Here is a 114,111-nt window from a genome sequence, read left to right as displayed (position 1 = left end):
CTCACCCTGGACCAGAGTGTAGTTCAGCGTCACGGCCTTCTTGTCCTTGCCGGTGAGGACCGGCACCGAAAACACGGCGGTGGCCGCCTCGCGGCTTTTCAGTTTCGCCATGCCGAACGTCACGCCGCCTTCGCCGGCAACGAAGAGGTCGGACTGCGGCTGATCCGCCGGCAATTGCACCGTGATCTTGACATGGTCATCCCGGCGCACGGCACTTTTTACGCCGAACGATGCCGATGCCTTGTCAGGCAGGGCGGCAAATGCATCGCTGACAAGCGTTTTTGTCAGCGCGTCTGACGGGCTGTTGTCGATGGAAATGTCGAATTCGGCGGTCACCGGAATGCAGATCGCCTCGCAGATGCCGAGAAAGGCATGTCCCTTGAACTGGGCTGGTTTGGACGGATCGGCCAATGTCAGGATAACCGGCAGTGCCACGGATTTCTTGTAGCCTGCCCATTTTGAATTGCCGTCCTCAAACCGGTGCGGCGCGGGAAACCCAAGCGAATAGGTCTTGATGTTGCCTTCCTGCGAGAGCGCCAGTTCTGGCGGCACACCGGCATCGCCAGGTTCGCGCCAATAGGTTTTCCAGCCGGGATCGAGATTGATCTGCACGGCGCCGTGGACTTCGCTTACGCCCTTCTGGGGATTGTCGACGATCAGCCGGACACTGCCGCCGGGGGTCTTTGTCCAATCGGAGTTTCCAGCCTGCGAAGGCGAGGCAAAGGCGGCAGCACTCAATGCTGCAGCGAGAAAAATGGGCATGGTCGTGTTCATGCGCGGACCATTGCAGGCCTTTTCGGCCTTATCAAGGATGTCACGGAATTTGCTCATCATTTCTATGTGAGGCGTCCGTTATTTCCCGGGCGAAAGCGCCCGAACTCCGGCTCTTTTTACAATTCCTCATTCAAAGCCGTTGTCATTTGCGCAATCCTTGATACCTTTGTTCGATGGATATTTTCAGAACGGCGAACAAAGAGACCGGATTTCTGAATGGTCAATTCCTGCTGGCGATGCCGGGAATGGACGACAGCCGGTTCGCGCGTTCGGTCATCTATGTCTGTGCGCACTCGGAAAAGGGCGCCATGGGGCTGATCATCAATCGCCCGCAGGAGATGGAATTCTCCGACATTCTGGTGCAGCTCGGCGTTCTTGATGAACATCAGGCCATCATGCTGCCTGACTGCACCCGCGATTTCATCGTGCGCAATGGCGGACCGGTTGAGATGCGCCGCGGCTTTGTCCTGCATTCCGACGATTATCTGACGGATTCCACCATGCCGGTCTCCGAAGAGATTTGCCTGACCGGCACGGTGGATATACTGCGTGCCATATCCGGCGGGCGTGGTCCGCGCTGCGCGCTGATGACCCTGGGCTATTCGGGCTGGGCGGCGGGGCAGCTTGAAAACGAGATCGCCAACAATGGCTGGCTCACTTGCCGTGCGCCGCAGGAATTGCTTTTCGACACCGACCTTGAAAGCAAGTACGACCGCTTGCTGGCGCATATGGGCGTTGATCCTTCACGCCTCGCCAGCGTTGCCGGCCACGCCTGACCCTACGATGCCTTTGACTGCTGGAACTGCTCGCGCAGCAGCTTTGTTGCGACATCGAGCGTCAGCGGCGGGCTGAACATGAAGCTCTGGGCGTATTCGCAGCCCATCTGGCGCAATTGCAGGGCGTCGCTCTCATTCTCGATGCCTTCGGTCACAACAGAAAGGCCGAGATCGTGGGCCATGCTGATCATCGAACGCAGCAGCGTGACTTTCTGCGGCTGTTCGGCCTTGAGGAATGATCGGTCGATCTTGATCATGTCGAAGGGGAACGAGGTGAGGTAGGAGAGGGATGAATAGCCGGTTCCGAAATCGTCCAGCGATACACCGACACCCATGGCCTTGATGCTGGAAAGCACATGCGCGGACCGCTCGGGATTCTCCATCATCAGGGATTCCGTCAGTTCCAGTTTCAGGCTGGCCGGATCGATCTGTGTCTGGGTCAGCACCGAGCGCACATCATCGATGAGATCCTGCCGGATCAGCTGGCTGCTCGATATGTTCACCGAGACAAACAGTGGCGTGGCGCCGATGGTGCGCTGCCAATTGACGAGGTCTTCCGCCGCATGCTGCATGACGAACAGGCCAAGCTGCACGATCAGCCCCGAGCTTTCGGCAATCGGGATGAATTCGGATGGCGGAATCGAGCCGCGGCGCGGATGATCCCAGCGCATCAGGGCTTCAAAACCGGCAATGGTGTTGTCCTCCAGCCGCACGATCGGCTGATAGGCAATGTGAATTTCGTGGCGTTCGAGCGCGCGGCGCAGGTCGGATTCGAGCTGCAGCTTGTCGCTGCCCACGGCCCGGAACGCCGGACGGAAGGGTTCGATCCGGTCGCCGCCAAAGCGTTTCGCCTGGAACATGGCAAGCTCGGCGTCCTTCACGAGGTCTTCCGGTGAGGCGGTGCTGCCGCTGGTCCAGGTGATCAGGCCAAGCGATGCGGTCAGGACGATTTCGCGCTTGGCGAAGGCAATGGGCGCGCGGATGGCCTGTTTGACGGCTTCGGCAAAGGCGGCGATGCGGGCAGGCTCGACTTCCGATACCAGGATAAGGCCGAACTGGTCGGCGGAGAGACGGCTCAACGTGTCCTGCGGCCGCAAAAGGCGATGCAGGCGCCGCGAGACGGTCAGAAGGAACGTATCGCCTGCCGACATGCCGAGCCCGTCATTGACCTGCTTGAAGCGGTCGATATCGATGATGAACACGGTCGGGCGGATCTTGCTTTCGGTCTGCGCCATGGTGATGACGGAGCCGAGGCGGTCGAGGAACAGTTCACGGTTGGGCAGGCCGGTCAGATTGTCATGAACCGCGTCGTGCAGCAGGCGTTCTTCTGCCTTTTTCTGCTCGGTCACATCGATGAGGGTGCCGACGCAGCGGACAATCTCACCGTCGGAACCGATCACCGGGCGGGCTTTCAGCGTGTACCAGTAGTAGTGGCCGTCATTGGCGCGCAGGCGGAAAGTCTGCGAGATGCGGCCGCGGCGGTTTTCCAGAATGACGTCGAGCGTGGTGCGGAAACGGTCGCGGTCGTCGGCATGCAGCGTTGGCAGCCAGTTGCGCACGGCGCCGTGCAGCGAACTCGCCGATGCACCGAGGAAATTGGTAAGGTCCGGTGTCGTGACAACGCGGTCGCGCGGTACATCCCAGTCCCAGACGATGTCGCCGGACCCGATGATCGCCAGCGCCTGCCGTTCCACATCGGAGAACAGCCCCTGCTGCAGGGCACCGCCGGAAAAGGCGTGCTGCATCACGGTGAATCCGATGAGCAGGACGATCAGCACGAGGCCACCGCCGAGCGCCGGCTGGACGATGTCATTGGCCAGAATGCCGGAGACGGTCAGCCAGCTTCCCAGCAGCCAGACAAGCAGGAGCAGCCAGGTCGGTATGAGCATGATCGCCCGGTCGTAACTGCGGAATGAAAAGAAGCCGATGAGGACGATGCCGGCGATGACCGTCAGGGCAAAGGAAAAGCGGGCAATACCGGACGCGATGGGCGGATCGAAAATAGCCACGCCGGAGAGAATACCAAGGCCCAGAATCCAGGTCAGCGCGCCGTAACTGAAATTGTCGTGCCAGCGGTTGAGATTGAGATAGGTGAAAAGAAAGATCACCAGCGTTGCCGCCAGCGCCACTTCGGTGCCCGCCCGCCAGACCTGTTCGTTGCCGGGTGTGATCTCGATCAGCTTGTTCCAGAAGCCGAAATCCACACAGATATAGGCAAGCACCGCCCAGGCCATGGCTGCAGTGGCTGGAAAGAGCGACGTTCCCTTGACGACAAAAAGAATGGTCAGAAACAGGGCGAGAAGACCGGCAATGCCGAGCAGGATGCCGCGGTAAAGCGTGTAGGAATTGACCGTGTCCTTGTAGGCATTGGGCTCCCAGACATAGACCTGCGGCAGGTTGGGCGAGGCAAGTTCGGCGACAAAGGTAATGACCGAACCGGGATTGAGGGTGACCAGGAAAATATCGGCATCTTCGCTGGCCTGCCTGTCGAGGGCAAAGCCCTCGCTGGGGGTGATGGAGGTGATGCGCGTCGAGCCGAGATCCGGCCAGATGAAACCCGATCCGACCAGGCGGAAGTGCGGGGCGACGATCAGGCGGTCGATCTGTTCATCGGTGGGATTGGCCAGCGAAAATGCGGCCCAGTCACCGGTCGAGCGGCTGTCATTGGCCTGCACCTCGATGCGGCGGACAATGCCGTCGGTGCCGGGCGCCGTGGAAATCTGGAAGGTCTCACCCTGGTTCCGGTAAATCTCGACGGCCTTGGACAGGTCGAGCGCGGTGCTTTCCTTGGTGATCTTGATGGTTTCAAAGGCGCTGGCAGCCGACAGCATGGACATCATCAAAAAGATGAGGACAAAAATCCTCGATAAGCCTTTCAGCATGTGTCCGGTCAATGATGCCACGAATTCAACCTTTATTATTTAGCACGCACATCGTCTTCTATGAGCGAGAAGAGCAGATGGTCTTGCCACATACCATTTATTTTCAGGTAGGAGCGTAGCAGTCCTTCCCTCTGAAATCCGGCTTTTTCGAGAAGGCGGATCGATCTTTCATTGCTTGGAATACAGGCGGCTTCCAGCCGGTGCAACCGGACTTTGGTAAAAGCATGGGATATCAGCAGGCGCAACGCCTCGCTCATATAGCCCTGACCGGCATAGGGCGCACCCATCCAGTACCCAATCATGCCGTTTTGGCCGACACCCCGCCGGATATTGCCAAGCGTGATGCCACCGAGCAGGCGTGAATCTGAATTGTGGAAAAGAAAGAACGGATGCGCCGTTCCTGCGGCCGCTTCGTCGTCATAGTGCCGTATCCGGTGGCGGAATGCGCTGCGCTCCAGATCGTCGTCCGCCCACAGCGGTTCCCACGGCGCGAGGAAATCCCGGCTCAGCGCGCGCAGATTGGCCCAGGCCCGATAGTCGGAAATCTGTGGCGGGCGCAGATAAAGCCTTTCGCCCTGCAGCAAGGGCGAAGCACTTTTCAGGAAGGGCAGGGCGATCATGGCGGTATGCCGCTGACGCTCTAGACCGCTATTTTCCGTGGGCTTGGCGTTGCCGATGCCAGCCCATGTCGAATATCAGGGAACTTCATCAATGGGGCGATGGGACCAACGGCAGCCAAAGTCGGCGATGCGTCGATGAACAGCCGTCCGGCAAGATCGGTCAGGCGTTCCGTGGTGATCTTGGACAGGCGCTCCACCAGTTCTTCGGTGGAAACCGCATGGCCATAGAGCAGCATCTGGCGGGCAATCTGCCCGGCGCGGCTTGCCGCGCTCTCATGCGACATCAGCAGGCTGGCGCGGTACTGCGCCCGTGCGCGGTTCAATTCGTCCTGCCCGATGTTGCGCGCCGCTTCATGCAATTCGTTGATGATGACGGGGACGAGCTTTTTCAGGTGGCTGCGTCCGGTTGCGGCATGAATGCCGAAAACGCCGGTGTCGGAGAATCCCCAATGGAAGGCATAGACCGAATAGCACAGCCCGCGCTTTTCCCGCACTTCCTGAAACAGCCGTGAGGACATGCCGCCGCCAAGAATCATGGCAAGGAGCTGCGAGGCATAGAAGTCGCGCACGTGATAGGCGCGGCCCTCGAAGCCGAGAACGACCTGCGCATCCATCAATTCGCGCTGCTCGCGGAAATCTCCGCCGACATAATGGGCGACATCGGGTTCCGGCGCCGTCGTCTTTGCCCGGAAAGAGCCAAGGCGGCTTTCGACTTCGCGCACGAAATCGTCGTGCTTGACGCCGCCGGCCGCCACAACGACCATGCGTTCGGCGCTGTACTGGTCATCCATATAGCGGCGCAGATCGGCCGACGAAAAGGACTGGACGGTTTCCGGCGTGCCGAGAATGGTGCGCCCGATCGTCTGGTTGCGGAAGGCGGTTTCGGTGAACCGGTCGAAGACCACATCGTCGGGCGTGTCATGCGCCGCACCGATTTCCTGCATGATCACGTTTTTCTCGCGTTCCAGCTCTTCCGCATCAAATTTGGAGCTGTTGAGAATATCGGCGAGAATATCGATGGCCAGGGGCATGTCATCGCGCAGGACGCGGGCATAGAAGGATGTTGTTTCAACACTGGTGGCGGCGTTGATCTCGCCGCCCACATCCTCGATATCGGCGGCTATTTTCCAGGCGGAGCGATTTTCCGTTCCCTTGAAGGCCATATGTTCCAGAAGATGGGCAATACCGTGCTGATTGCTCGCCTCGTTACGTGATCCTGCCTTGACCCAGATGCCAAGGGCTACACTCTCCACATGCGGCATTGTCTCTGTCGCAATCGTCAGACCGTTGGAGAGGCGACTGATTTCAACGCCCATTCAATGCTCCTTACCTTGCCGCTCTTGAACGTCGGCTGACATACTCTTCCACATTTCTAAGGTCATTGGGAAGTACCGTATACTGTTCTTTTCGCTGCATGAGGTCGCCGAGCCAGAGCGGAAGCGCCGGATGAACGCCGCTTGCGGCTTCCACCGCGTCGGGAAATTTGGCCGGATGCGCCGTCGCAAGAACAATGCTGGGTACGCCGGCGCCGGCTTTTTCGCGTGCGACCTTCAGGCCGATGGCCGAGTGCGGATCGAGCAGGTAGCCCGATTGTGCAAGAACATCCTTGATCGCAAGGGCGGTATCGGCTTTTGTCGAGCGCCCCGCATCAAATTCGCTGCGGATTTTCGCAAGCGGCGCGTCGGCAATGGTAAAGCTGCCGGACTGCTTCAGGCCGTCCATCAGGCGGCGAACAGCGGCGGCATCGCGTCCATGTGCCTCGAACAGCAGGCGTTCGAAATTCGATGAAACCTGAATGTCCATGGACGGCGAGGTGGTGTGCTGCACGCCGCGTGTTTCATATTTTCCCGTCTCGATCGTCCGGGTCAAAATATCGTTATCATTGGTTGCAATCACCAGCCGGTCGATGGGAAGCCCCATGCGCTTGGCGACATAGCCGGCAAAAATATCGCCGAAATTGCCGGTCGGCACTGTAAAGGAAACCGGCCGGTCCGGACTGCCAAGGGCGACTGCCGCGGTGAAGTAATAAACGATCTGCGGCATGATGCGCGCCCAGTTGATCGAGTTGACGCCCGACAGCGAAAGTGAGTCGCGGAAGTTCAGATCGTTGAACATGTCTTTGACCAGCGACTGGCAGTCATCGAAATTGCCTTCGATTGCCAGGGCATGCACGTTGGACGCCGCCGATGTCGTCATCTGCCGCTGCTGCACCGGCGAGACGCGGCTGTGCGGGAACAGGATGAAAATGTCCGTGCGGTCACGGTTGGCGAAGGCTTCGATGGCGGCGCCGCCCGTGTCACCGGACGTGGCGCCGACAATGGTCGCGCGCTGGTCGCGCTTGGCAAGGATGTAATCCATCAGCCGGGCGAGCAGTTGCATGGCCACATCCTTGAATGCAAGGGTGGGGCCATGGAAAAGCTCAAGGACGAATTCGTTGTGACCGGTCTGGATCAGCGGGCAGACAGCCTTGTGGCGGAACGTTGCATAGGCCTCGTGCACCATGCGCTCGAAATCCGCCTGATCGATATCACCGGCGATGAATGGGGTGAGGACGCGGATTGCCACGTCTTCGTAGCTTTTGCCGCGCAAGGCGCGAATCTCGTCAAGGGAAAGTTGTGGAAATTCCTGCGGCAGATAAAGGCCGCCATCGCGCGCCAGACCAGCCAGAAGGGCATCGGAAAAGCCCAAAACCGGCGCTTCTCCGCGAGTGCTTGCATATTTCATATCATTCGCCTTTTGTACCGCGCTTGCGAGCCAGCCAACACCTGTGGCAGAAAGCTGGAAAGCACCGTCGCATTCTTACCTTACCGTTGGTATAGAACAGGTCCGTTCGTCAAGGAAAGTTCAGTTCATGAAGTCAGAAACACATAAATCTCTGCCCTTCTATCACGTTTGCGGCATGATTTTCGCTGTGGGTCTTGCGGGATGCTCCACAAGCGGTACCAAGGACGCATCGAAGGATCCGGCAGTGCAGGAGGCGCAGGCGCGCATCACCGCAACGGAACTGACTGCCTATTGTCCGACGGTGACCATCCGCGAGGGAACAGCCATCTTCAACAATTACGGCAAGGCGCCCAAAGCGCCGGAAAACCTGATCTATCAGGCCTCGATCGCCGACGAGACGCGTTCCTGCCAGCGCAACGGCGGTACGCTCGGGATGAATGTCGCCATTTCCGGCAAGGTCGTTCCCGGCCCGAAATTCAGCCCCGGCACGCTGACCATGCCGATCCGCGTCGCTGTCATGCAGGGATCGAATGTGCTGTATTCCAAGCTCTACCGGCAGCCGATTTCGGCGACCGATACCTCGGCTGCATCGCAGTTCATTTTCAACGATCCCAATGTCAGCTTCCCGACGCCGACAGCGAAGGACATTCAGGTCTTCATCGGATTTGATGAAGGCCCGGATGATTCCCAGGCAAAGACGAAGACCAAAAAGAAGAAGTAAGACAAGCCAGGCACAACCGGCTTTATGAAAAAGGCACCGCTTTGGCGGTGCCTTTTGTTTTGATCCTAGACGGCCTCGGACCAGACGGCCATGGCCTCGATAACGGCAGGGAGGTCGCGGTGACGGCTGATGACGGTTTCAGCGCCCGCATCGGTCAGCTTGTCCGCATGACCCGGATAGGTATGGGCGCCGCCGGTAAAACCGATAACGCGCATACCGGCGGTCACGGCCGCATGCACGCCATGCGCGGAGTCTTCGATGACGATGCAGCGGGCAGGATCGACGTTGAAATGCTTGGCGGCGTAGATATAGACATCCGGCGCCGGCTTTGACTTCCGGGTTCCCACTTCGCGCGCCGAAAAAATATTCGGAGCGAAGAGATCGTAGAGTGTGCTTTGCTCCAGCATCATCTTCAGCGACGCGCTGGTCGAGTTGGATGCAATGCATTTGGGGTATTTGAGCGCGGCGGCAACCTGTTCGATACCCTCGATGACATTCAGTTCATGACGCAGCTTGTGGTCCATCTGGCGGGCGGATTCCTCGATCAGCGACGCGGAAATCGGAACACCCGATTCTTTCTCCACCTGAATGAGGATGTCGGTCCAGGTCAGTCCGGCAAAGCGCTCGGCAATGGCCTCGGCTTCAATCGGATAGCCCGACTCCGTCAACAGTTTCGATTCGACTTCGGCGGCCAATATCTCTGAATCGACGAGCACGCCATCGCAGTCGAAAATGATCAGCTGGGGTTCCATTACGTCATACCTGTTCGTGAAAAATGGCTGCATCATGCAGCTTTGGGTCAAGTCTGGGGGATTACCGGCATCGACTACACTCTTATTGGCGGTGCGTCAAAGAAAAGCGCATTGTTTTCATTCACGGATATCTGTCGGCTTTAACGCGATGTTTACCCTGCTCGGTAACCATAAGGTCAGTTCAGTAACGCGTCTCCAGTAATCGAGTATCCCATGTCCGTTGTTCGTCTCGTCAATGACCTGCCCCAGGCTGCGCCGCAATCCTCCTGGCTCGACACGATCCTGAAAGGCGACTGTGTTGCCGCCCTCAATCGTCTTCCCGACCATTCGATCGACGTCATCTTTGCCGATCCTCCCTACAATCTGCAGCTTGATGGCGATCTGCATCGCCCGGACCAGTCAAAGGTCGATGCCGTGGACGATCATTGGGACCAGTTCGACAGTTTCCAGGCCTATGATGCCTTCACGCGCGCCTGGCTGCTTGCCTGCCGCCGCGTTCTGAAGCCGAACGGCACGATCTGGGTGATCGGCTCCTATCACAATATCTTCCGCGTTGGCGCCACCATGCAGGATCTCGGATTCTGGATGCTCAACGACATCATCTGGCGCAAGAACAACCCCATGCCGAATTTCCGCGGCCGCCGTTTCCAGAACGCGCATGAAACCATGATCTGGGCGTCGCGCGACCAGAAGAGCAAGGGCTACACCTTCAACTACGAAGCGATGAAGGCCGCCAATGACGATCTGCAGATGCGGTCCGACTGGCTGTTTCCCATCTGCACCGGTGCGGAGCGTCTGAAAGATGAGAATGGCGACAAGATCCACCCGACCCAGAAACCGGAAGCCCTCCTGGCCCGTCTTCTCATGGCTTCGTCCAAGCCCGGCGATGTCATTCTCGATCCGTTCTTCGGATCGGGAACAACAGGCGCGGTTGCCAAGCGCCTTGGCCGTCATTTTGTCGGCGTTGAGCGGGAACAGAAATATATCGACGCGGCGATGAGCCGGATTGCCTCGGTCGAGGAACTGGGCGGTGCCGAACTCAAGGTGATGACCGGCAAGCGGGCCGAGCCGCGTGTTGCCTTCGGCAGCATCGTCGAAGCGGGACTTTTGAAGCCGGGTGTGGTCCTGAGCGATGCCCGCCAGCGGCATGCGGCTATCGTCCGCGCCGACGGAACGGTTGCCAGCAATGGCGATGCGGGCTCGATCCACCGCATGGGCGCCAAGGTGCAGGGTTTTGATGCCTGCAACGGCTGGACGTTCTGGCACTATGAGGAAGACGGCAAGCTCAAGCCGATCGACGAGCTGCGCAAGCAGGTCCGCGACGGAATGGCTTCCGCCGGCGTTTGAATTCCAATCCGATCGGACGTGACCTCCAGTACCGCTCTGATCCAGGAACGCCCAGGGTACCCGCCCTGGGCGTTTCGTTGTCTGCGGCGGATCAGACGCGGATGCCGAGGCGGTTGAGGTCCGCGCGCAGCGTTTGCGGGTCGATGAACTGTACCGACTGCCATCCGGCCGCCTGCGCCCCGGCAACATTCTTGGCGCTGTCGTCGATGAACAGCGTGGCGGCGGGATCAACGCCGAATGTTGCGACGTGATGGTCATAGATCGCCTTGTCAGGCTTGATCAGACCGATATCGCCCGAGATGGTGACGCCGCGGCTTTCCGTCAGGAAGGGGAAACGCTGCCAGGCTTCGCGCAGCGTATCGGAGGCGAAATTCGTCAGCATCGTCACATCGTGCCCGTCGGCGATCAACTGGCGCATGATGACCACGCTGTCGTCGATGGGGTGGGTGATCATCTGGTGCCAGTTCTGCCGGAAGGCACGGATCTGGTGCTCGCGGTCGGGAAAATCCGCGATCAGCAGCGCTTCGGCATCAGCCCATTTGCGGCCGCGGTCCTGTTCGATGTTCCATTCGTGGGTGCAGACATTGTCGAAGAACCATTTGCGTTCGGCCGCATCCGGGATGACACTGCGGAAAGCAACATCGGGATCATAGTGAATAAGAACCTGTCCGATGTCGAAAACGATATGTTTGACGGGTGTCATGCCTCTTTCCTTCTTTTCGCGAAAGCATCCGGTATGGCGGCAGCAATGGCTTTTTTCATCACTGTCGGCAATGCCTCATTGTCCAAATTCTCCACGCTGATCCACCAGCCATTCCCGCAGGCCGGCTTGCGCACGTTCCGGGCCTCGTAGATCGTCAGGCGCAGTTCAAAATGCGTGAAAATATGGGTTATTGTGCCGCTGGGCACCCATTGGGCGGTGAAGGGAGCCGCATCGATGCCCGTTTCGCCATCGATTCGGGAGGTCCATTCCGTCGTCGGCACCTCGGTCATGCCGCCAAGCAATCCCGTTTGAGCCCGTCCGCGCAGATAGACTTCGCCGTCGGCGGAAATGGCGATGAACGCCGCGCCCAGCCGGATTGGCTTTGCCTTTTTGGGCGCCTTCACCGGGAAAAACTCCGGGTCGGTGGTTTTCAGCGCCTCGCAATGGCCGTTGATCGGGCAGATCACGCAGGCTGGCCGCTTGGGTGTACAGATCGTCGCACCGAGATCCATCATCGCCTGCGCAAAGTCACCCGGCCGCTCGCCGGGTGTCAGCACCTGCATCAGCTGCCGGATTTCGGGTTTTGCAACGGGCAGGGGCGTCGACAGGGCATAGAGCCGCGTGATGACACGCTCGACATTGCCGTCGACAACGGCAACCGGCAAGCCAAAGGCAATGGATGCGATGGCGGCCGCCGTATAATCACCGATTCCCGGCAATGATTTGAGCCCGGCAAGATCGGCCGGAAATTGTCCGCCGAAGTCCGCTGCCACGATATCGGCGCACTTTTTCAGGTTGCGCGCACGGGAATAATAGCCCAGCCCGGCCCATGCCCGCATCACGTCATCCTGGCTGGCCGCAGCCAGGTCCGTAACAGCAGGCCATTTGCGGATGAAGCTCAGGAAATAGGGCTTTACCGCCTCCACGGTCGTCTGCTGAAGCATGATCTCCGACAGCCAGATGCGGTAGGGATTAGCTACAATTCCCGACTTGTGATCCCTTGGTGTTATGCGCCAGGGTAAAATGCGATGGTGGCCATCATACCAGGCGAGCAGCTTATTCGTTATTGGTTGCATCAATTCAAAACTGCTTTACAGGGAGGTGGAGTGACATTTCTCATGAAACGGTTGCGAAAGTAAATTCAAGAACATTCGGATTCATAAATGTTCCCAGCTCAGTTGACCAACGCCCTGCTGCTCCCCACAAAAGGGCGTCTCATCGGTATTGATCGCAACAATCGCATTTTCACGTTCCTGTTTGCACTTTTCCCCGGCTTGCTGGTCAGCGGAACCTCGGTAACGCTGGTCTGCGCCTTTCTCTGGGCGATCATCTCCCTGGTTCTGCGGCGCTTTCCCTATCGGATGACGCGCCAGGACCGTATCATCGCCTGGATTTTTACCGCCTATGTCCTGGTGACGGTTTTCGTGGTGCTTCTCAGCCCGAATCTGGCGAAGGGCGCTGAATACCTCTTGAAGATGATCCCGTTCCTGGCGGTCTGGGCCATTATCCCCAGGCTCAAGGTGAGTCTCGACGGGCGCATCGTTTCGTTCTTCGTGACCGGCGCTGGCATCGGGATGATCGGCGCCTTGATTTACAGCATCGTCCAGATGCTCCTGCATGAAAGCCGTGCCACTGGCGGCGCCGGCAATGCTGCGGTTTTCGGGCTTTTTGCCGTGCTGTTCGGCAGCATCGCGCTGCTCAACGTTCACTCGGAGAGCAAAACCGAACGGCTGATTGCCGTTGCGGGGTTCACCTGCGGGTTGATCTGTGCTTTCCTTTCCGGCACCCGGTCGGCCTGGCTGGTCATCCCGTTTCATTGCGCCATCCTGTTCTGGTACCTGCGCGGCCAGACCCTGCCGTCGATCAATCGAACCGTGAAACTGCTGATGGCGCTTTTGCTCGTGGTGGTGGCTCTTGCGGCTGTCCCGAAGATCATGGATCGCTACAGCGCGCTGCAGACCGATATCGTGCAGCTGGATGAAGATCCCAACAATATCAGCTCGCTGAGCGCCCGGCTTCTGCTGTGGAGCGGCGCTGAAAAAGCATTTCTCGCGTCCCCGCTGATCGGACAGGGCCCGCAAAACCGTATGCAGTCGGTCAACGAGGCTTTGAATCTGCCTCCCGAGAAGTACATGGTGTTCACCCATGTCCATAACGGCTTTTTGAATGCGGCAGTCGATGGCGGCGTGCTGGGTGTTGTGGCACTGCTGCTGCTGCTGTCAGCGCCCATTGTCGCCGCGCGTCTGAAGGAACCCGGACCCGGGCGGGATTTGACGACGGCGCTTTCCTTGCTGCTCGTGACGGCTTATGTGATCACCGGAATGTTTGGTATCATGTTCGGCCACGATGCGACCGACGCGGTTTTCATCTACGTGACGCTGCTCATCTGCACGATTTCCGGTCCGACGCCCTATTTGTCGGTGCGGGAGATCGCGGACCGCGCCGAACAGGACAAAGCCGCGCTGGCGGCATAGTAATGGGTTGAGGATAAAGTTCTGACATGAAAGCGATTGTTACCGGAGCGGCAGGCTTTATCGGCTTTCACGTGGCAAAGCGGCTCGCCGGGGAGGGTTTCGAGGTCGTCGCCATCGACAATCTCAATGATTACTATCAGGTGGCCCTCAAGGAAACCCGCCTGTCAGCGCTGGATGGATTGTCCAATATCCGCTTTGTCCGCGCCAATATTGCCAGACCGGAGGAACTGCGCGCCGCGATTGCCAGCGACACCGATGCGGATGTCATCGTGCATCTGGCGGCTCAGGCGGGCGTGCGCTACTCCGTCGAAAATCCGGCTGCCTATGTCGATGCCAATGTTCAGGGCCAGGTGAGCGTGTTTGAACAGGCCCGCGTGATGCCGAAGCAGCCCCCCGTCGTCTATGCAAGCTCGTCGTCGGTTTATGGCGCCAATACCAAGGTGCCGTTTTCCGAGAGCGATCCGGTCAATCATCCGGTGTCGGTCTATGCGGCGACAAAGCGCTCGGCGGAGCTGCTGGCCTACTCCTATGCGCACGTCCACAAGATCGCTTCGACGGGCCTGCGCTTCTTCACGGTCTATGGCCCCTATGGCCGGCCGGACATGGCGCCATGGCTGTTCACGGACGCCATTTCAAAGGGCGAGCCGATCAAGGTCTATAATCACGGCAAGATGGCGCGCGATTTCACCTTTATCGACGATATCGTCAGCGGCGTCCTCGGTGCGGTGAACCGTATCCTGTCCAATCCTGCGGAAACCGCCCCGGTCTACAATCTCGGCAACAACAATCCGGTGGCCTTGCTCCGCTTTATCGAGATCATCGAGCAGGCGGTCGGCCGGGAAGCCATCAAGGCGTTTGAGCCAATGCCCCCGGCGGATGTCGAGCGCACCTATGCCGATATCGGTCTTGCCACGCGCGATCTGGGCTTTTGCCCGAAGACGACGCTGGAAGAGGGTATACCCCTGTTTGTTGAATGGTTTCGCGGCTATAATGGCCGCTGACGCTTCCATTCCGGACATGCAAGGCAGTTTAAACGATGAGCGATGACCGCAAGCAAAGGGGATTCCGGCCATTGGCCGACCCCGCATCGGGCGTGCTCGATCCTGTCCTGCGCAAACGGGCAGGGATCACCATTGAACTCGTTCAGGCCTGGGAAGAGGTGGTCGGTCCGGCTCTCGGTGACCAGTCGCGGCCCCTGAAGCTCCTGTGGCCGCGCCGGGCCCATGAGGACGATCCGTTCCAGCCGGCGACGCTGGTGATTGCCTGCCAGGGGTTTACCGCCATGCGCATTCAGCACGAGACCGGCGAAATCATCAGCCGGGTCAATGCCTTTCTCGGCTTTGCCGCGGTCGGCCGCATCAAGATCGAGCAGAAGGCCATCACGCTGCCCGCGCCGAAGCGGCGGCCATTGCCGCCCGTCGACGCGGCAACCAGGGGGAAGATCAGCCGTGTCGTCGAAGCCATCGAGGACGACAGCCTGCGCGAGGCGCTGGAACGGCTGGGGCAAAGCATCCATGCGGAAAAGATCAAGCGCTAGCCTGATCGCGGTTGGTTTGTCGTACCACGCACCGGAGATTTTGCAGCCTTCATTGTACAAACTCACAGCCTAACCCCTTTCACCTGCTCCACTTTCCCATTATGGTCCGCAATGAGGCCGGTCGAAACGGATCGGTCTTGGGGCGTAGAAACTCCTTCCAAGAGCGGTCGGTGTCGACCGCAAAGGCACCTCCTCAGCCCTATGGCCGGGGAGGCCCCGGCGTATGTCCAGAGCTTCGGCTTAAAGGCCGTGGCGGTCGTCTCTTGGCGATTTTCTAACTCCCCGGTCACCAGAGGATAAGCCTCGGGTGACCGCTTTCCTCTGGATGGACAAGGGAGTGCGGCGTGACCGATTACAATTTCTGGCAGGATTTGTTCGATACGTACCAGTCATTGTCGGACTGGCTCAAGATTCTATGGCTGATCGTTCCGCCCGCCTTCGTGCTGGGGCTGGTGGCGCTGACACTGCGCTTTCGCATTGAGAGCAGGAGGGTGGAAAGACGTTTTGACGGTGAGCTGGTCTATTCCATCCACCGCGATGCGGGCAACCAGCTGCATGTCATCAGCCATGTCAGGCAGGCGGGAGATAATCCTCCGCTGCTTTTTCTCGATCAGGGCGACCGCGAGGCTTTTGATTACACGGACCACCCATCGTCGTCATCCTCGGGTTGAGCCCGGGATGACGGAGGGGCGATGTCCAATGATTGACGGCGTGCGATTGTGTTCTGCTTGGTCTTTATTCCCGCCAGATCACGAAAAATTCAAAGACAGATGGCAAGCTCTGCCTTAAAGAGACTGCCATAGGGCTCTACGGAGTCAAACAACGCATAATCAACACCGGAGACAGGTGATCCTTATGACTGACATGCTGACACGCCGAAACATTCTGACCCTCGCGGCCGTATCGACGGCGGCGCTCGCTGTGACTGCGGGCAACCCTGCATGGTCAGAAGATGCGGCCAAGCCCGCCGCGACACCGGTGCCCGGCACGCCCGCCGACGTCAAGATTCCGGAATCCGCCGGGAAGGTCGATCCGGCCAAGCTGATGGAGCAGGGTCCTCTCAAGGATATCGTGATGGGCAAGGCCGACGCCCCGGTCACCATCATCGAATATGCGTCGATGACCTGCCCGCATTGCGCGCACTTCACCGTTGCCACCCTGCCGGCGATCAAGGAAAAGTACATCGACACGGGCAAGGCCAAGCTCATCCTGCGCGAATTTCCATTCGATCCGCGCGCTGCCGCCGCCTTCATGCTGGCCCGCTGCGCCCCGGAAGACCGCTACTATCCGCTCGTTGATGTCCTGTTCAAACAGCAGGAACAGTGGGCTGCATCGGCAAATGCCGTAGAACCTTTGATGCAAATCTCCAAATTGGCCGGTTTTACACAGGAGTCGTTCAACGCTTGCTTGACGAACCAAAAACTTCTGGATGATGTGAATGCATCGCGTGACCGCGGAGCCAAGGATTTCGGCGTCAATGCTACGCCGACCTTCTTCATCAACGGCACGAAATATGCAGGAGCCCTATCGGTTGACGAAATGTCAGCGATTATCGACGGTCTACTCTGATAGCTGCCTGTTGAATTCAGGCGGACGCCTTGCCGCGTCCGCCCTTGCGGTATCGTGCGGGAAGGGCCTCTGATGCGCTTCACGAAACTCCGCCTCCTCGGTTTCAAATCCTTCGTCGAACCCGCCGAATTCGTCATTGAAAGCGGATTGACCGGCGTTGTCGGCCCCAATGGCTGCGGCAAGTCCAATCTTGTCGAAGCCCTGCGCTGGGTCATGGGCGAAAGCTCCTACAAGAACATGCGCGCCTCCGGCATGGATGACGTCATTTTCTCCGGCTCCGGCACGCGCCCGTCGCGCAATACAGCCGAAGTCACGCTGTTTCTCGACAATCACGACCGCAGCGCCCCGGCAACCTTCAACGATGCCGATGAGTTGCAGGTGTCGCGCCGCATTGAACGCGAGGCGGGTTCGGTTTACCGCATCAACGGCAAGGATGCCCGCGCCAAGGACGTGCAGCTGCTGTTCGCCGACCAGTCGACCGGCGCGCGCTCGCCATCGATGGTCGGGCAGGGCCGTATCGGCGAACTGATCCAGGCCAAGCCGCAGGCCCGCCGGGCGCTCCTCGAAGAAGCCGCCGGCATATCCGGCCTGCACACCCGCCGCCATGAAGCGGAGCTGCGCCTGCGGGCAGCGGAACAGAATCTCGAACGGCTGGAAGACGTCGTCGGCGAACTGGAAACCCAGATCGAAAGCCTGAAGCGGCAATCGCGCCAGGCCAACCGGTTCAAGAGCCTGTCGGCGGATATCCGGCGTTCCGAAGCGATCCTCCTGCATTTGAAATGGGCTGTTGCCAAACATCAGGAGGCAGAGGCGCAATCGGCTTTGTCCGCCGCAACCTCAGCCGTCGGCGATTTCGCCCAGGTCCAGATGAACGCCGCCAAGGAACAGGCAATCGGTGCGCACAAGCTGCCTGACTTGCGCGAGGCGGAAGCCAAGGCTGCCGCCGCCTTGCAGCGCCTGACCATCGCCCGCTCGCAGATCGAGGAAGAAGCCCAGCGCATCCGTGCCCGCCAGTCGGAGCTGGAAAAGCGTCTGGCGCAGCTCACCGCCGATATTGCCCGCGAAGAGCAGATGGTGCGCGACAATGCCGATATTCTGGCGCGTCTCGACGCGGAAGAACGTTCGCTCAATCAGGACAACGCCAATGCGGGCGAACACGAACTGGAAACGCGCGCCGATTTTGAACGTGCGGATGCCAAGCTGAGGGAAAGCGAAGCGGCGCTTGCCAAAGTAACCGCTGAACGCGCCGAAGCCACCGCCGAACGGGCGCAGATCGAACGCAATTTGCGCGAAAGCACAGAACGCCGCGACCGCCTTGCCCGCCAGATGGGCGACGTGGAGCGTGATCTTGCGGCCATCACGGCGCAGATTTCCGCGCTTGCCGACCCTATCGAGAAGCAGGCGCTGGTTGAAGCCGCCGAGGCAACGCTTGAGCAGGCGGAAGAAGGCGCCCTGGCTGCGGAAGCGGCTGTCGAAACGGCGCGCCGCACGGAAGCGCAGTTGCGCCAGCCGATGCAGGATGCCCGCAGCAATCTCAACCGCATCGAGACTGAAGCCCGCACCTTGGCCAAGATGATCAATGTCGGCGGCTCGGACCTGTTTCCTGCCGTTGTCGAAGCGGTAAAGGTCGAAAAGGGTTTCGAAGTCGCGCTTGGCGCGGCGCTCGGTGAAGATCTCGATGCGCCGCTGGATCGCAGCGCACCGGTTTTCTGGGGCGATATTGATGGTGCCGGGGATGATCCCGCACTGCCCGCCGGGCTTAAATCCCTCGCCAGTGTGGTCAAGGCACCGCACCAGCTGGCCCGCCGTCTTGCCCAGATCGGCATTGTCGACGAAGCGGACGGCGCGCGCATTCAGGCATCGTTGAAACCGGGTCAGCGGCTGGTCAGCCGTTCCGGTGCGCTGTGGCGCTGGGATGGCTATACGGCAAGCGCCGATGCCCCGACGCCTGCTGCCCAGCGTCTGGCGCAGAAAAACCGCCTGGCCGAGCTGGACATCGAGGTTGTCGAAGCGACGAAGCATCTGCGCGAGGCTGAGGCTGCGATTGCTGGGGCAGAAGCTGCCGTGCGCCAGTCGGTCGACAATGAGCGCACGGCCCGCGATCATTGGCGCGCCATGCAGCGGGCTGTCAGCGATGCGCGTGAGGCGCTTGCATCAGCCGAACGGGCTGCAGGCCAGCTTTCCAGCCGCCGCGCCGCTTTGGACGAGGGCAAGGCCCGCCTCGCCGAAACGCTTGAGGAAACACAGGAGCAGTTTCTTGAAGCTGAGGACCGGCTCGCGCGCGCGCCGGATCTGGAAGAGGTCAATATCCGCCTCAGCCAGCTGACCGCGGAAGTCATGACCGACCGCGCAGCGCTCGCCGAGGCCCGCGCCGTGCATGAGGGCCTGCGCCGCGAGGCCGAGAACCGCATGCGACGTCTGGAGTCCATCGGTTTTGAGCGCAGGAGCTGGAATGACCGCGCGCTGAATGCCGACCGTCAGATCGAATCCCTGACCGAGCGGCGGCAGGAAGCGGAAGAAGAATTTGCCGATCTGGTCGATGCGCCGGATGAAATTGCCGAGCGCAACCGGGCACTGCTGTCGCAGCTCTCGCAAGCGGAAGCGTTGCGCAAGGAGGCGAGTGACCGTCTGGCCGTTGCTGAAGCGCGCCAGCAGGAACTCGATCGCGCCGCCACCGATGCCATTCAGGCGCTGGCCACGGCGCGCGAGGGCCGGGCCCGGTCGGAAGAGCGTCTTGCCGCGGCGCAGGAACGCCGCCACGAGGCCGAAACCCGCATTGGCGAAGCTCTCAACTGTGCGCCGCATGAAGCCATGAAGCTGACTGGGCTCGGCCCCAATGATCCGCTGCCGGACGTCGATGCGACGGACCGCAATCTGGAGCGGCTCAAGATCGAGCGCGAGCGGCTCGGTGCCGTCAATCTGCGGGCCGAGGAAGAGCAGGAAGAATTGTCAGCGCGGCTTGAGGCGATTGTCAGCGAGCGCGAAGACATTATCGAAGCGGTCAAGAAGTTGCGCCAGGCGATCCAGAGCCTCAATCGCGAGGGACGCGAACGGCTGCTTGCGGCGTTCGAGGTGGTGAATGCGCAGTTCCAGCGCCTGTTCACGCATCTGTTCGGTGGCGGCACGGCCGAGTTGCAATTGATTGAATCGGAAGACCCGCTCGAAGCCGGTCTTGAAATTCTCGCCCGGCCGCCCGGCAAGAAGCCGCAGACCATGACGCTCTTGTCCGGCGGCGAGCAGGCCCTGACGGCGATGGCGCTGATCTTTGCAGTGTTCCTGACCAATCCGGCGCCGATCTGCGTGCTCGACGAAGTGGATGCGCCGCTCGATGACCACAATGTCGAACGTTTCTGCAACCTGATGGACGAGATGGCCGCATCAACGGAAACCCGTTTTGTCGTCATCACCCACAATCCGATCACCATGGCGCGCATGAACCGTCTGTTTGGTGTCACCATGGCCGAACAGGGCGTCAGCCAGTTGGTGTCGGTCGATCTCCAGACCGCCGAGCAGCTGCGCGAGGCGAGCTGATACCAGACTGCTTCAAGCTTGAAATGACGAAGGATTTCAAAGATTAACGCGGATTTACTCTGCTAATCGATTTGAATGGTGCAATGCAGCATTTTTTGGTGGTGCTTCGCGAACCTATCGAATAGACCTTCTTCAGCGCTTTGCGGCGCGTGGACGGCGGCATGGGAGGCTGCAATGGTGAAGTGGGTTTACACATTCGGTGACGGCAAGGCGGAAGGCTCTGCCGGTGATCGCAACCTTCTGGGCGGCAAGGGGGCCAATCTGGCCGAGATGTGCGCACTCGGGCTGCCGGTCCCGCCCGGATTTACCATCACCTCCGAGGTCTGCAGCTGGTTCTACGAGAACGGCCATCAGTATCCCGGCACGCTCGAAGCCGATGTGAAGAAGGCGCTTGGCCATATCGCTGCGGTGACGGGCCGCGATTTCGGCGATCCGTCCAAGCCGCTGCTGGTGTCCGTGCGTTCCGGTTCCCGCGCTTCCATGCCTGGTATGATGGATACCGTGCTCAATCTCGGCCTCAATGATCAGACCGTGGAAGCTATCGCCCGCGAATCCGGCGATCCGCGCTTTGCCTATGACAGCTATCGCCGTTTCATCCAGATGTATTCCGACGTGGTCATGGGGCTTGACCATTCGGTCTTCGAGGAAATCCTCGAGGACACCAAGGCCAATCTCGGCGTGGAGATCGATACGGCGCTGTCGGCCGATGACTGGAAAGGCATCATCGACCTCTACAAGGCGAAAATCGAGGAGGAGCTGGAAGAGCCATTCCCGCAGGACCCGGAAAAGCAGCTCTGGGGCGCGATCGGCGCTGTTTTCTCCAGCTGGATGAACACGCGCGCCATCACCTATCGCCGCTTGCACAACATCCCGGAAAGCTGGGGCACGGCCGTCAATATTCAGGCCATGGTGTTCGGCAATATGGGTGAGCGTTCGGCAACGGGCGTCGCCTTCACGCGCAATCCGTCGACCGGCGAAAAGAAGCTCTATGGCGAGTTTCTCGTCAATGCGCAGGGTGAGGACGTGGTTGCGGGCATCAGGACGCCGCAGAACATTACGGAAGACGCGCGCATTGCCGCCGGTTCCGACAAGCCATCGCTGGAAAAGCTGATGCCGGCCGCCTTTGCCGAATTTTGCGCCGTGTCCGACCGCCTGGAAAAGCATTACACCGACATGCAGGATCTCGAATTCACCATCGAGAACGGCAAGCTGTGGATGCTGCAGACGCGGTCCGGCAAGCGGACCGCCAAGGCCGCTTTGAAAATCGCCGTTGAAATGGCAAATGAAGGCCTGATCACGCGGGAAGAAGCGGTTTTGCGCATTGATCCGGCTTCGCTCGATCAGCTTCTGCATCCGACGATCGATCCTTCGGCCAAGCGCAATGTCATCGGCAGCGGGCTTCCGGCATCGCCGGGCGCGGCGACCGGCGAGATCGTGTTCTCGTCGGAAGATGCAGAACAATTGAAGTCGGAAAGCCGCAAGGCCATCCTCGTGCGCATCGAAACCAGTCCGGAAGACATTCACGGCATGCACGCCGCCGAAGCCATCCTGACGACCCGTGGCGGCATGACCAGCCACGCGGCCGTGGTGGCGCGCGGCATGGGCAAGCCCTGCGTCTCCGGTGCGGGTTCCCTGCGCGTCGATTACCGCAATGAAACCCTGCTGGCCGCAGGCGTGCTGTTGAAGAAGGGCGATATCATCACCATCGATGGCGGTATCGGCCAGGTGCTCAAAGGTGCCGTTCCGATGCTGCAGCCGGAATTCTCCGGCGATTTCGCCAAGATCATGGAATGGGCCGACACGACGCGCCGCATGAAGGTGCGTGCCAATGCCGAAACGCCGAATGATGCGCGCATGGCGCGCTCCTTCGGGGCCGAGGGCATCGGTCTTTGCCGTACCGAGCATATGTTCTTTGATGGCGAGCGTATCATTGCCATGCGTGAAATGATCCTGGCTGACAGCGAGAAGGGCCGCCGCGCCGCGCTCGACAAGCTGTTGCCGATGCAGCGCGCCGATTTCAAGGAGCTGTTCGAAATCATGAACGGTCTTCCCGTGACGATCCGGTTGCTTGACCCGCCGCTGCACGAATTCCTGCCGAAGACGGAAGAGGAAATCGCGGAAGTTGCTGCTGTCATGAATGTCAGCCCGGAGAAGCTGCGCGAGCGCACCGACAGCCTGCATGAATTCAACCCGATGCTCGGTCATCGCGGCTGCCGCCTGGCCATTTCCTATCCGGAAATCGCCGAAATGCAGGTGCGGGCGATTTTCGAAGCTGCCGTGCAGGCGGCGGAAGTCACCGGCGCGCCGGTCGAACCGGAAATCATGGTGCCGCTCGTCGGCCTGCGTGCAGAACTTGATTTCGTCAAGGCCCGCATCGATGCGGTTGCCGCTGATGTGATGAAGGAAGCCGATATCAGGATCAATTACCTCGTTGGCACGATGATCGAATTGCCGCGCGCAGCGGTACGGGCGCATTCGATTGCCGAGGTGGCGGAGTTCTTTTCCTTCGGCACCAACGATCTGACGCAGACAACCTTCGGTATTTCGCGCGACGATGCATCCGCCTTCCTGATGACCTATCAGATGAAGGGCATCATCCAGCAGGACCCGTTCGTCTCCATCGATGTGGACGGCGTTGGCGAGCTGGTGCGCATTGCCGTGGAAAAGGGCAAGGCAACCCGCCCGGACATCAAGCTGGGCATCTGCGGTGAACATGGCGGCGATCCGGCTTCCATTCACTTCTGCGAAGAGACCGGCCTTGACTATGTCTCCTGCTCGCCGTTCCGCGTACCGATCGCGCGTCTGGCAGCGGCGCAGGCCTCGGCCAAGCAAAAATAGCGCATCGGCCCTGTTTGCAGGGCCGGTGCCGCATTTTGGACGTGATCTGCGCGCGTATCTGCGCGAAATTCTCAACATTGGTCAAACATCGTGCGCTCAGCCTCTGCCATCATCGCTGCTCTTCTCCTCGTCACGCCTGCGGGGATCGCAACGGCGGGGGATCATCCCGCGCCGTTCGTCGAGCCGAAGCTTTACGTCGCCAAGGGCGGCGCCGCTGCGCCGCAGGTGGCTCTGACGCTGGATGCCTGTTCAGGCCAGACGGACCTGCGCATCCTCAACACGCTGGTTGAAAACCGCATCCCGGCAACGATCTTCGTCACCGCCCGCTGGATGCGGCACAATGCCGAGGCGCTTGCGGTCATGAAGGCGCATCCCGACCTGTTTGAACTGGAAAATCACGGCTTCAACCATATCCCCGCCATCGACAACCAGCCCACCATGTTCGGATTGAAGACGGCAGGCTCGGAAGCCGCCATCCGCAGCGAGATCCAGGGCGGTGTCGACGCCATGCTGAAGGCCTCCGTCGCCAAGCCGGTCTGGTATCGCGATGCGACTGCCCGCTACAGCGAAAACGGCATCCGCATCATCCATGAGATGGGCTACCGGGTAGCCGGTTATTCGCTCAATGCCGATATGGGGGCCTCGCTGATGGCCGGGCTGGTGGAAAAGCGTATTGCCGCCGCCAAAGACGGTGATGTGATCATTGCCCATATCAACCAGCCGGGCCGGGTGGCCGGTGCGGGCGTTGCCAAAGGTGTTTTGGCCCTGCAGCAAAAGGGTTTTCGCTTCGTGCGCCTGCAGGACGTGCCCGTTTCCGCCCAGCCGGTGCGCTCCGGGGTCTGAGCAAAAGCGGCAGCGAAAGACCGCTGCCGGTTTTGATTTTTCATAATCGCATCTATCCCGCCGTTACCGCAGCCGGAAAGCCGTGGCTTCGCGCCCGGACGGCGGCGATGAAGGCTAGGGCGAGCAGTACCAGCAGCACCCATGAGAACGAGGTGACGCCGGTTGTTTCCAGGAGAAAACCGCCGATGATGCCGCCACCGGCAATGCCGATGTTCCAGACGGTCACAATCATTGATTGTGCAACGTCCGCCGCATCGCCTGCGGTTTTGGCCGATGCGGTCTGGAACAGGGTCGGCACGCCGCCATAGGTCACACCCCATATGGCGAAGCTGAGATAGACCATCGCGCTGTTGGCGGACCAGATGGCAAGGAGCACCGCCGCCACGGCAAAGGCCGCGATGCAGATCAGCGTCAGTTCACGCAGCCAGCGGTCGATCATCAGGCCGATCATCCATGTGCCGAGAATGGCGGACAGGCCAAAGACGAACAGCACCTTGTCGATGCTTCCGGCGAGCCCAGCGGGAACCAGAAACGGTGCGATGTAGGTATAGAGCACGTTATGGGCCACCACATAGGTCAGCGTGACAAACAGCACGGCCTTGACGCCTGGAATGGCGAACACGCCGGAGATCGGCAATTGCCTGCCCGCTTCCTGGCCGGGAAAGTCCGGCAATTTCCAGATGGTCCAGCCGACCAGCAGCACGGTGAGGCCGCTCATGATCCCAAACGTGTATTGCCATCCGACAAACGCGCCCAGAAATGTCCCGGCGGGCACGCCGAGAGACAGCGCGACGGGCGCGCCAAGCATGGCGACGGCCATGGCCTTGCCTTTCATGTGGTCGGGCACCATGCGCCCGGCATAACCGGCAACCAGCGCCCAGAGCAGCCCGGCAAAGACGCCCGCAAAGAACCGGGCGCCGAGCGTCAGCGTGTAGCTGGTGGAAACCGCCGTGACCGTGTTGACGATGGCGAAACCGCCGATGGCGCTCAAAAGCAGCGGCTTGCGCCGCCATCCGCGTGTGGCCGCGGTCAGTGGGATAGCGGCGATGAGAGAGCCGAGGGCGTAGATGGTGACGAGCTGGCCCACCAGCGATTCGGGCACTGCCAGACTGGCGCCCATCTGGGGCAGCAGGCCCGCGGGCAGGGCTTCGGTGAGGACGGTGATGAAACCGGCGGCTGCAAGAGCAAGCAGGCCGCTGAGCGGCAGCCGGAAGGACGAGGCGGGAGGAGCCTCGTCCAGCGATGTTGTGATCGATGTCATGTCTTTGCCTGGGTCAATGAGTAAGGGGTTGGGGAGTAAGGGGTTGGGGAGTAAGGGGTTGGGCAGGCGGAGAGGCGTTGCTCTTGCAGTGCGAAGCTTCACACCTGCGATGGGAAACCGAACCTAGTCATCTTCGCAAAACGGAAAAACAGGCTATAGTTCCTTTCACAAGCGACATTTTTGTCGGCAATAAGGAGGTGATGTCGATGGATAATCTGGGTTCATGGAATGCCTTCGTGCAGGCCGCCGAATACCGCAGTTTCGTCGCCGCCGGCCGCCATCTCGGCGTTTCCCCCTCTGCCATCGGCAAATCCATTGCGCGGCTGGAGGAGCGGCTTGGTGCCCGGCTTTTTCACCGCAGTACCCGCAGCATCACGCTGACGCCCGAAGGCTCGCTGTTCCTGGAGCGGTGCCGCCGTATTTTTTGCGAGATCGAGGCGGCTGAACTGGAATTGTCGCAGGCCAATGAGGCGCCGCGTGGCAGGTTGCGTGTCAGCATGCCGATTGCGGACCGGCTGATGATGCCGGTGCTGTCCGCCTTCATGCGCGCCTATCCCGACATCGAGCTGGACATTGACTGCTCGGACCGGCTGGTCGACGTGATCGAGGACGGTTTCGACGCAGTCCTGCGAACCGGCGAGCCGAATGATTCGCGGCTGATGACCCGGGTGCTCGGTTCGTTCCGCAAGCGCCTCGTCGGATCACCGGACTATTTCGCGCGCATGGGAACACCGGAAGTGCCGGAGGACCTGTTGCGGCATCATTGCCTGTTTTACCGCTATCCGACCACCGGGAAATTGCAACTCTGGCCGCTGTCCCGCGATGGCAGGGATGTCGAACTCGACCTGCCTGCGACCCTTGTCTGCAACACGTCGGCACCGCAGATTCACATGGCGCAGGAGGGGCTTGGCATCGCCTGCCTGCCGGATTTCACCATAATGGACGAGTTGCGGGCTGGAACGCTGGTCAGCGTTCTCGATGACTTTATCCCGTTTTCCGGAACGTTCCGCGTGCTCTGGCCGTCGAGCCGCTATCTCTCACCCAAGCTGCGGGTGTTCGTCGATTTCGTCGCCGAACACCTCGATCTTGCGCCGGTCAGGGGCTGAAGATCAGCACGAGATAGACGAAGAAGATCATCAGATGCACCGCACCTTCAAGCACGGTCGTGCGCAGGCCGGAAAAGGTCAGGGTGCTGAGGATCAGCGTCACCGCCAGCAGGGTCATTTCGGTGGGCGACAGGCCGAGAATCGCGGTCTGGCCGGTCAATAGGCTGATGGCAAGCACGGCCGGCACCGTCAGGCCGACGGTCGAGGTTGCCGCGCCGAGGCACAGGTTGACCGCGCGCTGCAGTTCATTGCCCGAAACGGCGCGAAGCGCGGTGATGGCTTCCGGCGTGAAGACAATGGCGGCGATCAGCAAGCCGCCGAGGGCCGTTGGCGCGCCGAAGCTGGCAATGCCATGGTCAAGCAGCGAGGCCAGGCTCTTTGACAAGAGCACGATCGGCAGAATGTTCAGGATCAGCAGCAGCGTGTGGCCGCCAATGGATCCGGCAGGTTTCGCGTGGGGCGCTTCGGCCTCGGGGGATGCCTGCAGAACGTCTTCATCTCCCTTGGGATAGACAAAGAAGTCGCGGTGCCGCCCGGTCTGTAGCACGAGGAAAATCACATAGAGGGCAATAGTGAAAATTGAGAAGAACACCGATTGAACCACGGTGAGGGAGCCATTGCTGGTGGAAACCGTGAAGTTCGGCAGGATCAGCGGGATGACCGTCAGCGGAATGATGACGATGAGATAGGATGCCGCGCCCTGCAGATTGTAGCCCTGCTGGCCGTAGCGCAACCCGCCAATGAGCAGGCCAAGGCCGACCACGCCGTTCAAAACGATCATCAGCACCGCGAACATCGTGTCGCGGCCGAGCGTCGGCGCGTCCGAACTCAGCATCACGGCGCTGATGAGCACCACTTCGATGATGACGATGGAGAGGGTGAGAATGAGCGTTCCGAGCGGTTCGCCCAGCAGTTCCGCCAGTTCCTCCGCTTCATGCACGACGCCGAAGGCCGACCAGATGATGACGCCGAACAACCAGACAAACAGAAGCGAAGCTTTCATCACCGAACTCAGATCGGCCATCCAGCCATATCCGAAAACGAGAAAGGCACCCACTGTTGCCCAAGCGACTATCAATCTGATCCATCCGGATATCATCGGCCCTCCTTCATCGGGTTGAGGTAGCAAGTCATCGTGCGGAATCTATACAGGAAATTGCCGGCGATTTTACGATTTTCTGACGCTTTATCAGAGATTTCGCTTTGCCAGCGAACGCTTGCCAGTATCGCTGCCGCTGCAATCACGCGCTTATGACGCAAGGCTTGCTTGTGTCCGCGGTCCGGTCTGCCTAACTTGCACCTGACGGGACCCGCGGGTTTCCCGATGGATTGCAAACACTCCAAGGAGAATGAAATGCAGCTTGGCATGATTGGGTTAGGGCGCATGGGCGCCAACATGGCGCAGCGCCTCATGAAGCGTGGTCACGCCCTTGTGGTTCACGACACCCGTGCCGAAAGCATGGCGGACCTGCAGAAGCAGGGCGCGACCGGGACGGTCGTGCTGGAGGAATTCGTCTCGCTTCTGGCCAAGCCGCGCGCTGTGTGGCTGATGCTGCCCGCTGCCGTCGTCGACAGCGTCCTCGCCAGGCTCGTGCCCCTGCTGGATGCGGGTGATATCATCATCGATGGCGGCAATTCCTATTATCACGACGATATCCGCCGTGGCGGCGAATTGAAGACAAAAGGCCTGCACTATGTCGATGTCGGCACCAGCGGCGGCGTCTTCGGGCTTGAGCGCGGCTATTGCCTGATGATCGGCGGCGAAAAGGACGTGGTGGAGCATCTCTCGCCCGTGTTCGCCTCGCTGGCGCCGGGCGGCAATGACCCGGCAGCGCCAGCCGTGGCTGCGCCGGGCAGGAGCACGGCTCCGCTCGGTTATCTCCACTGCGGCGCCAATGGTGCCGGCCACTTCGTCAAGATGGTCCATAATGGCATCGAATATGGTTTGATGGCAGCCTATGCGGAGGGCCTGAACATCCTGCGCAATGCGGATATCGGCCTGCGCTCGCATGAGGTGGACGCGGAAACCACGCCGCTCCTGCATCCGGAGCATTACCAATACAGTTTCGACCTGCCGCAGATCGCCGAGGTCTGGCGCCGTGGCAGCGTGATCAGCTCCTGGCTGCTGGATTTGACCGCCGACGCGCTGAACGACGACCCGACCCTGTCGAATTTCCAGGGGCGCGTCTCCGACTCGGGCGAGGGGCGCTGGACAGCCATCGCCGCCATTGACGAGGCCGTGCCCACGCCGGTTCTCAGCGCGGCGCTGCAGGAGCGTTTCAGCTCGCGCGGCAATGCCGACTTCGCCAACAAGGTGCTGTCGGCCATGCGCAGCGAGTTTGGCGGCCATGTGGAGAAACCCGCTTCCAAAACCTGAGGCCCCGTGCGCAGCTGGTCCGGCCTCGCTATCAGGCCGGACCAGAGTTATCAGTAAATTACGCAGAAATTTTCGAACTATTGTTTTTGTATTTTGCTATTTGTTTCAACATTTTCATTGGCGGAAGCCTGGCATCCCGCATGTAGTGAAACTGTGATATAACACCCGTAATATCGGCGAGTTCCGGCTTTGCGTTCGATCATTCAATGGTGAACGCAGGATATGTTTCGTGTATTGCGAAATGATTTTTGTGTTCTTATAAAGCAATCCTGCGGCGCGACTGGCCCAGGATTTCAGACCGGCAGCGCAGCAGCGTCACATAATTTTGGAGATACTCATGACATCGAAACTCTGCAGTGGAGTCTTCGCGGCACTCATGTTCATGGCCGTTTTCATCGCATCGTCCGCCCATGCGGCAGACAAGCCGGGCTGCAAGGATCTCCCCGGTATCAAGCGCTTTGAAGGGTCGTCGATCATGTTGTGCGACGCGCGCAACTTCGCGGAATATACCCTGCCGACCGGAAAATGGGTCAAGAACGAGGATGACTCCGCCAAATCGGATTTTGCCAGCAAGGAAGCACTGGAAGGCCGTCTGACGCAGAATGTCTATTCCGTCCCTGCCGGACCGTCCTCGGCCGAAGTGTTCCGCAACTACATGAACGATCTGCAATCGGCGGGCTACAAGGTCCTGTTCCAGGCCAAACAGGCCGACACCTATCAACTGGAGAACGTCTTTGGCGAAAAAGGCCCCGGCGGCCAGCTTTTCGGCTACAGCCCGGACGAGGCGCGTTATGTGGCGGCCGTCAAGGAAGAAGGCGGCGTCAAAACCTACATCGCGCTCTATGTCATCGAATTCGAAGACGGTTATGTGCCGGAATTCGACGCGGTCAAGGGGCAGGTCTATGTCCGCCTCGACTCGCTTCAGGTTGGCAAGCTGACCGATGAGATGGTGGTGGTTTCCGCTTCGGAAATCAGCAAGAGCCTCGATACGGCGGGCAAGGTTCTGCTCTACGGCATTCATTTCGATTTCAACAAGGCGTCCATCAAGCCGGAATCGCGCCCGAGCCTCGATGAGATCGCCAAGTTTCTGAAAGAGCAGCCGAACGAGAAACTCGATGTGGTCGGCCATACCGACAATATTGGCGGCGCTGATTTCAACATGCAGTTGTCAAAGGCGCGGGCCGATGCGGTTGTTGCCGATCTGGTCAGCACTTACAGTGTTGCGGCCAACCGCCTCCAGGCGAAGGGAGAGGGCTTGCAGTCGCCTGTCGCATCGAATGATGACGAAGCCGGACGGGCCAAGAACCGCCGTGTGGAGCTTCATCGCCAGTAGCGTTGGCGTGCTGTTGGACAGAATGGGAAAGGCGGTTCATCGAGCCGCCTTTTTTGCTGTGCAGCGACTGCCCGTCAGTTTGGCCGCACGCTGGCTTCACGGTTGCAGTCCCCGCCGCAGGCGTCGGGCGAAACAAACTGCATGGTGAAGACCTGGCCGCCAATGCCCTGCGCCAGTTCCGGTGACAATGTCAGTGGTGTGCAATGCTTGACCGCCGAAATGGCCGCGTCGACAAATGATTTGCGCGCCGCAGCGTCCTTGCCCGGAAAATCGATCGCCGTGGCCCGGGGCGGGCCAATCAGCGAGCCGTCGCGCTTGAAGCTGAAGCTGAGCGTCACCGTGGATTTTTGTGAACCCTCCGGTGCTGTCCAGCAGGCATGAAGCGCTTTGCCGACATCATCCATGGTGGTCAGCGGGCCGGCCAGCGCATAGGGGGTGGTGGAGAGCGTTATGGCGAGTGCCAGAGACAGGCGATTGAAAAGCTGTGTCATGATCCCAGTTGCTCCTTTTGAATGTCCAAAGACGGTGCACTTGAGTCCATCAGCAGAATACCACCAAAAGCTCTTTTCAGAGAGTAAAAATACTATCTAAGGTTGAACATTACTGGTTCAATTACAGGAATTTACCTCGTTTTCGGAGTTTGACACGAACATGTGATGGCGGGTGGCCGGTTTAGGCCGTTTCCGCCATCGCATTTCTTTGAAAAACCTCATGCAGCCTTGATCGGGCGCGGTCCGGTATAGCGCGATTGCGGGCGGATCAGCCGGCCATGCTGGGTCTGCTCCCTTGCATGGGCGATCCAGCCGCCCACCCGCCCCATGGCGAAGACGCTGGTAAAGCTGTCCCTGGGAAAACCAAGCGTTTCCAGCAGGAGTGCCGTGTAGAATTCCACATTGGTCTTGAGCGGGCGGTCGGGCTTGCGGCGTGCGAGGATGCGCAAAGCCGCCGCTTCGACGCCCTCCGCCAGCTTGAAGCGGCCCGCGCCATGATTGCCCGTTCCGGCCAGCCGCCGCAGCGCCTGCATCAATGCATCGGCGCGCGGATCACGCACCCGGTAGATGCGGTGGCCAAAGCCCATCAGCCGCTCGCCGTCATCCAGTGCCTTTTCCAGCCAGGTTTCGGCGTTGTCGGGTGTGCCTATGGCGTCGAGCATATCGAGAACCGGTCCCGGTGCACCGCCGTGCAGCGGTCCCTTGAGCGCGCCGAATGCCGCCAGCACGGAGGATACCAGTCCCGCATGGGTGGATGCCACCACGCGTGCCGCAAATGTCGAGGCATTCATGCCGTGGTCGCTGACCGTGACGAGATAGGTATCGAGTGCGGCGGCTTCCTGCGGCGTGACGGTTCGTCCGTGCAGCATGTGCAATATATCCGCGGCATGGCTGAGCGAGGGGTCCGGCGCGACAGGCGTCTGCCCGTTCTTCAGCCGGATGAGTGCTGGCGTGAACACGGCGGGAGCCGCGATCAGGCGCAGGGCGGTGGCAAGGTCGTCGCCATCGGTGAATTGGGCGGTCAGCGCGCGCACCGCATCGGTGACCGGCAGCGTGAGCAAGGGCGCGGCAGCGTCGGGGATCATGCGGAAGATCTCCTGCCGGGCAAGGCCGATGCGTCTGCGCAGGCCATCCGCATCGGGCTTTTCGTCAAAGGCATCCGACAGCAGCAGCGCCAGCAGTTCTTCGTAGGAGACAACGCCGGCCAATTCATCCAGCGACCGGCCGCGAATGATCAATATGCCCCCAAGCCCGTCAACATCCGACAGCGTGGTTTCCGTGGCGACAACATCATCAAGACCGTTTTTCATGGCAAACTCCAGTTTTTGTTTCCGCCACAGGATGAGGTGCGCTATGATTGACGTCAATCTTGACGTAAATGATCAATGTGAGGTTTCATGGCGTGGTTGACGGCATCGCAGGCGCTGGCGGCCCTTGGCGTTCAGCCGCAGACCCTTTACGCCAATGTCAGCCGGGGGCGCATTCAGGCCAAGCCCGATCCGCAGGACCCCCGCCGCAGCCTTTACAAGAGTGAGGATGTGAAACGCCTCGCCGGGCGCAAGGCCGGGCGGCGCACGGTGGCTAATGTCGCTGCCGAGGCCATCGGCTGGGGTGATCCGGTGCTGCCGTCGAGCATCTCGACCATTGCCGACGGGCGTCTGTGGTATCGCGGCAGGGATGCGTCCGCGCTGGCCGTCACATCGACGCTGGAACAGGTTGCAGCGCTGTTGTGGGAGACGGACGGCATCGCCTTCCCCCTGCCAGCCCATGCCGTGCACCTGCCGGATCGCCCGCTGGAAGCGGCGATGGTTGCCCTTGCCCGGCGCGCCGCAACGGATCTGCCTGCCTATGGGCGGTCGCGTGGCGTTCTGATTACCGAGGCATCCGGGATTCTCGCTGACGTCGTCGCGGCGATGCTTGGTGCTGACGACGCCGGTCTGCCTGTCCACATCCGTCTGGCGCGGCTGTGGCAGGCCCCGGCGGCGGAAGACTGCATCCGCCGGGCGCTGGTTCTATTGGCCGATCATGAGCTCAACGCCTCGACCTTTGCCGCCCGCGTGGCCGCCTCGACCGGGGCGCCGCTGTCGGCTGGCATGCTTGCCGGTCTTGCCACGCTGACCGGACCGCTGCACGGCGAAGCCTATCTCAGCGTCCAGGCCCTGGCCCGTTCCGCACAGGCCGCCGGCACGGAGCATGCGGTGCGCGAATCCCTGGCCCAGGGCAGGGCCATCCCGGCCTTTGCGCATCCGCTCTATCCCATGGGCGATGAGCGTGCCAGGGCCCTGCTGGAGCAGTTCAAACCGGGACCGGTCTACCAGGAGATCCGCGCGGTAACGGAGCTGTTGACCGGCGAGCAGCCCAATGTTGATTTTGCCCTCGCAGCCATGACAGATGCCTTTGCGCTCCCTCCGCCTGCACCGGTCATTCTCTTCGCCATCGCCCGTTCCGTTGGCTGGATTGCCCATATACTGGAACAGCAGTCGATGAACCAGCTCATCCGCCCGCGTGCCCGTTACACCGGCCCGCCTTTGTCCATGACCTGACACCCGCCATCTGGTGCCTGGAAAAAAATCGGGCGATGTGTCGATACTGGCGAACCCCGCTCGTCGTGTCACCGGAGCGAGGGTTTTTCAAGCGCTGGACCATCCGGCCGCCCCATCCGAAGGAGAAACGACAATGCGATTCATGATTCTGGTGAAGGCCACGAAAGATTCGGAAGCTGGCGTCATGCCCCCCGAAGAATTGTTCAGCGCCATGGCCGACTATCACGAGCAGCTGGCGAAAGCGGGCGTGCTGCTCGACGCCAATGGGCTTCAACCGACTTCAAAGGGCTGGAAGATTCAGTATTCCGGCGGCAAGCGGACGGTGATCGACGGGCCGTTTACCGAAGCCAAGGAACTGGTGGCAGGTTACACCATCATCCAGGTGAAGACGCGCGAAGAGGCGATTGAATGGGCCAATCGTTTTCCCAATCCGCATCTGGACAAGGGCGAGATCGAAATCCGGCAGATGTTTGAGCTTGAAGATTTCGGCGAATTTGAAGCCATCGACCGCTTTCGCGAGATGAGCGCTGGCCAGAAGACCTGAGCCCGGCAGCGCGATCTTGCGCGGCGGCGCCGAAGGTGATGTGATCGGTCCTTATGACCACCGCTGCCGAAACCCATCGCGCCATCGAAACCGTATGGAAAATCGAGCAGGCCCGGATCATTGCCGGGCTTGCCCGCATTGTCAGGGATGTCGGGCTTGCCGAGGAACTGGCGCAGGAAGCGCTGATCGCCGCACTGCGCCACTGGCCGTCGGAGGGCATCCCGCGCAATCCCGCCGCATGGCTGATGGTTACCGGCAAACGCCGGGCCATCGACCATTTCCGCCGCAACAAAATGCTCAGGCGCAAGCATGACGAATTGGGCTATGATGCGGAAATCGAACAGGCCGCCATGCCGGATTTCGACACGGCGCTCGATGATGACATCGGCGACGACATGCTCAGCCTCATCTTCACCGCCTGCCATCCCGTGCTATCGGCCGAGGCGCGCACGGCGCTGACCCTGCGCATGATCGGCGGGTTGACGACGGAGGAGATTGCCCGTGCCTTTCTCACGCCGGAGGCAACCGTCGCCCAGCGCATCGTCCGGGCCAAGCGCACGTTATCCGAGGCGAACATTCCCTTCGAGGTGCCGCGCGGCAAAGACCGGGGCGAGCGCCTCGCTTCGGTGCTTGCGGTGCTTTACCTCATCTTCAACGAGGGGTATTCGGCGACGGCGGGGGATGACTGGATCAGACCGCAGCTGGCACAGGAAGCCATGCGGCTCGGGCGCATCCTTGCCGGGCTGATGCCGGATGAACCGGAGGTGCACGGGCTGATTGCGCTCATGGAAATTCAGGCCTCGCGTTTTGCCGCGCGGGTCGGACCGTCGGGTGAACCGGTCCTGCTGCTCGACCAGAACCGGGCGCGCTGGGACCAGCTGCTGATCCGGCGCGGGCTTTCGGCCTTGGAACGGGCCGAAAACCCGAATGGCACCTATGGTGCCTATGGCCTGCAAGCGGCGATCGCTGCCTGTCATGCGCGGGCACGTACGGCCGGGGAGACCGACTGGGTGCGGATTGCCGCGCTCTATGAACTGCTGGCCCGGCTGACGCCGTCACCCGTCGTCGAGCTGAACCGGGCTGTGGCTCTTTCCATGGCCTTCGGGCCACAGGCCGGGCTCGACCTCATCGACCAGCTGGCCGGTGAACCGTCACTGCAGGAGTATCACCTCCTGCCAGGCATTCGCGGCGATCTCTTGCTCAAGCTCGACCGGCCCGATGAAGCGCGGGTTGAGTTCGAGCGGGCCGCAGCTCTCACACGCAATGCCCGCGAGCGTACAATCCTGCTGGAGCGCGCCGCTTCCTGTGCCTAGTGTTGCAGTGAGAGCTTCATGCCCTCATGGCTGGCGACAAATCCCAGCGCTTCATAGAAGCGCGCGGCGTCGAGCCGGGTCTTGTCGGTGGTGAGCTGCACCAGGCCGCACTGGCGTTCGCGGCAGGCGTCGATGGCCCATTCAAACATGCGCCGGCCGAGACCGCCGCGCCGGTGCGTTGCCGCGATCCGCACGCTTTCGATCTGCCCGCGCCACATGCCGGTGCGCGACAATCCGGGGATGAAGGTGATCTGGGCACAGCCGACAACCTGTGCTCCGTCTGCCGCCACAACCAGAAGCTGGTTCGGGTCGCTGTCGATGGCGGCAAAGGCGGCGTGATAACGCGCATCGACGGGATCGCAGACAACCTCGCGCTGGCTGCCGAGCGGATCATCCGCCAGAAGCGCGACAATGGCGGGGAGATCGGCTGTTGTGGCCTTGCGGATGAGGGGGGCGGTCAATACGGCTCTCCGGCGATTCTCGGTATGGACAGGATTAGCCAAAACCGGCTGCAAAACCAATGTGTGATTGGGCCCGTTGAACACAAGCTGGCCGGACCCGGGGCGGCGGAGGAGTCCGCGGCGCGCAATCTCCCCCTGACTGCCGCCCCGGCGTCACCAAAACTTCACACAACAGTCAAACGGCAGAGATGCGCGGCACCTATTCCTGCGGGCTCGATCCACGTACTCGAATCTCAGGTGAACCCCATGCGACCTCTATTTGCCGCTCTGCTTTCCGCTTCCTTTCTGATTCCTGCCTCGGCCCTGGCCGCGGATCAGGAATTCAAGGCGAAACTCGTCTCCCATGCCATCCTGCCCGCCAACACGATCATCAAGGCACCGGACGATGCGCCGGAACACCTGAAGACGTCGGGCAAGTTCACCACCGCCGACCGCAAGCGGGCGGAAGGTCTGGCGACCGTTCCCGGCAAGGACGGCGTGCGGCTGACCGGCCTCAGCCTGCCGTTCGACGGCCAGCCAGTACAGGGATTTTCCGGTATCAAGGCGGTCGGTGACGGCACCTACTGGTCGCTGTCCGATAACGGTTTCGGCACCAAGCTGAATTCGCCCGATGCCATGCTGATGCTGCATCATCTCGCTTTCAATTGGGACAAAGGCACGGTCGAGCGCAAGGAAACCGTGTTCCTGCGTGATCCGGACAAGAAAATCCCGTTCCCGATCGTCATGGAAGGCAGCGATACCCGCTATCTCACCGGCAGTGATCTCGATGTCGAATCGATCCAGCCCGTCGCCGACGGCTTCTGGATCGGCGAAGAGTTCGGCCCCTATCTCGTCAAGGTGACCCGCGACGGCAAGATCACCGACGTCATCGCCACCAAGGTCGGCGATCGCGCTGTCCGTTCGCCCGACAATCCGGCCATCACCCTGCCGGCCAATCCGACGCTGAAGAACCCGGCATTCAACCTCAAGCGCTCCGGCGGCTTTGAGGGGCTGGCACAGTCGAAGGACGGCAAGAAACTCTACGGCCTGCTCGAAGGCCCGCTGTTCGGCGATGACGGCGTGGTGGAAAAGGTCGGCGGCCAGCCGGCGCTGCGCGTCATCGAATTCGACGTTGCATCGAAGAACTGGACCGGCCGCAGCTGGCTTTATCCGCTGGCACCGGGCGGCGAGGCGATCGGTGATTTCAACATGATCGACGACACGACGGCGCTGGTGATCGAACGCGACAATGGTGCGGGTACCGCGGCAAAGGCCTGCGCCGACCCGAAGACGCCAAAGCCCGATTGCTTCGATGTACCGTCCAAGGTCAAGCGCATCTACAAGATCGAAATGACCGACCAGAATGTTGGCGCCGCCGTGCGCAAGATCGGCTACATCGATCTTCTCAACATCGCCGATCCTGACAACAGGAAGCGCCAGGGCGGCGGTGACGGTTTCTACGACATGCCGTTCGTCACCATCGAGAATGTCGACGTCGTCGATGCCAGCCACATCATCGTCGGCAACGACAACAACCTGCCGTTCTCGGCCGGACGTGCCGTCGACAAGGCCGATGACAATGAATTCGTCCTGCTGGAAGTCGGCGATTTCCTCAAGGCACGCTGACATGGTTCCGGGGCGGCGCGAGCCGCCCCGGTTTTTTAAGATCCAGGTTTATTGTGCGCGCAGATTGTTCTTCGCGACATGCTCTTCCGTATCGGCCAATGCCAGTTCGAAGCGGTTGAAGAGCTCGTTCAGCTCCGCTTCCGTGATGATCATCGGCGGGCAGAAGGCGATGGAATCGCCGATGGCCCGCAGCACCGCGCCGTGGCCTTCGAGGAAGCGGGCGAGCTGTGCGCCGACGCCGTGCGCCGGATCGAAGGAGCGTTTGGTTGCCTTGTCAGCCACCAGTTCCACCGCACCCATCAGGCCGGAATTACGCACTTCGCCGACCAGCGGATGGTCGATGACCTTTTTCAGGCGCGCTTCGAAGGTTGGCGTCAGGCTGCGCACATAGTCGACAATATTGCGGCGCTGGTAGATTTCGATGGCCTTGACCCCCAGCGCACAGCTCAAGGGATGGCCGCCATAGGTGAAACCGTGGCCGAAGGTGCCGATCTGGGCGCTATGATCCACATAGGCCTGGTAGACGTCTTCGGGCACCAGCACGGCGCCGAGCGGCGCATAGGCCGATGTCAGCTGCTTGGCCGCCGAAATGGTAGTCGGCGTCATGCCGACAGTCTGGCTGCCCCACCAATGGCCGGTACGGCCGAAACCGTTGATGACCTCGTCGGCGATGATGAGGATGTCGTGCTCGCGCAGGATCGGTTCGATGGCGGCGAAATAGCCCGATGGCGGCACCAGTACGCCGCCCGCTCCCATCACCGGCTCGGCAATGAAGGCGGCGATGGTGTCGGGACCTTCGCGCTCGATCATGTCGCGCAGCGAATCGGCAAGGCGCGCCACGAATTCCGCCTCGCTTTCGCCTGCCTGGCCGAAACGGTAGTAATGCGGGCAGTCGGTGTGCAGGATGCCTTCCACCGGAAGGTCCCAGCCCTTGTGATTATAGGGCAGGCCGGTCAGCGACGCGGCCATGATGGTCACGCCATGATAGGCCTTGACGCGCGAGATGATCTTTTTCTTTTTCGGCCGGCCCAGCGCGTTGTTGTAATACCAAGCGAGCTTGACCTGCGTGTCATTGGCTTCGGAGCCCGATGAGGTATAGAAAACCTTGGAAATCGGAACGGGCGCAATTTCCTTGAGCTTTTCGGCAAGCTCGATCGCCGGTTCCATGCCCTTGCCGCCGAAGAGGTGGTAATAGGGCAGCGTGCGCAGCTGCTCGGTCGCCGCGTCGATCATTTCCTCGTCGCCAAAGCCGAGACCGGCGCACCACAGGCCCGCCATGCCCTCGATATATTCCTTGCCCTGCGTGTCATAGATATAGACCCCCTTGGCATGGCCCATCACCAGCGGTCCTTGATCCTGCAATTTATGGAGAGGGGTATAGGGATGCAGGATCGAATCGATATCGCGCTGCTGGACATTTGTAAGGGGGCGGCTGCTCGCCATTTGCTGACTCCATCTGTGAGGGATGGAGCGAGCTTAGCCAGACTTGCCGGAAAGAGCAAAGCGGCTTGCGAAAGAAAACACCGCCTGCGCCGTTATTCCGGGCGAAGGCCCTTCATCACGGCCGCGTAATCCTTGCCGAGCCGGGTGAGCAGCGTGGTTTCATCGTCTTCGGCCGAAACGGCAAGGCTGGTGCCGTCATTGCCCAGCATGACGAAAACAAGCTGGTCGGCGGCGCCGTCCGATACGGAAATGGCGGCAATGCGCTGCTGGTCTCCGTCCTCCGGCGCGCGAATGTTGAAAACAACCTCCCCGCCGACGAGGGCCGCAGCCTTCTGCAAAACGCCTTCGAAACCGTCGGCAACAATATCCTGTGCGCCAAGCGCCAGTTCGATCTCGACAACTTCAAGCGAAACCGCTTTGCCAGTCTCAGGCATTCTGTCCGGCCTCGTCATTTTGCGTTGTAAAAGCGGCTTGCTTGCCCGCCTTCTGTCCTGCCCTGAATCACTTGAGCGATGATGTCAGCTATGTGACAGTCGATCTACTCATAAAGTGTAAACGGTTGAGATGGTTCGATGGTGTGGCCGGTTGCTGGATATTGGCGCAGGTCGCGTCAAGACATGTCGTGATGCGCGTGTGACGAGTCTATCGAGCCACGCACCGCAGGGCCTGCCGTTCCAATGCTTGTCTCATGGGGGAAATACGGTTAGCTGTTCATGTCAGTCACAGACCAGCCATGACAGGACTCCATGCGACACCACATTCGACGCCGCCAATCGATTTCCGCCAAATGGTCGGTGCGGATTGCGTTCCTGTCGGCCATCCTGTTTGTCTTGTCCGGCCTCGGGCACCGCTTCGAGCGAATCGAAACACCGGAGTTTCTCTGGCTGCTGGCCATCGTGGCAGCCCTCGCGGTGCTGGCGCTGCTGCTTGCCATCAAGGGATTCACCAGCCTGTGGCGCCGCGGCGACCGCGGCGGACCCTCGGCCTTCTGGGGAGCGGTGATCGCGCTGGTGGTGCTCGGACCATTTGTCACGACGGTCTATCAGGCAATGACCCTGCCGGCGATCTATGATGTGTCGACGGATGTCACCGAGCCGCCGGCGCTGTTTGCCCTTGCCGGTCAGCGGACGGACCGCATGAACCCGTTGGTCAATGATCCGCACGGCCGCGCCCTGCAGACCAAGGCCTATCCGGAAGTGACGGGCCGCCGCTACGAAGGTTCGCCCGACCGCATTCTCGACGCCGCCGTGACGGTGATCACCAACAATGGCTGGACCATCATCGATCAGAAGGGCGTGCCCGGCGATGACGAGGAAATATTGATGGAAGTCGTGGCGCGGACCTGGCTGCTGGGCTTCACCAGCGATGTGGTCATCCGCCTGAGCGACGAGGGCGAGACCACCTATGTCGATATGCGCTCGGTCTCGCGCTACGGCATTCACGATCTCGGCGAAAATGCCAGCCGCATTGCCCAGTTCATGGCAGATCTCGATGCGCAGGTGCAGAACGCCCAGCCTGAAGAAGACACCACTCAACCGGCCCAGTAAACGCCATCGATGGAGGCATTGCCCTCGGTGTGTACCCTGCCGCGGGCAACGAGATCTTCCAGATGGGCGAGCACCGACAGTCCCGCCGCGCCATGCAGGCGCGGGTCGGTTTCCCGGTAGATGACCTTGACCATGGCGGCGATCGTCCGGTCGCCAAGCTTGACCCGTTCGAGCACGGCGCGCTCGCGCATCTTGCGGTGGGCTTTCAGGCCGCGCACGAAGGTTTTCGGCTTGGTCACCGCACCGCCATGGCCGGGAAGATAGACCCGGTCATGCCGCTCGAGGAGCCGGTCGAGCGAGGCCATATAGTCTGACATCGAGCCGTCGGGCGGCGCCACGATGGAGGTGGCCCAGGCCATCACATGGTCGGCGGAAAACAGGATGTCCGTTCCCTCAAGCCCGAACACCACATGGTTGGCCGTATGGCCGGGCGTATGGATGGTCCGCAGCGCCCAGCCATCGCCTGCAATGACGGAATTGTCGACAGCGGCGATATCGGGCACGAAGTCATAATCGCCGCTGGCATCGAGCAGGTTGACTTCGCCGGTGTGCAGCGGCCGGGCCGGGCGGTGCGGACCTTCCGCCACCAGCGTAGCGCCAAGCTCGTCTTTCAAAACCGTCGCGAGCGGCGAGTGGTCGCGGTGCGTGTGGCTGACAAAGATATGGCTGACCGGCCGGCCGGCGATGGCATGCAGCAGCGCCGCGTGATGGGCCTCGTCAAGCGGACCGGGATCGATCAATGCCAGCGTATCGCGGCCGATCAGATAACTGTTGGTGCCGAAAAAAGTGAAGGGGCTGGGGTTGTTGACCGTGATGCGCTTGATATCAGGCGCAATCTCGACGGCCTCGCCATAATGCGGCGCAAAAGAACTGTCGAAAACGAGGGACATGGGAGCGTGCGGACCTTGTGTATGGCCTTGCGCATATTGCACAGCGGCGTCATCCCCAATATACCCGTTTCAACGCGTGGCGAAAGCCGATCCGGAGGATAGAACATGATTGCTGCCCAGACCCGTTCCCTTGCCGAAACCTTCCAGCCGGAAGGCCAGCTGGCCAAAGCCGTATGGTTTGTCTCGCTTGCCCTCATCGGCACGGCGCTGATGACCCTTGCCGCCAAGACCAAGATCGACATGGTTTTCGTCAATGTCACCATGCAGACCTTTGCCGTCTTCGCCATCGCCGCCGCCTATGGCTCGCGCCTGGCCGTGGCCACCATGGCGCTTTACCTGCTGGAAGGGGCGCTCGGCATGCCGGTTTTCACCGGAACGCCGGAAAAGGGCATCGGCCTTGCCTATATGGTCAGCTCCACAGGCGGCTATCTCATCGCCTATCTCGCCGCCGCCTGGGTTGTCGGTCTTGCCGCTGACAAGGGCTTTGCCCGCAACCCCGTCGTCATGGGCGTTGCCATGCTCGCCGGTGAAGCGATCATCCTCAGCCTCGGCTTCCTCTGGATGGCTTACCTCTTCGGCTTCGAGAAGGCCTTTGCCTTTGGCGTCGGTCCGTTCATCATTGCCGATATCCTGAAGCTGGCTCTGGCCGCCGCCATTGTCCCGGCCATCGGTTCGCTGCTCAAGCGCCGCTGAGACCGTTTGTTGGCGCCCCCTCTGTCCGGCGGATGGAGGGGGTGCTTCACTGTTTGTTGAAGAGGCATTCTGTGTCCGATTATCCCCGTGAATTCGTTGGCTTCGGCCGCAATACCCCGGACCCGAAATGGCCGGGCCATGCGCGCATCGCCGTGCAATTCGTTATCAACTACGAGGAGGGCGGCGAAAGCTGCATTCTCGACAATGATCCGGCGTCGGAAAACCTGCTCTCGGAGATCGTTGGTGCGGCGGCATGGCCGGGGCAGCGCAATCTCAACATGGAATCCATCTATGAATACGGCTCCCGCGCCGGCTTCTGGCGGCTGTGGCGCATCTTTACCCGCCGCAACCTGCCGGTCACGGTCTATGGCGTGACGCTGGCCATGGCGCGCAATCCGGAAGCGGTGGCCGCCATGAAGGAGGCCGATTGGGAAATCGCCAGCCACGGGCTGCGCTGGCTGGAATACAAGGATTGTCCGCAAGAGGTCGAGCGCCAGCACATCCTTGAGGCGGTGCGGCTGCACACGGAAGTCACCGGCGCGCGTCCGCTTGGCATCTATCAGGGCAAGCCCTCGGACAACACGCTGAAGATCGTCATGGAAGAGGGCGGTTTCGTCTATTCCGCTGACAGTTATGCCGATGAATTGCCCTATTGGGTGAAAGGGCCGAAGGGTCCGCATCTGATTGTTCCCTATACGCTCGATGCCAATGACATGCGGTTTGCCACGCCGCAGGGTTTCAATACCGGCGACCAGTTTTTCACCTATCTCAAGGACACGTTCGACGTGCTCTACCGGGAAGGACAGGAAGGCGCGGCCAAGATGATGTCCGTCGGACTGCATTGCCGTCTTGTCGGGCGTCCCGGACGGGCGGCGGCGCTGGAGCGGTTCCTGGATTATGTGCAGGGGCACGAAGGGGCCTGGGTGACGCGGCGCATCGATATCGCCCGCCACTGGCACGAGCATCATCGTCCGGATATTGCCGTATGACCATCCCTCTGCTTGCCGTCCAGCCGCTGACCCGCGCGGCGTTCGAACCCTTTGGCGATGTGATCGAAACCGACGGCGCCGCGGTGCGCCTGATCAACAATGGCACCACGCAGCGCTTTCACGATCTTGCCAAGGTGGATGTGACGGGCGCGCAGGCGCGGGTTCTGGTCAACATCTTTCGCGGGCAGGCTTTCGCCGCGCCCATCGACATCGCGATGCTCGAGCGCCATCCGCTGGGCAGCCAGGCCTTCTATCCGCTGCAGGACCGGCCGTTTCTCGTCGTCGTGGCGCAAGACGATGCGGGCCGCCCCGGCCAGCCCGTGGCGTTTCTGGCGCAGGGCAACCAGGGCGTCAATTACGGCCGCAATGTCTGGCACCACCCGCTGATTGCGCTGGAAGCGGTGTCTGATTTCCTCGTGGTCGACCGTGGCGGTGCAGGGGACAACCTGGAAGAGTTTTTCTTCAAGGATATGGTTTATCGGATTGAAACAATCTGAACCGCGGCACCACGAACGTCCCTCTGCCCCTTGACGCTTCATCGCTGCCGGATGAAGCTGTGCATCATGTCACAAACGATCAAATTTTTCCTCAATGGTCAAAAACAGCAGGCGTCGGTCCGGCCGGATATGACGGTGCTCGACTGGCTGCGCAGCGCGCCGCGCCTGACGGGAACCAAGGAAGGCTGCGCCGAGGGCGACTGCGGTGCCTGCTCGGTGCTGATCGGCGATCCCGCGGGTGATTCGGTGCATTATCACGCCGCCAACAGCTGCATTCTCGCCATGGGTCAGATCGACGGGCGGGCGCTCGTCACCGTCGAGGGGCTGAAGACCGGCGATCTGCATCCCGTACAGGCGGCAATGGCAGAAAACGGTTCGTCGCAGTGCGGCTTCTGCACGCCGGGCATCGTCATTTCTCTGGCCGGTCTTGCCGCCAGCACGGCACATCCCGATGACCACGAAATCCACGATGCGCTGGCCGGCAATCTCTGCCGCTGCACCGGCTACCGCCCTATCGTTGAAGCGGCGCGCAAGGTGACAGGCGCAGCGATACCGGGCCCCGAAGTGACGGCCTTTGCCAGGATGGAGCCGCAAAAGGCGATAACGGCCGGTGGTTCGACGTTCCATCAGCCGCAAACGCTGGCGGAGCTTCTGCAACTGCGCAAGGACAAGCCGGATGCTCTGCTGCTCGGCGGCGGCACCGATCTCGGCGTGGCGCTGGCCGATTACCATGCGGACTGGGACGAGGTGATCTCGCTGGCGCATGTGCGGGAAATGCGGGCCATCGGCGAGACGGACAATCACCTGAGTTTCGGCGCTGCCGTGACCTGGGAAGAGGTATTGGCGCGTGTCGCCGGTTCCTATCCGTCCTTTGCCACGCTTATTCGGCGTTTCGGCTCAACCCAGATCCGGTCCATGGGAACCATTGGCGGCAATATCGGCACCGCAAGCCCGATCGGCGACGGCCCGCCTGCCTTGATCGCGCTGGGCGCCGACGTGGAATTGGCCTCGCTCAACGGTCGCCGGTTCATGGCTCTGGAGGATTTCTTCCTCGACTATCGCAAGACGGAACTGCGCGCCGACGAGGTGATCGCATCGATCTCCATCCCCAAGCCGAAGCCGGGGCAGGATTTTCGCGTCTACAAGATTTCCAAACGCTATGATCAGGATATCTCGACGGTCTGCGCCGCCTTTTGCATCACCCGCGAGGATGGCCAGGTGCGCAGCGCGCGCATCGCCTTTGGCGGCATGGCGGCAACGCCGCGCCGGGCGCAGGCGGCAGAGCAGGCGCTGGTCGGCACGCAGTTCGATGCAAAGGCGGTCGAAGCTTGCGCCGCAGCAATCACCACTGCTTTCAAACCGCTCAGCGACTGGCGCGGCAGCGCGGATTACCGTCTGCAGGTGGCGGCCAATCTGGCCGAACGGTTCTGGCGGGATGTCTCTGGCGAGACCGTGGAGGTGATGGCGCTATGACCGATAACTCTCCCCACATCGTCCAGCGCAGCATCGTCGGCAAGGGTATTGCCCATGATTCTGCCGCACGCCATGTGGCGGGCGAGGCGAACTACATCGACGACATGCCCGAACTGCCGGGCACGCTGCACGCGGCCTTCGTGCTCTCGCCGGTCGCCCATGGACGGCTCAGATCCATCGATCCGGCGCAGGCGCTGGCGATGGAGGGCGTGGCCGGTGTCTGGTGGGCCAGGGATGTGCCCGGCCACAATGAGGTCGGCCCGATTTTGAATGGCGAAACGCTGTTCGCCGAGGACATCGTCGATCATGAAGGGCGGGTCATCGCCGTCGTTGCCGCCCGCGATTTCGAAACGGCCTATCGCGCCGCAAAGAAGGTCAAGGTCGACATCGAACCGCTGGAGCCGGTGCTGGATATCGAGGAAGCCCACCGGCGCGGGAGCTATGTCCTGCCGCCGCAGGAAGTCATCGACGGCGATGCCGCGACAGCGATTGCCGGTGCGCCGCATATCCTGTCCGGCACGCTGCATATGGGCGGGCAGGATCACTTTTATCTGGAAACCCAGATTGCCTATGCCATTCCCGGTGAAAACGGCGAGATGCTGGTGCACTCCTCGACCCAGCATCCGACGGAGGTGCAACACCATGTGGCGCTGATCCTCGGCCTGCATGCCAATGCCGTGGAGTGTCAGGTGCGGCGCATGGGCGGCGGTTTCGGCGGCAAGGAAAGCCAGGCGACGATCATTGCCGGGGCTGCGGCGCTGGTGGCGGCCAAGACCGGCAAGCCGTGCAAGCTGCGGCTGAAACGCCGTGATGACATGGCGGGAACCGGCAAACGCCATGACTATGTGGCCAACTGGAAGGTCGGTGTCGATTCACGCGGCCGCATTCTTGGGCTCGATGTGGAATATCTCGCCCGCGCCGGAAACCTGCCCGACCTCACCGGCCCTGTCATCACCCGCACGCTGACGCACACGGACAATGCCTATCATATTCCCCATGCCCGGTTCATCGGCCATGCCTGCAAGACCAATACGGTTTCCAACACCGCCTTCCGGGGGTTCGGCGGGCCGCAGGGCATCCTGACCATCGAGAACATCATCGATACCATCGCGCGGGAATTACAGCTCGATCCCAACACTGTCCGCGCCATCAACTATTACGGCGATGAAACCGGCGCGGTGACGCCCTATGGCCAGCCGGTGGAAGACAACCGGTTGATCGAGGTGACCGAAGCGGTGCTGGCCTCGGCCGACTGGCGCCTGCGGCGTGCCGAGATCGACGCGCACAATGCTGTCAATCCGGTCATCCGCCGGGGGCTGGCGATGATGCCGGTCAAGTTCGGTATTTCCTTCAACCTGACATCGCTCAACCAGGCCGGTGCGCTGGTGCATGTCTATCTCGATGGCTCGATTTTCCTCAACCATGGCGGCACGGAAATGGGGCAGGGCCTGTTCGTCAAGGTGGCGCAGGTCGTGGCGGAAGTCTTCCAGGTTGAACTCGACATGGTGCGCATCTCCTCCACCGCGACAGGCAAGGTGCCGAACACCAGTGCCACGGCCGCATCCACCGGCTCCGATCTCAACGGCATGGCGGCCTTCAAGGCGGCCACGGCGATCAAGGCGCGCATGACCGCCGTTGCCGCCGAACATTTTGGTGTGCAGGAAGCGGCCATCGTCTACCGTGAAGGCCGCGTCCACGCCGACAATGAATCCATATCCTTCGGCGAACTGGCCAAGATGGCCTGGCTCAAGCGGGTGCAGCTGTCGGAAGCCGGGCATTACGCCACGCCGAAAATCCATTGGGACGGCAAGACGATGAAGGGCAGGCCCTTCTTCTATTTCACCTATGGCGCGGCGGTGACGGAAGTGGCCGTCGATACGCTGACCGGCGAGACCCGCTGCCTGCGCGCCGATATCCTGCAAGATGTCGGCTCGCCGCTGAACCCGGCGATTGATCTTGGCCAGATCGAGGGCGCCTTTGTCCAGGGCATGGGATGGCTGACCTGCGAGGAACTCTGGTGGGACAAGACGGGCAGGCTGCGCACCGTCGGGCCCTCCACCTACAAGATTCCCGGATCGCGCGATGTTCCGCCGGAATTCAATGTACGCATTCTCGACAACGCGCCCAACCGCGAGGAAACGGTGTTTCGTTCCAAGGCCATCGGCGAGCCGCCGCTGATGCTCGGGGTCTCGGTCTGGCTGGCCATCCGTGATGCCATTGCCTCGCTGGCGCAGGGTGCTGTCGCGCCCCGGCTCGACGCGCCCGCAACGCCGGAAAACGTGCTGCGTGCGGTGAACGCCCTCAAACAACGCTTGAAGAAAGATCGCGATGACTCTCGATGAACTGAACGATGCCGCGCCCGAGACCTTCGTCAAGGCGCTGGGCGGCATCTTCGAGCACTCGCCCTGGGTTGCGGAGGCGGTGGTGCCGCTGCGGCCCTTCGCCAGTGTCGAACTGCTGCATGCGGCCATGACGGGCGCCGTCGACAAGGCCGGGCAGGTGGCGCAGCTTGGCCTCATCCGGGCGCATCCGGACCTTGCAGGCAAGGCCGCCCGCCAGGGCAGCCTGACGGCGCACTCGACCAGCGAACAGAAGGGTGCCGGGCTCGACCGGCTGACGGATGCCGAATTCGATGAATTTCACCAGTTGAACGACGGTTACCAGCGGCGGTTCGGCTTTCCTTTCATTCTCGCGGTGCGCGGTCACGACAAGCATTCCATCCTGGCGGCATTCAGGACGCGGTTGCAGAACAATGCCGGCGAAGAGGTGGCCGAAGCCCTGCGCCAGATTGCGCTGATCGCGCGGTTCCGGCTCGACGATCTGATAGTTTGAGAGGTCATCCATGGGAAAACTGTCCACACATGTGCTGGATACGGCGGCGGGGTGCCCGGCCGCAGGCATGAGGCTGACGCTCCACCGGATCGATGCGGATGAAACACGGCATGTGCTGAAGGAAGCGGTCACCAACGCCGATGGCCGTACCGATGGCTTGTTGCTGTCGCCGGATGAAATGGCGGCCGGGCGCTATGAACTCAGTTTTTTTGTCGAGGCATATTTTCGGGCAAAGGGCACTGTGTTGGCGCAGCCCGCCTTTCTCGACGTGGTGCCCATCCGTTTTGCCATTGCGGATGTGGAGGCGAATTACCACGTGCCGCTCCTGGTGACGCCATGGTCCTACTCGACCTATCGTGGCAGCTGAGGAAAGTTTTGCAGTGCTGTGCCGTGGGCAGCGCTCATCCGTAAATCCCGATCAGATTGAATCGCCTGCGCTCTTCGGCTTTAAATATGAGCAGATTGCTGGATGATACCGGTGAAACCATGGGGCAGGAGAGGGTTACATCCCCGCCCGCGCTGTTGCCCAGCAACACCCCATCCTGCGGAAAGGCCCCGCCAAGCTGCTTTTGCATGAGCGGCGAAAGATCGAGAGCGACGGTCTGGTTTGCCGGATCGGACGTCTGGATCGCATCGCCCGCGGCCCATGACCGGATATGGGCGGGATTGCTGACCTGCAGCTGATCGGCTGCGGTGTCCCATTTCACCCAGGCGGACTGCGCCGGCGATTTCGCGGTGTTCCAGATGCGGATCATCGCGGAACCGCGCATGCCGGAGGCGAAGATGCCCGCCGCCGCCTTGCCTTTCAGCGACAGAAGGTCGGCGGAGACGGAGGCACAGACGGCGCTGCCCGTAGCGGGTTCGAGAACGGCGGTACCGCCGCCATCGGGCAGAAAAATCAGGCCGGACAGTTTTTTGCCTATCCTCGGCTGGACGATGCCGCCGGGAAACTGCACGGTGCCGGAGCCGCTGTCGGCAAGCATGATATCCCGCCAATCCTTGCCGTCGATGCTGGCCTTGACGGAAAAATTCCGGTTCCAGATCGTGCCGATCTCGACGCGGCCCTGATAATCCGACTGGAAAAGAATGGATGCGAGCTGCTGATCGCCCGCCTTGTTGATTTTCAGCTGATGCCCGCTGCCCGCATGGTCGAACAGCGAGGCGGGGCTTTTCACGCACAGGCGGTTCGTATCATCCGCCTGCGCGTGGATGCCGACGCGGTCGACGGGATTTGTTGCCGGGCGGCAATCGGTCCATTGCCCCTGGCTGAAAACGGCAAGGCTGGTCTCGGCGACGATCCACGCGCGCCACCCGTCCCGCGGCTGGAAGAAGGCCCAGGCGCCATCCTGCCATGCGGCGATACATCCGTCTTTACCGCGCCACGCACCGGTTGCGCCGGATGCGATGCAATACCGGTTGCCCTCCTGCGGCTCGGCCGGCGGCTCCGTCAGCATTCTGCTGACCACGCACAGCTGTACCAGGACATCCAGTGCCCGGATGGCCTCGTTGTGGGTAACGTGTTTCTGTGCCTGCGACGGTGCGATGTAGGGGAGCTGAAGATTGGGTGTCTGGTCCATGGGGCGTTGTTCCATCATTGGGAAAAGGCCAAGGATAAACGCTGCCAGTCTGTGTTGGATAAAGTGGCTGAAAGGACAACGGCCGATTGACCGCCAGACGATGATTGCATTTATGTAACCCTATGTTACTGGTCTTGAAACTATTGGGGAATCTAAGGATGGGCATCTTCATCTCACAAATGCCTCAAATTGGACTTTAAGAAAAATTGCAGTTTCTCATGTCACCCAGGCATACCGTAAGCACCGAGGATCAATGAAATTGGAAAATTTTCGGCAACGCATCGCTATGATGCCGCGTCGTTATAAGCAGGTGCTCCTTGTCAGCTTCGACATGGTGGTGCTGACATTTGCGGCCTGGTTCAGCTATGTGCTGCGGTTCAACACCCTGTTTATGCCCAATACCGAGCAGGCGATGCTGATGATCGCCGCCCCTCTGATCGCATCGCCGGTGTTTATCCGCTTTGGGCTTTACCGGGCGGTTATTCGATATCTGCCTGACAAAGCCATCTGGACCATGATGCAGGCGGTGAGCTTTTCAGTCATCATCTGGGTGGTCGTTGCGTTTCTGACCCAGATGACCGGTGCGGAAGGCGTGCCGCGCGCTGTCCCCTTTCTCTACTGGGTCCTCGCCGTTGTCCTGATTTGCGGCAGCCGCTTTGCCGCCAAATGGCTGCTGTGGAGCCCAATCCGCGAAAAGCTGCTGGCCCGCCAGTGCCTGATATTCGGCGCTGGCGATGCGGGGCGGCAGCTGGCCAATGCGCTGCGCAGCCAGAATGAGGTTTTCGTCGCCGGTTTCATCGATGACGACGCCACGCTGCATGGCATGGACATCCTCGGCATCCGCGTCTATCCGACCGCGCAGATCGAAGAGCTGATCGATAATTTCGGCATCAACGAAATGATCGTGACCACCTCGTCGCTGAGCGGCAATCAGCGCCGTTTGCTGATGGGCAAGCTCAAGTCGCTCAATGTCAAGGTGCGCATCCTGCCGGCGATTTCCGACCTGACGGCCGGAAAATACATCGTCAGCCATCTGCGCGATATCGATATCGACGATCTCCTGGGGCGCTCACCGGTGCCCGCCGACCCCGACCTTCTCGACAAGACGGTGGAAAACCGCGTTATTCTCGTGACCGGCGCCGGCGGTTCCATCGGTTCGGAACTCTGCCGGACGATCGTCAAGCTGGCTCCGGCCAAGCTCGTGCTGTTCGATGTGAACGAGCACAGCATCTACCAGCTTCACCGCGAACTCGCCGGTATCAGCGATTGCGTGCTGGTGCCTGTTCTTGGCTCGATCAGCGATGGATCGCTGCTCAAGGTGGTGCTCGAACAGCACAAGGTCGAGAACGTCTACCATTGCGCCGCCTACAAGCACGTGCCGCTGGTCGAGGAAAACGTTGTCGAAGGCGCGCGCAACAATGTCATCGGCACCAGCGTTCTGGCGGCCGTGGCGCGCGAAGCGGGTGTGCGCAATTTCGTCCTCATCTCGTCTGATAAGGCGGTGCGTCCATCCAATGTCATGGGCGCAACCAAGCGTTGGGCTGAGTTGATCGTCCGCTACCACGGCGATGTGGCGAAGACGCACGGCACCGGCCAGATCTTCACCTGCGTCCGCTTCGGCAATGTCATCGGTTCCAGCGGTTCGGTCGTTCCGCTGTTCCGTGAGCAGATCGCCCATGGCGGTCCGCTGACGGTCACCCATGACGAGATGACCCGCTATTTCATGTCCGTCCGCGAGGCGGCGGAACTGATCATTCAGGCTGGCGCGTTGTCGGAGGGCGGCGACATTCTGCTTCTGGAAATGGGAGACGCCGTGCGTATCCGCGACCTCGCCGAAAACATGATCCTCCTGGCGGGGCTGTCGGTGAAGGACGCCAAAAACCCCCATGGCGATATCGAGGTCATCACGATCGGCATCCGCGACGGCGAAAAGCTGCATGAGGAACTCTTCTACGATCCAACAGGCGTTTCGGCGACGAGCCATTCGAAGATTCTGCGCGCCAAGCGGCGGGTGGCGCCGGTCGATCATCTGCCTGCAGCGGTCGACGAGCTGCGCAGGCTGATCGCGGAACAGAATCCCGATGCCGTGCGCGCTCTGCTTTTCGAGAAGGCTGTCAGTTAACGCAGGACCTCAATCTTGGCCAGATTCCCGTGCAGAAACACCTGCACTGGTTTCACCGAAACAGACACAGAGCGGGATAGCGGTTGTTGAAAAGGGCTCCATCATCGGGAACGGTTGCCGTTCTCCTGGAAACCTTCAATGGTGCCGCATTTCTCGATGCGCAATTGGCCTCCATCGCCGCGCAAACCTACCCCGATATCGATCTGTGGATCTCGGATGACGGGTCGACGGACGACAGCCGGACGATCCTGCAGCAATGGGCGCGGCGCTGGACCAAGGGCCGGATGACCCTGTTGCATGGCGCGGGCGAGGGGCGAAGCGAAAATTTGCGCTTCCTGATCACCAATCCCGCCATTCAGGCGGACTATTATGCCTTTGCCGATCAGGACGATATCTGGGAGCCGGAAAAGCTTGCCGCCTCCATCCGCTGGATCGAGCACAATGCCTTTGCCGTGCCATCCGTCTTCTGCTCCCGGACGCTTACCATCGCCGAAAATGGCGCCATCCTTGGTTCGTCGCCGCTTTATGCGCGCCCGGCGGAATTCCGCAATGCGCTGGTCCAGAATATCGCCGCTGGCTGCACGATGCTTTTCAACCGCAAGGCGCACGATCTTCTCGCGGCGTCGTGCCGGACGACGCAATTTTCCAGCCATGACTGGTGGTTGTATCTGATTGTTTCCGGCGCCGGTGGCGTGGTGCATTTTGACCCGCAGCCGCTGGTGCGTGACCGCCAGGCGCGCCAGGGTGCGGGATGGCAGGGGCAACTGGCTGCCTTGCGCGCCCGCTTTGCCGTCCGGTTCGCCGATCGGGCCGATCTCAACATTCAGGGGCTGGTGCGCAACCGGGATCTGCTGACGGCCGAAGCGCAGGCGATCTGCGATCTCTACTGGAAGGTGCGATCGGACAATGTCATCCGGCGCATTCTGGCGCTGTATCAGTCGGGCGTTTACCGGCAGACCCTTCTGGGCCAGATCGGGCTTTATCTCGCTGCCATCTTCCGCAGGCTCTGATCAGGCCACTGTCCGTCTGCGGAAGCGCAGGAGCACGGCACAGACGCAAACAACCGCTGCCAGAATGCCGGCAAGCCGGAGCGCAATGCTGGTGGAGCTCGCTGCCAGAGCGCAAATGCCCAGAATGACATTCAGCCCGGCCACCGTGAGCACAACCTGCCAGACGCTCCATCCCGACCGTTTGGCAATCTGATAGGCGTGCTTGGAATGGGCGGCGAAAATATTGTCGCCCTCGAGCAGGCGCTTGATCAGCGTCGTCGTCGCATCGGCAATGAAAAACAGCGGCAGGATCAGCCCGGTGGCAATGCGCATGTCGCGGGCGGCCATGAAAAAGGCAAGGCCGCAGAGCAGGCCAAGTGGCAGGCTGCCGGAATCGCCGAGAAAAACCGTGGCCTTCGGGCGATTGAACAGGGCAAAACCCGCCAGTCCTCCCGCAATGGCTGCTGCGATGCTGCCGCAGGCCATGCCCGCCAGGCCAAAGGCCGCGAACCCCGCGAGAAAGGCAAGCGGAATGCCCATGCCGGACACGACCATCAGGTCGAGGCCGTCCATGAAATTGGTCAGGTTGATGAAATAGACCAGCGCCAGAACAAGCAGGCCCCGTTCAAGCAGGACCGGGAAAAAATCCGGCAGCAGGCGAAAATCCGGGCCCAGGCCATAGACGCAAAGGCAGGCTGCGGTCAGCTGCGCGATGATCCGGATGCTTTCCGGCAGGTGATGCCGGTCGTCGAGCATCCCCGTGATCCAGAGGATCAGCGCGCCGATGGTCGCGGTGACGAGAAAACGCTGGTCGAGACCGGCCTGGGCGGCGAACAGCCAGAGAAGCACCAGGGTGACCGGCACGATGGCAAGGCCGCCAAGCTGGCGCGCAGGCTGGGTGTGGTTGGAGCGCTCATTGATGCCGGCGGCCAGGAAATGGCCCGGCAGCAACTGGATGAGACCGGCCAGCAGGAGCATGGTGCCGATGGTGGCGGCAAGGACGAGGGTCAGGATGAGGGGCAAGAGATGTCGTCCTCAATTTGCGTGTCGGTCGATTGTTCACACCCTTGTCATGAAAATAATGCCGAAACAATTGTGAAAGAGCGACAAACTGGGCAATCATTCACGTTGCGCAAGCCGGAACCAGAGGTTATAAGGCCGCGCTGTCCTGCGGTTGAATGCACCCGCATCGGCATTTTGGGGCGTAGCCAAGTGGTAAGGCAGCGGTTTTTGGTACCGCCATTCCCTGGTTCGAATCCAGGCGCCCCAGCCATGTCACAGCAATATCCAAGCCATTGAATATATTTACATAAGCGGAATCAGTCCCGTTCGGCTGCGCCGTTCCCCGGCAACACCGACTGTGCAATCCGCAACCCGGAATCAATGGTCGGTTCCCAGCCTGTTGATTCCAGCAGGGCTGCGCTTGCCACGAGATTGCCGTTGAGGGTTTGCCAGCGCTGCTGCTGGCCGGTCAGGATAGCGGCGAGGTGCAGGAGCCCGGCGGGAATGCTGACCAGTCCGGCATCGCGGCCCAGGCCCTGCCGGATCGCCGTCACGATTGCCGCCGCTGTCATGGGTTTCCGGTCCGCGACGATGTAAATGCCGCCATCCGTATTCGTGCTGTGCAGGCTGTGGAGGATGGCGCGGCACAGCGCCGAGCGGTCAAGCACCGAACGCTGTCCCGTCAGTGATTGCAGCGGCAGGGGTATCTTGCGGGCCGCCAGCCTGATCAGCGCCGCCATGTTGCCCTTCACGCCGGGGCCGTACACGAGGACGGGACGCAGGATGGTAAAGTTGCGCCTTGGCATGGCCTCGGCAATTTCCGCCTCGGCGGCAAGTTTGGCCCGGCCGTAATCATCGCTTGGCCGGGGCGGTGACAACTCGGTGACCAGACCCTCCTGCGTGGCGCCCGCTTGCGCCCGGATTGACGAGAGGAACACCAGTTTTCCACTGATCGCCTGATCCGCAGCCCTGGCGAGTTTGGCGGCAAGGATACAGTTCACATCGTGGTAGAGCTGTGCCGCCTCCGGTAGCCGCGTGTGGGCGATGGCGGCCAGATGCACCACATGATCGAAACCGGCGAGCAGCCGCGCGAAATCCTCGTCCGGGGCAGCGGGCGAGGGCAGAGGGATCGTTTCAATCGGGAGGGTCGCCGGGCTTGCCAGCGAGCGCGAGGCACCCGTCACCTGATAACCGGCGGCCATGAGGTAAGGCACAAGCTCCTGCCCGATGAAGCCGGAAGCGCCCGTGACGAGGACCTTGCCCTTGACCATTGTGTGAAACCCCATTTCTGAAGGCCACTCATACCAAGAGGTATCGCCGGGGATCAATGCACCAAACCATATTCATGCCGGGGACGCTCGAATTCCCGCCGCAGCTGACGAAAATTACGTGACAATTCAATATCCCGGTAAACATTTGTTCAATCTCGGTTGAGTCGTATTGACAAGTCCCGCATGATCCGAAATGTTAAATGAAACGTTTCATGAAGCATGAATCGCAGGGAGAAGCACATTTGTGCCGGTTTGGGAGAACCTTGGGCGCAGATTGATCTGACAGCTTTTGACATCACGCTGCGGCACCCGTCGGGGGGCAGGCCGGGTTTGGTGTGCATGGTCGGGCCAACGCATTTTTCCGCGGCATGAGAAGGATTTCAGGGCGGGCGCTTCGCGCACGGCCGGGATAATGCAAGACAAAACCAAGGGAGGATAAACCTGTGAAAAAACTGCTCGCTTCACTCGCCATCGTCGCGGCGCTTGCCACGCCGGCCATGGCTGACAGCGCCATCGATACATCCAAGGTCAAGAAGGAATACGTCACCTCCGCCAGCGGCAAGACCTATTCGATTGCCACGGTCGTCAAGGTCGATGGCATCGCCTGGTTCGACCGCATGCGCACCGGCGTTGAACAGTTCAAGTCGGAGACCGGCGCAGATGCGTGGATGGTCGGCCCGAGCCAGGCGGATGCCGCCGCGCAGGTGCAGATCGTGGAAAACCTGATCGCGCAGGGCGTCGATGCCATCTGCATCGTGCCGTTCTCCGTCGAAGCGGTCGAGCCGGTTCTCAAGAAGGCGCGCGATCGCGGCATCGTCGTCATCGCGCATGAAGCCTCCAACATCGTCAATGTCGATTACGAGCTTGAAGCCTTCGACAACAAGGCCTACGGCGCAAAGCTGATGGAAGTTCTGGCCAAGGACATGGGCGGCAAGGGCAAATATCTCGCCACCGTCGGCAGCCTGACCTCGAAGTCGCAGATGGACTGGATCGATGGTGCCATCGAATACCAGAAGAAGAATTTTCCCGAGATGTCGCTGGCGACGGAACGTCTGGAAACCTATGACGATGCCAATCAGGACTATACCAAGCTGAAAGAAGCCATGACCACCTATCCGGACGTCAAAGGCATTCTGGGTGCGCCCATGCCGACCTCCGCGGGCGCTGGCCGTCTGATCGCCGAAGGCGGCCTGAAGGGCAAGGTCTTCTTTGCCGGTACGGGTCTGGTTTCGGTTGCGGGCCAATACCTCAAGAATGGCGACATCCAGTACATCCAGTTCTGGGATCCGGCCGTTGCCGGTTACGCCATGAACGAACTGGCCGTCATGGCGCTGGAAAAGAAGAACGGCGAGATCAAGGCCGGTCTTGATCTGGGTCTGCCCGGTTACAACAGCCTGCTCGTGCCCGATGCATCCAAGCCGAACCTGCTCTATGGTGCAGGCTGGGTCGGCGTAACCTCGGCCAATATGGGCGATTACAACTTCTAAGGGAAACACTTATCCCCTCTGGGCGGCAGCCCAGAGGGGATAAAAGGAAACACATGAGCGAACACCTTCTGGAACTGAAAAATATCGGCAAGCGCTTCGGCGGCCTCGTGGCGCTGGATGCTGTCTCGCTCGCCATCAAGCCGGGTGAAATCCACTGTCTCGCCGGAGAGAACGGTTCCGGTAAATCGACGATCATCAAGATCATGGCCGGCGTCTACCAGCCGTCCGATGGTGAAATCCTGATCGATGGCAAGCCGGTCTCCGGCATGACGCCCGCCCAGTCGGTGCAGCATGGCATTCAGGTCATCTATCAGGATTTTTCCCTGTTCGGAAATCTGACCGTTGCCGAAAATCTGGCGCTGAACACGCTGCTGCTGGAGGGCAAGCGCACCGTCAATTGGCGCCGTGTGCGTGAACTTGCCGAAAAGGCGCTCGCCCGGCTTGGCGTGACGATGGATCTCGACGCCGATGTCGAGACGCTGCCGACATCGGGCAAGCAGATCGTGGCGATTGCCCGTGCCGTCATGGCCGATGCGCGCCTGATCATCATGGACGAGCCGACAACGGCGCTGACCCGGCACGAGGTTGACGCGCTGTTCCGCATTGTGCGCGATATCCAGGCGCAGGGCATCGCCGTGCTGTTCGTCAGCCACAAGATGCGCGAAATGCTGGAGATCAGCGAAAGGCTGACGGTCCTGCGCAACGGCAAGAAGGTCGCCGAAGGCCCGATCGGCGATTTCGACGAGCCTGCAATCACCCGCGCCATGACCGGGCATGACCTCACCGATCAGGTCTATCGCTGGCAGCCGACAAAGGGCGATACGCTGCCGCGCCTCGACGTGCGCAATCTCAGCATTGCCGGAAGCCTCGATGATATCAATCTGACATTGCATGCGGGCGAGATTGTCGGCCTGTCCGGGCTCATCGGCTCCGGCCGCACGGAGCTGGCTCTGGCCCTGTTCGGCATGCATCCAAAATTCACCGGGACCGTCAAGGTCGACGGCACCGGCGTGCATCCCAGGACGGTGCAGGAAGCCATTGCCAGCGGCCTGGCCTATGTGCCGGAAGACCGGCTGACCGAAGGCCTGTTCCTGACCCAGTCGATCGAGCGCAACATGCTGGCGACATCCATCGACAATTTTGTCCGCGGCCTTTTCATCGACCGCAGCAAGACGGCGAAGGCCACGACCTCGATGTTCGGCGCCATGCAGATCGCGGCGCCCGGACCCTATACACCAGTCAACCATCTTTCCGGCGGCAACCAGCAGCGCGTGGTGCTGGCGCGCTGGCTGTTGACGGGTGCGCGGGTGCTCATCCTCAACGGCCCGACCGTCGGTGTCGATGTCGGCTCCAAGGCGCAGATCCATCGCAAGATCCGCGAACTCGCCACCCAGGATGGCCTTGCCGTGTTGATGATATCGGACGATGTGCCCGAACTGGTGCAGAACTGCAACCGCGTCATCATCATGCATCGCGGCCGTTTCGTCGATGAAATCGGCCCTGATGTTTTGGATGAAGACACTCTAAACGACCGCCTGAAGGCCTTGAAATGACTCTGTTTCGCCGATCCGAATTCATCATCGCGTGCATCCTCTTTGCCGCCATGATCATCATTGGTCTGATCAACCCGGCCTTCTGGTCGCTGGATAACCTGTTCGGGCTCCTGCGCAGCAACGTCATCATCGGCATCATGGCGCTCGGCGTGCTTGTGGTGATGATCTCGGGCGGCATCGACGTGTCGTTCACCGCCTTTGCCGCCGCCGCCATGTACCTGACCATCAAGCTGATGATCTATATCGGCTATGAGGGCGTGTTTCTGCCCTTCGTCGCGGCGACGCTCATTGGCCTGTTTCTCGGCGCGTTCAATGCGTTTTTCATCCACACATTCCGGATGATTCCGCTGATCGTGACATTGGGCACCGGCAGTGTCGTGCGCGGATTGCTGCTTGGCCTTGTCGGCACCAGCGTCATCAACATCGACAAGATGCCCCAGCAGCTGATCGCGTTTGCCAAGACCGACCTTGTCAGCCTGACCTCGGCCACCGGCACCAATTTCGGCCTGACGGCGATGATCCTGATCTATCTCGGCCTTGCCCTCGCAACCCATCTTTTCCTGCGCCACACCATGGCGGGCCGCAGCATTTTTGCGCTGGGCGGCGCGCCGGAAGCGGCGAGCCGTGTCGGCTTCAACACCCGCCGTACGCTGTTCTTCGTCTATTGCTTTGCCGGGGCGCTTGCCGGCTTTGCCGGTCTCCTGCACGGCTCGATGATCTGGCTTGCCAATCCGCGTGATTTCGCCGGGCTCGAGCTTGATGTCATCGCCGCTGTGGTGCTTGGCGGCGCCTCGATCTTCGGCGGACGCGGCAGCGTCATCGGCACGCTGCTCGGGGTGTTCATGCTTGTCATGGTCAAGAACAGCCTGATCATCATGAAGGTCGACACCACGTGGCAGCGTGTCGTCGTCGGCCTGATCATTATCGTTGCGACAGCGCTGACCGCCTGGCGCGACCGCAAGAAACTGGTGTGAGAGCAGGGAACGTCATCATGCAAAACAGCTCATTCGCCAAGCGCATTTTCGGACAGGACCGCAACATCCTGCAACTGCTCGTCATCACCGTGCTCGTCTTCGCGCTGATGTCCTATCTCAACCCGGACAAGTTCCTGCGCTACTACAATTTCGAGTCCATCACCTACATCATGCCGGAACTCGGCATCCTCGCCATTGCCATGATGATCGCCATGCTGACCGGCGGCATTGACCTTTCGGTGGTGGGTATCGCCAATCTCGCCGGTATCCTTGCCGGTGTGTTCTTCCATTCGGTGATCGTCGGAACCAGCCAGTCCACCGGCATGGTGCTGCTGTATACTGGCATCGGCGTCCTGATGGCGCTCGCCATCGGCCTGCTCGCCGGAGTGCTCAACGGCTTCCTCATCTCGAAACTGCGCATCACGCCGATCCTGGCGACGCTGGGCACCGGGCAGATCTTTACCGGTCTTGCCGTGGTCCTCACCGGCGGCCCGGCGATTGTCGGTTTCCCGGATGCCTGGAACTTTATCGGCAACGGCAAGATTCTCGGCATCGCCACGCCGTTCATCCTGTTTGTCATCGTTGCGGGTGCCGTCGCTGTCCTGCTGACGCGCACCACCCTCGGCGTCAACCTGATGCTGATCGGCACCAATCCGCGCGCCGCCATCTTTGCCGGTCTGCGCAAGGACCGGATGATTTTCTACTCCTACATGATGACCGGGCTGCTCGCCGCCATTGCCGGGATCATCCTGTCGGGCCGGACCAATGCGGCCAAGTCCGATTATGGCGCATCCTATCTCCTGCAGGCCATCCTGATCGCCGTGCTGGGCGGTACCAATCCGGCTGGTGGTAAGGGCAGGGTGCTCGGGGTTTCGATTGCCCTGATCGCGCTGATGCTGCTGTCGTCCGGCTTCCAGATCCTGCGTTTTTCCAACCATCTGATCGACTTCATCTGGGGTGGTTTCCTGCTGCTGGTCATCGCGCTCAACGCCTTCAGGAACAGTGACAGGTAGGGCATGTTTCTTTCGCGAAATCATTGATATAGAGCAATTTCAAACACTACGGATAAGGCAAGGAATACACATATGGCTCGTCGCATTGCAGTCGTCGGCAGCAACATGACCGATCTCGTCACGTCGATCATCCGCATGCCGGCGCCCGGCGAAACCCTGGAAGCACCGGCATTTGCCATGGGGTTCGGCGGCAAGGGTGCCAATCAGGCCGTGGCGGCCGCCCGGCTCGGCGCCGAGGTGATGATGGTGACCAAGGTGGGCGATGACGTGTTCGGCCAGAGCACCATCGACAATCTGAGGAACAACGGCATCGACATCAGCCATGTCGGCATGGTGGCCGGGCAGTCCAGCGGCGTCGCGCCGATTTTCGTCGACGAAACAGGCGAGAATTCGATCCTGATCATCAAGGGCGCCAACAATGATCTCAAGCCCGCTGATATCGATGCGGCGGCCGAAGACCTGAAGCAATGCGATCTGATCCTGATGCAGCTGGAAGTGCCGCTGGAGACGGTCTACTACACCGCTGCCTTCGCCGAGAAACACGGTATCGAGACCATTCTCAATCCGGCTCCCGCCGCGCCCGGTCTGGATGCCGCGAAGGTTGCCAAAGTCACCTTCGTGGTGCCGAACGAGAGCGAGCTGGCGCTTCTGACCGGCATGCCCACCGACACGGATGAGCAGATCGAACAGGCCGCCCATGCGCTGATCACCCGGGGTATCCGCACCGTCATCGTCACGCTCGGCTCGCGCGGTGCGCGGCTGATTACGGCTGAAAAGTCGACCATGATCGAACCGGTCAAGGTCAAGCCGAAGGACACGACCGGCGCCGGCGATGCCTTCATTGGCAGCTTTGCCCGCTTCTATGTCGAGACCAGGGAGCTGGAAGCCTCGCTGAAGAAGGCCGCGCTCTATGCGGCGGATTCGATCACGCGTCCGGGCACGCAGAAATCCTATGCGACGACGGCAGAGTTCGAGGCCTTCGTCGCTGCCACCAGGGCATAAGGCCAATACCTGCAAGAATGAGGAAACAACCGTGCTGAAAAATCTCGATCCGCTGCTGAATGCCGATGTCCTCTATGCGCTGAAGTCCATGGGGCACGGCGATCGCCTGGTCATTTGCGATACGAATTTCCCCGGCGATTCCATCGCCCGGCAGACCCGCCTCGGCCGCCTGCTGCGGATCGATAATGTCAGCGCGCCGCGTGCCGCCAGGGCCATTCTGTCGGTCATGCCGCTCGATACCTTCATCGACGATGCCGCCGCGCGCATGGAAATCGTCGGCAGCCCCGACGAGATACCGGATGTGCAGAAGGAAATGCAGGCGGAAATCGATGCCGCCGAGGGCAAGCACTGGCCGATGGTGTCCATCGACCGCATGGCCTTCTATGAGCACGCCAAGAATGCCTATTGCGTCATCGCCACGGGCGAGCGGCGCTTCTATGGCTGTTTTATCCTCACCAAGGGCGTGATTGCGCCTGATGCAGTCTGACGCAATCTAGCGCGGCGGCGCCGTCGAACCGCGCACCACCAGCGTTGCCTCGAGATAGTCATCCTGCAAAGGCCCGTTGTCGGTACCCGTGATGGCGGCAAACGCCCGCGCGGCGATCTGTTCGACGGGCTGGCTGATGGTGGTCAGGCGCGGCGTCACCAGATTGGCCAGCGGAATATCATCGAACCCGATGATCGACACGTCATCCGGCACCTTGAGATCGAGATCGCTGGCCGCGCGCAGAAGACCGATGGCTTGCTGGTCGCTGGCCGTGGCAATGGCGGTCGGGCGCTCATGCGGCGGCCGGTCAAGCAGGAAGCGCCCGAGCGTTTCACCCGATGCGTAGTCGAAATGGCCCTCGACCGCCTCGCAGCGTACCCCCGCCGTGCCAAGCAGGTTGAGGAAACCGGCGCGCCGTTCGCGCGAAACCGGCGCATCGGCGGAACCGGCGATATAGGCAATGCGCTCATGGCCAAGCGCCACGAGATGTGCGGCGGCAAGGCCCGCGCCCCGGTAGTGGTTGACGGATATGAGCGGGAGGCCGGCAAAACGCCGGTCAACGGCGACCGTCGCCACGTCGCTGCTCCAGCCTTTCGAGGCGCCGAACTGCGTCGGCACGACGATGAGGCCGGTGGGATAGCTTTTGAGCAGGCTGTTGATCTGCGCCAGTTCGATCTTCGGATCGTCATTGGTGATCGACAGGAGCACGGAGAAACCGGCCTGCGAGGCAATCGCCTCCACATGCTTGGCCAGTTCGGCAAAGAACGGGTTGGTGATATCGGGAATGACGAGGCCGATCATGTCGGTGCGGCTGCGGCGCAGGCCGCGTGCCACACCGTTCGGGCGGAAATTCAGCTCGCGGATGGTGGCTTCCACCAGTTCACGCAGTTCCTTGCCGACGGTCTCGTTCTTCGCCAGCACGCGTGAAACCGTGCCGACGGAAACATTGGCCCGTGCTGCTACATCCTTGATATTGACCATCTTCCCATGCCTGACCTGTTGCGGGTGCCGTGTGAAGCCGGCAACGCCATATATCCCCTATGCTTTCGTCAATCTTTCACGATATTTGTCAAGGATTACTGCAAGGATAATCACAAATCCGGTGATCATCTGGCGCATGAAATCGCTGAGGCCGAGCAGGATGAGGCCATTGGCGAGCACGCCGATGATGCAGGCCCCGAGCAGGGTGCCGACAATGCTGCCGCGCCCGCCGCTGAGGCTCGTGCCGCCAATGATGACGGCGGCGATGGCATTGAGCTCAAAACCGATGCCGATGATCGGGCTGGCGATATTCAGGCGGGCCATGTAGATGATCGCGCCGATACCGACGAGAACGCCGCAGATGGTGAATGCCGCCACCTTGTAAAAGAACACGTTGTGTCCGGCGAGGCGGGCCGCTTCCTCATTGTTGCCGATGCCGTAGAGCACGCGGCCGAACACGGTCTTGGTCAGCACGAACCAGCCGATTGCCACCAGCACCAGCGCAATCAGGAACAGGAGCGGAATGCCGTAGAAGGTTTGCGAGCCGAAGGCGTTGAAGGCGGCCGGGAAGGAATAGATGGTCGATGCATTGGTGACCTGCAGCGCCGCGCCGCGGGCAATGTTGAGCGTTCCCAGCGTGACGATGAAGGAGGGGATCGCCCACCAGGCGCTGATCAGGCCGTTGAGGAGGCCGAAGCCGATACCGGCCACGATGGCGCTGATGGTGGCAAGAAACACCGCGACTGCAGGGTCAAGCCCCGGCAGGGTCATCACCGTGCCCGCCACGACGGCGCAGAAGGACAGGACGGAGCCGACCGAAAGATCGATGCCGCCGATGAGGATGACGAAGGTCATGCCGATGGACAGCACCAGATTGATCGTCACCTGCGTCAGGATATTGGTGACATTGCTGGAGGACAGGAAGTGCGGCGTGAAGGAAAACACGATGATCAGCGCGATGAGCGCGATGCCGATGCCCGCTTCGCGCAGCACGGTCTTGGTCGTGGTGGCGATGGTTTTGCTGCCCGCCTGTGCCGTGGTCAAATCAGTGGTGTCCATGGTTGCGTTCGTCCTTGTAGGCAAAGTTCAGGATGCGCTCTTCGGAAAAGTCCGCGCGTGCCACTTCTCCGGCAATGCGGTGTTTGGACATGACGAGAATGCGGTCGCTGAGGGTGATGAGCTCGGGCAGTTCCGAGGAGACGATGAGCAGCGCCAGCCCCTTTTCCGAAAGGCCGCGCAGCAGCGCGTAGATTTCGGCCTTGGCGCCGACATCGACACCGCGGGTCGGCTCGTCGAGCAGCAGGATTTTCGGGTTGTTCGCCAGCCATTTGGCCAGGACGACCTTTTGCTGGTTTCCACCGGAGAGTGTGGAAACCGCATCGGCGGTGTCGCCGTATTTCAGCTTGATCTCGCCGCCGAGCGCGCGCGTCAGCCGGGTTTCCTCGCGCTTGTCGAGAAGGCCGAGCCGCGAAATCTTGCGCAGGCTCGCCAGCGTGACATTGGCCGCAATTGCCATGCCGAGGATCAGGCCCTCTTCCTTGCGGTCTTCCGTGACGAAGCCGATGCCGTCACGAATGGCCTGCTTGGGATTGCGGTAGTGGCGCGGCTGGCCGTCGCGTTCAATCGTGCCGGAGAGAGGCAGGTCGGCGGCGAAGATCGAGCGCAGCAGCTCGGTGCGGCCGGAGCCGACCAGTCCGGCGATGCCGAGGATTTCACCGTAATGCAGGTCGAACGAAACGCCTTCCGCGTGCGGGGAGGCGGGATGGCGCAGGTTGCGCAGGGAAAGCGCGGTGCGGCCGCCCGTGTCGAGATCACGCGCGGCGGCCATGGCGGCGGCAAGCTGGCGCCCGACCATGTTGGTGACCAGCTGATCGGTCGTCGTGCCCGCAATATCCGCCGTCATGACGGATTCGCCGTTGCGCAGGACCGTGACCCGGTCGCAGATCGAGAACACCTCGTTGAGGTGGTGCGAGACAAACACGACAGCGACGCCTTTGGCCTTCAGGGCGGCGATGATCTGGAACAGCCGTTCGGTCTCGCGCGCGGTCAGGGTTGCGGTCGGCTCGTCGAGAATGAGAATGCGGCTTTCGCCCATCAGCGCCCGGGCGATTTCCACCAGCTGGCGGTGCGCCACGCCGAGGGATTCCACCGGACGGCGCACATCGACATCCCCCAGACCGATGGCATCGAGCGCCTTGCGGGCTTTTGCGTAGAGCGTGGGATAATCAACCATGCCGAACGCCTTGCGCGGCATGTCTTCAAAGCAGATGTTTTCGGCAACGGAGAGGTAGGGCAGCAGATTGAATTCCTGGTGCACCACCTGAATGCCAGCCTTCTTGGCATCGCCTGGGGTGTGCGGGTCGTAGGTCTCGCCGCCCAGCGTGATCGACCCGGCATCCCGCTGGATGATCCCGCACAGAATCTTGATCAGCGTCGATTTGCCCGCGCCATTTTCGCCGACGAGCGCATGCACTTCGCCGGGGCGCAGTGAAAAGCTGACGCCGTTGAGGGCGACAACGCCGCCAAAGCGCTTCTTGACGCCGGAGAGTTCAATCACCGGCGCAGCACCAGCCGGTGCCGGAGCGGCTGCGCCTGCCATGTCAGGGTTTTCCATGATCATCGACCCGGTTGGCGGCTGTGCCGGAGCAGGCACAGCCGCGGTTCTACCCTGTGTTACTTCACGTCGTCCGATGTCACGAGCTTGATATCGGTCTTGACCCAGCCTTCGAGCGGCTTGCCGCCAGCCACCACACCAAGCGCCTTGTCGATGGCGTTGGCGGCCATCAGCTGGCCAAACTGGTCGACCGTGGCAAGCAGCTTCTTTTCCTTCAGCAGCGGCTGGACCGCCGGGATGTTGTCAAAGCCGACAACTTCGATCTTGCCTGTTTTACCAGCCGCTTCGATGGCCTTGACGACGCCGAGGACCATGGAGTCATTGGCCGCCATCACGCCCTGGATATCCGGATGGGCGGTCAGCATGTTGGAGAATACGGTGTTGGCTTCTTCGGTTTCCCAATGGGCGGTGCGCGAGTCGAGCAAGTCGAGCTTGCCCGCCGTGACGGAGTCCATGAAGCCGAGCTTGCGCTGAGCCGCATTGTCGGCACCCGGATTGCCTTCGATGATGACGACCTTGGCGCCCGCACCCAGTTTCTTGGCCAGCGCCTCACCGGCCATCTTGGCGCCTTCGCGGTTATCGGGGCCGACAAAGGCGAGCTTCAGGCCTGCCTCCTGCTTGGCCTTGTCATCCAGCGCCACGTCGAAATTGACGACGGTGATACCGGCATCCACGGCACGCTTGATCGGCGGCACGAGCGCACGGGAATCGGAGGGGGCAACAACGATGGCATCGACCTTCTGGGTGATGAAGCTCTCGATGGCATTGATCTGCGTCTCGACATCGGTCTCGGACTGCATGCCGACGGCCTTCAGCGTGTAGTCGCCGCGCTTGACCTCGTGGGCTTTTGCACCCTCAAGCATGTTCTTGAAGAATTCATTGGCGAGGGACTTCATCACGAGCCCGACGACAGGTTTGTCGGCGGCAAAGCTGGCGGCCGGCATGGCGAGCGTGCCGGCCAGGATGCTGGCGGCGATAAGACGTGCGAATTTCATTGTATTCCTCCCAGAATGACAAAAGACGTTCAACGGTTTGCCACGTCCTCCAACATGGCGATGAAACGTTTCATTGCGCGGGCGCAATAGCCTCGTCCCAGCGTAATAGGAGCCCGAAGATGAGCGGGATGTCAATATGAAACGTTTCATTCGAGAGATAGGCAGACGCGGGCCAACGGAACGCTGCCTAAGGAAACTTACAGATAATCCGCGACGCGGTTGGCAGCCCAGTGGTAAAAACTGCCGGGAACAAGCGGCTGGTTGGTCGGGTCTTTCTTGTGAACGTGGAAGCCGATGAAATCCGGATGGTCGAGCGGTTCGAGGCCATAGGCCGGGTCAAAGATGCGCAGGGCATCGCGGGCCGTCCAGTAATAGAAGTTTTCCTTCGGCGCGGCATCCTTGAAGAAACCGTAACGCTTGGCCATGCGCGAAATGCCGTCATTGGCGAAGGCGGTGATGCCGATGGTGGCGGGCGTTACCTTCTGTCCGGTCATCCGGAACCATGCCGGGCGCATGACGCGGCGGCGAAAGCCCAGCCATGGCGGAACCACGACCGTTCCTTCCATATAGGCATCGAACTCACCGATGACGGGGTTGTCCGGCGGCAGATACATCGCCGATACACCAAGGCGGAAGTGGTTCTCCCGGGCGAGATAAGGCTTGTCGGTCGCCGGATGAAACTGTTTCATCAGGTACATGTCGGTATCAAGCCAAACGCCCTGCTGTTTCTTCATCAGCGTGACGCGAAACAGGTCGCTGAACTGCGATACGACGTGACCGGGGTTCTCGATATCGGGGAAATCCGGATCGATGCGCCGGAGGTATTTTTTGTCCAGTATCGGCGCCGCATCGCAAATCTCGATGCCCTTGGGAAGGTTTGCAATCTCGTCGAACGCGTAGAGCTTTACCCGCTGTCCGGTCATCACCATCGATGCCAGACAGACCCGGTCCACCTCCCGAAGGCGCGGGCCATACCAGAAGGTGCAAATATCCATGAACTATTCCAGCGGAAAAAAGTGTTAAAGTGCCAGTCCATCTATGAGAGTTGCTGATCCTGGTCAATCGCATTGTTAGACTAAAGTCGTAGATGGTTGGCCGCATTTCAACGGCATAAATGGTGAGTGAAGGCAGGGTCGGGGGCCGGGAAACCGGCTGGATCAATTTTCCACGGTTTGGCTTTTTTGAAAAAGCCGGGCTCCTGCTTTCAGCTTCACTGGAATGAAGTTCTGCCATTTATCGTAGCGGCAGCAATAAATTGGCGCGAATTTCCCCCGGCTTGTGAAACCATCCTTTTCTTCCGGCGAAGCGTTCCACTATGGTTGCCGCCAGTATCGGCGCATCGTAAGACGCCGAAAAACAGTGGACAGTGATTTTCATGACCAAGAGCCTGACGCATCTTCAGCGTCTTGAAGCCGAAGCGATCCATATTTTCCGCGAGGTTGCCGCAACATTCACCAAGCCGGTGATGCTGTATTCCATCGGCAAGGATTCCTCCGTGATGCTGCATCTGGCGATGAAGGCCTTCTATCCGGCCAAGCCGCCATTTCCGTTCCTGCATGTGGATACCACGTGGAAATTCAAGGAGATGATCGCGTTTCGTGATTCAGAAGCGAAACGTCTCGGCTTCGACCTGCTGCTGCACAGCAATCAGGACGGCATCGACCAGGGCATCAGCCCCTTCGTGCATGGGTCGAACACCCACACCCACATCATGAAGACCGTCGCGCTGCGGCAGGCGCTCGACAAATACGGTTTCGATGCAGCCTTCGGCGGCGCGCGGCGCGACGAGGAGAAGTCACGGGCAAAAGAGCGCATTTTTTCCTTCCGCAACGCGCAGCATTCCTGGGATCCGAAGAACCAGCGCCCGGAAATGTGGAAGATCTACAACACGCGGGTCGCCAAGGGCGAATCCATCCGTGTCTTCCCGATCTCCAACTGGACAGAGCTGGATGTCTGGCAGTACATCCTGCAGGAGAACATTCCGATCGTTCCGCTGTATTATGCCGCACGGCGGCCGGTGGTGGAGCGCGACGGCATGCTGATCATGCGCGATGACGAGCGCATGCAGTTGCTGCCCGGCGAAGAGCTGCAGGAGAAGCTTGTTCGCTTTCGCACGCTGGGATGCTATCCCTTGACCGGTGCGATTGAATCCGATGCGGTGACCTTGCCGGAAATCGTCAGCGAAATGCTGATCGCCCGCACCTCCGAACGGCAGGGCCGCATGATCGACAAGGATGAAGCCGGTTCGATGGAGAAGAAGAAGCGCGAGGGCTATTTCTGATGAACACCATTGCCCCGATCGAGGCTTCCGCTGCCGAGGAAATCCGCGCCTACATGGCCGAACAGGAAAAGAAATCGCTGCTGCGCTTTCTCACCTGCGGTTCGGTCGATGACGGCAAGTCGACGCTGATCGGCCGTCTGCTTTACGACACCAAGCTGATCTTCGAGGACCAGCTGGCCGCCCTGCAGAACGACAGCCGCAAACATGGCACCAATGGCGAGGACATCGATTTCGCGCTGCTGGTCGATGGTCTGGAAGCCGAGCGCGAGCAGGGCATCACCATTGATGTCGCCTACCGCTTCTTCTCGACGCCCAAGCGCAAATTCATCGTCGCCGATACGCCCGGCCACGAGCAATATACCCGCAACATGGCAACCGGTGCTTCGACCGCCGATCTTGCCATCGTGCTTGTCGATGCGCGGCAGGGTATTTTGCGGCAGACACGCCGCCACAGTTTCATCGCTTCGCTGCTCGGCATCCGCAACATCGTCCTGGCCATCAACAAGATCGATCTCGTCGATTACTCCCAGGCCATTTTTGACCGGATCGTCGCCGACTACCAGGATTTCGCCGGCAAGCTCGGCTTCCAGTCGATCCAGCCCATTCCGCTTTCCGCCCGCTTTGGCGACAATGTCATTTCCGCCTCTGCCAACATGCCCTGGTACAAGGGCCCGGCGCTGCTCGAACATCTCGAAGACGTGCCGCTCGCCAATGCGGACGAGGAGCGTCCCTTCCGTTTCCCGGTGCAATATGTCAACCGGCCCAATCTCGACTTCCGCGGCTTCTCCGGCACCATCGCGTCCGGCGTCGTCTCGCCGGGGGATGAGGTGGTGGTTGCCAAGTCCGGCAAGTCCTCGCGCGTCAAGCGTGTCGTCACGCTGGACGGCGATCTTGACCGGGCTGTCGAAGGGCAGGCGGTGACGCTGGTGCTCGAGGACGAGGTCGAGGTGTCGCGCGGCAACATGCTGGTTGCGCCCGGCGCCCGCCCCGAGGTGGCGGACCAGTTTGCCGCGCATCTCGTCTGGTTTGCCGAACATGCGCTGATCCCCGGCCGCTCCTATATCCTGCGCACGGAGACCGATCAGGCGACAGCCACGATCACCGATCTGAAATACCGAATCGATATCAACAGTTTCGCCCAGGAAGCGGCCAAATCGCTTGACCTCAATGAAGTGGGCGTCGTCAATATTTCAACACAGCAGCCGATTGCCTTCGACCCCTACAAGTCGAACCGCTCGACTGGCTCGTTCATCCTGATCGACCGCCTGACCAATGCGACGGTCGGTGCCGGCATGATCGATTTTGGCCTGCGCCGCGCATCGAACGTGCATTGGCAGGCGCTGGATGTCAGCAAGGCGTCACGTGCCGGCCAGAAGAACCAGAAGCCGGCGGTCATTTGGTTTACCGGCCTGTCCGGTTCGGGCAAGTCGACGGTTGCCAACCTGGTGGAGAAGCGGCTCTCGTCGCTTGGCAAGCACACCTATATTCTCGATGGCGACAATGTGCGGCACGGGCTCAACCGCGATCTTGGCTTCACCGAAGAGGACCGGGTGGAAAACATCCGCCGCGTCGGCGAGGTGGCCAAGCTGATGGCGGATGCCGGGCTGATCGTGCTGGTCTCATTCATTTCGCCGTTCCGTTCGGAGCGGCGCATGGTGCGCGAGTTGCTGGACGACGGCGAATTCCTCGAAGTGTTTGTCGATACGCCGTTCGAGGAATGCGCGCGCCGGGATCCCAAGGGGCTCTATGCCAAGGCGCTGCGCGGCGAGATCAAGAACTTCACCGGCGTCGACTCGCCCTATGAAGCGCCGGAGAATCCGGAACTGCACCTGCACACGGTCGGCCGCACGACGGAGGCACTTGCCTCGGAGGTGGAGAAGCTGCTGGTCGAGCACGGTATCATCTTCAATTATGATCAAAGCTCGTGGTCGATTTAGGCAATGCCTGATTTATTCACCCCCCTCTGTCCTGCCGGACATCTCCCCCACAAGGGGGGAGATCGGGCTTCACTTCTGTTTCGATCGATTCTGAGACAGTGTAGTGTCAGCAAAAGCGTCGATGCCGATGTGATCTCCCCCCTTGTGGGGGAGATGGGCGGCAGCCCAGAGGGGGGTGTATGACGTTAATCCTCAAGCCCCTCGATCATGCCGCCCTGCTTGCCGTCCTGGAAACAGTGGCCATTGCCGCCGGGCAGGAAATCCTGCGCATTTACGCGGAGGGCTGTGATTTCGCGTTGAAGGATGACCAGTCACCCGTCACCGAAGCCGATCATGCGGCGGAAGCCATCATCCTGGCGGCTCTGCGCAAGGCGACGCCCGACATACCCGTCGTGGCGGAAGAGGAAATCTCCGGCGGCCATGTACCCGGCGATCTCGGTGCGCGCTTCTATCTGGTGGACCCGCTCGACGGAACGCGGGAATTTGTCAGCCGCAACGGAGATTTCACCGTCAACATCGCGCTGATCGAAAACGCAGCGCCCGTTCTCGGCGTTGTCTATGCCCCGGTCCGCGGCGTGCTGTTCACCGGCGGCACTGACGGTGCGCAGGAGATCACGGTCGGCGAGGGCGGTGCGGTTACCGCGCGCAAGGCCATAGGCTGCCGCGCCAGCCCGCACGATCTCATTGCGGTTGCCAGCCGCTCGCACCGCACGCCGCAAACCGATGCCTATCTGGAAAAATTCCGTATTGCCGACTGTGTGTCCGTCGGATCGTCGCTGAAATTCGGCCTGCTGGCGCGCGGCGAAGCGGACATTTACCCGCGTTTCGGCCGGACCATGGAATGGGATACGGCAGCAGGCGATGCGGTCCTGCGGGCTGCGGGCGGGATCACGCTCACGCTCGACGGCAACCCGCTGACCTATGGCCGCCGCAACCAGGCCGACGATGCCGATTTCGCCAATCCGGATTTCGTGGCTTGGGGGAAGCTATAACCAGTTTTCAATTTGAAGCCCGGGCACGCGGCTGAATTCCTTTATATTGTCTGTCACCAGCACGGTACCGGTCGCGCAGGCATGGGCTGCGATCAAAAGATCATTCGGTCCGATTGGTTTTCCTGTCGCCTCAAGTTCTGTGCGAATACGGGCGTAGTGTGCGTCTGCGGGGCTTTTGAATGGCAGGATATCGATGATCGCAAGCAATTCTTCAATGATCGCGCGCAGCCGTGCCGAGCCTTTTTTGTCCGCACCATAGCGAAGCTCGGCGGCAACGAGAATGCTCGTGCACACTGTCTTGCTGTGTTGTCTGACCTTGTCCGTCAGACGGTCATTCTGATTGCGCAGCAAATTTGAAATCGTATTGGTGTCGAGCATATGGCTGTGTGTCATAAATCAATCTCGCGAAGGGGAAGAAGACCTTCATCGACATCGGGAAACTCTTCATCAATCGGTTCGAGATGTGCGAGAAACTCACTCAAGGACCGCCGCGTGACCGGTTCGATGATCAACCGGTTTCCTTCGCGGTGCATGATTGCGGTGTCGCCCGGCATTTCGAATTCAACCGGGATCCGTACAGCCTGATTTCGGCCATTGCGAAATAATTTTACCTGACGTTCTTGCATGGCAGGACCTCGCTCTATTTTGGCATATGCCTTAGCATAGGCCAATCCCTTCCACTGTACAAGGATCGCTACCCCGCTCGCTTCCGCAACAGAATCGTCACCACAAAAAACGCGCCGATGGAACTGGTAACGATCCCGATGGGCAGTTCCTGCGGTGCGAGCAGCAGACGGGCCGCAAGATCGCTGAGCAGGATCAGCAGGGCGCCGAGCACGGCGCAGGTGACGATCAATCCCGCATGCAGCTGCCCGGAAAAACGCCGGGCAATGTGCGGGATCATCAGGCCGACAAAGCCGATGACACCCGCCACCGAGACAAAGATCGCGGTGGAGAAAGCGCAGACGATGAACACCGTGTTGCGCAGGCGCGTCACCCTTATGCCAAGGCTTTCCGCCGTGTTTTCGCCGGCCAGCAGGGCATCGAGATTGCGGTGGTTGTACAGGGCGTAGATAAGGACGGCGGCAAGCCCGGTAAGGGCGAGCGGCAGGTTTTCCCAGCGGGCAAGGCCGAGGCCGCCAAGCGTCCAGAACATCACCGAATGCGCGGCGCGCTGGTCGCCGGCAAACACCATGTAGTTGGTGAGCGCAGCGAAAAGGAAGGAGACGGCAAGGCCCGCCAGGATCAGCCGTTCCGGCCCCTGTCCCTGCACGCGCCGCACCAGCATGAGCACGACGATGGCCGCCAGCATGCCGCCGCTGAACGCGGCAATCGGCAGGGTCCAGATGCCGAAGCGGTCGCCGATGACCGTAATCACCGAGACCGCTCCGGCCGCCGCGCCATTGGAAAGGCCGAACAGGAACGGATCGGCGAGATCGTTGCGGGTAACGGTCTGCAGCAGCGCGCCGATGATGCCGAGCCCAGCGCCAACGCAGATGGCAAGGATCACCCGCGGCAGGCGCAGGTCGACGATGATCTTGCCGACCGGACCGTTGACGGCGGTATCGGAGAGACCGGCGGCATGGGCGACGGCGCGCAAGACGTCACTGAGCGGAATGACCGTTGCCCCATAGGCAATGGACACGAGGGCGAGGGCCAGAACGGCCATCACCCCAGTCATCAGTGTCAGATGCTGACGGAAAGGCAGATGCACTCAGAAGGCTTCCGGATGCATGGCCTTGGCCATCTTGGCGATGGCCTCGATATTGGCCGGTCCGGGCGTCAGTTCCGCATAGCGCAGGGCGACGAAGCGGTTGTTCTTGACCGCGTCGGTTTCCTTCATCGCCGGATGGGACTTGAGGAAGTCGAGCAGCTTCTGGTAACCCGCGTCATCCTGATAGTCGAGGAGGACGAGGAATTCCGGATTGCGCGTGGCCACGGTTTCCCACGAGGTGGTGCCCCAGCTGGTGTCGAGATCGGCCATGATATTGGTGCCGCCCGCTTCGCTGATCATCGCGGTCGGGATGGCGAACTTGCCCGCCGTAAACGGCTTGTCCTCGCCGGAATCATAGAGGAAGACGCGGGTGCCGCTCTTGTCGCCGATCTTGGTCTTGATCGCTGCAAGTTCGCTCTTCCAGCCGCTGATCAGCGTGTTGGCTTCCTCTTCCTTGCCGAAAATCTTGCCGAGCTTTTCCATATCGCCATAGAGCAGGTCCATGGTGGCGGCGGGCCGGTTCTTGTCGAGATGAATGCAGCTTTCAGTCAGTTCCAGCGTCTTGATGCCGTGCGGCGCCAGCGTGTCGGGCGTGACTTCGCCGCCCGGTTTCATGCCGTAATTCCAGCCGGCGAAGAAGAAATCCGGTTCCGCCGCAATGAGATTTTCAAGGGTCGGGTATTTGGGCGCAAGCTCGGGAATGGAGCCCAGCTGCTTCTTGAAGGCGTCATCGAGTTTATACCAGCCGGTAATGCCCGATACCCCGACCATCGAGGATTGCAGGTGCAGGGCAAAGGCCATTTCACTCATGTTGATGTCCTGGATGACAGCGCGCTTGGGTGCGGCCTCGAAGGTGACGGGTTTGCCGCAACTGTCGACCGTCACAGGAAACGCCCATGCGGGGGCTGATAGCGCCGACAAGGCAAGGGCGAGCAGCATTCTTTTCATCACATTCTCCGTAGCTGAGCAGTTTGTTTTGTTGTTGGCTCTGGTGCTTCGAACACCATGAGGTCGCGATCCTGCGAGGGGTGGCGCAGGCGCAGGACATCAAGATCAAAGACGTCGCTGACGATGCGCGGCGTCAGCGTTTCATCGGGCGTGCCGGCGGCGACGAGCTGCGCGGCGTGCATGACGGCGACGTGGGTGGCGAACGGCGCCACCAGCGGCAGGTCGTGCAGCACCGCTATGACAGTCACATCGAGACCGGCGACGAGCGCCAGCAATTCGCTGCGCGCCTTCGGGTCGAGGTGATTGGTGGGTTCGTCGAGAAACAGGATGTCCGGCTGCTGGGCTATGGCGCGCGCCAGCTGCACGCGCTGCCTTTCGCCGCCGGAGAGCGAGCCGATGGGACGGCGCGAATATGCGGCGATCCTGGCGCGCACCAGGGCTTCGGCAACGATATCCCGGTCCTTTGCCTTGGTCAGGGTGCCGGTGTGCGGAATGCGTCCAAAAGATACGTAATCATCCACCAGCAATTGCGGGTCCGGCATGTCGGTCTGGCCAACAAAGGCAAACCTTTTGGCCCGTTCTTTGGGCGGCAGCCGGTCTATTCCCGCGCCATCGAGGTGGATGCTGCCGCAGGAGGGGCGCAGCAGACCGGCCAGCATGCGCAGAAGCGTTGATTTCCCCGCGCCGTTCGGCCCGATTATGGCAAGGCGGGCGCCGCGTGCGATGTCGAGCGAAACCTCATCCACCAGCGTCTGGCCGGCGGTGCGGAACGTCACCGCGTCGGCACGCAGGATGGCATGGTTCATGGGTGGATATGCGTGACTGCAGGCAAGGCACATGGCGTCAAATCCCAAGCGGTAGATGTCGTTGCGTCATCGCGGACGCGTCATTCTCGTACAGTAACGTTATAACATTGGTCAATGCCTGATGTGTCATAGGTGCGCCGGAATGCGTGCGAGGGTCTTGTCCCAAAGGCCCTGCGGGCGCTGCGATGCCTTGGACCAGCCATCGGTGAGCGTGTGATACATCCGGGCGAAGTCCAGAAGATCGGCAAAGTTCGTGGCGGGATCGATGTCGCCGAAAAGGTACTGCGCCTTGCCGGGCGCCCGGAAGGCGACGGTACAGGGATGTTCGCAACCGGCCATGCAGGCAACGCCATGCACCTCGTAGCCGAGCTTGCCATCGAGTTCGGCCTGCAGCCTTGCGGCAAGGTCCTGACCCGGCCGTGACAGGCCATCGGCAGCCTTGCACAGGGTGCAGACGATAATCTGGTGATCGGGACTTGGCGTGGTCATGCCGGTGCTTTGCCTTGTGGACAAAGGTCAGGGGAACGCGGCCAATGCACCATCGCGACAAGGCGGGAGAGGACATCGCATCGCTCCCGGCACACCCCGTCCGGTTCGAATTACAGATGTGATGGCAGGTCTCCTGGCTCGCGGGTCTCAGCTTCGCCTTGCCTTCCCGGCCTTTCGGTCAGTGGCATGTCAGGCATCGCTCGCCGCTTACAGTTGCGGGGGCAGCCACGGTCTCGGTCCCTTTTGGGTACGCCTCACCGTGTTCCCTTTTCATCTCCCGCGTTGTCTTGCGGAAGAAACCATCGGCGCGGATGCTATGCGGCCCGCCGCGCAGTTGCAAGCATGTTTATGCGGCAATTTTTGAAGCTGCCAAAATTTTTGGCAAATGAAAGATTTCAATTGGCCGGTAACGCGTTAGAGTGCTGGGAGCATTTGTGGGAACACGGCTTTTTTTGAATCAGATTTTTGAGGCGACATGGCAATTCACGCAGCAGTCTATCATCTGACGCATTACAGATATGACCGGCCCATCATGCTCGGGCCACAGATTATCCGGCTCCAGCCGGCGCCCCATTCCCGGACAAAAGTTCTCAGCCATTCCCTGAAAGTCAGTCCGGCCAATCACTTCGTCAACCTGCAGCAGGATCCCTACGGCAATTTCCTCGCCCGCTTTGTCTTTCCCGAGCCGGTGACGGAGCTGAAGATCGAGGTCGATCTCGTCGCTGACATGACTGTCTACAATCCATTCGATTTCTTCGTTGAACCCGTCGCCGAGACATGGCCCTTCAGCTATCCCGAAGAGATCAGCGACGACCTGTCGATCTATATCAAACCGGAACCGGCCGGACCTCTGGTTTCAGCTTTCCTTGCAACCATCGATCACAGTCCGGCGAACACGGTGAATTTCATCGTCGATCTCAACGCGCGCATCCAGCGTGAGATCGGCTATGTCATCCGCATGGAAACCGGTGTTCAGGAGCCGGACACCACCTTGAACCTGCGCGCGGGATCGTGCCGGGATTCAAGCTGGCTGCTGGTGCAGGTCCTGCGCAATCTCGGTTTTGCCGCGCGGTTCGTCTCCGGCTATCTCATCCAGCTGAAACCCGATCTCGTCGCCATTGATGGTCCCGCCGGCACCGACAAGGATTTCACCGATTTGCATGCCTGGTGCGAAGTCTACCTGCCGGGGGCAGGCTGGATCGGCCTCGACCCCACCTCCGGGCTTTTGACCGGCGAGAGCCACGTGCCGCTTGCTGCCACGCCGCATTACCGCAATGCGGCACCGATTTCCGGCATGGCCGAATTTGCCAATGTGGAATTCGGTTTCGATATGCGCGTGACGCGCGTGTCCGAGCACCCGCGGATCACCAAGCCGTTTTCCGACGAATCCTGGACTGCGCTCGATGCGCTCGGCGAACAGGTCGACGCGATCCTGAACGAGAGGGATGTGCGCCTGACCATGGGCGGCGAGCCCACCTTCGTGTCCATCGATGATTTCGAATCGGGCGAATGGAACACCGATGCCGTTGGGCCGACCAAGCGGGAAAAAGCCGACAGGCTGATCCGGCGACTGCGCGAGCGTTTTGCGCCGGGCGGGTTTCTGCATTACGGGCAGGGCAAATGGTATCCGGGCGAGAGCCTGCCGCGCTGGACGTTTTCGCTCTACTGGCGCAAGGACGGCAAGCCGATCTGGGTCAACCCCGACCTGATCGCCCCGGAAAACAGCAAGGCCGACGTCAAGCCGGAAGATGCCGGAAAACTCCTCGTCGCGTTGGCGCAGGAGCTTGGCGTTGAACAGGAGATGGTGGCGCCTGCCTATGAAGACCCGGCGGAATGGATCGTCAAGGAGGGCAATCTTCCCGATAATGTCGATCCGTCCAACTCGAAGCTGAAAGACCCGGAGGAACGCAGCCGCATCGCCCGGGTTTTCGAGCGGGGCCTGACCGAGCCAAGCGGTTTTGTCCTGCCGGTCCAGCGCTGGAACAGCCAGGCCTCCGGCCCGCGCTGGCGCAGCGAGAAATGGAAGACCCGGCGCGGCAAGCTGTTTCTGGTGCCGGGGGATTCGCCCGTCGGATACCGCCTGCCGCTCGGCGCCCTGCCGCATGTTCCGGCTTCGGAATATCCCTATATCGTGCCGGTCGACCCGTCGGTGGATCGCGGCGCCCTACCGGACCCGGCACCGCAACCGCGCGAAAACGTCCTGGCGGTTGCCTCGTTCACCGCTGATGAAGGCAACCAGCAGGAGCGGGTGGAGCAGGAACTGGGGGAAATCGGCGGGGCCGTGCGCACCGCCATATCGGTCGAGCCGCGGGACGGGCGCCTCAGCGTCTTCATGCCGCCGGTCGAGGCGCTCGAGGATTATCTGGAACTGGTTGCGGCGGCGGAAGCCGCGGCGCACAAGCTCGGGCTGCCGGTTCACATCGAGGGCTACAGCCCGCCGCAGGATCATCGTATCAATGTCATCCGCGTTGCACCCGATCCCGGTGTAATCGAAGTCAATATCCATCCGGCTGCCAACTGGCGCGACTGTGTGGACACAACGACGGCAATCTATGAGGAAGCCCGCCAGACACGCCTCGGTGCCGATAAATTCATGATCGACGGTCGCCATACGGGTACCGGCGGCGGCAACCACGTGGTGGTCGGTGGTGAAACACCGGCCAACAGCCCGTTCCTGCGCCGTCCTGATCTCTTGAAAAGCCTCGTCCTGCACTGGCAGCGCCATCCCTCGCTGTCCTACCTCTTCTCCGGCCTGTTCATCGGACCGACCAGTCAGGCGCCGCGCATCGACGAGGCACGGCACGACAGCCTCTACGAGTTGGAGATTGCGCTTTCGCAGGTGCCGCGCCCAGGCGAAGGCACGCCGCCCTTGCCCTGGCTGGTGGACAGGCTGTTCCGCAATCTGCTGGTGGATGTCACCGGCAACACGCATCGCTCGGAAATCTGCATCGACAAGCTGTTTTCGCCCGACGGTCCGACAGGCAGGCTCGGTCTGGTCGAGTTTCGCGGTTTCGAGATGCCGCCCAATGCGCGCATGAGCCTTGCCCAGCAATTGCTGATCCGCGCGCTGATTGCCCGGTTCTGGAACAATCCGATACAGGGCAGTTTCGTCCGCTGGGGCACGGCGCTGCATGACCGCTTCATGCTGCCGGCCTATGTCTGGCAGGATTTCCTCGATGTTCTCGCTGATTTGCGCGAGAACGGGTTTGATTTCCGGCCGGAATGGTTCGAGGCCCAGCTGGAATTCCGTTTCCCCTTCTGCGGGGAAATCGAGAATGAGGGCGTGAAGCTGGAAATCCGGCAGGCGCTGGAGCCATGGCATGTGATGGGCGAACAGGGCGCCATCGGTGGCACGGTGCGCTTTGTCGATTCCTCGGTGGAACGGCTGCAGGTCAAGGTCGACGGCTTCAATCCTGCCCGCTACCGCGTCGCCTGCAACGGCCGCGAGGTGCCGCTGACGATGACGGACCGGCAGGGCACGGCGGTTGCAGGCGTGCGCTACAAGGCGTGGCAGCCGCGCTCCGGCCTGCATCCGATGATCCCGGTCAACACGCCGCTGGTTTTCGATATTTACGACCAGTGGTCGCAGCGGGCGATCGGCGGTTGCGTCTATCATGTCGCACACCCCGGCGGGCGCAGCTATGATACGTTTCCGGTCAATTCGAACGAGGCCGAGGCACGCCGGCTGGCGCGTTTCGAGCCGCGCGGCCATACGGCCGGCGGATATGAATTGCGCAGGGAACAGCCATCGGGCGAATTTCCGATGACCCTTGATCTGAGAAGGCCGAGGCATTGAGATTGTGGGATTGATGCAAAGAGAGATTGTACCCCCCTCTGGGCTGCCGCCCATCTCCCCCACAAGGGGGGAGATCAGCCTGCACAATCGTTTCAGCCAACCATCAATCCGGCAAAGCAAGCAAAACCGTCAATGCCGATGTGATCTCCCCCCTTGTGGGGGAGATGCCCGGCAGGGCAGAGGGGGGTATTGCAGCCAATGTCCCAGGTGAGCAAATCACGGCCACTCGCCGGTCTCCTTGCCAGCTACAAGCCGCTGCAGGGCGTGGCGGACGAGATGATCGATCCGAGCGGGGTTGTGCGGCCCGGCTGGGAAAGACTGCTGCGCTCGCTCGACACGCTCGGCCCCGAAAAACTCGCCACCCGCTTTGCCCGCGCCAACCAGTATCTGCACGATGCGGGCGTGTTTTACCGCGTCTATGACGAGACCGGCACGCAGGAGCGCGAATGGCCGCTCGCCCATGTTCCCCTTCTGATCAACGAGGATGACTGGCGCGCCATCACCACGGGGCTGGCTCAGCGCGCCGATCTCCTGGAGGCTGTCGTTGCCGATGTCTATGGCGATAACCGGCTGGTGCGCGACGGCGTGCTGCCGCCTGATCTGATTGCCTCGAACCCGGAGTTCCTGCATCCCGTCGCCGGCATCAAGCCGGCCAGCGGGCATTTTCTGCATTTCTGCGCTTTCGAACTTGGACGCGCGCCCAATGGCCAGTGGTGGGTGCTGGGCGACCGCACGCAGGCGCCCTCGGGTGCCGGGTTTGCCCTGGAAAACCGCGTTGCCACCACCCGCGCCCTTTCAGATATTTCCGGCGCGATGAACGTTCATCGCCTTGCCGGTTTCTTCAAGGATTTCCGCGATTCCCTGCAGAGCCTGATCCATGATGCCGCAGGGCGCGCTGCTATTCTCACGCCCGGGCCGAACAACGAAACCTATTTCGAACACGCCTATATCGCCCGTTATCTCGGCATCATGCTTCTGGAAGGCGACGACCTGACCGTGAGCAAGGGCCGGGTCATGGTGCGCACCGTGTCGGGTCTCAAACCCATCGACGTTCTGTGGCGGCGCATGGATGCCGCCTACATGGACCCGCTCGAGCTGAAACCGGATTCATGGATCGGCACGCCCGGCATGGTCGGCGCGCTGCGCCAGCGCTCCGTCTCGCTGGTCAATGCGCTGGGATCGGGCATTCTCGAAACCCGTGCGCTTTTGGCCTTCCTTCCCGCCATCTCGAAAGCCCTGCACGACCGTGATCTCGCCCTGCCCAGCATCGCCACCTGGTGGTGTGGCCAGGAGAAAGAGCGCCAGCACGTCATGGACCGGCTCGACCAGATGATGGTTGGTCCGGCATTGTCGACGCGGCTGCCGTTCGAAGACGTGCAGGCGACGGTTCTGGGGGCGGCGCTGGACGATACGGCGCGCCAGGCCCTGTTGCAGAAGCTCAAGACCGACGGGCGCGGACTGGTCGGGCAGGAGGCCGTCAAACTGTCGACAACGCCGGTCTATGTGGAGGGCAGGCTGGAGCCGCGTCCCTTTGTCCTGCGCGTCTTTGCGGCGCGCCATGGCGATGGCTGGAGTTTCATGCCGGGCGGTTTTGCCCGCGTCGGTTTCACGCTCGATACGGCGGCAATCGCCATGCAGCGCGGCGGGCAGGCGGCGGATGTGTGGATCACCAGTTCGGCGCCCGTGCGCCGGGATACGCTGCTGCCGCGCGAGGACGACGCCTTCCGCCGCAATGTGCCGGGCACGCTGCCGAGCCGTGCGGCGGAAAACCTGATGTGGATGGGGCGCTACATCGAGCGTGCCGAAGCCACGGCGCGCATCCTGCGGGCCTGCCATGCCCGCTATGCCGAGACGGCCAATGCGGAATTGCCGCTTCTGACGGAAATGCGCGATCATCTCAAACCCCTCGGGATTGATCTGGACGAGGCCATTCCGAAGGGCCTCTTGCGCTCCATCGATGGCGCGATGCTTAGTGCCGGCCGCATCCGCGACCGTTTTTCGCCCGATGGCTGGCTGGCCCTGCGCGATCTGTCGAAGACGGTGCACCGGTTTCAGGGGGTGGTGTCGCAGGGCGATGACGGCACCCGCGCCATGACCATCATCCTGCGCAAGCTTGCCGGGTTCTCCGGTCTGGTGCACGAGAATATGTATCGTTTCACCGGCTGGCGTTTCCTTGAAATCGGCCGCAGGCTGGAGCGCGGCATCCAGATGGCGCGCATCCTGGCGAACCTGTCGCGGCACGAGGCGCCGGAGGGCGCGCTGGAAATGCTGCTCGAGATCGGCGACAGCGTCATGACGCACCGCAGGCAGTACAGCGTCTATTCCGGCCGCCTCAGCGTGCTCGACCTGCTTGCACTCGATCCGCTCAATCCGCGCTCGATCATTTTTCAGCTTGATGCGCTCAAAACCGAGTTCAGCCTTTTGCCGCAGCGCGAGGCAGGGGCGCATATGCCAGCCTTTTCCAAGGATGTGCTGCGTCTGCACACACAGCTTGCCATCATGGAATCGAGCGAACTGACGGCAGATACGCTTGACGGTCTCGCCAATGAAATCGGCGCCTTGTCCGATACCATCTCCGATCTGTATTTTGCCTGAGGAAACGCGGAATGCTCTACAATATCCGCCTCCATCTGCATTACGACTATGAGCGTTCCGCAGCGGGTGGCCGCCATCATATCCGGGTGATGCCGCAGACGCTTCCGGGTATTCAGCGCGTGGTTGCCTCCAGCCTGTCCTTTGATCCTGCGGCGACGGAGCGCTCGGACTTTACCGATTTCTTCGCCAATACGGTGACCTCCATCGTCTATCGCAATCCTCATGAAACCCTCGACGTGACGATGACGGCCCGCATCAACGTGGCGCGGCCGCAGACCATGCTTGACGTTTCCCCTGATCTTTCCGGTCTGACTCGGGAAATACGCGGCGTCTGGTCGGTGGCGTCCGACGCGCCGCATCACTTTCTGACATCCAGCGCCCATGCGGGCATCGATGCTGACATGACAGCCTATGCCGCCGCGAGCCTTGGCAGGACGCGGACCGTCATGGAGGCGGCGGGTGATCTGTGCAACCGCATCCATGCGGATTTCACCTATGATTCCGATGCCACCAATGTGCGTACCACGGCGCGGGAGGCATTCGCGCTGCGGGCCGGGGTCTGTCAGGATTTCAGCCACATCATGATTGCGGGCCTGCGCGGCATCGGTATTCCGGCAGGCTATGTCAGCGGTTTCCTGCGCACTATCCCGCCACCCGGCAAGGAGCGGCTGGAAGGTGCCGATGCCATGCATGCCTGGGTGCGCGTCTGGTGCGGGCGCGAGGCGGGCTGGCAGGAGTTCGATCCCACCAATGCGATGATGGCAGGCAATGACCATATCACCGTCGGTTACGGGCGGGATTATGCCGATGTCTCGCCTATCGTCGGGGTGCTGAAAACCAGCGGTTCGCAGGAAGCGAAGCAGTCGGTGGATGTGATCCCGCTGGAGTAAACGGATTGACAGCGCTTTTGTCCTTCGCGTCCCCATTATTGGAATAGTTTTTCTTGGTTTCCGGCAAACGGGAGAATATGGTCTGCTTCAAGTGCCATTTGCGCCGGTGAATGGGATGAAATTTCGAAGTGCGATCCATGCTCCCCATTCCACCGCTGATGCTGACCACAGGTCCGGTTCCCGCCTATCCGCAAGTGCTTGCCGCGCTCGGAAAGCCTGTTCTTTATGACTATCATCCCGCCTTCCAGGCCTTCTATGCCGAGGTGATCGAAAAGCTGCGGCTGGCGCTGCGGCAGGACACGGCGCCGGTCATCATGCAGGGGGAGGCCATTCTCGGTATCGAAGCAGCCGCTGCCGCGCTGATTGCCCGTGACGATGTGGTTCTGAACCTTGTCTCCGGTGTCTATGGCAAGGGATTTGCCGGCTGGGCCGCGCGCTATGGCAAGGAGGTCGTCGAACTTGCCGTGCCCTATGATGATATCATCGACCCGCAGGCGGTACGTGCGGTGCTGCGCCAGCGCCCGGATATCAAAATTGTCTCGCTTTGCCATCACGACACGCCGTCCGGCACGCTCAATCCGCTGCGGGAGATTGGCGCCGCCGTTGCTGAACACGGCGCCTATCTCATCGTCGACGCGGTGTCGTCCTTCGGCGGACTGGATGCCCATCCGCAGGAGGCGCATGCCGACATCTTCATCACCTCGCCATCGAAATGCCTGGGCAGCACGCCGGGTCTGAGCCTCATCGGGGTGAGCGATCGAGCCTGGGCCAAGATCGAGGCCAATCCGGACGCGCCACGCGGCTCGTTCCTCAGCCTTTTGGGCTGGAAAGGCGCTTCGGAGCCCGACAAGCCTTTTCCGGTGACGCCGTCCATTGCGGAAATCTATGCGCTCGACGCGGCACTTGACCTCTATGCCGCCGAGGGTGCCGAAAACGTCTGGGCCCGCCATGCGGAAACGGCTGACATCACCCGCAACGGCCTGCTGGATCTCGGTCTGGAGCTCTGGCCGAAAAAGCTGGAATACTGCGCGCCGACAGCCACCGCTTTCAAGCTGCCCGATGGTTTCAGCGATACCGCTCTGCGCGACCGGTTGCGCGACGAGCACGGCATCCTCCTGTCGCTCGGCCGTGCCGATACATCGGGCAAGCTGCTGCGCGTCGGGCATATGGGCGCGTCCGCCAACCCCGATTTTGCCCGCGCCACCATTGCCGCTCTCAGCCAGATTCTGTCCCGCCCCCTCGGCCAAACCTATGCATAAGAGGATCGCAAGCATGTCCCGTATCCTGTTGAACCGCCGCGCCTTTCTCAATCTGACCGCCAGCGCCGCCGCGCTGACCGCCATGCCGGGTCTTGGCTGGGCGCAGGGGGAAACGCCTGTCAAAGGCGGGCGTCTGATCGTCGCCGGGGACAGCGAACCGGCCAATCTCAATCCTGCCATCGTTGCCTCCAATGGCGTGTTCTTTGTCGCCAGCAAAATTGTCGAGCCGCTGGCCGAACAGTCCTATGACGGCAAGGACGGCCTGTCGCCGCGCCTGGCCACCGCATGGGAAGGCTCGGCCGATGGCCTGACCGCAACGTTCAAACTGCGCGAAGGCGTGACATGGCACGACGGCAAGCCGTTCACTTCGGCCGATGTCGCCTTCTCCGCGCTGGAAGTGTGGAAGAAGCTGCAGAATCTTGGCCGCGTTGTCTTCAAAAACCTCGAGAGCGTCGAAACGCCGGATGACCACACGGCCGTCTTCAAATTCTCGCAGCCGACGCCGTTCCAGCTCATCCGCAATGCGCTGCCGGTGGTGACCTCCGTTGTGCCAAAACACCTCTATGAAGGCACCGATATCGCCAAGAATCCGGCCAATGAAGCACTTGTTGGTACCGGCCCGTTCAAATTCGGCGAACACAAGCCGGGCGAATACTACCTGCTGAAGCGCAATGAGGCGTACTGGCAGAAGGATCAGCCGCTGCTGGATGAAATCGTCTACCAGATTCTGCCCGACCGCTCCTCCGCCGGCAATGCACTGGAGGCCGAACAGATCCAGCTTGCCGCCTTTTCCGCCGTGCCGCTTGCCGATCTCGCCCGCATCTCCAAGGTGCCGGGCCTGAAGGTCTACGCCAATGGCTATGAAGGGCTGACCTACCAGCTCATCGTCGAGATCAACCACCGCCGCAAGGAACTGGCTGATCCGCGGGTGCGTCAGGCGCTTGCCCATGCGATCGACCGGGATTTTGTCGTCAAGACGATCTTCCTCGGCTATGCCAAGCCGTCGACGGGACCGGTTCCCGCCTATGACAAGACGTTCTACGAGCCAGATGTGGCCGCCAATGCCTTCGATCCGGCCAAGGCGGAAGCGCTGCTCGACGCGGCGGGCTACAAGCGCGGCGCCGACGGCAATCGTTTCACGCTGAAACTCCTGCCGGCACCATTCTTCAATGAAACCAAGCAGTTCGGCGATTATCTTCGCCAGGCGCTGGCCAAGGTGGGCATCGATGCGCAGGTGGTCAGCAACGATACACCCGCCCATCTGAAGGCGGTCTATACGGACCATGATTTCGATATCACCGTGGCTACGCCGGTCTACCGTTCCGATCCGGCGATCTCCACGACGATCCTGTTCGAAAGCGGGCTGCCCGCCGGTGTGCCGTTCTCCAACCAGTACGGCTATGCCAATGCGGATGTGGACAGGCTGATCAAGGACGCCGCTTCTACTGTAGATAGCGACAAGCGCGCCGGTCTCTATAAGCAGTTGCAGAAGGTGGTGGCTGAGGACCTGCCGCTGATCAATGTGGCCGAGTTCTCGTTCATCACCGTTGCGCGCGATACGGTGCAGAATGTGTCCGACAATCCGCGTTGGGCGGTGTCCAACTGGGCGAATATCTGGCTGAAGGGGTAGGGCGGCGGACTTGCTCTTGGCATAAAGCCGCATCTTCCCTCCTGAACACAAACCCGTTTGTCTTCCGGCATTATTGGCTCTAGTGTCCCCCTCCATTCGCATGACCTGTCGGAGCCTTTCTTGCCGCCTCTTGCATTCTTTTTCCTGAAACGCCTTTTGGGTGCGATTCCGGTTCTGGCCGTTGTGCTCGTCGGCAGCTTTCTGCTGCTGGAGGCGGCATCCGGTGACGCGGTGGATTCCTATGTGGCCCGTTCCGGCGGCATGGATGCCGGCCAACTGACGCAGTTGCGTCAGGCATGGGGCCTCGATCAGGGGCCATCCCATCGTTTCATCGCCTATGTCTCGGCACTCGGCCATGGCGATCTCGGCTGGTCGACGGCGTTTCAGCGCCCGGTATTGTCGGTGATCGCCGAACGATTGCCGGTGACGCTGCTGCTGATGGGGATTGCCACGGCACTTGCCTTCTTCCTCGGTTCGCTGCTCGGCGTCATCGCCGGTGCGAAACCCGGTTCCCTGCGCGACCGGTTCCTGTCCATCGGTTCGCTGGCGCTGTATGCCGTTCCCGGCTTCTGGCTGGGGCTGGTGCTGATTGTGATTTTTGCTGTCGATCTGCGCTGGCTGCCGGTCGGCGGCATCGAGACTATCGCATCCGGCAAGAGCGGATGGGCACGCATGACGGATATCGCCGCGCATCTGGTGCTGCCGGTCGCCTCGCTCGCCATGGTTTACCTCGCGCTTTATCTGCGCCTGATGCGCGACCGCATGAGCGAGGTCTGGCGCGATCCCTTCGTCACCGGCCTGAAGGCGCGCGGCCTCAGCCGTGGCCGCATCGTCTGGCGGCACGTGGCGCGCAATGCGGTCCTGCCTGTCATCACCATGCTCGGCCTGCAGGCGGCGGTCATGCTGGGTGGCAGTGTGGTGGTCGAAAGCGTTTTTGCCATTCCAGGGTTCGGGCGGCTGGCGGCGGAGGCTGTCTCGCGGCGTGACACGCCGCTGCTGCTGGGTGTCATCCTGTGCAGTGCCGTCACGGTGATTATCGCCAACCTGCTGGTCGATCTGGCCTATGGCAGGCTCGATCCGCGCGTGAGGATCGGCCGATGAGCGTCTGGCGGCGTCTCAACCTTGAAGGTCGTGCCGGGCTGGTGCTGCTTCTGGCGCTGGTTCTCATGGCCTTGCTCGCCCCCTGGATCGTGCCGGGCGATCCGCTCGCCATCGTCGGCGAACCCTTGGCTCGGCCTTTTGCATCGCAGGCGCATTGGCTGGGGACTGACCGGCTTGGCCGCGATGTGCTGTCGGAACTTCTCTACGGCACGCGCACGACTCTGCTGGTGGCGTTCTTCTCGGCTGCGGCAGCGCTCGTCATCGGCAGTCTGGTCGGCACGCTGGCAGGGTTTCTCGGCGGCATTGCCGATGCCGTGCTGATGCGGGTCACCGAGGCATTCCAGACGGTGCCGGGCTTTTTGCTGGCGCTGGCGACAATCAGCGTGACCGGGCCGAGCGTCCCGACCCTCATTCTGGCCATCAGCCTCGGCACATGGACGCAGGCAGCGCGTGTCACCCGCGCGGAGGTACTTTCCCTGCGCGAGCGCGATTTCGTGGCCGCCGCCCGCACGCTCGGCATGCGGCCGCTGGAGATAGCCTTCCGGGAAATATTGCCCAATGCCTTTGGTCCCGCCGCCTCGCTGGCCGCCATTTCGGTGGCTGCGGCCATCCTCATCGAAGCCGCCCTGTCGTTCCTCGGTTTCGGCGATCCGAACCGGGTGACCTGGGGCAGCATGATTGCCGAAGGGCGCACGGTGCTGCGTGCAGCGCCTTATCTTTCCATCGTGCCGGGTCTGGCGCTGGTGGTCACGGTCCTCAGCGTGCACCTGATCGGGCGCGGCCTGTCGCGCAGTGAAAGGTTTCTCCAGCCATGAGTGAACCATTGCTGCGCGTGGAAAATGTCGGCGTCACCTACGGCAAGACCGTGGCACTGGCGGATGTCTCGCTCGACCTTGCGCGAGGAGGGCGGCTGGCTTTGATCGGCGAAAGCGGCTCGGGCAAATCCACCCTGGCCATGGCCATTGCGGGGCTGCTGCCAAAACAGGCCCGCCAGACCGGCTCGATCGTCTTTCCCGGTGCATCGGCACGGCCCCGCCTTGGCCGGGATATCGGCGTGGTGTTCCAGGATCCGGGCGGCAGCCTTGATCCGGTCATGAGGGTCGGCGACCAGATTGCCGAGGTTATCCGGGCGCATGAGGACACCAGCTGGATCGCCGCACGGGTGCGCGCCGCCGATCTGATGGACCGGGTGCGCATTCCAAAGGCCCTGTCGCGCCTCAACAGCTATCCGCACGAGTTCTCCGGCGGCCAGCGCCAGCGCATCGCCCTCGCATTGGCGCTGGCGGCCAATCCGTCGCTTGTCATCGCCGATGAGTTGACCAGTGCGCTCGACACGGTGGTGCAGCGCCATATCGTCAACCTGCTGGATGAGCTGGTGCGCGAGGACGGGCTGACGCTGCTGTTCGTCACCCATGATATCGCGCTGGCATCCGAACGCGCCGACCAGATCGCCGTTCTCTACAAGGGACAACTCGTCGAACAGGGCGTTGCATCCGATGTTCTGGGCCAACCTGCACATCCCTATACCAAGGCGCTGATCGGCGCGCATCTGTCACTGGACACGCCGCGGCAAAAGCGGCTTGCCGAGATCAACCCCGACAGCCTGAACCTGTCATGAGTGAAACGGACAACGCCACTGTTCTGGATGTAAAGGATGTCGCCAAACGCTTTGGCGAGCGCAACGCATCGGGACTGAAAGACATCCGGTTGACCGTGAAACGCGGTGAAACGCTGGCACTGGTCGGTGCATCGGGATCGGGCAAGACGACGCTCGCCCGTCTCGTCATGCGGTTGGGCAAGCCGGATTCCGGATCGATCCACCTGTGCGGGCACGATATCACGGCCCTGCGCGGCGAAGCCCTGCGGCTGCTGCGCCCGAGGTTCCAGATGGTGTTTCAGGATCCGCTGGCGGCATTCAATCCGCGCGCCACGGTCCGGCGCATACTGGAAGATCCGCTGCGGTTGCACGATCTGGCCCCGCGGGACAGCTATGGCCAAGTTATCGCCGCCGCGCTCGAACGGGTGGGGTTGAGCCCTGATCTGATGCAGCGCAGCCCGCTGGAATTGTCCGGCGGCCAGCGCCAGCGCATTGCCATTGCCCGGGCGATCGCCACCCGGCCCGACCTGATTGTTCTGGACGAGCCGGTGTCGGCGCTCGATGTTTCGGTGCGGGCGCAAATCCTCAATCTCCTGCTCGACCTGCAGGCGGAAACGGGTGTGTCCTATCTCTTTATTTCCCACGATCTTGCCGTGGTCCGGGCCGTGACCGACCGCATGATCGTGCTGGACGAGGGCCGGATTGTCGAAAGCGGCGAGACCGAGCGGATTCTCGCTGCCCCGCAGGCCGAAGCAACCCGGGTTCTGATCGATGCGGTGCCCAGACTGCAGGTTTCCGCCAGTTGACACTCCGGTGGTCGCCGTTCCGGCAATAAAAATCCGCGCCCAGACTTCGCAGACGGCCGATTGGTAAAATTTGTTTAAAAGGTCGTCAGTCAATACAACCTATGGTAGAAGATTCGCGTCGCTTCGCCCAATAGTTCAATTTTTAGGGATGTCCTTCGTACGAAATTAGCCCGCAAACGCTAGTGTCGCAGGAAGTGGAATTGAGGTTGAGAATTGTACGCTGAATATTTCCCTGTCTTCGCCGATCTCGTCCATCGTCTCGGGTTGGTTGCCCTGGTCAGCATGGCCTATGGCTCCATCATCCGTGCTTTCAACCTGCCCTGGACGCGCGGCCTGATGGTTGGGTTTCTGTTCGGCGGTGCCGCCATCATTTCCATGCTCGACCCCGTCATCGTCGATGAGGGCATCATTGTCGATGCGCGTTCCATCCTGCTGGCGCTCAGCGCGCCGTTCGGCGGCGTGGCGGCTGTGCTGGTGTCGACGGCTCTAACGATCCTGTCCCGCATCCTGATCGGCGGAGCCGGCGTGCATGCCGGTGTCGTGGGCATTGTCATCATCGGCCTGATCAGCCTGATCTTCACGCTGGTCTACCGGCCCCAGACCTATTCCTGGAAACATTTCCTCATACTCGGCCTGACGGTTCCGCTCTATACGCTGAGCGTCTTCATCCTGCCATTCGAGCAGGCGCTGCCGATCTTCCAGCGCATAGCGCTGCCGATGCTGACCTTGAGCGTTGCCGGGATTTTTCTCATCTCGATGTTCCTGCACCGGGAGCGTCTGCGTGTCGACCGGGTGAAGACGCTGGAGGTGGATGCCCATACGGACCCGTTGACCAACCTTGCCAACCGCCGCCTGTTTGACCGGGTGGCGCGGCGCACCTTCCGCAAGGCGGCATCGACCGGCGGCGACGTGTTTTCGCTTGTCATGATCGATATCGATTCATTCAAGAGCATCAACGATCATTGGGGCCATTCCAATGGCGATCTGGTGCTCGTGGAAATCTCCACCATCATTCGTTCGCTGGTGCGCAAATCCGATCTGGTCGCCCGCTATGGCGGGGAGGAGATTGCGATCCTGATGCCATCAGCCACCGCCGTTGAAGCCATGGCGATGGCCGAAGCAATCCGGCGGCGCGTCAACGAGACCTTTTTCGACCTCGGGCGCACGCAGGCCCATGTCACCGTCAGCGCCGGTGTCGCCACCTTCACGGCGCAGCACCAGTCGATGACGGAACTGATTGAAGAGGCGGATGTGGCGCTCTACCGGGCCAAGCGCCTCGGCCGCAACCGCATCGAACTGGCGGCCATGGCCGCCTAGGGGCTGGCCCCTAACGCTGCCCCAAAGCATTGGTGATGGCAGCGCAGCGTTGCAGCGCCCAGCGCATGTCGCCCTGCGCCCCGTCGATGGCGCTCTCATGGACTTGCTGCAGTCCGATGCGCAGCTGATAACAGGCAAGGACGGTTTTGTCCTGGACGAGATCCGGCCGGTGAACCTCGAAATAGCGTGCCTGCTGCTCCATGCAGTCCAGCCATGGCCGCCAGAACAGGATATTGGCGATATCGTAGAGCGGGTCGCCATACATGGCTTCCGACCAGTCGATCACACCGGTGATATGACGGCCATCGGTCAATACATTGTTCGAACCGAAGTCCGCGTGCACGAGTGCCCGCACATCGGGGCAGTACCGGGCCAGTTCGGCGCAGCGTCCGGCCATATCCGCGGCCCGGTCATCGCCGGTCAGGCTGGCAACAAAGCTCCAGTCATAGCCCGACACGGCGGACAGGAATTCCCCCCAGCTGGCATTGCGCCCGTTTCCCGCCGCATCGAACGGGCCATAGCCGCGTGCCTGTCCGACGCCGGATAGGGCGATGGCCTGCAGGACATCGGCGACCGGGGCAAGAACCGGCGGCAGATCCTGCGGCGGCAAATCCTGCAGGGTGACGCCTTCGGCCATGTGCGAGACACAAAACCCGTTGCCGTCATCAAGAACGCCATGAGCGACAATGGCCGGAATGGGCAGCGCGGGCGCAGAAAAATGCCGGCTCGCATAGGCGTCCTTGGCAAATCCGTCAGCGGACCGGTTGATGCGCAGGACAAAGCGCTCATTGCCCAGATCATAGCGGAAGGCACGCGAATCCTCGCCTTCCGTGATCGGGACGAGCCGGACGGTCTCGCCCGTCAATTGCCGGAGCTTGCCCGCGGCGGCGGCCAGTGAAATGTCAGGTTTTTGCATGACGGGGAAGGCGGTCAGGCGCCGCCGGCTTTTCCGCGTTCGTGCACGATCCGCGCCATGGCCTGCGCTTCGGGGCCTTCCCCCTGCAGGCCCTCGGCAACGCCGGTCCTGTCGGCCTCAGCCCGGTTCTGGCTGACTTTCCATTTGCCTTCGATGCGCGCGATCGGGATTTCAACGCCGATAATGCCTTTCACCTGCCCGGCGATGAATGGCTCGGGCGCATCTTCCACCGCCCATGGCTGGGCGCGGCTGCCTTCCTGCGTGCGGGTGAGGCTGCCGATCTGGCGGCGCAGCCATTCGGGATCGTCCTGTATCTGCGGTGTGCCCCAGACCTGGACAACCACATAGTTCCAGGTTGGTACAACCTTGCCGTGCTCACGCTTGGCCGCATACCAGGACGGCGTGATATAGGTGTTGGGGCCCTGGAAAATGACCAGCGCCTCGGCACCCGCCTGCAATGCCGCCACCTGTTCGTTGGCCTTGGCCAGATGCGCGCGAAGGGTTCCGTTCGGCCCCGCATCCGCGTCAAGTTCGAAGGGGATGAGATTTGCCATCAACCCGTGTTCGCCGCCGGTCACCAGCATGGCCAGCGGGTGTTTGCGGATCAATTCATGCATCACGTCAAGGCGGTCTTCACGAAACGCGGGTGGTCTGTACATGGATTGCTCCGGTCTATCGGTTACGGCTTCATGCCGCGCACGGCGTTTGCGGGGAATAATAGTGTATCGGCGCGGCGGCGCAAGGCGCATGCAAGCCCGCGCCCGCCGGCAAGCAGGAATCTGGATTTCCCGCTTGCTATTTCACGGCGCGTCGTAAGATGATGAAGCGAGAAACAAGCAATGTCCCGAGGGCTCATGATGGACGAAGAACCCGAACTGGTTGTATCGCGTTTGTCGAAGGAGTTCACGCGCGATGGAATCACCGTCAGTGTCGAGATTTACCGGCTTGCCGAGCAGAGCGAATGGACGCTGGAGGTGGTGACCGAAGACAAGGATTCCATTGTCTGGGATGACCCGTTCGAGACGGACCAGGCTGCATATGACGAATTTCTGCGTGCGGTCGAGGAAGAGGGGCTGGCCGGCCTGATCGATCCCGATGGCGGCGATACGCTGCACTGACATGCGCCCGGCATGTCCGCAGACCGGGCATTGGCTTGGGAAGCTCTTGAAAACACTGGTCGGAGTGAGAGGATTCGAACCTCCGACCCCGTCGTCCCGAACGACGTGCGCTACCAGGCTGCGCTACACTCCGTGACCAGCGATGCGGGGTATATACCGCCGAGTTTTTATGCCTGCAAGTCGTTTCATAAGCACTTCTTCAATTATACCCATGCAAACATAAACCATGTTCTGGAAATGGGTGAACCGGCCTTGTGATCGCTGCTGAAAGTCTTGTATCGATAAAATACGGATGATGCGATGTATCGCAAAGTCTGCCGGAAGAGAGCTAATTGTATATCGGACGAGATATCGACTGAAACAATGGGGTTGCATGCAATGACATCGGGAATGAAGCGTATTATCAGCTTTGTAATGAGTGGCGGTGTTGGTTCAAGGCTCTGGCCTTTGTCGCGCGAAGACTTTCCCAAGCAGTTTCATAATCTTTCCGGTCAAGGTTCTATGCTGCTGCGTACCGTCAAGCGCATGAGTGCTCGCGGCGGCGATGTGGCCGTTCCGGTCTATCTGCTCGCTTCCGAACGGCATGCCGACCGCATCAGCCAGGATCTTTCCGGCGTCGATCTGGCGGGCGGACGGGCGATTCTCGAACCCATGGGCCGCAACACCGCCGCCGCCGTCGTGCTGGCAACCGAGATCACGCTGCGCGAACATGGCGATGATCTGGTGCTTGTCGTTCCCTCCGACCACGAAATCACCACGGACCGCGATTTCTGGAATACCGTGGAAGCGGGAACCGACGCGGCCATGGCCGGCCGGATCGTTGTCTTCGGCATCCAGCCGGACCGGCCGGAGACGGGCTACGGCTATATCGAGGTCGGGCCGCAGAACGATGACACGCGCGATGTCGTCCGTTTCGTGGAAAAGCCGAATGAGGCAACCGCGATCCAGTATCTCGAATCAAAAAATTTCCTCTGGAATTCCGGTATCTTTCTGTTCCGCGCCAGCGCCATGCGCGACGCGTTCCGGGCCCATGCACCAAAGATCTGGGACGGGGCCGTCACGGCGCTCGACGCGGCGACAAGCAATGTCTCAGGCACCTACCTGCCACATGATCTCTACGCCGAGGTGCCGTCCATTTCCGTCGATTATGCCATCATGGAACATGCAAAGGACATTGCGCTGGTCCCGGCGCGCTTCCGCTGGAACGATCTCGGATCGTGGCAGTCCCTGCTCGAAGTCAGTTCCAGCGATGGCAGCGGCAATGTGATTGTCGGCGACGTCGTGGCCATCGATTGCGAGAACAGCTATCTGCGCAGCAATGGCCGCCTGCTTTCCGCCATCGGATTGCGCGATCTGGCCGTGGTGTCGACCTCCGATGCGACATTCGTCGCGCCCGTCACCGAAAGCCAGAATGTGCGCAAGATCGTCGAACAGCTGGAAAAGACCGGGCGGCTCGAAACCAAGTTCACCCCGGCGCAGGACCGGCTGCCGCAGGTCGGTGCCTATGAAAAGCGTGTGCGCCACTGGCTGTTCGAGGAGACGCTGCCGCTGTGGTCGACGGTCGGCGTTGACCGGCGTTATGGCGGTTTTCATGAGGCGCTGACCTTTGACGCCACCCCCATCGTCAAGACCAAGCGGATGCGCACCACGGCGCGGCAGATCTATGCCTTTGCTGTGGCGCACGAAATGGGCTGGGACGGCCCGGCCCATGATCTGATCGACCACGGCATCCGCTTCATCACGGCCAATGGCCGCACGAAACGCGGCGGCTGGGTCAAGACCTTTAACCCAGACGGCACGGTGCTTGACGGGGCGGAGGATGCCTATGACCAGTCCTTCGTGCTTTTGGCGCTGGCGCATGCCCATCGGGCCGGCCATCCGCAGGCGCTGGGTCTTGCCACGGAAACCTTTGCCTTCATCGACGAGTACCTCGCCGATTCCAAGCTGCGTGGTTTCCTGGAAATGCCGGGGGATACCGGTCTGCGCCGCTCCAACCCGCATATGCACCTGCTGGAATCATTCCTTGCCTGGTACGATGTGACGGGGAACCGCGATTATCTGCAGCGCGCCGCGCGGATCGTCGATCTGTTCCGGCATCACCTTTTCGATGCGGAGACATGGACGCTGGGCGAATATTTTACCGATGACTGGGAGCGCGCTCCGGGCGAAAAGGGCGAATGGACCGAGCCGGGGCATCATTTCGAATGGGCCTACCTCCTGTCCAATTTTGCTAAGGCGTCGGGCCAGAAAGACATCATCCGCCACGCGCGCAAGCTCTATGCCTCGGCCATTGCCAACGGGCTGAACCGCACGACGGAACTCGCCTATGGCGCTGTATCCCGGCACGGCCTGCCGCTCGACACCAATTCACGCAGCTGGCCGCAGACCGAGGCTGTGAAAGCCGCCATCGCGCTTGACGGCAATGGCGGGCCGGACCTCAAGCCGGAGGTCGAGGCGCGGGTGGGCCGCCTGTTCCGCTGGCATATCGAACAGGCGCCGAAGGGCCTGTGGATCGACCTGATCGATGAAAAGGGCAGGGCGCGGGCCGAAGAGGTGCCGGCCTCGATCTTCTATCATCTCGTCTGCGCCCTGACGCAATATGTGGATTACATCGGAAAGGCTTAATCCGGGGCTTGCACGGGCCAGGCCCGCATGGCGGTTTCGGCAATGCCTGTCAGTTCTTCGACGTTCGCGCCGTCGCGCGCCTGCACGGACATGCCTTGAATGATGGTGCCATAAAATCGGGCCAGCTGGCGCGTATTGGTGGTCTCCGGCAGTTCGCCCGTGCCGATGCCCTTGCGGATATAGTTCTCGATCATATCCAGACTGCCGCTGCGCATGGCAGCCAGACTAGCGGCGACCCCTTTCACTTCCGATGCGCAGGAGAGGACCGCCGTCGAGATCATGCAACCGCCCGGGCCTGCGGTGAACGTTTCCGCCGCGCCGCGCAACAGACGTCTGATCCCGCCATAAACCGTCTTTTCCTCCGTCAGTGCAGCCGGGAAATAGGCGCCGAAACTGCTGCGGTAGAGGTCGAGGACTTCCGCATAGAGCGCTTCCTTCGACCCGAAGGCCGTGTAGAGGCTGGGCGGGGTAATGCCCATCGCCGCCGTCAGGTCGTTGATCGACGTGCCCTCGTAGCCGTGCTCCCAGAAAAGCTGCAGTGCTTTCTCCCGCGCCGCCTCCCGGTCAAAGCTGCGCGGACGGCCGCGCTTGCGGCCGGGTTCTTCAACGGTGCTGTCAGATGGCTCGTTTATTTTCATAGTGACCACTAATAAATTTGTTGACGCGAAGCAGGCTTGTGCTAATCCTATTATATAGCGACCACTATTAAAAAGGAACAGGCCGATGAACATACCAGTTGCAACAGCCCTGACAACACTTGCCTTGACCGCTCCGGCACTGGCTGCACAGGCCGGTTTCAAGGACCGGCTCGACGCCGTGATTGATCGCGCCATCGCCGATCAGACCATCGTGGGCACCGTCATCCTGGTCGCCGAGAATGGCGAGATCGTCTATCGCCGCGCGGCGGGGTTTGCCGATCGCGAGGCCGGGGTGCCGATCGGGGAGAATGCCATCTTCCGCTTTGCATCGATGACCAAGCCGATTGTCGCGGTTACAGCCCTGCGGCTGGTGGAAGAGGGAAAGCTGAAGCTCGATGATCCCGTCACGCAGTATCTGCCGGATTTCCGGCCAAAACTGGCTGATGGCCGTGAACCTGTCATCACCATCCGGCAGCTGATGGATCACACGTCTGGCCTGAGCTATGGCTTCCTTCAGCCCGCCGACGGCCCCTATCGCAAGGCCAACATATCCGATGGTCTTGACCAGCCGGGGCTCTCCATCGAAGAAAATCTGCGCCGGATCGCAACGGTGCCCCTGTCGTTTGAACCCGGCACCAGCTGGGAATATTCGGTTGGCATCGACGTGTTGGGCGCAGTGCTTGCCAAGGCCACGGGCAAGACGCTACCCGAGCTGGTGAGCGAACACGTCACCGGAAAGCTGGGTCTCAAGGATACGGCATTCAGCGTGAGTGACCGGGCAAGACTGGCGGTAGCCTATGGCGATGCGCAGCCGCCGGTGCGGATGGACGGACCGCATGTCGTGCCGTTTTTCGATGGCGGCGTCAGCTTTGTATCGGACCGCATCTTCGATCCCGCTTCCTACGCGTCTGGCGGTGCGGGCATGGCCGGGACCGCCGATGAATATGTGAGCTTCCTCGAAACCCTGCGCAAGGGCGGCTCGCCCCTGCTGAAGGCCGCCAGCGTCAAGCTGCTGTCTGACAACCAGATTGGCGATATCGTCGTGACGGCCACGCCGCCGGGCTGGGGTTTCAGTCTCGGGTTTTCCGTTCTGAAAGACCCTGCGGCGGCGGGCTCGCCGCAATCGGCAGGCACCTGGCAATGGGGCGGTGTCTATGGCCAGTCGTGGTTTGTCGATCCTGAGCGCAAGCTTACCGTCGTTGCGCTGACCAATACGGCCCATGCCGGCATGATGGGGGCATTTCCCGATGGCGTGCGTGACGCCATCTATGGCAAATGATGGACATGGCGGGACAGATCAATGTCCCGCCTCCATGCCTCAATAGGGGCTTTCGACCTTGCCGGTTTCCACATAGACAGACTTGATCTGGCTGTAGTGATAGAGTGCAGCCAGCCCGTTTTCACGGCCGACGCCGGACTGCTTGAAGCCGCCGAACGGCATTTCAACCGGGGCGAGGTTGTAGGTGTTGATCCAGCACGTGCCCGCCTTGAGCTGGCTGATGACGCGGTGGGCACGGGAAAGGTCCCTGGTGAAGACACCGGCGGATAGTCCGAACTCCGTATCGTTGGCGCGGGCGACAACCTCGTCCTCGTCCTTGAAATCAAGCACGGCCATAACGGGCCCAAAAATTTCCTCCTGCGCGATGGTCATGCCATCGGTGACACCGGTAAAGATCGTCGGCTCGACATAGCAGCCGCCTTCAAAACCCTGCATCTTCGGCACGCCGCCGCCATAGGCAAGCGTCGCCCCCTCGGCCTTGCCCTTTTCGATATAGGCAACAACCTTGTCGCGCTGCGCCGCATTGATCAGCGGTCCCAGATGGATGTCCGGATCGAGCGGATCGCCGAGGCGGATTGCCTTGGTGCGCGTCACCAGCCGGTCGAGGAACCTGTCCTTGATGCCCTTCTGGACGAAGACGCGGGTGCCGTTCGAGCAGACCTGTCCGGTGGAATAGAAATTGCCGAGCAGCGCGCCGCCAACGGCGTTCTCCACGTCCGCATCGTCGAAAATGATCAGCGGCGACTTGCCGCCGAGCTCCATCGTGGCATGCTTCATGTGCGAACCGGCCTGTGCCAGCACTTTCTTGCCCGTGGGCACCGAGCCGGTCAGCGAGACCTTGGCGACAAGAGGGTGATCGACGAGCTGCGAGCCGACATCGCCAAACCCCTGCACCACATTGAATAGGCCATCGGGCAGGCCCGCCTCCCTGTAGATTTCCGCCAGGGCGAGCGCCGATAGCGGGGTGTTTTCCGACGGCTTGAAGATCATGGCATTGCCCGCGGCGAGCGCCGGGGCCGACTTCCAGCCTGCGCCCTGAATCGGATAGTTCCATGCGCCGATGCCGACGCACACGCCGAGTGCCTCGCGGCGCGTATAGGCGTAGGAGCCGCCAAGCTCGATCATCTCGCCATTGAAACCGGCGATGATGCCGCCGTAGAATTCCAGGGCATCGGCGGCCGAAGCCGGATCGGCAACCAGTGTTTCCTGAATGGCCTTGCCGGTATCAAGCGTTTCCAGTTCGGCGATCTCGGCATTGCGGGCACGCAGAAGGTCCGCCGCGCGGCGCAGGATGCGGCCGCGTTCCACCGGCTTGAGCGCTGCCCAGGCGGGCTGAGCGGCCGCCGCAGCCTGCACGGCCTGTTCGATCAGGGCCGGCGTTGCGCCAAACAGTTTTGCGATGATTTCGCCGGTCGCCGGATAGATCACATCGAGCGGCTTGCCGGCCTTGTCCTCGACGAAGCGGCCATTGATGAAATGTGATGCCTTCGGCTGCGCGCGCATGGTGTTCTCCTGAAGTTTGTTCATTCTTATATTACTCACCCCCCTCTGTCCTGTCGGACATCTCCCCCACAAGGGGGGAGATGGCTGGCAAGCCAGAGGGGGGTGAATACATAATCACTCACCGGTCGCTCACTTCCCAGCGCGGATTGATCCACGGTTCCTGATTGGAGCGCGGCAGGGAATCGCGGCCAAGAATATGGTCCGATGCCTTTTCGCCGGTCATGATCGAGGGACCATTCAGGTTGCCGTTGGTGACGCGCGGAAAAATCGAGGAATCGGCGACACGCAGGCCATCGACACCGATTACCCGGCATTGCGGATCGACCACGGCCATGGGATCGCTTGCCGCGCCCATCTTGCAGGTGCCGCAGGGATGGAATGCGCTTTCCGCGTGCTCGCGCAGGAAGTCGTCGATGGCCTCATCGGATTGAACATGCGCGCCCGGCGAAATCTCGCGGCCGCGATAGGGAGCAAGCGCCGCCTGGCCGAAAATCTCGCGGGTCAGCCGCACCGCATGGCGGAAGTCCGTCCAGTCATCGGGGTGTGACATGTAGTTGAAGACGATCTTCGGCTTTTCCAGCGGATCGGACGAGCGCAGGGTGACGCTGCCGCGCGACTTCGAGCGCATCGGACCCACATGCGCCTGAAAGCCGTGGCCCTTTGCCGCCGCCTTGCCGTCATAACGGATGGCCGCGGGCAGGAAATGGTACTGGATGTCGGGATAGTCGACACCGGGTTTTGAGCGCACGAAGGCGGCGGATTCAAAATGGTTGGTGGCGCCGTCGCCCGTCTTGAAGAACAGCCATTGCGCGCCGATCCTTGCCTTGGAAAACAGTCCGAGTTTCGAATTGAGCGTGATCGGTTTCAGGCTCTCCTGCTGGATGTAGACTTCCATGTGGTCCTGCAGGTTCTGGCCGACACCGGCGCGGTCAGCCACCACGGCAATGCCATGTTCCTTCAGGTGCTGTGCCGGGCCGATGCCCGACAGCATCAAAAGCTTTGGCGAATTGATCGACGACGCCGCCACGATCACCTCACGCCGCGCGCGCACGATTTCCGTCTTGCCGCGCCGGGTGATTTCCACCCCCGTCGCCCTTTGATTCTCAATGACCACACGCCGCGCGAAGCCATTGACGAGACTCACATTTCGCCGCTTCAGCGCCGGGCGCAGATAGGCATTGGCGGTGGACCAGCGGCGGCCATTGTGGATGGTCTGTTCCATGGCGCCGAAGCCCTCCTGCTTGGCGCCGTTATAATCTTCGGTGACTTCGAAACCGGCCTGCTTTCCGGCCTCCACGAAGGCGTGGAACAGCGGATTGTCGCGCCGCCCGCGCTGCACGTGCAGCGGGCCATTGGTGCCGCGCCATCCGGCCTCGCCGCCATGGGAATGTTCCATGCGCTTGAAATAGGGCAGCACATCCGCATAGGACCAGCCAGCCGCGCCGCTTTCCGCCCAATGGTCGAAATCATGGGCGTGGCCGCGCACATAGACCATGCCGTTGATGGAGGAGGAGCCGCCGATCACCTTGCCGCGCGGCGTGACCAGCGTGCGCCCGCCCAAATGCGGTTCCGGCTCGGACGAAAAGCCCCAGTCATAGGTGCTCATGTTCATCGGGAAGGAGAGGGCGGCGGGCATCTGGATGAACGGCCCCATATCCGTGCCGCCGAATTCGATGACGATGACCGAATGCTTGCCATCCTCCGACAGGCGGTAGGCCATGGCGGAACCGGCCGAACCCGAACCGATGATGACGAAATCTGCTTCCATAGCTGGCCCCATTATTCGCCGCGCGGAAAGCGCGCCTTGTCTTCCAGAACATTCAGATCCATGTGATTGCGCATGTAGCGTTCCGAGGCCCTCTGCAGCGGCTGGTAATCCCAGGGGTAGTAGGAGCCGTTGCGCAGGGCTTCATAGACAACCCAGCGCCGGGCCTGGCTCTCGCGCACGGCGGCGTCATAGGCGGCCATGTCCCAGCGCGCCCTGGCGGCAGCCGTGAACCGGGCCTGCAGCACGGCATGGGCGGGATCACCGGCAAGATTGGTCAACTCGTGCGGATCCGATTCAAGATCAAACAGTTGCGGCGGATCGATCTCGCAATGCACGAACTTGTATTGGCCGTCGCGCATACAGACGAGCGGGGCGTTGGAGCCCTCCGCCGCATATTCCATCAGCACCGGGCCCTGCCGCTTGCCGCCCGCGATGACGCCGGTCAGATCTTCGCCGTCGGTCCATGGTTTGACGGCGGCAATGTCGATACCGGCAAGTGCTGCAAGGGTCGGGTTGATATCGAGCGTCGATACCGGCTGCGTGACCAATTGCGGCTGGATGCCGCGACCGGCAATCATCAGCGGCACGCGGGCCGACCCCTCGAAAAAGTTCATCTTGAACCACAGGCCGCGCTCGCCCAGCATATCGCCATGGTCTGACGTGAAGACGATGATGGTGTCGTCGAGCATCCGCGTAGCCTGCAGTACCTCCAGAATTTCGCCGATCTTGTCATCGACATAGGAAATATTGGCGAGATAGCCCTGGCGTGCCCGGCGGATATTGTCGGTGGTAATATCGAATTGCGTGTAGTCGCAGGCCTGCATCAGGCGCTGCGCATGCGGGTCCTGCGCTTCGAAGGGGATGGCGGCAATGGCGGGTTCAAGCGCTGGCGAATTCTCGTAGAGGTCCCAGTATTTGCGCCGCGCCACGTAGGGGTCATGCGGATGGGTAAAGGAGACGGTGAGGCACCACGGGCGGCTCGCCGCATCGTCTGAGGTGCGCGACAGCTGGTAGAGCTTTTGCGTGGCATGAAACGCCACCTCGTCATCATACTCCATCTGGTTGCTGGTTTCGGCGACGCCAGCCCCGGTGACAGAGCCGAGATTGTGATACCACCAGTCGATGCGCTCGCCCGGCTTGCGGTAATCTGGCGTCCAGCCGAAATCGGCGGGATAGATGTCGGTGGTCAGGCGTTCCTCGAAGCCGTGCAACTGGTCGGGACCGACAAAATGCATCTTGCCGGAAAGGCCGGTGTAGTAACCGGCGCGGCGCAGGTGATGCGCATAGGTCGGAATATCCGAGGCGAATTCGGCGGCATTGTCATAAACGCGGGTGCGTGACGGCAGCTGACCGGACATGAAGGAGGCGCGGGCGGGGGCGCAGAGCGGCGAAGCGGTATAGCTATTGGCAAAGCGGGCCGAACGCTGCGCCAGAGCGCGCAGATGCGGGGCATGGATGAAGTCAGCCGGGCCGTCCGGAAACAGGGTTCCGTTCAGCTGGTCGACCATCAGGATAAGAATGTTCGGTCTTGTCATTGGGATGCTCCGGCGGCGGCTAGTTTCGTCGTCACGTAATCTTCCACGAGCGCGATTGCCGAAGCTGCCTCAGGCGCGCCATTGCGCAGCGCATGGCGGATATAGAGCCCGTCGATCATCGCCCCGGTGCCCTCGGCAACCTGCAGGGCGGTGGCCCGGTCGGTCATGTTGCTGAGGGCAAAGGCCAGGTTGGACTGCATGCGCCGGGCATAGACACGCAGGAGGCGGCGGGTCTCGACCGATTGCTGCGCATGCACGTAAAAGGTCAGCCACGCCGCCACGGTCTGCGGCGCGAACTGCGAGGCGGAGAAGTTGACGGCAATAATGGCGGCAACGCGTTGCGCCGGCGTCTGTGCTGTGGCCAGAGCGGCGAGAAGGTCCTGCCCGAGTTCTTTCAGGAGATGGCGCATGGTGGCGAGCATCAGCTGTTCCTTGCCGCCGAAATAATGATGCGCCAGTGCTGGCGAAACACCCGCTTCATGGGCGATTTCCGCGACGGTCACATCAAGCGAGCCGCGCTGGCCGATGGTGCGGATCGCCGCATCGATCAACTCCCGCTTGCGCAGTGGTTCCATTCCGACTTTGGGCATGCTGAAAACCTCGTTCGGAGCAATTATTATTCTTGATTGACTGGTCAATCAATAAAAATCACGACATTTTGGAGCGGTATTTGATGGGAGTGCGAACCACGCGGGGGTGCGGGATGCAACCACCGGCAAGCAATAAACGGCTCTCCACGATGCTCCCAGCCGCACGATAATTGCCAAACCACAGGCCCCGGTATTGCACTGCAACAAAGCCCTTTACCTTGAAACGATGCGGGTTCATGGTTACGTCAACAAGAATGACATTTTGGAGGAATGACATGACAGCCTGTATCGTTGGATGGTCGCATCTGCCTTTCGGAAAACTGGAAGGCGAGAGCGTTGAAAGCCTGATCGTCAAGGCGGCCGTCGCTGCGCTCGATCATGCAGGCATCGGCCCCCAGGATGTGGACGAGATTGTCCTTGGCCACTTCAATGCCGGATTCTCGCCGCAGGATTTCACCGCCAGCCTCGTCCTGCAGGCCAGCGATGCCTTCCGCTTCAAGCCCGCCACGCGCGTGGAAAATGCCTGCGCCACCGGTTCGGCCGCCGTGCATCAGGGCATCAAGACCATTCGCGCCGGTGCTGCCCGTGTTGTATTGGTGGTGGGTGTCGAGAAGATGACATCGACGCCGGGACCCGAGATCGGCAAGAACCTTCTCAAAGCTTCTTACCTGCCGGAAGAGGGCGATATCCCCGCCGGTTTTGCCGGAGTGTTCGGCCAGATCGCGGCTGCCTATTTTCAGAAATATGGCGACCAGTCCGATGCGCTGGCGACAATTGCCGCCAAGAACCACAAGAACGGCGTCAACAACCCTTACGCGCAGATGCGCAAGGATCTGGGCTATGAGTTCTGTCGGCATGAAAGCGAAAAGAACCCCTTCGTTGCCGGTCCGTTGAAGCGGACGGATTGCTCGCTGGTATCGGACGGCGCGGCGGCGCTGGTTCTCACGGACACGCAGACCGCGCTCAAGATGAGGCGCGCCGTGGCTTTCCGTGGCGCTGCCCATGTGCAGGATTTCCTGCCGATCTCCAAGCGCGACATCCTCTTGTTCGAAGGTTGCGCCGAAGGCTGGAAGCGCGCCCTCGATCAGGCTGGCGTCACCATCGACGATCTGTCCTTTGTCGAAACCCACGATTGCTTCACCATCGCCGAACTCATCGAATATGAGGCCATGGGACTGGCCAAGCCGGGCGAGGGCGCCAAGGTTGCGCTGGAAGGCCAGACGGCCATGGGCGGGCGCCTGCCGGTCAATCCATCCGGTGGTCTCAAAGCCAAGGGCCATCCGATTGGCGCCAGCGGCGTCTCCATGCATGTGCTCTCCTCCATGCAGTTGACGGGCGAAGCCGGCGGCATTCAGGTGCCGGATGCCAAGCTTGCCGGCATTTTCAACATGGGTGGCGCTGCCGTGGCCAACTACGTGTCGATCCTCGAACGCATCAAGTAAACCGCCCGATAGCGGTTTTTCCGAATCCGGGACTTCAAGTTCCGGATTCGCCGTGTCAAAAGCATCCGGCAAATCCATGAATTGAATCATCTTTTCCGGCGGGGGAAAAAGACATGTCGAACGGATGGAAGGAATCGGCATCCGCCTGGATTGCCGAACAGGCGGAAGACGGTGATTACGGTCGCGTTTATGTTCTCGACAAACCGATGCTGGAGCGCGTCAGCGGCCGCGGTTTTAAAAACGCACTCGATGTCGGCTGCGGCGAGGGCCGCTTCTGCCGCATCCTCAAGGACCTTGGAATCAAGCCGGTCGGTATTGACCCGACCGAGGAATTGCTGGCGCAGGCGCAGGCCCGTGATCCCGAAGGAGACTATCGTTTCGGTTATGCGGAGGCGCTGGAGTTTCCCGATGCTTCCTTCGATCTGGTTGTAAGCTACCTCTCGCTCATCGATATTCCCTATCTGCGCAAGGCCATCGCTGAAATGGTCAGGGTACTTGCACCGGGTGGAACCCTGCTGATTGCCAATCTCAACAGCTTCAACACGGCGGGACAGCCGGCAGGCTGGCAGCCCGATATCAATGGCGATCCGCGCTTCTATGTTGATCATTATCTTGAGGAGCGTGTGGACTGGGTGGAGTGGCGCGGTATCCGCATCCAGAACTGGCATCGGCCGCTGAGCACCTACATGTCGCTACTCCTTGGCCACGGTCTTGCCCTGCGCCATTTTGCCGAACCAGCACCGTATGGCGGCGATCCTGACAAGGCTGATCGCTACCGCCGGGTGCCCTATTTCCTTGTCATGGAATGGCAGAAGAACGGCTGAGCGCAAATCTCCGGTTTTCGCCATTGGAAAGGCAAGCGGAGCATCCTATAAGACCATCAATTCCGGCGGGTGCCGGTCGATTTCCCGAGCAATGTAGGGCGTTATGAGCAATCCGGTTCTGGTTGAAGTTTTTCGCGGCGAAACAGTGGAGAGCCGTCATCGCGGCGCGGTTGTTGTCACCGATGGCGACGGCAGGATTGTCTATTCGGTTGGCGATATCGAACGGCCGACCTTTCCCCGGTCGGCAATCAAGGCAATCCAGGCGCTGCCGCTGGTGGAAAGCGGCGCCGCCGATGCCTATGGTTTTGGCAATGAGGAACTGGCCATGGCCTGCGCGTCGCATTCGGGCGAACCGCTGCATGTGAGCAAGGCCGCCGACATGCTCGGCCGTGCCGGTCTCGACCTCTCCGCGCTGGAATGCGGCGCGCATTGGTCATCCGATCAGTCCGTGCTGATCGCGCAGGCCCGCAGCATGCAGGAGCCGACGGCGCTGCACAACAACTGCTCCGGCAAGCATTCCGGATTTCTCTGCACCTGCGTGCATCTCGGCATCGAGACTGCAGGCTATTCGACCCTGGGATCGCCGACGCAGACCATGGTATGCGAAGCCATGGAGAGCGTAACCGGTGCGGTTCATGCACTGGATCGCTGCGGCACCGATGGTTGCTCCATCCCGACCTATGCCATTCCGCTGAAAAGCCTTGCCCATGGCTTTGCCCGCATGGTGACGGGCACCGGCCTGCCGCCGGTGCGGGCCAAGGCTGCAAAGCGTCTGCTCGATGCCACCATGGCAGCCCCATATTATGTTGCAGGCACCAACCGTGCCTGCACGCGGCTGATGGAAATGGCGCCGGGACGCATCTTCGTCAAGACCGGCGCGGAAGGTGTTTTCGTTGCGGCTCTGCCGGAATTCGGCCTCGGCATCGCAATCAAATGCGACGACGGTGCGACACGCGCCTCCGAAGCGATGGTTGCGGCAGTCCTTGCCCGGATTTTCCGCAATGACGCGGAACTGGAATCGAAGCTCGACCGGTTTGCCGACCGCGAAATGCGCAACTGGAACGGCATCACCTATGGCGTTGTCAGCCCGGCCGATATTCTGACGGAAGCCAATATCAACTGAGAATGTTGCGCTCGACGATCAGCCCGTCATAGCCGCTGGCATTCTGCCGGGCGAGATCCTTGGTCACCGCATCCATCCAGCGGTGGCCGAGAATGCCGCCCCGGACGGCTTTTCCAATGATATTGTCGGTGACGATGGCGGAGCCAACGCCATCGACGACACTGACATAAATGCCGGTGCCCGCCTGCCGGATCACATTGCCCGTCGCCGTGAGGTTGCGCATGTAGGGGCCCCAGCCCAGCTTGATGCCATAGAGGGCCGCGTTCTCGATGACGTTGCCCGTCACGGCAATATCCGCTTCGACGCTGATGCCGATGCCGAAACCCGGCGCATCGGCGGGATAGGGCCCGATGGCCGTGAGGTTGCGCACCACATTGCCGCTGCAGGTGCCCATGCGCCCGCCGCCGTCGAAATTGACCATGGAAATGCCGCTGGCTGCGCCATCGACGATGTTGTTGGCGATGACGGCGCCTTCGAAGGCGAATTCGGAATAAAGCGCCATCTCGCCGCTGCCGGTGCAATTGTTGCCGATGATCTGGACGTTGTTTCCGGCATTGGCGCGGACGGCGGAGAAGGCGCAGTTCTTCAGCACATTGTTGGAAACAAGCACGTTGCCGGCACGGAACACATTGATGCCATTGCCGTTCTGGCCGGTGCCGCCGCCATCGGCGCGGATATTCTCGACGCGGTTGCCGCTGACGATGGTCCCGTCCGGTCCCTGCGCATCGCGAAAGATCAGGATGCCGCCATTGCCGCACGCGCCGACATGGTTGGCAGTGATGTCGAGGCCGGTGGATTGCGACGCGAAAATACCCGCATCGCGTGCGCCGCTGATGCGGTTGTTGCGGATACTGCCGCCGCATTGAGAAAGCGCGATGGCGTTTTTGGCCGATGCCACGACATCGCAATCCTCGATGACGATCCGGGTGACATTGGCAGCATCGACCAGTGCCTTGACGCTGCCGGCAAGCGGCTGGTTCGCGCCGTCGATGACAAGTCCGCTGAGGCGGATCTGCGTGCCGCTGCTGGCCCTGAGAAAGGAACCGCCGCCTCCGTAGACGAGGCGGGTTGCGCCGGGAATGCCGGCGAGATTGGTCCGTGCGGGCAAATCCACGCCGGAAACAATATAGGTTCCGGGTTGCAGGAAAATCTGGTCGCCGGTCTGGCTCGCCTTCTGCAGGAGGGCATTGAGCGCCTTGCCCTGATCGTCAGGCGATCCCGGATTGAGCCCTGCGGAGGTCGCCGCAAAAGTCCGGGCGGGCAGGAGTGCCCCGGCACCAAGACCGGCCATGCCACCGAGAACAAGACGTCTGTCGATCACGGGCTTTACCTCAGGTTCAGCGTTTGGACAGGCCAGGGATTGTGCGTCTTCTGGCCAATCGATTGATGGCACTTGCAGCTTGCTCAGGCAAGGCATACCTTCACCCGATGAGCAGAGCTTTCACCAAGGAAGATGACAGCAATTCATCGATTGATCTGGGCGAGCGCCCCGTCAGTCCGCACCGGAATCTGGTGACCGAAAACGGTCTTGCCATGATCGACGCGGAGATCGCTGCCCTGCACGAGGAACTGGCCAAGGGCAATGCCGAAGCCGATCGCGATCTGATCGCGCGGGCATCGCGCGATCTGCGCTACTGGACGGCGCGGCGCGAGACGGCGGAGGTTTCCCATCCCGACCCCGCCAGCTCCGTGGTGCGCTTCGGCATGACGGTGACCATCGCCGATGAGCACGATACCCGCCACAGCTGGGCCATTGTCGGCGAGGACGAGGCCGATGCCAGCCACGGCAAGATTTCGCATGTCTCGCCCATGGCGCAACTGATGTTCGGCAAATCGCTCGGCGATATTTTCGAACTCAACGGCCGCGAATGGGAAATCATTGCGATCGGACTGCCGCAGGTTGAATCGGAATAACCAGAAAAAGCCTTAAACCATTCGCTTACAACGGCTTTTTGGCCGGTTGCCTCAATTGGGCTGGCAAAGCCAGGCTCAGCTTTGCGGATGCATCATAAGCCATTGCCATCTGCCCCAGACGCAATAGCAGACGGTATTAGGATCAATCCCTTATCCGTTTCTAAAACCTCAAGTTCGTCACCGATTTTAAGATTGTAACGATCAAGAATTTCATCTGGAATAATGAAACCAACTTCGTCTCCGATCTCTATCAAGGTGACCACATACATGATCTGCGCCCCAGTGTTGCGAATGAATTACAACACCTGCAGTCAAGTGAATCAAGATTGCTGATCTCATCACTTCGTCTTACAGCCAGCCCTTCTTGCGGAAGATCAGCAGCGGGATGACCGCCGAGGCGATCATCATGCCGATGGCCATGGGATAGCCCCACATCGTCTTGAGTTCCGGCATGAACTGGAAATTCATGCCGTAGATCGAGGCCACCAGCGTCGGCGGCATGAAAGCGACGGCCGCCACCGAGAAAATCTTGATGATGGCGTTCTGTTCGATGGAAATGAGGCCAACCACCGTGTCGAGCAGGAAGGTGATCTTGTTGGAAAGGAAGTCGACATAGGTGCTCAGCGACTGGGTGTCGCGCTCGAGCGACTTGATCCACGCCTTCGTCTCTTTCTTGTAGCTGTTCTGCTCGGTGATCGCGGCCATATACACGAGCAGGCGGCTCACCCCGGCAATGCTTTCACGCACCTTCGACAGAAACGCACCCTGGCCGCCGATCCGCGTGAGACTGTCGCGGAAATTCTTCGTCGTCATCGGCTTGTCATTGTCGGAACGGCGGAAGATCGTGTGGGAATTCTGATCGATATCGGAAGCGACGCCTTCGAGAATGTCGGCAATGCGATCCGTCACGGCTTCGATGATCCCAAGCAGAATGGTCACGCCGCTGCATTTTTCATTGATCAGCCCGTTGCCGGGCTTTGAGGCCCGGCTGACAAAAAGGCTGAAGGCCCGCGGCTCGGCATAGCGCACCGTCACCAGGAACGAACCCGTCAGGATGAACGAGATCGGGCTGATGGCGTGATGTTTGTCCTGGGTGAAATAGAGGATCGGCGCCGTCAGGTATTGTCCGCCATTTTCCGTATAGAAGCGGCTGGACTCCTCGATCTCCACCATATCCTCGCGGGTAGGAATGGCGGTCTTGGTCCAGGTTTCGGTCTGGACATCCTCGTCATGGGTGGGATTGAGCAGGTCGATCCAGACCGTATTGTCAGGCAGGGCATCGCCGACCTTGGCCGGGCGTGCGGCCAGATGGTCTGCTTCAAGCGTATAAACAACGATCATGTCACAATAAATCCAGCAAGGTATCAATAAGCTTTTCCGCCGCTTCGCCGATGACAGTACCGGGCGGAAAGATAGCGGTCGCGCCGGCCTTCAGCACGGCATCGAAATCCTGGGGCGGGATGACGCCGCCGACGATGATCAGGATGTCGTCGTGCTCGCGTCGTTTCAGCGCCTCTTTCAGTTCGGGAACAAGGGTGAGATGCCCGGCGGCCAGCGAGGACACGCCGACAATGTCGACATTGCTCTCAATGGCAAGCTCCGCCACTTCATCGGGTGTCTGGAACATGGCACCGACGATCACGTCGAAGCCGAGATCGCCGAACGCGGTTGCAATCACCTTCTGGCCGCGGTCGTGGCCGTCCTGGCCCATCTTGGCAACGAGGATGCGCGGCTTTTCGCCCGTCCGCTTTTCATAGGCGGCAGCCTTGGCCTGCACCCGGTCGATCACTGCGCTCTTGCCGACTTCCTTCCGATAGACGCCGGAAATGGTGCGGATATCGGCGACATGGCGGCCATAGGCCTTTTCCAGCGCCAGCGATATTTCGCCAACCGTTGCCCGCGCCCGTGCAGCCTTGATGGCAAAGTCGAGCAGATTGCCGGTGCCGGATTTCGCCGCGCTGGTCAGGGCGGCGAGCGCGCTGTCCACAGCGGTCACATCGCGCGTGCCCTTGAGCTGCTGCAGTTTCGACAGCTGGCGGGCGCGCACTTCGGCATTGTCGATTTTCAGCACATCGATTTCGACGTCCTCGGCCGGCCGGTATGAATTGACCCCGATCACCGGCTGCTGGCCGCTGTCGATGCGGGCCTGGGTTCGCGCCGCTGCCGCCTCGATGCGCAGTTTGGGAATGCCCTGCTCGATGGCTTTTGCCATGCCGCCGAGCGTTTCGATTTCCTCGATATGGGCAAGGGCGCGGGTGGCGAGATCATGCGTCAGGCGTTCCACATAGGCCGAACCACCCCAGGGGTCGATGATGCGCGTGGTGCCGGATTCCTTTTGCAGGATCAGCTGGGTGTTGCGGGCGATGCGGGCCGAATGGTCGGTCGGCAGGGCCAGCGCCTCGTCGAAGGAATTGGTGTGCAGCGACTGGGTGTGGCCCTGGGTCGACGCCATGGCCTCGATCATGGTGCGCATGATGTTGTTGTAGGGGTCCTGCGCGGTGAGCGACCAGCCTGATGTCTGCGAATGGGTGCGCAGGGAGAGCGAGCGTTCGTCCTTCGGATTGAAGTTCTTCTTCAAAAGCACCGCCCAGAGCAGGCGCGCGGCGCGCATCTTGGCCACTTCCATGAAGAAATTCATGCCGATGGCCCAGAAGAACGACAGGCGCGGGGCGAAAGTGTCGATGTCGAGCCCGGCGGCGACACCGGCCCGGGCATACTCGATGCCGTCGGCAATGGTGTAGGCAAGCTCGAGATCGGCGGTCGCACCGGCTTCCTGCATGTGGTAGCCGGAAATCGAAATCGAGTTGAATTTCGGCATGTTCTTCGATGTGTAGGAAAATATGTCCGAAATGATGCGCATCGAAGGCTGCGGCGGATAGATGTAGGTGTTGCGCACCATGAACTCTTTCAGAATGTCGTTCTGAATGGTTCCGGCGAGCCGTTTCTGGTCGACACCCTGTTCTTCGGCGGCAACGATATAAAGCGCCAGAATTGGCAGAACCGCGCCGTTCATGGTCATCGACACGGTCATCTCGCCGAGTGGAATACCGTCGAACAATTGCTGCATGTCGAGAATGGAATCGATGGCAACGCCCGCCATCCCGACATCGCCGGCCACGCGCGGATGATCGCTGTCATAGCCGCGGTGCGTGGCAAGATCGAAGGCGACGGAAAGGCCCTTTTGACCGGCCGCCAGATTGCGCCGGTAAAAGGCATTGGATTCTTCGGCGGTCGAAAACCCCGCATATTGCCGGATGGTCCAGGGCTGCTGGACATACATGGTGGGGTAGGGCCCGCGGATGAACGGCGCGGAGCCTGGAAACGTGTTGAGATGGGCAAGGCCCTTCAGCGCCGCATCGCCATAGGCGCGCTTGACGCGGATGCCCTCCGGTGTTTTCCACACCGCCGCTTCCGGCTTGCGGGCCGACGATTTGGGTTCTTGCCAGTCGATCTGGGTAAAATCGGGAACTCTCATTCTGCGGAAGCCTGCAATGTTTCATCGATGCGCGGGAAGGTCAGCGGCTCGCAGTGAACCACGCCATCCGTCGGCAGCGGCATGTGGGGGGCATCAAGCACGGTCACCGGCCGCTCGTCCCTGGCAGGGAAAAGTGTCGTTCCGATGATCGCACGCTTGCCGGAGCGATATTCTTCACTGCGCGCCTTGCGGGCCGCGATGACGCGCTGTTGGAAGCGGTCTTCGACCAGGCTCTGCAGGATGCCGCCTTCCTTTTCCAGCATCTGGAATTCCTTCCATGCGGCCTCGCACAGCGCGTCGGTCAGGGCTTCGATCGCGCCCGAACCGGCTCCCGGATCGGCGACGAAGGCGAGATTGCTCTCATCGGCCAGCACGAGCTGGGTGTTGCGGGCAAGCCGCCGCGCAAACGAATCGGGCAGGCCGTGGGTGATGGTATGCGGCAGGATGGCGAGGCTGTCGGCGCCGCCCACTGCCGCCGCGAAAGCGGCGATGGTGGTGCGCAGCGTATTGGTCTCGCAATCCTTCCTGGTCATCATCCGCATGGAGGTTTCCGCATGGATGGTTGCGGCCGAAGGCGGGATGCCGCAGGCCTCCTGCAGACGTGCCCACAGACGGCGCAGCGCCCGCAGCTTGGCAATGGACAGGAACTGATCCTGATCGACAGCGATGGAAAAACCGATATGCGGAGCGGCGTAGACAATCGGCTGGCGTGCTTCCTCGAACAGGCGGAAATGCCCCGATGCGATGGATAGCATGGCGCCCAGTTCCTGCGCCTCCGTTGCACCGGCATTGTGATAGACGCGGCCATCGGCCTCCAGCACGATCCCCGGCAGATCGGTGGAGAAGAACCCGGCCAGTGACTGCGGCAGGGATGCCTTGAGCGCCGCCAGCGTCATGCGCAGGCGGCCGGTTCCGGCCAGCGTTGCCGCGGGATCGATGCCCAGCGAGAAACTCAATGTCTTCGGATTGATGTTGCGCGGACGCATGTAGTCGACGAACCAGTCGGCGCAGGCGCGGCTGCGCGGATGCACATCCATGCGCAGGTGGATCATCTCCAGATGCACGCCGCGCAACACCTGATCGACCGCCTCGCGCGTTGACGGCAGACCGTAGCCAAACGCATTGGGCGCCCCTTCGAACACCAGCGAAATACCGGTCGCACCGTTTTCCAGATCTTCCAGAAGCTGCCTGTTGGCGCGTACCGGGTCCGGATCGTCGATGCGCTGGACGATATGCCATGGCTGCGCCGGATTGCGGCGCGGGGTCAGCCGGGCATTCTTGCGGCGTTCATACAGCGGCTCGATGGCGATATTGTCGTCCGTCCGTGAGACGAGGGCCTCATGGAAATCCGCACCCTTCAGGGCTTTCTGGGCCAGTTTGACCCAGTCCTCGCGGTTTGCCGCGGCAAACGCCGTGTCCTTTAGGATAGACGCGTCCATGCTCACTCCCGGTCGAATCAAACCGGTTTTCCGCGAAATGAGATCATTTCGGCTGGAAACCGGCGTCACTGTTGGTTTTCGGTGCGCAAAAACGCAATGTGCGTCATGCCCGATATTTCCTGCCAACTTTAGGGGGTGTTATGCTGCTTCGCAATAAAACAAAATATATGGCCCTGAGATATTGGACCCGGAAATCCCGCTTCGGCTCGTCAAGACAGGTCCATGTATCGGCCCATCGAAGTGACGGACCGATGAGTCCCTGATTTCCTCGGGATCGATGAGGCCGGCAGCAGCCTTGATCCGCTTACGGATGCGACTTACTGATGCGATCGGCCGGACCCGCCGCTATAGCTGGTCCGGTAGCGGGGAATGAAGGCCCTGTGGCCGTCCGGCCGGGTCATTCCGGGACGCCCGTTCCAGCCGTGACGATTGCCGCGGTAGTCCCAACGGCGTCCGCCATAATAGCGCCGGCCGTAACCTCGCCCGTAGTAATCCCGGCTGTAATAGCCACGTCCATAGCGCGGACCGCCAAAATAGATCGAATCATAGTAGCCGCCATAGCCGCCATAATAACCGCCATAGCCGCTATATCCCCGATAATAGGTGCCTTCCACGCACCCGGACAGCGCCAGGCCCGAAAACCCGATCATGGCGGCAACGAAAAGAGACTTGATAGACATCGGATGTACTCCCGAACATCGTTCTTGTTTGCTCAAACAAGTTCAGTCCCGAATGGTTCCTTAAATTCTTCTTCCGTTCCAGTATATTTTGTATGACAACACCCGAAGGACAGTCACAATTCAGCTGTGCCGGTAATCTATTGTGTTCGTTGCAGAAAGTTGGCGTGCGGGCGGTTTATGAAATCAGCGCGCCGCACGCAGAAAAACGTACTCGATCCCGTCGATCTCGTCCATTTCCTCGCCGACTTTGGCAAAGCCCAGACGCTGCACGATCCGAAGCGACGGCGGGTTTTCAGGCGATACGGATGCGGCAAAAAATTGGACGCCGTGGACATCGCGCGCCCAGTCCATAACGGCCTCTGCCGCTTCGGATGCGTAGCCTTGTCCTCTGTCATCGTTGAAGATGAGATAGCCGAACTCGACCGCATGGCGCGCATAGGACTGCAGATAATCGGGGTCTGGCCGGGTGTGAAACCGGATGTGGCCGACCATGCGCCGTTCCCCGGTCAATATGATCGCACGCACCGACCATGGCAGATAGTCCGGGTCTTCGTTAAGGCGCATCTGGCCGTATTCGAGGGCACCGGGGTCTTCCAGCAGCTCGTGCGGTATCGCTGTTCCGGTGATGCGGCTGGCCTGGGCGAGATCACCGGCCAGACAGGCGGTAACCGCTTCGGCGGGCATGAGCCGAAGGGTGAGGCGGGGCGTGACGATATCTTCGATAGCGGGTGCGGCGTGGTCTGTGGTCATGCGCGGCAACCTATCCGCCGGTTTGACATTCATCAAGCGGGCGGCGTCCGGTCAGGAGCGGACAGCCGTTCCTTTGTCCAGTATGGCGCACAGCTGCACGAATTCGGTCGCCTCGATGGGCGTATCGCCGTTGATGTAAATTCTCGACACGTCCCGAAGCTGGGGAATGGCCATGCACGCCTGATCGACAGTTGGATATTTGTGCTCCGTGGAAGCCAGATTGTTGTCGAGGGTGAGTACGATTGTTTCTGCGTCGCGATTGACATCAGATGGATCGATCACGGTCTGCTCCTGGTGCTCATTGACTTGCGAGCACCGATTTTACGGCAAATGGCAGCAATGCCAAGCGCCGAAAAACCGGCGCTGTGGATAACCTGTTAATCATCCTCCTGGTCAAGGGACCTGTCGCAATGCAGGTCCGGCAACCAGGAAAGGGCGGATTGCCGCCACAGTTCCTCCCGGGGAACAAGGCTGTCGCGCTGCGTCATGCAACCGGTACGCAGCATGTAACGGGCTGGATGCGTATCGGTACCGGTGGAGTAGAGTGGAGTCCCGCAGTCCGCGCAAAATCCCTGAATGCGCTGTCTGCCACTATCGGCTGTCTTTACATAGGTTTTTGGGGTGCCGCCGACAAACCGCAGTGCGCTCGCAGCTGCAGGCACGGAGACCCGGAATGCGGTGCCTGTGAGCTGCTGGCAGTCGGTGCAGTGACAGATCGTGACCGCAGCAGGGTCCACATCCGCTTCGAATCTGATCTTGCCGCAATGGCAGGAGCCAT

100 protein-coding genes, 2 tRNA genes and 1 riboswitch (2 of these 103 only partly in view) are annotated in these 114,111 nt (G+C 61.0%); of the genes, 55 read left to right on the top strand and 47 right to left on the bottom strand.

Going from position 1 to position 114,111, the window contains the following annotated elements:
- Window positions 1–834: the 5' portion of a protein-disulfide reductase DsbD domain-containing protein gene (locus tag ACTJJ7_RS04760; protein WP_105737022.1), read on the bottom strand. 36 nt of this gene lie to the left of the window's left edge; the window shows 834 of its 870 coding nt (coding positions 1–834); its start codon is at window positions 832–834; its stop codon lies off the left edge, out of view.
- Window positions 835–947: 113 nt separating this feature from the next.
- On the opposite strand from ACTJJ7_RS04760, the gene ACTJJ7_RS04755 reads away from it, so the two are divergent.
- Complete coding sequence (locus ACTJJ7_RS04755) at window positions 948–1,550, top strand: YqgE/AlgH family protein (RefSeq protein ID WP_105737024.1); 603 nt, start codon at window positions 948–950, stop codon at window positions 1,548–1,550.
- A gap of 2 nt (window positions 1,551–1,552) precedes the next feature.
- On the opposite strand, the gene ACTJJ7_RS04750 is transcribed toward ACTJJ7_RS04755, so the two are convergent.
- The 4 genes from ACTJJ7_RS04750 to thrC are packed head-to-tail and all read right to left on the bottom strand — an operon-like array spanning window position 1,553 to window position 7,776.
- Window positions 1,553–4,432, bottom strand: coding sequence for an EAL domain-containing protein (locus ACTJJ7_RS04750; RefSeq protein WP_105737026.1), 2,880 nt, complete (start codon window positions 4,430–4,432; stop codon window positions 1,553–1,555).
- A 35-nt stretch (window positions 4,433–4,467) separates the two neighbouring features.
- Window positions 4,468–5,052: a GNAT family N-acetyltransferase gene (locus tag ACTJJ7_RS04745; protein ID WP_105737028.1), complete on the bottom strand. Its 585-nt coding sequence runs from the start codon at window positions 5,050–5,052 to the stop codon at window positions 4,468–4,470.
- Window positions 5,053–5,072: 20 nt separating this feature from the next.
- A complete protein-coding gene (locus ACTJJ7_RS04740) occupies window positions 5,073–6,368 on the bottom strand; it encodes a M16 family metallopeptidase (protein ID WP_105737030.1) in 1,296 nt (431 codons plus the stop codon).
- 10 nt (window positions 6,369–6,378) lie between these two features.
- Window positions 6,379–7,776 (bottom strand): threonine synthase, encoded by a 1,398-nt coding sequence (gene thrC / locus ACTJJ7_RS04735; protein WP_440965681.1) that lies wholly within the window; start codon window positions 7,774–7,776, stop codon window positions 6,379–6,381.
- Window positions 7,777–7,903: 127 nt separating this feature from the next.
- Between thrC and ACTJJ7_RS04730 the strand changes: the two genes are divergently transcribed.
- Window positions 7,904–8,497 (top strand): hypothetical protein, encoded by a 594-nt coding sequence (locus tag ACTJJ7_RS04730; protein ID WP_245421214.1) that lies wholly within the window; start codon window positions 7,904–7,906, stop codon window positions 8,495–8,497.
- A 65-nt stretch (window positions 8,498–8,562) separates the two neighbouring features.
- Here the strand turns inward: ACTJJ7_RS04730 and ACTJJ7_RS04725 are convergent, their stop codons facing one another.
- Window positions 8,563–9,249 (bottom strand): HAD family hydrolase, encoded by a 687-nt coding sequence (locus ACTJJ7_RS04725; protein ID WP_105737034.1) that lies wholly within the window; start codon window positions 9,247–9,249, stop codon window positions 8,563–8,565.
- Window positions 9,250–9,462: 213 nt separating this feature from the next.
- Between ACTJJ7_RS04725 and ACTJJ7_RS04720 the strand changes: the two genes are divergently transcribed.
- The gene (locus ACTJJ7_RS04720; RefSeq protein ID WP_130268852.1) at window positions 9,463–10,596 is read left to right on the top strand and encodes a site-specific DNA-methyltransferase; all 1,134 of its coding nucleotides are present in this window, start codon (window positions 9,463–9,465) and stop codon (window positions 10,594–10,596) included.
- A 91-nt stretch (window positions 10,597–10,687) separates the two neighbouring features.
- Here the strand turns inward: ACTJJ7_RS04720 and ACTJJ7_RS04715 are convergent, their stop codons facing one another.
- Window positions 10,688–11,299 (bottom strand): HAD family hydrolase, encoded by a 612-nt coding sequence (locus ACTJJ7_RS04715; protein WP_440965678.1) that lies wholly within the window; start codon window positions 11,297–11,299, stop codon window positions 10,688–10,690.
- Window positions 11,296–12,375 (bottom strand): A/G-specific adenine glycosylase, encoded by a 1,080-nt coding sequence (gene mutY / locus ACTJJ7_RS04710; protein WP_440965676.1) that lies wholly within the window; start codon window positions 12,373–12,375, stop codon window positions 11,296–11,298. The genes ACTJJ7_RS04715 and mutY overlap by 4 nt, the downstream gene beginning before the upstream one ends.
- A gap of 87 nt (window positions 12,376–12,462) precedes the next feature.
- Between mutY and ACTJJ7_RS04705 the strand changes: the two genes are divergently transcribed.
- The 8 genes from ACTJJ7_RS04705 (at window position 12,463) to ACTJJ7_RS04670 (ending at window position 24,091) form a co-directional block, all read left to right on the top strand.
- Complete coding sequence (locus ACTJJ7_RS04705) at window positions 12,463–13,773, top strand: O-antigen ligase family protein (RefSeq protein WP_440965674.1); 1,311 nt, start codon at window positions 12,463–12,465, stop codon at window positions 13,771–13,773.
- Between the two features lie 26 nt (window positions 13,774–13,799).
- Window positions 13,800–14,774: an SDR family NAD(P)-dependent oxidoreductase gene (locus ACTJJ7_RS04700; protein ID WP_440965672.1), complete on the top strand. Its 975-nt coding sequence runs from the start codon at window positions 13,800–13,802 to the stop codon at window positions 14,772–14,774.
- A 35-nt stretch (window positions 14,775–14,809) separates the two neighbouring features.
- Window positions 14,810–15,310, top strand: coding sequence for a DUF721 domain-containing protein (locus ACTJJ7_RS04695; RefSeq protein WP_105737044.1), 501 nt, complete (start codon window positions 14,810–14,812; stop codon window positions 15,308–15,310).
- Between the two features lie 344 nt (window positions 15,311–15,654).
- Window positions 15,655–15,981 (top strand): hypothetical protein, encoded by a 327-nt coding sequence (locus ACTJJ7_RS04690; protein WP_440965670.1) that lies wholly within the window; start codon window positions 15,655–15,657, stop codon window positions 15,979–15,981.
- A gap of 184 nt (window positions 15,982–16,165) precedes the next feature.
- Window positions 16,166–16,879, top strand: a complete 714-nt coding sequence (locus ACTJJ7_RS04685; RefSeq protein WP_105737048.1) for a DsbA family protein — start codon at window positions 16,166–16,168, stop codon at window positions 16,877–16,879.
- A gap of 72 nt (window positions 16,880–16,951) precedes the next feature.
- Window positions 16,952–20,410, top strand: coding sequence for a chromosome segregation protein SMC (gene smc / locus ACTJJ7_RS04680; RefSeq protein ID WP_440965667.1), 3,459 nt, complete (start codon window positions 16,952–16,954; stop codon window positions 20,408–20,410).
- 174 nt (window positions 20,411–20,584) lie between these two features.
- Complete coding sequence (ppdK, locus tag ACTJJ7_RS04675; protein WP_440965665.1) at window positions 20,585–23,248, top strand: pyruvate, phosphate dikinase; 2,664 nt, start codon at window positions 20,585–20,587, stop codon at window positions 23,246–23,248.
- An 87-nt stretch (window positions 23,249–23,335) separates the two neighbouring features.
- Window positions 23,336–24,091: a polysaccharide deacetylase family protein gene (locus ACTJJ7_RS04670; RefSeq protein ID WP_425350513.1), complete on the top strand. Its 756-nt coding sequence runs from the start codon at window positions 23,336–23,338 to the stop codon at window positions 24,089–24,091.
- Window positions 24,092–24,143: 52 nt separating this feature from the next.
- Here ACTJJ7_RS04670 and ACTJJ7_RS04665 read toward each other — a convergent pair whose 3' ends face one another.
- The gene (locus ACTJJ7_RS04665) at window positions 24,144–25,352 is read right to left on the bottom strand and encodes an MFS transporter (protein WP_440965663.1); all 1,209 of its coding nucleotides are present in this window, start codon (window positions 25,350–25,352) and stop codon (window positions 24,144–24,146) included.
- 206 nt (window positions 25,353–25,558) lie between these two features.
- Here ACTJJ7_RS04665 and ACTJJ7_RS04660 point away from each other — a divergent pair, with 206 nt between their 5' ends.
- Window positions 25,559–26,458, top strand: coding sequence for a LysR family transcriptional regulator (locus tag ACTJJ7_RS04660; protein WP_105737351.1), 900 nt, complete (start codon window positions 25,559–25,561; stop codon window positions 26,456–26,458).
- Here the strand turns inward: ACTJJ7_RS04660 and ACTJJ7_RS04655 are convergent.
- A complete protein-coding gene (locus tag ACTJJ7_RS04655; RefSeq protein WP_440965661.1) occupies window positions 26,448–27,482 on the bottom strand; it encodes a calcium:proton antiporter in 1,035 nt (344 codons plus the stop codon). The two genes, ACTJJ7_RS04660 and ACTJJ7_RS04655, sit on opposite strands and share 11 nt — an antisense overlap.
- A 330-nt stretch (window positions 27,483–27,812) precedes the next feature.
- Here ACTJJ7_RS04655 and gnd point away from each other — a divergent pair, with 330 nt between their 5' ends.
- Window positions 27,813–28,835, top strand: coding sequence for a phosphogluconate dehydrogenase (NAD(+)-dependent, decarboxylating) (gene gnd / locus ACTJJ7_RS04650; RefSeq protein ID WP_440965660.1), 1,023 nt, complete (start codon window positions 27,813–27,815; stop codon window positions 28,833–28,835).
- A gap of 337 nt (window positions 28,836–29,172) precedes the next feature.
- Window positions 29,173–30,168: an OmpA family protein gene (locus tag ACTJJ7_RS04645; protein ID WP_105737060.1), complete on the top strand. Its 996-nt coding sequence runs from the start codon at window positions 29,173–29,175 to the stop codon at window positions 30,166–30,168.
- A 74-nt stretch (window positions 30,169–30,242) separates the two neighbouring features.
- Here ACTJJ7_RS04645 and ACTJJ7_RS04640 read toward each other — a convergent pair whose 3' ends face one another.
- Complete coding sequence (locus ACTJJ7_RS04640) at window positions 30,243–30,572, bottom strand: hypothetical protein (RefSeq protein ID WP_245421224.1); 330 nt, start codon at window positions 30,570–30,572, stop codon at window positions 30,243–30,245.
- Between the two features lie 305 nt (window positions 30,573–30,877).
- Window positions 30,878–31,969, bottom strand: a complete 1,092-nt coding sequence (locus ACTJJ7_RS04635; protein ID WP_440965658.1) for a citrate synthase/methylcitrate synthase — start codon at window positions 31,967–31,969, stop codon at window positions 30,878–30,880.
- A gap of 87 nt (window positions 31,970–32,056) precedes the next feature.
- On the opposite strand from ACTJJ7_RS04635, the gene ACTJJ7_RS04630 reads away from it, so the two are divergent.
- The 3 genes from ACTJJ7_RS04630 (at window position 32,057) to ACTJJ7_RS04620 (ending at window position 35,059) form a co-directional block, all read left to right on the top strand.
- Complete coding sequence (locus ACTJJ7_RS04630; RefSeq protein ID WP_440965656.1) at window positions 32,057–33,202, top strand: citrate synthase; 1,146 nt, start codon at window positions 32,057–32,059, stop codon at window positions 33,200–33,202.
- Window positions 33,203–33,335: 133 nt separating this feature from the next.
- A complete protein-coding gene (locus ACTJJ7_RS04625) occupies window positions 33,336–33,746 on the top strand; it encodes a YciI family protein (RefSeq protein ID WP_440965654.1) in 411 nt (136 codons plus the stop codon).
- A gap of 53 nt (window positions 33,747–33,799) precedes the next feature.
- Window positions 33,800–35,059, top strand: coding sequence for an RNA polymerase sigma factor (locus ACTJJ7_RS04620; RefSeq protein WP_440965652.1), 1,260 nt, complete (start codon window positions 33,800–33,802; stop codon window positions 35,057–35,059).
- Here ACTJJ7_RS04620 and ACTJJ7_RS04615 read toward each other — a convergent pair.
- Window positions 35,056–35,520, bottom strand: coding sequence for an N-acetyltransferase family protein (locus ACTJJ7_RS04615; protein ID WP_440965651.1), 465 nt, complete (start codon window positions 35,518–35,520; stop codon window positions 35,056–35,058). The two genes, ACTJJ7_RS04620 and ACTJJ7_RS04615, sit on opposite strands and share 4 nt — an antisense overlap.
- A 246-nt stretch (window positions 35,521–35,766) precedes the next feature.
- Here ACTJJ7_RS04615 and ACTJJ7_RS04610 point away from each other — a divergent pair, with 246 nt between their 5' ends.
- Entirely contained in the window at window positions 35,767–37,125 is a 1,359-nt protein-coding gene (locus tag ACTJJ7_RS04610; RefSeq protein WP_440965649.1) for an esterase-like activity of phytase family protein, read from the top strand.
- A 48-nt stretch (window positions 37,126–37,173) separates the two neighbouring features.
- Here the strand turns inward: ACTJJ7_RS04610 and ACTJJ7_RS04605 are convergent, their stop codons facing one another.
- Together ACTJJ7_RS04605 and ACTJJ7_RS04600 are read right to left on the bottom strand one after the other, a co-directional pair.
- Window positions 37,174–38,568, bottom strand: coding sequence for an aminotransferase (locus ACTJJ7_RS04605; RefSeq protein WP_105737075.1), 1,395 nt, complete (start codon window positions 38,566–38,568; stop codon window positions 37,174–37,176).
- Between the two features lie 92 nt (window positions 38,569–38,660).
- Entirely contained in the window at window positions 38,661–39,002 is a 342-nt protein-coding gene (locus ACTJJ7_RS04600) for a hypothetical protein (protein WP_105737077.1), read from the bottom strand.
- A gap of 312 nt (window positions 39,003–39,314) precedes the next feature.
- Here ACTJJ7_RS04600 and ACTJJ7_RS04595 point away from each other — a divergent pair, with 312 nt between their 5' ends.
- Window positions 39,315–40,115, top strand: a complete 801-nt coding sequence (locus ACTJJ7_RS04595) for a DUF1499 domain-containing protein (protein ID WP_105737083.1) — start codon at window positions 39,315–39,317, stop codon at window positions 40,113–40,115.
- Here the strand turns inward: ACTJJ7_RS04595 and ACTJJ7_RS04590 are convergent.
- Entirely contained in the window at window positions 40,100–41,005 is a 906-nt protein-coding gene (locus tag ACTJJ7_RS04590; protein ID WP_440965646.1) for an MBL fold metallo-hydrolase, read from the bottom strand. The two genes, ACTJJ7_RS04595 and ACTJJ7_RS04590, sit on opposite strands and share 16 nt — an antisense overlap.
- Before the next feature lie 105 nt (window positions 41,006–41,110).
- On the opposite strand from ACTJJ7_RS04590, the gene ACTJJ7_RS04585 reads away from it, so the two are divergent.
- The 7 genes from ACTJJ7_RS04585 to uraH all read left to right on the top strand — a co-directional run bounded on the left by ACTJJ7_RS04585 (window position 41,111) and on the right by uraH (window position 47,856).
- Window positions 41,111–41,698: a biotin transporter BioY gene (locus ACTJJ7_RS04585; RefSeq protein WP_440965644.1), complete on the top strand. Its 588-nt coding sequence runs from the start codon at window positions 41,111–41,113 to the stop codon at window positions 41,696–41,698.
- Between the two features lie 32 nt (window positions 41,699–41,730).
- Window positions 41,731–42,687: an allantoinase PuuE gene (puuE, locus tag ACTJJ7_RS04580; RefSeq protein ID WP_440965643.1), complete on the top strand. Its 957-nt coding sequence runs from the start codon at window positions 41,731–41,733 to the stop codon at window positions 42,685–42,687.
- Window positions 42,684–43,184, top strand: a complete 501-nt coding sequence (locus ACTJJ7_RS04575; RefSeq protein ID WP_440965641.1) for an ureidoglycolate lyase — start codon at window positions 42,684–42,686, stop codon at window positions 43,182–43,184. Before puuE ends, ACTJJ7_RS04575 begins: the two co-directional genes overlap by 4 nt.
- Before the next feature lie 66 nt (window positions 43,185–43,250).
- The gene (gene xdhA, locus ACTJJ7_RS04570; RefSeq protein WP_440965639.1) at window positions 43,251–44,657 is read left to right on the top strand and encodes a xanthine dehydrogenase small subunit; all 1,407 of its coding nucleotides are present in this window, start codon (window positions 43,251–43,253) and stop codon (window positions 44,655–44,657) included.
- Window positions 44,654–46,999, top strand: coding sequence for a xanthine dehydrogenase molybdopterin binding subunit (gene xdhB / locus ACTJJ7_RS04565; RefSeq protein ID WP_440965638.1), 2,346 nt, complete (start codon window positions 44,654–44,656; stop codon window positions 46,997–46,999). The genes xdhA and xdhB overlap by 4 nt, the downstream gene beginning before the upstream one ends.
- Complete coding sequence (gene uraD / locus ACTJJ7_RS04560; RefSeq protein WP_440965636.1) at window positions 46,986–47,489, top strand: 2-oxo-4-hydroxy-4-carboxy-5-ureidoimidazoline decarboxylase; 504 nt, start codon at window positions 46,986–46,988, stop codon at window positions 47,487–47,489. The genes xdhB and uraD overlap by 14 nt, the downstream gene beginning before the upstream one ends.
- Before the next feature lie 10 nt (window positions 47,490–47,499).
- Entirely contained in the window at window positions 47,500–47,856 is a 357-nt protein-coding gene (uraH, locus tag ACTJJ7_RS04555) for a hydroxyisourate hydrolase (protein WP_440965634.1), read from the top strand.
- Window positions 47,857–47,890: 34 nt separating this feature from the next.
- On the opposite strand, the gene ACTJJ7_RS04550 is transcribed toward uraH, so the two are convergent.
- A complete protein-coding gene (locus tag ACTJJ7_RS04550; RefSeq protein ID WP_440965632.1) occupies window positions 47,891–49,066 on the bottom strand; it encodes a DUF2793 domain-containing protein in 1,176 nt (391 codons plus the stop codon).
- A gap of 253 nt (window positions 49,067–49,319) precedes the next feature.
- Between ACTJJ7_RS04550 and ACTJJ7_RS04545 the strand changes: the two genes are divergently transcribed.
- Both ACTJJ7_RS04545 and ACTJJ7_RS04540 read left to right on the top strand, forming a co-directional pair.
- Entirely contained in the window at window positions 49,320–51,188 is a 1,869-nt protein-coding gene (locus ACTJJ7_RS04545; protein ID WP_440965631.1) for a polysaccharide biosynthesis protein, read from the top strand.
- Between the two features lie 86 nt (window positions 51,189–51,274).
- The gene (locus ACTJJ7_RS04540; protein WP_440965629.1) at window positions 51,275–52,198 is read left to right on the top strand and encodes a glycosyltransferase; all 924 of its coding nucleotides are present in this window, start codon (window positions 51,275–51,277) and stop codon (window positions 52,196–52,198) included.
- Here ACTJJ7_RS04540 and ACTJJ7_RS04535 read toward each other — a convergent pair whose 3' ends face one another.
- Window positions 52,199–53,155, bottom strand: a complete 957-nt coding sequence (locus tag ACTJJ7_RS04535; protein ID WP_440965879.1) for a glycoside hydrolase — start codon at window positions 53,153–53,155, stop codon at window positions 52,199–52,201.
- Window positions 53,156–53,375: 220 nt separating this feature from the next.
- Between ACTJJ7_RS04535 and ACTJJ7_RS04530 the strand changes: the two genes are divergently transcribed.
- A tRNA-Gln gene (locus ACTJJ7_RS04530) sits at window positions 53,376–53,450 on the top strand.
- 46 nt (window positions 53,451–53,496) lie between these two features.
- On the opposite strand, the gene ACTJJ7_RS04525 is transcribed toward ACTJJ7_RS04530, so the two are convergent.
- Window positions 53,497–54,465 (bottom strand): NAD-dependent epimerase/dehydratase family protein, encoded by a 969-nt coding sequence (locus ACTJJ7_RS04525; RefSeq protein WP_440965627.1) that lies wholly within the window; start codon window positions 54,463–54,465, stop codon window positions 53,497–53,499.
- Window positions 54,466–54,893: 428 nt separating this feature from the next.
- Here ACTJJ7_RS04525 and ACTJJ7_RS04520 point away from each other — a divergent pair, with 428 nt between their 5' ends.
- From ACTJJ7_RS04520 to ACTJJ7_RS04495, 6 genes are all read left to right on the top strand, one after another.
- Window positions 54,894–55,937, top strand: coding sequence for an autoinducer 2 ABC transporter substrate-binding protein (locus ACTJJ7_RS04520; protein WP_105737109.1), 1,044 nt, complete (start codon window positions 54,894–54,896; stop codon window positions 55,935–55,937).
- A 53-nt stretch (window positions 55,938–55,990) separates the two neighbouring features.
- On the top strand, window positions 55,991–57,490 hold the full coding sequence (locus ACTJJ7_RS04515) for a sugar ABC transporter ATP-binding protein (protein WP_105737111.1): 1,500 nt from the start codon (window positions 55,991–55,993) through the stop codon (window positions 57,488–57,490).
- The gene (locus tag ACTJJ7_RS04510; protein WP_105737113.1) at window positions 57,487–58,464 is read left to right on the top strand and encodes an ABC transporter permease; all 978 of its coding nucleotides are present in this window, start codon (window positions 57,487–57,489) and stop codon (window positions 58,462–58,464) included. Before ACTJJ7_RS04515 ends, ACTJJ7_RS04510 begins: the two co-directional genes overlap by 4 nt.
- Window positions 58,465–58,481: 17 nt before the next feature.
- A complete protein-coding gene (locus ACTJJ7_RS04505) occupies window positions 58,482–59,477 on the top strand; it encodes an ABC transporter permease (RefSeq protein ID WP_130268883.1) in 996 nt (331 codons plus the stop codon).
- Window positions 59,478–59,549: 72 nt separating this feature from the next.
- Window positions 59,550–60,479: a ribokinase gene (rbsK, locus tag ACTJJ7_RS04500; protein WP_440965625.1), complete on the top strand. Its 930-nt coding sequence runs from the start codon at window positions 59,550–59,552 to the stop codon at window positions 60,477–60,479.
- A 31-nt stretch (window positions 60,480–60,510) separates the two neighbouring features.
- A complete protein-coding gene (locus ACTJJ7_RS04495) occupies window positions 60,511–60,966 on the top strand; it encodes an RbsD/FucU family protein (protein WP_130268885.1) in 456 nt (151 codons plus the stop codon).
- Between the two features lie 6 nt (window positions 60,967–60,972).
- On the opposite strand, the gene ACTJJ7_RS04490 is transcribed toward ACTJJ7_RS04495, so the two are convergent.
- The 5 genes from ACTJJ7_RS04490 to ACTJJ7_RS04470 all read right to left on the bottom strand — a co-directional run bounded on the left by ACTJJ7_RS04490 (window position 60,973) and on the right by ACTJJ7_RS04470 (window position 66,551).
- A complete protein-coding gene (locus tag ACTJJ7_RS04490) occupies window positions 60,973–61,947 on the bottom strand; it encodes a LacI family DNA-binding transcriptional regulator (protein ID WP_440965623.1) in 975 nt (324 codons plus the stop codon).
- A gap of 57 nt (window positions 61,948–62,004) precedes the next feature.
- Window positions 62,005–63,006: an ABC transporter permease gene (locus ACTJJ7_RS04485; RefSeq protein WP_105737123.1), complete on the bottom strand. Its 1,002-nt coding sequence runs from the start codon at window positions 63,004–63,006 to the stop codon at window positions 62,005–62,007.
- Window positions 62,993–64,561: a sugar ABC transporter ATP-binding protein gene (locus tag ACTJJ7_RS04480; RefSeq protein WP_440965621.1), complete on the bottom strand. Its 1,569-nt coding sequence runs from the start codon at window positions 64,559–64,561 to the stop codon at window positions 62,993–62,995. Before ACTJJ7_RS04480 ends, ACTJJ7_RS04485 begins: the two co-directional genes overlap by 14 nt.
- Window positions 64,562–64,620: 59 nt before the next feature.
- Entirely contained in the window at window positions 64,621–65,556 is a 936-nt protein-coding gene (locus ACTJJ7_RS04475; RefSeq protein WP_440965620.1) for a sugar ABC transporter substrate-binding protein, read from the bottom strand.
- Between the two features lie 197 nt (window positions 65,557–65,753).
- Window positions 65,754–66,551 (bottom strand): hypothetical protein, encoded by a 798-nt coding sequence (locus ACTJJ7_RS04470; RefSeq protein WP_440965618.1) that lies wholly within the window; start codon window positions 66,549–66,551, stop codon window positions 65,754–65,756.
- Between the two features lie 380 nt (window positions 66,552–66,931).
- On the opposite strand from ACTJJ7_RS04470, the gene cysD reads away from it, so the two are divergent.
- From cysD to cysQ, 3 genes are all read left to right on the top strand, one after another.
- A complete protein-coding gene (gene cysD / locus ACTJJ7_RS04465) occupies window positions 66,932–67,837 on the top strand; it encodes a sulfate adenylyltransferase subunit CysD (protein ID WP_130268889.1) in 906 nt (301 codons plus the stop codon).
- Window positions 67,837–69,774: a sulfate adenylyltransferase subunit CysN gene (cysN, locus tag ACTJJ7_RS04460; protein ID WP_440965616.1), complete on the top strand. Its 1,938-nt coding sequence runs from the start codon at window positions 67,837–67,839 to the stop codon at window positions 69,772–69,774. The genes cysD and cysN overlap by 1 nt, the downstream gene beginning before the upstream one ends.
- Before the next feature lie 179 nt (window positions 69,775–69,953).
- Complete coding sequence (gene cysQ / locus ACTJJ7_RS04455; RefSeq protein WP_440965614.1) at window positions 69,954–70,766, top strand: 3'(2'),5'-bisphosphate nucleotidase CysQ; 813 nt, start codon at window positions 69,954–69,956, stop codon at window positions 70,764–70,766.
- Here cysQ and ACTJJ7_RS04450 read toward each other — a convergent pair.
- The 6 genes from ACTJJ7_RS04450 to ACTJJ7_RS04425 form a co-directional block, all read right to left on the bottom strand.
- Complete coding sequence (locus tag ACTJJ7_RS04450) at window positions 70,761–71,159, bottom strand: type II toxin-antitoxin system VapC family toxin (protein ID WP_440965612.1); 399 nt, start codon at window positions 71,157–71,159, stop codon at window positions 70,761–70,763. The genes cysQ and ACTJJ7_RS04450 overlap by 6 nt on opposite strands.
- The gene (locus tag ACTJJ7_RS04445) at window positions 71,156–71,392 is read right to left on the bottom strand and encodes an antitoxin (RefSeq protein WP_105737137.1); all 237 of its coding nucleotides are present in this window, start codon (window positions 71,390–71,392) and stop codon (window positions 71,156–71,158) included. The genes ACTJJ7_RS04450 and ACTJJ7_RS04445 overlap by 4 nt, the downstream gene beginning before the upstream one ends.
- A 68-nt stretch (window positions 71,393–71,460) precedes the next feature.
- A complete protein-coding gene (locus tag ACTJJ7_RS04440) occupies window positions 71,461–72,447 on the bottom strand; it encodes a FecCD family ABC transporter permease (RefSeq protein ID WP_440965877.1) in 987 nt (328 codons plus the stop codon).
- A 33-nt stretch (window positions 72,448–72,480) separates the two neighbouring features.
- Window positions 72,481–73,428, bottom strand: a complete 948-nt coding sequence (locus tag ACTJJ7_RS04435) for an ABC transporter substrate-binding protein (protein ID WP_440965610.1) — start codon at window positions 73,426–73,428, stop codon at window positions 72,481–72,483.
- On the bottom strand, window positions 73,428–74,234 hold the full coding sequence (locus tag ACTJJ7_RS04430; protein ID WP_130268894.1) for an ABC transporter ATP-binding protein: 807 nt from the start codon (window positions 74,232–74,234) through the stop codon (window positions 73,428–73,430). Before ACTJJ7_RS04430 ends, ACTJJ7_RS04435 begins: the two co-directional genes overlap by 1 nt.
- Before the next feature lie 126 nt (window positions 74,235–74,360).
- Window positions 74,361–74,723: a DUF1636 family protein gene (locus ACTJJ7_RS04425; RefSeq protein WP_130268895.1), complete on the bottom strand. Its 363-nt coding sequence runs from the start codon at window positions 74,721–74,723 to the stop codon at window positions 74,361–74,363.
- A gap of 106 nt (window positions 74,724–74,829) precedes the next feature.
- A riboswitch (cobalamin riboswitch) is annotated at window positions 74,830–75,042 on the bottom strand.
- 156 nt (window positions 75,043–75,198) lie between these two features.
- On the opposite strand from ACTJJ7_RS04425, the gene ACTJJ7_RS04420 reads away from it, so the two are divergent.
- From ACTJJ7_RS04420 to ACTJJ7_RS04375, 10 genes are all read left to right on the top strand, one after another.
- Complete coding sequence (locus ACTJJ7_RS04420) at window positions 75,199–78,519, top strand: DUF2126 domain-containing protein (RefSeq protein WP_440965607.1); 3,321 nt, start codon at window positions 75,199–75,201, stop codon at window positions 78,517–78,519.
- Window positions 78,520–78,717: 198 nt separating this feature from the next.
- Window positions 78,718–81,114, top strand: a complete 2,397-nt coding sequence (locus ACTJJ7_RS04415) for a circularly permuted type 2 ATP-grasp protein (protein WP_440965606.1) — start codon at window positions 78,718–78,720, stop codon at window positions 81,112–81,114.
- 11 nt (window positions 81,115–81,125) lie between these two features.
- Window positions 81,126–82,004, top strand: coding sequence for a transglutaminase family protein (locus ACTJJ7_RS04410; RefSeq protein ID WP_105737147.1), 879 nt, complete (start codon window positions 81,126–81,128; stop codon window positions 82,002–82,004).
- 137 nt (window positions 82,005–82,141) lie between these two features.
- Window positions 82,142–83,263 carry a pyridoxamine--pyruvate transaminase gene (gene ppaT, locus ACTJJ7_RS04405; protein ID WP_245457707.1) on the top strand — a complete coding sequence of 374 codons (1,122 nt, stop codon included), beginning with the start codon at window positions 82,142–82,144 and terminating at the stop codon, window positions 83,261–83,263.
- Window positions 83,264–83,276: 13 nt separating this feature from the next.
- Window positions 83,277–84,893, top strand: coding sequence for an ABC transporter substrate-binding protein (locus ACTJJ7_RS04400; protein ID WP_105737149.1), 1,617 nt, complete (start codon window positions 83,277–83,279; stop codon window positions 84,891–84,893).
- Between the two features lie 120 nt (window positions 84,894–85,013).
- Entirely contained in the window at window positions 85,014–85,994 is a 981-nt protein-coding gene (locus ACTJJ7_RS04395; RefSeq protein ID WP_440965605.1) for an ABC transporter permease, read from the top strand.
- Complete coding sequence (locus tag ACTJJ7_RS04390; RefSeq protein WP_440965603.1) at window positions 85,991–86,809, top strand: ABC transporter permease; 819 nt, start codon at window positions 85,991–85,993, stop codon at window positions 86,807–86,809. The genes ACTJJ7_RS04395 and ACTJJ7_RS04390 overlap by 4 nt, the downstream gene beginning before the upstream one ends.
- Window positions 86,806–87,612 (top strand): ABC transporter ATP-binding protein, encoded by an 807-nt coding sequence (locus ACTJJ7_RS04385; protein WP_440965601.1) that lies wholly within the window; start codon window positions 86,806–86,808, stop codon window positions 87,610–87,612. Before ACTJJ7_RS04390 ends, ACTJJ7_RS04385 begins: the two co-directional genes overlap by 4 nt.
- Entirely contained in the window at window positions 87,609–88,397 is a 789-nt protein-coding gene (locus ACTJJ7_RS04380) for an ABC transporter ATP-binding protein (protein ID WP_440965600.1), read from the top strand. The genes ACTJJ7_RS04385 and ACTJJ7_RS04380 overlap by 4 nt, the downstream gene beginning before the upstream one ends.
- A gap of 213 nt (window positions 88,398–88,610) precedes the next feature.
- A complete protein-coding gene (locus ACTJJ7_RS04375; RefSeq protein ID WP_440965599.1) occupies window positions 88,611–89,714 on the top strand; it encodes a GGDEF domain-containing protein in 1,104 nt (367 codons plus the stop codon).
- Window positions 89,715–89,724: 10 nt separating this feature from the next.
- Here the strand turns inward: ACTJJ7_RS04375 and ACTJJ7_RS04370 are convergent, their stop codons facing one another.
- Window positions 89,725–90,630, bottom strand: coding sequence for an aminoglycoside phosphotransferase family protein (locus ACTJJ7_RS04370; RefSeq protein ID WP_440965598.1), 906 nt, complete (start codon window positions 90,628–90,630; stop codon window positions 89,725–89,727).
- Between the two features lie 14 nt (window positions 90,631–90,644).
- Complete coding sequence (locus ACTJJ7_RS04365; protein ID WP_440965596.1) at window positions 90,645–91,289, bottom strand: FMN-binding negative transcriptional regulator; 645 nt, start codon at window positions 91,287–91,289, stop codon at window positions 90,645–90,647.
- Window positions 91,290–91,469: 180 nt separating this feature from the next.
- Between ACTJJ7_RS04365 and ACTJJ7_RS04360 the strand changes: the two genes are divergently transcribed.
- Window positions 91,470–91,748: a hypothetical protein gene (locus ACTJJ7_RS04360; RefSeq protein ID WP_425350509.1), complete on the top strand. Its 279-nt coding sequence runs from the start codon at window positions 91,470–91,472 to the stop codon at window positions 91,746–91,748.
- Between the two features lie 56 nt (window positions 91,749–91,804).
- On the opposite strand, the gene ACTJJ7_RS04355 is transcribed toward ACTJJ7_RS04360, so the two are convergent.
- Window positions 91,805–91,881: transfer RNA gene (locus tag ACTJJ7_RS04355), tRNA-Pro, on the bottom strand.
- A gap of 257 nt (window positions 91,882–92,138) precedes the next feature.
- Between ACTJJ7_RS04355 and ACTJJ7_RS04350 the strand changes: the two genes are divergently transcribed.
- Window positions 92,139–94,373: an AGE family epimerase/isomerase gene (locus ACTJJ7_RS04350; RefSeq protein WP_440965594.1), complete on the top strand. Its 2,235-nt coding sequence runs from the start codon at window positions 92,139–92,141 to the stop codon at window positions 94,371–94,373.
- Here ACTJJ7_RS04350 and ACTJJ7_RS04345 read toward each other — a convergent pair.
- The gene (locus tag ACTJJ7_RS04345) at window positions 94,370–95,011 is read right to left on the bottom strand and encodes a TetR/AcrR family transcriptional regulator (RefSeq protein WP_440965592.1); all 642 of its coding nucleotides are present in this window, start codon (window positions 95,009–95,011) and stop codon (window positions 94,370–94,372) included. The genes ACTJJ7_RS04350 and ACTJJ7_RS04345 overlap by 4 nt on opposite strands.
- Window positions 95,012–95,096: 85 nt before the next feature.
- Here ACTJJ7_RS04345 and ACTJJ7_RS04340 point away from each other — a divergent pair, with 85 nt between their 5' ends.
- On the top strand, window positions 95,097–96,290 hold the full coding sequence (locus ACTJJ7_RS04340) for a serine hydrolase domain-containing protein (protein ID WP_440965590.1): 1,194 nt from the start codon (window positions 95,097–95,099) through the stop codon (window positions 96,288–96,290).
- A gap of 39 nt (window positions 96,291–96,329) precedes the next feature.
- Here the strand turns inward: ACTJJ7_RS04340 and betB are convergent, their stop codons facing one another.
- The 4 genes from betB to betI form a co-directional block, all read right to left on the bottom strand.
- Window positions 96,330–97,793, bottom strand: a complete 1,464-nt coding sequence (gene betB / locus ACTJJ7_RS04335; protein WP_440965875.1) for a betaine-aldehyde dehydrogenase — start codon at window positions 97,791–97,793, stop codon at window positions 96,330–96,332.
- Window positions 97,794–97,911: 118 nt separating this feature from the next.
- On the bottom strand, window positions 97,912–99,561 hold the full coding sequence (gene betA / locus ACTJJ7_RS04330) for a choline dehydrogenase (RefSeq protein WP_440965588.1): 1,650 nt from the start codon (window positions 99,559–99,561) through the stop codon (window positions 97,912–97,914).
- A gap of 11 nt (window positions 99,562–99,572) precedes the next feature.
- The gene (gene betC, locus ACTJJ7_RS04325) at window positions 99,573–101,096 is read right to left on the bottom strand and encodes a choline-sulfatase (protein WP_440965586.1); all 1,524 of its coding nucleotides are present in this window, start codon (window positions 101,094–101,096) and stop codon (window positions 99,573–99,575) included.
- A complete protein-coding gene (betI, locus tag ACTJJ7_RS04320; RefSeq protein WP_440965584.1) occupies window positions 101,093–101,686 on the bottom strand; it encodes a transcriptional regulator BetI in 594 nt (197 codons plus the stop codon). Before betI ends, betC begins: the two co-directional genes overlap by 4 nt.
- 275 nt (window positions 101,687–101,961) lie before the next feature.
- Here betI and ACTJJ7_RS04315 point away from each other — a divergent pair, with 275 nt between their 5' ends.
- From ACTJJ7_RS04315 to ACTJJ7_RS04305, 3 genes are all read left to right on the top strand, one after another.
- Complete coding sequence (locus ACTJJ7_RS04315) at window positions 101,962–103,128, top strand: acetyl-CoA acetyltransferase (protein ID WP_105737180.1); 1,167 nt, start codon at window positions 101,962–101,964, stop codon at window positions 103,126–103,128.
- Window positions 103,129–103,241: 113 nt separating this feature from the next.
- On the top strand, window positions 103,242–103,952 hold the full coding sequence (locus ACTJJ7_RS04310) for a class I SAM-dependent methyltransferase (RefSeq protein WP_440965583.1): 711 nt from the start codon (window positions 103,242–103,244) through the stop codon (window positions 103,950–103,952).
- A 103-nt stretch (window positions 103,953–104,055) separates the two neighbouring features.
- Window positions 104,056–105,075, top strand: a complete 1,020-nt coding sequence (locus tag ACTJJ7_RS04305; protein ID WP_105737184.1) for an asparaginase — start codon at window positions 104,056–104,058, stop codon at window positions 105,073–105,075.
- Here ACTJJ7_RS04305 and ACTJJ7_RS04300 read toward each other — a convergent pair.
- On the bottom strand, window positions 105,068–106,396 hold the full coding sequence (locus ACTJJ7_RS04300; RefSeq protein WP_440965581.1) for a TIGR03808 family TAT-translocated repetitive protein: 1,329 nt from the start codon (window positions 106,394–106,396) through the stop codon (window positions 105,068–105,070). The two genes, ACTJJ7_RS04305 and ACTJJ7_RS04300, sit on opposite strands and share 8 nt — an antisense overlap.
- Before the next feature lie 107 nt (window positions 106,397–106,503).
- Between ACTJJ7_RS04300 and ACTJJ7_RS04295 the strand changes: the two genes are divergently transcribed.
- On the top strand, window positions 106,504–106,989 hold the full coding sequence (locus ACTJJ7_RS04295; protein WP_130268915.1) for a GreA/GreB family elongation factor: 486 nt from the start codon (window positions 106,504–106,506) through the stop codon (window positions 106,987–106,989).
- 92 nt (window positions 106,990–107,081) lie between these two features.
- On the opposite strand, the gene ACTJJ7_RS04290 is transcribed toward ACTJJ7_RS04295, so the two are convergent.
- The 8 genes from ACTJJ7_RS04290 to ACTJJ7_RS04255 form a co-directional block, all read right to left on the bottom strand.
- Window positions 107,082–107,258: an AbrB/MazE/SpoVT family DNA-binding domain-containing protein gene (locus ACTJJ7_RS04290; RefSeq protein ID WP_440965579.1), complete on the bottom strand. Its 177-nt coding sequence runs from the start codon at window positions 107,256–107,258 to the stop codon at window positions 107,082–107,084.
- A 79-nt stretch (window positions 107,259–107,337) separates the two neighbouring features.
- The gene (corA, locus tag ACTJJ7_RS04285; RefSeq protein WP_130268916.1) at window positions 107,338–108,330 is read right to left on the bottom strand and encodes a magnesium/cobalt transporter CorA; all 993 of its coding nucleotides are present in this window, start codon (window positions 108,328–108,330) and stop codon (window positions 107,338–107,340) included.
- Window position 108,331: 1 nt separating this feature from the next.
- Window positions 108,332–110,464, bottom strand: coding sequence for a methylmalonyl-CoA mutase (gene scpA, locus ACTJJ7_RS04280; protein WP_130268917.1), 2,133 nt, complete (start codon window positions 110,462–110,464; stop codon window positions 108,332–108,334).
- Complete coding sequence (locus tag ACTJJ7_RS04275; RefSeq protein WP_440965577.1) at window positions 110,461–111,903, bottom strand: methylmalonyl-CoA mutase subunit beta; 1,443 nt, start codon at window positions 111,901–111,903, stop codon at window positions 110,461–110,463. The genes scpA and ACTJJ7_RS04275 overlap by 4 nt, the downstream gene beginning before the upstream one ends.
- Window positions 111,904–112,220: 317 nt before the next feature.
- The gene (locus tag ACTJJ7_RS04270) at window positions 112,221–112,583 is read right to left on the bottom strand and encodes a hypothetical protein (protein ID WP_130268919.1); all 363 of its coding nucleotides are present in this window, start codon (window positions 112,581–112,583) and stop codon (window positions 112,221–112,223) included.
- A gap of 183 nt (window positions 112,584–112,766) precedes the next feature.
- Window positions 112,767–113,333 carry a GNAT family N-acetyltransferase gene (locus ACTJJ7_RS04265; protein ID WP_440965575.1) on the bottom strand — a complete coding sequence of 189 codons (567 nt, stop codon included), beginning with the start codon at window positions 113,331–113,333 and terminating at the stop codon, window positions 112,767–112,769.
- Window positions 113,334–113,384: 51 nt separating this feature from the next.
- Window positions 113,385–113,615 carry a hypothetical protein gene (locus ACTJJ7_RS04260; RefSeq protein WP_440965573.1) on the bottom strand — a complete coding sequence of 77 codons (231 nt, stop codon included), beginning with the start codon at window positions 113,613–113,615 and terminating at the stop codon, window positions 113,385–113,387.
- 95 nt (window positions 113,616–113,710) lie between these two features.
- Window positions 113,711–114,111: the 3' portion of a GFA family protein gene (locus ACTJJ7_RS04255; RefSeq protein ID WP_105737198.1), read on the bottom strand. Its footprint extends 10 nt past the window's final position; 401 of the gene's 411 nt are visible here — the last part of the coding sequence; its start codon lies off the right edge, out of view; the stop codon is at window positions 113,711–113,713.

The sequence above is a fragment of the Phyllobacterium sp. 22229 genome (assembly GCF_052056495.1).
GTDB lineage: Bacteria > Pseudomonadota > Alphaproteobacteria > Rhizobiales > Rhizobiaceae > Phyllobacterium > Phyllobacterium myrsinacearum.
This window is presented reverse-complemented; position numbering and strand designations above follow the sequence as displayed.

Bases quoted from the DNA above. Each gene is read 5' to 3' on its own strand.
- ACTJJ7_RS04550 (WP_440965632.1), bottom strand. From the start codon at position 49,066: ATGGACCAGACACCCAATCTTCAGCTCCCCTACATCGCACCGTCGCAG.
- ACTJJ7_RS04370 (WP_440965598.1), bottom strand. From the start codon at position 90,630: ATGCAAAAACCTGACATTTCACTGGCCGCCGCCGCGGGCAAGCTCCGG.
- ACTJJ7_RS04745 (WP_105737028.1), bottom strand. From the start codon at position 5,052: ATGATCGCCCTGCCCTTCCTGAAAAGTGCTTCGCCCTTGCTGCAGGGC.
- ACTJJ7_RS04480 (WP_440965621.1), bottom strand. From the start codon at position 64,561: ATGGAAAACCCTGACATGGCAGGCGCAGCCGCTCCGGCACCGGCTGGT.
- ACTJJ7_RS04340 (WP_440965590.1), top strand. From the start codon at position 95,097: ATGAACATACCAGTTGCAACAGCCCTGACAACACTTGCCTTGACCGCT.
- mutY (WP_440965676.1), bottom strand. From the start codon at position 12,375: ATGCAACCAATAACGAATAAGCTGCTCGCCTGGTATGATGGCCACCAT.
- ACTJJ7_RS04635 (WP_440965658.1), bottom strand. From the start codon at position 31,969: ATGAAAAACGGTCTTGATGATGTTGTCGCCACGGAAACCACGCTGTCG.
- ACTJJ7_RS04730 (WP_245421214.1), top strand. From the start codon at position 7,904: ATGAAGTCAGAAACACATAAATCTCTGCCCTTCTATCACGTTTGCGGC.
- ACTJJ7_RS04295 (WP_130268915.1), top strand. From the start codon at position 106,504: ATGAGCAGAGCTTTCACCAAGGAAGATGACAGCAATTCATCGATTGAT.
- ACTJJ7_RS04590 (WP_440965646.1), bottom strand. From the start codon at position 41,005: ATGTCCCTCGTTTTCGACAGTTCTTTTGCGCCGCATTATGGCGAGGCC.
- ACTJJ7_RS04435 (WP_440965610.1), bottom strand. From the start codon at position 73,428: ATGAAAAGAATGCTGCTCGCCCTTGCCTTGTCGGCGCTATCAGCCCCC.
- ACTJJ7_RS04585 (WP_440965644.1), top strand. From the start codon at position 41,111: ATGATTGCTGCCCAGACCCGTTCCCTTGCCGAAACCTTCCAGCCGGAA.
- betB (WP_440965875.1), bottom strand. From the start codon at position 97,793: ATGCGCGCGCAGCCGAAGGCATCACATTTCATCAATGGCCGCTTCGTC.
- ACTJJ7_RS04490 (WP_440965623.1), bottom strand. From the start codon at position 61,947: ATGGTCAATATCAAGGATGTAGCAGCACGGGCCAATGTTTCCGTCGGC.
- cysQ (WP_440965614.1), top strand. From the start codon at position 69,954: ATGACGTTAATCCTCAAGCCCCTCGATCATGCCGCCCTGCTTGCCGTC.
- ACTJJ7_RS04510 (WP_105737113.1), top strand. From the start codon at position 57,487: ATGACTCTGTTTCGCCGATCCGAATTCATCATCGCGTGCATCCTCTTT.
- ACTJJ7_RS04315 (WP_105737180.1), top strand. From the start codon at position 101,962: ATGACAGCCTGTATCGTTGGATGGTCGCATCTGCCTTTCGGAAAACTG.
- ACTJJ7_RS04750 (WP_105737026.1), bottom strand. From the start codon at position 4,432: ATGCTGAAAGGCTTATCGAGGATTTTTGTCCTCATCTTTTTGATGATG.
- ACTJJ7_RS04505 (WP_130268883.1), top strand. From the start codon at position 58,482: ATGCAAAACAGCTCATTCGCCAAGCGCATTTTCGGACAGGACCGCAAC.
- ACTJJ7_RS04390 (WP_440965603.1), top strand. From the start codon at position 85,991: ATGAGCGTCTGGCGGCGTCTCAACCTTGAAGGTCGTGCCGGGCTGGTG.
- ACTJJ7_RS04420 (WP_440965607.1), top strand. From the start codon at position 75,199: ATGGCAATTCACGCAGCAGTCTATCATCTGACGCATTACAGATATGAC.
- xdhB (WP_440965638.1), top strand. From the start codon at position 44,654: ATGACCGATAACTCTCCCCACATCGTCCAGCGCAGCATCGTCGGCAAG.
- ACTJJ7_RS04660 (WP_105737351.1), top strand. From the start codon at position 25,559: ATGGATAATCTGGGTTCATGGAATGCCTTCGTGCAGGCCGCCGAATAC.
- ACTJJ7_RS04625 (WP_440965654.1), top strand. From the start codon at position 33,336: ATGCGATTCATGATTCTGGTGAAGGCCACGAAAGATTCGGAAGCTGGC.
- ACTJJ7_RS04485 (WP_105737123.1), bottom strand. From the start codon at position 63,006: ATGGACACCACTGATTTGACCACGGCACAGGCGGGCAGCAAAACCATC.
- ACTJJ7_RS04645 (WP_105737060.1), top strand. From the start codon at position 29,173: ATGACATCGAAACTCTGCAGTGGAGTCTTCGCGGCACTCATGTTCATG.
- uraH (WP_440965634.1), top strand. From the start codon at position 47,500: ATGGGAAAACTGTCCACACATGTGCTGGATACGGCGGCGGGGTGCCCG.
- ACTJJ7_RS04385 (WP_440965601.1), top strand. From the start codon at position 86,806: ATGAGTGAACCATTGCTGCGCGTGGAAAATGTCGGCGTCACCTACGGC.
- ACTJJ7_RS04655 (WP_440965661.1), bottom strand. From the start codon at position 27,482: ATGGCCGATCTGAGTTCGGTGATGAAAGCTTCGCTTCTGTTTGTCTGG.
- ACTJJ7_RS04270 (WP_130268919.1), bottom strand. From the start codon at position 112,583: ATGTCTATCAAGTCTCTTTTCGTTGCCGCCATGATCGGGTTTTCGGGC.
- ACTJJ7_RS04605 (WP_105737075.1), bottom strand. From the start codon at position 38,568: ATGGCGAGCAGCCGCCCCCTTACAAATGTCCAGCAGCGCGATATCGAT.
- puuE (WP_440965643.1), top strand. From the start codon at position 41,731: ATGGAGGGGGTGCTTCACTGTTTGTTGAAGAGGCATTCTGTGTCCGAT.
- ACTJJ7_RS04400 (WP_105737149.1), top strand. From the start codon at position 83,277: ATGTCCCGTATCCTGTTGAACCGCCGCGCCTTTCTCAATCTGACCGCC.
- ACTJJ7_RS04630 (WP_440965656.1), top strand. From the start codon at position 32,057: ATGGCGTGGTTGACGGCATCGCAGGCGCTGGCGGCCCTTGGCGTTCAG.
- ACTJJ7_RS04410 (WP_105737147.1), top strand. From the start codon at position 81,126: ATGCTCTACAATATCCGCCTCCATCTGCATTACGACTATGAGCGTTCC.
- ACTJJ7_RS04665 (WP_440965663.1), bottom strand. From the start codon at position 25,352: ATGACATCGATCACAACATCGCTGGACGAGGCTCCTCCCGCCTCGTCC.
- ACTJJ7_RS04290 (WP_440965579.1), bottom strand. From the start codon at position 107,258: ATGTATGTGGTCACCTTGATAGAGATCGGAGACGAAGTTGGTTTCATT.
- thrC (WP_440965681.1), bottom strand. From the start codon at position 7,776: ATGAAATATGCAAGCACTCGCGGAGAAGCGCCGGTTTTGGGCTTTTCC.
- ACTJJ7_RS04640 (WP_245421224.1), bottom strand. From the start codon at position 30,572: ATGGATGATGTCGGCAAAGCGCTTCATGCCTGCTGGACAGCACCGGAG.
- ACTJJ7_RS04755 (WP_105737024.1), top strand. From the start codon at position 948: ATGGATATTTTCAGAACGGCGAACAAAGAGACCGGATTTCTGAATGGT.
- betI (WP_440965584.1), bottom strand. From the start codon at position 101,686: ATGCCCAAAGTCGGAATGGAACCACTGCGCAAGCGGGAGTTGATCGAT.
- ACTJJ7_RS04470 (WP_440965618.1), bottom strand. From the start codon at position 66,551: ATGGATATTTGCACCTTCTGGTATGGCCCGCGCCTTCGGGAGGTGGAC.
- rbsK (WP_440965625.1), top strand. From the start codon at position 59,550: ATGGCTCGTCGCATTGCAGTCGTCGGCAGCAACATGACCGATCTCGTC.
- cysN (WP_440965616.1), top strand. From the start codon at position 67,837: ATGAACACCATTGCCCCGATCGAGGCTTCCGCTGCCGAGGAAATCCGC.
- ACTJJ7_RS04535 (WP_440965879.1), bottom strand. From the start codon at position 53,155: ATGCTCCTGCTGGCCGGTCTCATCCAGTTGCTGCCGGGCCATTTCCTG.
- gnd (WP_440965660.1), top strand. From the start codon at position 27,813: ATGCAGCTTGGCATGATTGGGTTAGGGCGCATGGGCGCCAACATGGCG.
- ACTJJ7_RS04345 (WP_440965592.1), bottom strand. From the start codon at position 95,011: ATGAAAATAAACGAGCCATCTGACAGCACCGTTGAAGAACCCGGCCGC.
- ppdK (WP_440965665.1), top strand. From the start codon at position 20,585: ATGGTGAAGTGGGTTTACACATTCGGTGACGGCAAGGCGGAAGGCTCT.
- ACTJJ7_RS04725 (WP_105737034.1), bottom strand. From the start codon at position 9,249: ATGGAACCCCAGCTGATCATTTTCGACTGCGATGGCGTGCTCGTCGAT.
- ACTJJ7_RS04450 (WP_440965612.1), bottom strand. From the start codon at position 71,159: ATGACACACAGCCATATGCTCGACACCAATACGATTTCAAATTTGCTG.
- cysD (WP_130268889.1), top strand. From the start codon at position 66,932: ATGACCAAGAGCCTGACGCATCTTCAGCGTCTTGAAGCCGAAGCGATC.
- corA (WP_130268916.1), bottom strand. From the start codon at position 108,330: ATGATCGTTGTTTATACGCTTGAAGCAGACCATCTGGCCGCACGCCCG.
- ACTJJ7_RS04265 (WP_440965575.1), bottom strand. From the start codon at position 113,333: ATGACCACAGACCACGCCGCACCCGCTATCGAAGATATCGTCACGCCC.
- betC (WP_440965586.1), bottom strand. From the start codon at position 101,096: ATGACAAGACCGAACATTCTTATCCTGATGGTCGACCAGCTGAACGGA.
- ACTJJ7_RS04360 (WP_425350509.1), top strand. From the start codon at position 91,470: ATGTCCCGAGGGCTCATGATGGACGAAGAACCCGAACTGGTTGTATCG.
- smc (WP_440965667.1), top strand. From the start codon at position 16,952: ATGCGCTTCACGAAACTCCGCCTCCTCGGTTTCAAATCCTTCGTCGAA.
- ACTJJ7_RS04275 (WP_440965577.1), bottom strand. From the start codon at position 111,903: ATGGACGCGTCTATCCTAAAGGACACGGCGTTTGCCGCGGCAAACCGC.
- ACTJJ7_RS04430 (WP_130268894.1), bottom strand. From the start codon at position 74,234: ATGAACCATGCCATCCTGCGTGCCGACGCGGTGACGTTCCGCACCGCC.
- betA (WP_440965588.1), bottom strand. From the start codon at position 99,561: ATGGAAGCAGATTTCGTCATCATCGGTTCGGGTTCGGCCGGTTCCGCC.
- ACTJJ7_RS04545 (WP_440965631.1), top strand. From the start codon at position 49,320: ATGAAATTGGAAAATTTTCGGCAACGCATCGCTATGATGCCGCGTCGT.
- ACTJJ7_RS04445 (WP_105737137.1), bottom strand. From the start codon at position 71,392: ATGCAAGAACGTCAGGTAAAATTATTTCGCAATGGCCGAAATCAGGCT.
- ACTJJ7_RS04695 (WP_105737044.1), top strand. From the start codon at position 14,810: ATGAGCGATGACCGCAAGCAAAGGGGATTCCGGCCATTGGCCGACCCC.
- ACTJJ7_RS04365 (WP_440965596.1), bottom strand. From the start codon at position 91,289: ATGTACAGACCACCCGCGTTTCGTGAAGACCGCCTTGACGTGATGCAT.
- ACTJJ7_RS04685 (WP_105737048.1), top strand. From the start codon at position 16,166: ATGACTGACATGCTGACACGCCGAAACATTCTGACCCTCGCGGCCGTA.
- ACTJJ7_RS04305 (WP_105737184.1), top strand. From the start codon at position 104,056: ATGAGCAATCCGGTTCTGGTTGAAGTTTTTCGCGGCGAAACAGTGGAG.
- ACTJJ7_RS04310 (WP_440965583.1), top strand. From the start codon at position 103,242: ATGTCGAACGGATGGAAGGAATCGGCATCCGCCTGGATTGCCGAACAG.
- ACTJJ7_RS04620 (WP_440965652.1), top strand. From the start codon at position 33,800: ATGACCACCGCTGCCGAAACCCATCGCGCCATCGAAACCGTATGGAAA.
- ACTJJ7_RS04705 (WP_440965674.1), top strand. From the start codon at position 12,463: ATGTTCCCAGCTCAGTTGACCAACGCCCTGCTGCTCCCCACAAAAGGG.
- ACTJJ7_RS04595 (WP_105737083.1), top strand. From the start codon at position 39,315: ATGCGACACCACATTCGACGCCGCCAATCGATTTCCGCCAAATGGTCG.
- ACTJJ7_RS04425 (WP_130268895.1), bottom strand. From the start codon at position 74,723: ATGACCACGCCAAGTCCCGATCACCAGATTATCGTCTGCACCCTGTGC.
- scpA (WP_130268917.1), bottom strand. From the start codon at position 110,464: ATGAGAGTTCCCGATTTTACCCAGATCGACTGGCAAGAACCCAAATCG.
- ACTJJ7_RS04740 (WP_105737030.1), bottom strand. From the start codon at position 6,368: ATGGGCGTTGAAATCAGTCGCCTCTCCAACGGTCTGACGATTGCGACA.
- ACTJJ7_RS04715 (WP_440965678.1), bottom strand. From the start codon at position 11,299: ATGACACCCGTCAAACATATCGTTTTCGACATCGGACAGGTTCTTATT.
- ppaT (WP_245457707.1), top strand. From the start codon at position 82,142: ATGCTCCCCATTCCACCGCTGATGCTGACCACAGGTCCGGTTCCCGCC.
- ACTJJ7_RS04475 (WP_440965620.1), bottom strand. From the start codon at position 65,556: ATGAAATTCGCACGTCTTATCGCCGCCAGCATCCTGGCCGGCACGCTC.
- ACTJJ7_RS04610 (WP_440965649.1), top strand. From the start codon at position 35,767: ATGCGACCTCTATTTGCCGCTCTGCTTTCCGCTTCCTTTCTGATTCCT.
- ACTJJ7_RS04440 (WP_440965877.1), bottom strand. From the start codon at position 72,447: ATGACTGGGGTGATGGCCGTTCTGGCCCTCGCCCTCGTGTCCATTGCC.
- ACTJJ7_RS04575 (WP_440965641.1), top strand. From the start codon at position 42,684: ATGACCATCCCTCTGCTTGCCGTCCAGCCGCTGACCCGCGCGGCGTTC.
- ACTJJ7_RS04525 (WP_440965627.1), bottom strand. From the start codon at position 54,465: ATGGGGTTTCACACAATGGTCAAGGGCAAGGTCCTCGTCACGGGCGCT.
- ACTJJ7_RS04515 (WP_105737111.1), top strand. From the start codon at position 55,991: ATGAGCGAACACCTTCTGGAACTGAAAAATATCGGCAAGCGCTTCGGC.
- ACTJJ7_RS04350 (WP_440965594.1), top strand. From the start codon at position 92,139: ATGAAGCGTATTATCAGCTTTGTAATGAGTGGCGGTGTTGGTTCAAGG.
- uraD (WP_440965636.1), top strand. From the start codon at position 46,986: ATGACTCTCGATGAACTGAACGATGCCGCGCCCGAGACCTTCGTCAAG.
- ACTJJ7_RS04700 (WP_440965672.1), top strand. From the start codon at position 13,800: ATGAAAGCGATTGTTACCGGAGCGGCAGGCTTTATCGGCTTTCACGTG.
- ACTJJ7_RS04415 (WP_440965606.1), top strand. From the start codon at position 78,718: ATGTCCCAGGTGAGCAAATCACGGCCACTCGCCGGTCTCCTTGCCAGC.
- ACTJJ7_RS04720 (WP_130268852.1), top strand. From the start codon at position 9,463: ATGTCCGTTGTTCGTCTCGTCAATGACCTGCCCCAGGCTGCGCCGCAA.
- ACTJJ7_RS04600 (WP_105737077.1), bottom strand. From the start codon at position 39,002: ATGCCTGAGACTGGCAAAGCGGTTTCGCTTGAAGTTGTCGAGATCGAA.
- ACTJJ7_RS04380 (WP_440965600.1), top strand. From the start codon at position 87,609: ATGAGTGAAACGGACAACGCCACTGTTCTGGATGTAAAGGATGTCGCC.
- xdhA (WP_440965639.1), top strand. From the start codon at position 43,251: ATGTCACAAACGATCAAATTTTTCCTCAATGGTCAAAAACAGCAGGCG.